Raw genomic sequence first — 115,343 nt, 5'->3', positions numbered from 1 at the left:
GTTATGCAGATGCAACCAAAAACAAAGCATCTAGTAACTGTTCTACCAGCAGAACACAAGCACCACCTGGATACGCGCACAGAACCTTTAGCAGACTTGATGGATCTTCGTAAAAATAGTTCATTGTCTGCTATTTTACGTCAGTATTAATACTACTGTAAAGTCAAACCCCGTTAAATTAACACTTTTTGCCAATTAGCTTGGCTTAGATTCCCGACTTTCTCTAAGAAGTCGGGAATCTTGTTAGAGCCTATTTATAAAGTAAATCTAAAGACGAGTAGAAAAGGATTGTCGCAAGGATAAGATACTTGATATACGGTGTAATTACATAGTTGCTCATGGGTCGAAAGTCTTACGCCAGAGACTTAGCTCATGTTGAAGTCATACGGCGTACCGCTCAAGAATTTCAGGTTTTGCCTAAGTGTTGGGTAGTAGAAAGAACATGATTGCTGGTTGAACCAGTAGCGTCGCCGAAATTCAGATTATGAATATCTCCCAGTGCAGGAGTGAAGCTGCCATCTATGCCGTTATGACTTGTATTATGTTACTAGTCTAGTCCTCTAAAGATTTACTTGATAAATGGTCTCTATAAATACAATATTATTTTACGTAAAAAAGTAGGAAAGGTGGGAAAAGTAGGATCTTTTGTAGTTTCTCTTGATTAACATGTTGATAAGCTGTAGATTGATACCTAGTAAATAGTCAATAAATATAAAAAAAATGAATATAAAAAAATTTGCATTAATCTATCCTAATAATAGTATTCTTTGAATCCAGATATGTATACACTCTTAAGTGTCTACTTAATGCTAACTAAATGTTTGAACTCTCATCGCATTTTATTGATAAAGCTGAAATTGTCTTATAGACAACTGTTTATGGCTATTTTTGGAGTAGAGCAAATATAATACTTGGCTGAAGATGCATGACAAATTTTCTTAGTGGGTTCGAGTTGCTGCAACACGTCAACCTAGTCCTTCAAAAGCAGCAATTGATAGTTAATCAATATATATCTATTAAGACTATTGCATAATAAAAGTTTCACTAACAAGCCACTTGACAAGAGAAAATTGTAAATTTTTTAATTACAAGGAGTAACTTCATTGCATCAAAGATTAACCGCAAATGTTAAATTGAAGAATAATTCAGCTATTCAGAATTCAGAAGTCAGAATCAATTAGTAGGGGATACTCTATGGCAAGCAAGCTAGAGATCCACCACTGATTGTTCGCCTTTAGCGTTCCCGTTGGCGCAGCCTCTCGTAGAGAAGGGTAGACCACCAAATTGAAAATTTGATGTGGTATTTCACCATTTATTCATCTGCCCTTCGGGTAACGCTCTCTACGAGACGCTACGCGTAGCTTGCTTCTCTGTAAGAGTACGCAGGCTCGCTAACGCTGCGCTAACGGCAGTTGCTCATGGGGGAAACCCCCTTGGCGCTAGCCTCTCCCTTTGGGAGAAGACCGCGCTGCCTCACCACTCGTACAGAATTCATATGCTTATTCTGACGATTGACGCATGTATTCTTTTTTGTCAACACGACTTCAATCAAGACAATGAGCAAGCAACCTTTTAAGTTGCCAAGTTTTTATGTACCTTGGTCGGCACGGCTGAACCCAAACCTAGAAGTGGCACGAGTACATTCTAAAGCTTGGGCTTATGAAATGGGAATTTTGGGTGGGGCAGAGGGATCGGAAGATTATGGAATTTGGGATGAGCGCAAGTTTGATGCCCATGACTATGCACTATTGTGTTCCTATACCCATCCAGATGCCGATGAATTTATGCTCAATCTGGTAACTGACTGGTATGTTTGGGTATTTTTCTTCGACGATCACTTCCTTGAGCTTTACAAGCGTAGCCAAGATATGGAAAGGGCTAAGAAGTACCTCAATGGACTACCAGCGTTTATGCCTGTGCAGCCCCAGCAAACGCGAGCAGAACCTACCAATGCCGTAGAACGGGGTTTAGTAGACCTCTGGACTCGTACCATCCCCAATGCCTCCCAAGACTGGGTAATCCGATTTTCTGAGAGTACCATCAATCTTCTCAAAGAATCTCAATGGGAACTCGCCAATATCAGCCAGAATCGAGTTGCTAACCCTATTGAGTACATTGAGATGCGCCGTAAGGTGGGGGGAGCGCCCTGGTCAGCTAACCTAGTGGAACACGCGGTTGGGGCAGAAATTCCCGCTGCGATCGCCCCGACTCGACCAATGCGTGTCCTCAAAGACACCTTTTCTGATGGGGTACATCTGCGAAATGACATCTTCTCTTACCAAAGAGAAGTGGAAGAAGAAGGGGAAAATGCTAACTGTATCCTGGTTTTAGAACGATTCCTCGATGTCAGTACCCAAGAGGCGGCCAACCTCACTAACGACTTACTAACGTCTAGGGTGCAACAGTTCGAGAACACCTTTGTTACTGAGCTTCCTTCCTTATTCGAGGAATATAGTCTGAGTCCCGATGAGCGTCTGAAAGTAGTCCTATATGCCAAAGGACTTCAAGATTGGCAGTCGGGGGGTCATGAGTGGCACATGCGATCGAGCCGCTACATGAACCAGACATCAGACAAATCTTCTACAGCAAGCTGGCTTTTAGGCGGTCCCACTGGACTAGGCACATCGGCGGCCCGTCTGGGAGCTTTATACGATAGTTTGGGACTGAAACGGTTCAAAAGCTTCACTCATGTCCCCTATCAGCCTGTAGGGCCAGTAACTCTGCCGCAGTTTTATATGCCCTTCTCCACCAGTTTGAATCCTCATTTAGGAGAGGCTCGGCGGCATTCTAAGGAATGGGCGCGTCAAATGGGGATGTTGGACGTACTGCCGGGGATGCCCAACATTTACATCTGGGATGATCACAAATTCGATGTGGCCGACGTAGCTTTATGCGGTGCCTATATTCATCCCAATGGGTCTAGTCCTGAGTTGAATATCACAGCCTGCTGGCTCGTTTGGGGAACCTATGCCGATGACTACTTCCCGGCACTGTACGGCTATAGCCGCAACATGGCAGGGGCAAAAGTTTTCAACGCTCGGCTATCAGCGTTTATGCCCCTTGATGGGAGTCCTATTCCCGTACCAACAAACCCAGTCGAACAGGGTTTAGCAGATATTTGGGCGCGGACGGCTGGGCCGATGACAGCTAATGCTCGTCGCCAGTTTCGTCGTGCGATCGAGGATATGACAGAAAGTTGGTTATGGGAACTGGCTAACCAGATCCAAAATCGCATTCCCGACCCAATAGATTATGTGGAAATGCGCCGTAAGACCTTTGGCTCCGATCTTACCATGAGCCTGTCTCGACTTTCCCAAGGGGACGAGATCCCACTAGAGATTTTCCGCACCCGAACCATGCAGGCAATTGAGAATTCAGCCGCCGACTTTGCCTGTTTGACGAACGATATTTTTTCTTATCAGAAAGAAATCGAATTTGAGGGCGAGATTAATAATGGTGTGCTGGCGGTTCAGAATTTCCTTAACTGCGATATTCCCCACGCTGTCGCCATTGTTAACGACCTGATGACCTCGCGTGCCCTTCAGTTTGAACATATCGTTGCGACTGAACTCCCTATCTTGTGTGACGATTTCGACCTGGATACCAGTGTCCGCAAGAAACTGTACGGATACATCAAGAAACTGGAACAGTGGATGTGCGGCGTACTCAAGTGGCATAGGGCGGTAGACCGCTATAAGGAATTTGAATTGCGGAATAACTCGACAGAAAAGCGGTTGCTTCAAGGTCCCACAGGGTTAGGCACTGGTGCGACCCAAATAAGACCAAGTGTCGGTCAGGAAACAATTCAAACCAATGTTCGGCCTGTGGTGCAGAACTTAGTGAGTGGTCCGACAGGGCTAGGGACTTCAGCTACCAAAATTGGATCGCTATTAGGAACCAGTGACCAGTGACCAACTTTAGCTACCTTGCATTGGATCGTTGTTAGGAACTAAAGGTTTAGCTCAATCTGAGTTCTAATTACAAGCGATCGAATCACTTGTTAAAAAATATTACTAATGGAGATTAATCATGACTGATGCAGCAAATACTCGCCTAGAAAATCAATTTGAGCAACTGCCAATGAGTTTGCAGACGGAAGCTGCGCGTAATTTGGCAACAACCACCAAAACGCAACCCCAGATGCAGGGAATTACCTCACGGTGGCTCTTAAAACTGCTGCCTTGGGTAGAAGCAGTAGGTGGTAGCTTTCGGGTCAACCGCCGCTTAACCTATGCAGTTGGGGATGGACGGGTTAGCTTTGCCAATACAGGAGCGCAAATACAGGTCATTCCTCAAGAACTCACTGAGTTACCTTTGTTGCGGGGATTTGAAGATGTTGAAGTTTTAAACAACTTAGCCAGTCAATTTGTGCAACAAGAATATGCTCCGGGTAGTGTCATCATCCAAGAAGGTCAACCAGCCGATCGCGTCTTGCTGATTGCTCATGGTAAGGTTAATAAAATTGGCGCAGGTAAGTTTGACGATCGCGTTGTTTTAACTGTATTAGCTGATGGAGATCATTTTGGCGACTATGCTTTAGTGGAATCTCAGGATACTTGGGATGTTACCCTCACTGCAATTACCCGTTGCACCGTCTTGTCTCTACCTCAAGCAGCCTTTCAAAACCTGGTTAACCAATCTGAGGCATTACAAGCGCAAGTGGATCGATTTAGAGAAAAATTGCGCCACCCCCAAAATCAATACGGAGAAGCCTCCATCGATATTACCTCAGGACACCTTGCGGAGGCACTATTACCCGGAACTTTTGCAGATTATGAACTCAATCCACGGGAATATGAGTTAAGCGTCGCTCAAACCATATTGCAAATCAATACACGGGTTGCTGACCTCTACAACGAACCCATGAATCAGACGGAGGAGCAATTACGGCTCACCATTGAAGCATTACGGGAACGCCAAGAATACGAAATGGTTAACAATCGTAACTTCGGGCTGTTACACAATGCCGATCTCAAACAACGCATTTTTACCCGCAGTGGCCCCCCAACTCCTGACGATCTCGATGAATTGATTTCCATTGTTTGGAAAGAACCAAGCTTTTTCTTAGCTCATCCTCGCACCATTGCTGCATTTGGTCGCCAATGCAACCAACTTGGACTTTATCCCACCCCTATCCCTATGGGTAACAGTGCAATTCCTGCTTGGCGTGGTATTCCCATCTATCCTTGCAATAAGATTCCCGTTACAAAAGAGCGTACTAGCTCCATCATGTTAATGCGTGTGGGAGCAACCAACCAGGGTGTCATTGGTCTTCATAAAACTGGCATTCCTGATGAATATCAACCTAGTTTATCCGTCCGTTTCATGGGCATTAACGAAAAAGCCGTTATTTCCTACCTAGTTAGTGCTTACTACTCTACAGCTGTTCTTGTTCCTGATGCACTAGGCATCCTTGAAGATGTAGAAATCGGTCTCTAGGGGATGTCCAAGAAATAAATTATCCATCTTGTGGGACGGGCGAGGACGCCCGTCTTATATTAAGTGGCGGGCGAGGATGCTTTGCAGTCGTCTCAACTTTGGGAAGCAAAGCACGGCGCTGCTCTTTGCACCACAAGAAAAAGTTGAAGAGTAAATTTAGTCGCATGAAACGTTAACTCTATGACAGATGCTTTAATTAGACCTGATTTATACCAAGAAAACGGGCGACCGCAAATGAGCTTAAGCACGAAAGCGGCGCGAAATTTAGCCAAAACCACAAAAACTCAGCCCCAGATGCAGGGCATTACCCCCAGGTGGTTGTTACAGATGTTGCCTTGGGTACAAATCACGGGTGGGGCTTATCGGGTTAACCGTCGCTTGACCTATGATGTTGGTAATGGACGGGTCAGCTTTATTAACACAGGGACTCAGGTGCGGGTTATTCCCCAAGCCCTTTGCGAACTATCTTTACTGCGTGGGTTTGAGGATATTGAAGTACTCAACGCCTTGGCAGACCGCTTTGTGCAACAAGAATTTGCCGCAGGTGAGGTCATTGTACAGGAAGGTCAACCAGCCGATCGCGTGTTATTAATTGCTCATGGTAAAGTTAATAAGCTCAAAGCAGGAAAATATGAGGCGGAAGCTTTACGGGATATCTTGGCTGACGGCGATTGTTTTGGTGGCGAAGCTATAGTTCTATCTCAGGACACTTGGGAAGTTAGCCTGAGAGCCGTTACACGCTGCATAATTTTGTCTTTACCAGTACAGGCGTTTCGGGAGTTGATGAACCAATCTGAGGCATTGCAAGCTCAGGTTGATCGCTTTAGAGCTATGTTGAGTAAACCCCAGGATAGGCATAATCAAGCCGAGATCCTTCTGTCCGCAGGTCATAGTCAGGAGACTGAGTTACCCAGAACCTTTGTTAATTACGACTTGAAGCCACGGGAGTATGAGTTAAGCGTCGCTGAAACCATTTTACGGGTGAATACGCGAGTTGCTGACCTCTACAACGAACCCATGAACCAGATGGAGCAACAATTACGGCTGACTATCGAAGCGTTGCGGGAACGGCAAGAATACGAAATGCTGAATAATCCTGATTTCGGGTTGTTGCACAATGCCGATCTCAAACAACGCATCTATACCCGCACCGGGCCACCGACTCCAGATGATTTTGATGAATTGCTCTCAAGGCGGCGCAAATCCCATTTTTTCCTAGCTCACCCTCGCGCGATCGCTGCTTTTGGTCGGGAGTGTAACCGTCGTGGAATCTATTCCCCAAGCAGGGAGGTCAATGGAAACATTGTACCTGCATGGCGCAACTATCCGATTTTTCCTTGTAACAAAATTCCGATCACCAAGGAGGGTACTAGCTCTATTTTGGTACTCCGTGTCGGAGAAGAAAACCAAGGGGTGATAGGTTTACATAAAACGGGTATCCCTGATGAATACCAACCCAGCTTGTCCGTCAAATTCATGGGTATCAACGAAAAAGCTGTCATTTCTTATCTTGTCAGCGCCTACTACTGTGCAGCCATTCTCATCCCCGATGCACTCGGAATCCTGGAAGACGTAGAAATCGGGCACTGAGGGAAGGGTAATACCGTTTCACTTTAAGGTCGATACAAATAGGAGGCAGAGGAGCAGGGAGAAAGAGGGTTTTCCTATTTCTTTAATCCAAAATCCAAAATCTAAAATCTAAAATTGTCTCGGTCATCTGTTAAAGAAACTACTTTTGACCTTAAAGCCTATTTATCAGAACGGCGATCGCAATAGGAAATTTAAAAACTTGCCAAAATGGCAACCAGCTTTTGATTAATCAAGTTACATTGTATGAAGATAAACGACTTCAAGGGTTTGATTATCAGGGACTACCACCTAAGTAAATTCCTTTTGTAAAATACTATTTACTCAGTGATTTACAAAAACAACAAGCTATCTCTAACAATTATTTGCAGAGTATTTATCTCAGTAAATAAATTCAATAATCAGGTTTGGCATTTGCTGCAACAGGAATATTAAATGCGTGCAGGCGTTGTTGTTGAACTACGCATTAGCCCCCAAGTAACGGGTAACGTCTGTATACATTCCTGTTCACTTCAGCAGCAAATGGTAGAGTGGGAGTTTGAAAGCTGACTGATATGCTTCCTCTCACTCTCTTTTTATTGAAACAGAATTCAGGAGTCGGGAGCCAGAATTCAGAATTCAGGGGCTTAGTGGTGCATAAAAGTTTTTGGAGTCTCAAGTTGAGGAGACAGTAACACGGGAGAACTCAATTTGTTGCTCTATCTGCGTTCGTTTTTTTAGTCAAGCAGTGGCAGGTGGAGGACTCTTTCGAGGTAAGGTAGCTAATAGGGGAATTGGGAGGCGTTGATATAGCAAAAGCCTTGGTGGTTAGGACATTAACAGATGATGAAACCTAGACACAAAGAGACTTTTCACCCAGTCCCCAGTCCCTTGCCATAACATAAACGTTCAATTTCGCGTAATCCTAACTGTAAAAAACTTAATCCCCGCAGACTATGCCAGTCGAGCATTTTGCGCCGACCTTCACGCACGACAACCAGAGCAACGGCAATGGCAATCAGGGTGGCAGCAGCCACTCGTGCTATTGTTAAATATTAAGCAAGTTTTTCTTGGAGCTTTGCTATTGCTATGGGGTCTTGTTTATGCAGTTTAAGCAGGAGCCTTATCTTTGGGTTGGTAAAAATCGTGCTTCAGCACTGGAGAGTTGAAATGCTGAACCAGCTTTGTCATTGGTAAAAGAACAAACATCATGATGATAGTTCTATCAAGCTGCCCAATAGAGCCATGAGTAATCAGTTTGCATTTGATGTTTTCCTGAGCTATAGCACAAGAGATAAGGCTGTTGTTCATAACCTGGCAGAGAGGCTAAAGAACGATGCTGTCCGGGTATGGCTTGATGCCTGGGTGATTGAACCGGGAGACTCAATACCGCTCAAGATTCAGCAGGGAGTAGAGCAGTCACGCACACTGCGATCGCCACTATATTTGCCTCGACTGTAGCACCCCTGTCGAAAATTTCAAAGCGGTTCAGAGACGCTTAGAAGAAGGCAGAAAAGACATTCCCTGCGTCTATTGTGAGAAGCGAGTTCCCCTTTGGGACTTAATTGAGGAAAAATTTGCCTCACCAGAGTTCCAAGAGCAAGTCCGTAAACTAGAAGCTAAATCCCAAGCTGTTATTGATAACCAAAGCAGAGAACTGATTTTGATGGGACATGCTTATGCGATTGCTGGGGAGGCAGGACAAATATTTCGCCAAATCTCAAACTTTGACTGGGGGATTGATGGTGAGATCGAGTTCAAAAACGACCAAGGAGAAGCCAGTGGCAAGCGAGTTTATCTGCACCTTAAGTCTGGAGACTCGTATCTATATAAGCGCAAAAGAGACGGTAAAGAGATTTTCTCTAAACCACGCCACGCTAAATACTGGTATCCCGACAGCCAAAATTATCCGGTGATGCTTGTCATCCGTACTTCGGATCAACAAATCCGTTGGATGAATGTATCTGACTATCTAGCAAAGCACGGCAAACGAAAAAGGCAAATTGAATTTGACGGTGAACCATTTACGGCTTTGAATCTGGTAAATCAACGTAATCGTTTGTTGGCTTAGTATAGTTTTGCGTAAAAGCGTAGCGTTTTTAATGCAGGGGAATGCATTGGCATTGCAGGGGGATGAATTAACATTGTATCGGGATGCAATGGCATTGCAGGGGCACGCATTAACATTGTATCGGGATGCATTGGCATTGCAGAGGGACGCATTAACATTGTATTGGGATGCATTGGCATTGCAAGGTATTGCCAAATTTAATTCGCTACAAATTAATCAAATGCTGTATTTAGGCTGTTGTTTTAACTTAAGTATTCGTATCTGCACCACTAAGATTTAGGAGTCAGAATGAATTTTGTGCAACTAGTATATAGTGCAACAGTAGCACTCCTGCACAGAAGGAAGCTACGCGCATCGTCTGTCTGCGACACGCTGCACGAACATAGAGAACGTCTGAATCACCGGATTTAAAACCCCTATTCAAAGATTACTGAATTCTGAATTCTTCTTTAGAAATTAGTATCTTGTAAAAATTTAAGAATCGTTTTATTCAACACCTCAGAAGCCCCAGTTGAGGCATCATGACAACAGTTAGATAAAATCTGTAATTTGGAATTGGGTATATATTGATGTAATTTTTTACCATGACTAGCAGGAAACCAACTATCTTGCTCACCCCACAAAACTAGTGTAGGACACTTAATTGCACTCAGGTTATTTTGAATTTTAGTGAGCATATTTGGCTTATTTGCTTGCCAATTCTCAATTTCTCGCGCGGCTATTTGTAACTCTTCTGCAACTTTTGCGATCGTACCAGGCAATTCAGTAAACGGGTAAGTTATCCAATAGATATCTTCCTGTGTCAAAATTGAAGGATCGAATAATACCCCACGTCTTTCTATTGCCATAACTTCTCTAAATAGAGGTGCAAACAAATATGTCAGACGTAAGGAGTCAATTGTTTGCATTACTTCTAAGGGCGTTTGGGCAAGCAACCACATTGACCAATGGGGTAGCTGTTCGGCAAAAACAGGTACGTTTACTACTATAAGCCGTCCGATTAACTGCGGATTTTCTTGAGCAAGAGCAAGGGCAACTAATCCCCCTAGAGATTCGGCCACAATCACTGCGGGTTCATCACATAATGCCTGAATAATTCTTTGAAACTCAATAACTTGATGACCGTTGTGTTCTTTACGAGACAATGGTTTTTCGGAAAAACCAAAACCTTTGGCATCAAAACAAATTACTCGATAATATTTAGATAATGGTGCTACGCTGTGACGCCAATTGTAGCTCCAACTCCCCATACCATGTAACAAAATTAGCGGTTTACCTCTACCTCTTTCGCCATAAGCAATTTGTATAGGATAACCTTTAGCATCACTAATAATTAGACTTTGCCGCCCTTTAGGAAAAGTAGCTTGCCACCAATCTTTCATTCTTTTATCAATAAACAATTTAACCGCCTGTAAAGGCGTTCCACAAGATTCTAATTAGGATCACAGGCAATGCTACTAAGACAATGGAGATTAGTAATAATCCAGCCAAAACGGCAAAGATAAACCATCGGTCTGCACTTTTTTGCTCGCTGGGAAACTTTAAATATTCTTCCAAGAGCTTGATATTATTAGTGTTAGCTCTCCAGGCAAAATCAAAAAAGTCTCCCAAAACGGGGACAGCACCTACCAAGCCATCAATGATTACGTTTAAAACCATTTTACCTAGAGTGGCTCTAGATACGCCTAGCCGTGCTGCTTCTAGAATGATGTAGCTAGAAAACATTATTCCCAAAAAATCACCACCAATCGGTATGAGTCCTAAAATTGGATCTAGACCAAAACCAATCTTGGTGCCAGGAATGGTAATAACATTGTCCAGCAGCCGACTTAACTGACGCAGGCGCTTTAAGGTGGGTGCTTTGGCATCAGGTTCAATCATCGAATATTGAGGAGGAGAATCAGGCATAGAGGCGATCGCTAATTTTGTATTGAATCGTTAGATATTTTACTCCCCTACTGAGCTTTTGCAATCATTTTCTCAAGGATTTACGAATTAATATTTTTCTTGCGATTGCGGCTGGGCTTTTAAGCGCATATCTTCGCCGACAGTCACGTTCAACTGATCGCCGATTAACAGAACAGCAGCGCTCATTGACAGCCAGAGCATTAAAACTATCACAGCTCCTACAGCACCATATACTTTATTATAATTGCCAAAATTCGCCACATACAGCCGAAATAGGGCGGACAACATTGCCCAAAAAACAGCTGCTAAAATTGCTCCAGGCATCATTGGCGTGCCTGAGTTCCACTGGCTTGGGCCATAGCGATAGACAAAGCCAAAGGCGACAGCAACAATACTTAAAGCTAAAGGCCAGCGTAATAGCTGCCAAAGATGCAACAAAAAAATTAAAGAACTATTTTCGCGCACTACCATTCCCAATAGCCAATCGCTGGTAAACACTAAGAAAGAAGCCAATACTAAAAGCAACATAGTACCGACTGTTAATCCCAGAGAGACGAGCTTGGCTTTCCAAAAGGGGCGGATGTTTTCTGGAGGAATTTGATGGATTTGGTCGAGGGCTGTCATAGCGGTACTCACTGCCCCAGAAGCAGTCCAAATTGCTAATACAAAGCTCAGAGAAAACAAACTGCTGTTTTTGGAGTTAGTAATTTCTGTGGTAGCAAAATCACGAATCAGATCCAGTGCTTGTTCAGGTAGGACTTGACTCAGTTGATTCGCCAGTTTGTTAAAGGTGGCTTGCAAAGATTCTGCCAATAAGCCAATGGCTGTGATCAGAGCCAGAATTGCTGGAAACAGCGATAGCATGGCATTGAAGGCAATTTCCGAGGCAAGCCCCAAAAGTCGCCTTTCGATTGTTCTGGAAAAAGTTTTTTTAATCGTGCGCCAGTTGAGGTGGCGAAAGAAGCGAAAAAAACGAGGCTTTGACATAATTTAGAGTTAAAACTGGTTGGGTTTATTAACTACTGTGCTAAATTTTGTGTAGCGATCGCATCTATCTTTCTACCGCAAGAATACCGAGTGAACAGTTTCTAACTAATGACCATTGTACAGACGCGATTAATCGCGTCTCTACTGATTATTGACTAATGACTATTAATCTATGAATCAAGATTTAACACAACAGTGGTTGACAGAAATCCAGGTAATCAAAGAGCAGATGGCAGAACTGCAACACGATCGCGATACGGCTTGGGAAAGTGCCCAAAAATGGCGTCAGCTTTACAACACAGAAGCAGAACAACGCCGTACAGATACCCAACTTTCCCAACAGACGATCGCCTCCCTCAAGGCAGAGCTGCATAACCTCCAAGGTTTTGAAGTAGACACACTGGCTGCTGGGACACCAGTAGCGATTCAACAAGAAATAGAACAGCTAAAATCTGTGGAAGACTTGCAAGCTAAACTTATCGCCGCGATTAAAGAACGCGATCGCCTCTTGCAAGCTTTGAAAACTGAGCAGGACAACCATGCCCAAACCCGCAATAGCCTGACTACTGCCTTAGGTGATGCTATTGATAGCTTGACACAAGAGCGAGCATTAAAAGAAGCCCAAAAGGGAACAGTAGCAAAGGGGGAGAATTCTTAACTTCTAAGAAAAGCAAATCGATTCAGGTAAGTAAAAGTTATGGCAAATATTGTTGGCACTAATGGTAATGATACCCTAGTAGGCAGCGACTTGGCAGACACAATTAACGGTCTAACAGGGGGCGATCGCATCACAGGTAATCAAGATAACGACACCTTAACTGGTGGTGGTGGTCAAGATAAATTTGTCTACAACTTAGGCGACGGCACAGATGCGATCGCCGATTTCGGTGGTGTGGGTATAGGAAAAAACCCGACATCAACAGTCATTGCCGAAGTGGATACCCTAATATTCCAAGGTGCAGGCTTAACTGCCCGAAATCTCCTGCTTACCCAGAACGGTAGTAATTTAGAGATTGGCTTTGAAGAAGTCGCTAATACCAAAGTCATCCTACAAAACTTTACCTTGGAAAACCTAAACAACCTCCGTAAATCTACTGGAGCCAGTGTAGACTTAGGCAATATTCTGTTTGATGGGCAAACTAACATTCAGGATAGCTTTGATGTCTTTAATGCCAACTCCACCCAAAGCACTATCTTCAATAAAAACACAGTCACCTTCCTTAATGACCTGAACAATAATGTCAGTGGCTTTGACAACTCAGATGATGTGATTAATGGTCAGGGGGGTGATGACTACATCGACGGTAAGAGTGGCAACGACCTGCTGCGTGGTGGTGATGGTAATAACACACTTAACGGTGGCACTGGTGACGATTACTTAAATGTCGATCTTTCAAAAGGCGCTAACTTGCTCTTTGGAGGCGATGGCAATGATACTATTAGTGCCTCTGGCAACCCCTATAGTTACATCGATTTCTTAGGCAATAACACCCTCAACGGTGGCGCTGGTGACGATTACTTATATGCTCCCTATTTAAGAGGCAATAACCTGCTCTCTGGAGGCGATGGCAATGATACTCTGTTTGCCTCCAGCTTTGACAACAATGATACCTTGAGTGGTGGCAGCGGCAAGGATAAGTTTGTTTACGTAGCAAATTCGGATTTTGGTACCATTACCATCACCGATTTCACCGGCATTGGTAAAGGCTCAAACCCATCAGCAGCGGCGCTCGCCTCCTTCGATACCTTACAATTTACAGGAGACTCTCGATTAACTGCGAGAAATCTGCGATTAACTCAAAATGGTAACAACTCAGAAATCTTCTTTGAAGGGACATTTGGTTCCAAAGTAGTCCTGGAAAACTTAGCCCTGGAAAATCTAAATAATTTAGCCCAGGTCGGTAATATTCTGTTTGATGGGCAAACTAGCATTCAAGATAGCTTTGATGTCTTTGATGCCAACTCCACCCAAAGCACTATCTTCAATAAGAACACAGTCACCTTCCTGAATGACCTGAACAACAATGTCAACGGCTTTGACAAGTCAGATGATGTGATTAATGGTCAGAGAGGTAATGATCGCATCGACGGCAAGAGTGGCAACGACCTTTTGAGGGGTGATGCTGGCAGCGATACTCTCATTGGTGGTGCTGGTGATGATCTTGTATTGGATAATTCTGATTCAACAGGCAATAATCTGCTTTTTGGGGGTGATGGCAATGATTCTCTCTCCACCTCTGGCTCATATGACTACAGCTATTTCGTAGGATACTACTTCTATGGCTATGGGACTGGCAATAACACTCTCAACGGTGGCGCTGGTAGCGATACCTTGAATGCTAGCTTTTCAAAAGGGGATAACCTACTTAATGGTGACGATGGCGATGATTATCTCTATGCTTATGCCGCTTATGACTTTGAAACCCCGTTTCCCTATCGCACCTATGGCGATAATACCCTCAACGGTGGTACTGGTAAAGATACCTTGAATGTTGACTATTCATTCGGCAATAATTTGCTCAATGGTGGCGATGGCAATGATTCTCTAAGTGCCTCTGGCTCATTGGATTACGTCTATGGAGGTTATGCTGCCTCTGGCAATAACACCCTCAACGGTGGTACTGGTAACGATACCTTGAATATTAACTATTCAACAGGCGATAACCTACTTGATGGTGGCGATGGTAATGATTCTCTAAGTGCCTCTGGCTATTCCTACGCAGGAAGCTACTATAGCGCGTCCGGCAATAACACCCTCAATGGTGGTGCTGGTAACGATACCTTAAATATTAGCTACTCACAAGGCGATAACCTAATCTTTGGGGGCAATGGCAATGATTTACTCTCTGCCACAGGCGCCGCAGGGAATAACACCCTTGATGGTGGCAATGGTAATGACACCCTCACGGGTGGAAACGGTAATGATACCCTTTATGGAGGCAATGGTACTGATACCTTTGTTTTCAATAGTTATAATCAAGGTGTTGATAGTATTTATGACTTCGACGCCACCAAGGAAGTTATTAAGGTATCAACTGTTGGTTTTGGTGGCAATTTATCAATAGGTTCGCTTTTGGCTAGTCAGTTTACACTTGGAACATCTGCAACGACGATCGCTCAACGATTTATCTATGACAACACTACAGGTGCGCTGTACTTTGACCAAGATGGCAGTGCGGGTGGCTTTACTCAGGTACAATTTGCACAACTATCTGGTGGGGTGTCACTCACCAAAAACAACTTTGTGGTTGTCTAATTATAATTAGCGGTCAGACACAACTCTAGGTATAGGCTGCGAGGTGTTAAAAATAGCACCTCGCATTCGATTTAGGAATTAGTAATTACTTTCAGCGCACGTATCATCAGAAGTTTGGTGACACCTAAAATCCCATTGCTTCGGCTACTGCTTTGAGTTCTGCTGCAATCCCTTGTTGAAATTGACTGTGATTGTGCTTAATGGCTGTATCTGGGTCTTTTAGTCCATTGCCTGTGAGTACACAAACCACTGTCGCCCCTGTAGGAATTTGGTCTTTCACCTGTAACAATCCAGCGACAGAAGCGGCGCTAGCAGGTTCGCAGAAGATACCTTCTGATGCTGCCAAAAGTCGATAAGCATCGAGAATTTCTGTATCGGTAACGGCGTGGAAATTTCCCTGACTGGCGGTTTGGGCTGCGATCGCTAATTCCCAACTTGCAGGGTTGCCAATGCGAATTGCTGTCGCTAGGGTTTCGGGATGCGCTACTGGCTGACCGTGGACTAAGGGGGCTGCTCCTGTGGCTTGGAATCCCATCATCCGGGGTAAGCGATCGCACTTTCTGGCTTGATGATATTGACAAAATCCCATCCAATATGCTGTAATATTTCCCGCATTTCCCACGGGAATACACAACCAGTCTGGTGCATCACCCAATGCATCGACAATTTCAAAGGCTGCTGTTTTTTGTCCTTCTAGGCGGTAGGGATTGACTGAATTCACCAGAGTGATCGGATAGCTTTCGGCCATCTCGCGGACAATTTCTAGGGCTTGGTCAAAATTACCTTTAATTGCCAATACTTCTGCGCCGTACAGCAACGCTTGAGCTAACTTGCCCAGCGCCACATAACCGTCAGGAATCAATACAAAGGCATTCATGCCTCCGCGTCTGGCATAAGCGGCGGCGGCGGCTGAGGTATTGCCCGTGCTGGCACAAATTACTGCTTTTGCCCCTGCTTCCTTGGCCTTGGAAATTGCCATAGTCATCCCCCGATCTTTGAAGCTGCCAGTGGGATTCAAACCGTCGTATTTTACAAAAACCCTTACTTGTCTGCCAATGCGTTCTGCGATCGCTGGCACTGGTATTAGAGGTGTGTTGCCCTCCAATAGAGTGACAATCGGTGTTTTTTCGCTGACAGGCAAGTATTCACGATAGGCTTCTATCAGCCCGGGCCAGGGTTGGCGATGAGATGTAGCAACAGACAGGCTCAAAGTCACGGGATTTAAAATTTCTTAATGTAAGGATTGGATATTTAGAAAGGGTGGGATCGGGAAGCGCAAAATGCAAAAGAGGAAGAAAGTAGATTTTTCGTTACCAGTTGCCTGTTGAGAGTTCCCTAATCCAAAAGAATCTTGTTAAGAATATTATTTTGTGTGGTGCAGGCGTTTCACTTGCTATTTTTATTTAGAACCTTAATTTATCATAAACCGCCACGGCGAGCTTCGGTTCAATAAATTTGCTTAGAGGAGACTGACGAGGTGAAAAATCATCTGCAAATCTATAGGACTCTTGTTTGACTTTTGAACAAGACTCAGTATGTATCTATCCTATTCCCTATTCCCTGTTCTCTGTGCATACAAGTAAATTTAGGAATCAAACCGGATTCCCATATCAGACTTACCTCATAAATCTCTGAAACTCTTATTTAATAACAATTTGAGAAAAGAATGCGACAGATACACACGCCTAAACCCTTGTAATATCTGGCTTTCTTAATTTTGAATGCGTGAATTTTGAATTGGTATAACCGTGGTTAAAGTCGCTTTTAGTGAATTATTTTAGTCAAGTGCATCTATGTATTTTCCCTCCCTATTCACTTCAGTGGGGACAGGAAAATACTTAATAGGCTGTCTCTTTTTGATGATAGCCTTCTACCTACCTTTCTACGACAGGCTGTGCCAAGTGTAAGTGCTTCACACTACGTTTTTTCATGATTTAGCGTAATTCTTGATGTAGTCTATATATAATTTCTTGCGTAAATTCGCCAAAAACGGCGATAATTGTTTGTACAACCATAACTGGCAGACTATAAATTAACTATTCCTAAGCACCGACCAGTGGAAGGAAGCTTTACACACTTGAGTCAGTGTTTTTTTTGGAACAGAGCCATTATAATCACCGTCTTTTATGATTGAACCCAAAATCCATTAGAGTAATTGATTGAAAATATACAATAATGTAATAAAGCTTAAAAGAGCATTATTATAATATTTCTAATGGTGTGAGTTAAATTGTGGATTTTATTAGCGATGCCTACTTATTTATCTACTGTTTCCGATCGCGAGTCCCAGACTGCCTGGGTCAGTAAGTTAACCAAGTCTTATTATCAAGACGATCAGCAAGCTAAATTGATGCATTTACAAGCAGAGGTAGACTCTTTGTTGCAGCAATTGGAAAACCTGAAGCACCAACGTCAAGCCGAAACCAACCAAAAAGAAGAATAAGTCAGTCTTGTCGATAGCGATCGCTTTTCCTCTGTTTAATTTAAATTTAAGTAAAAGGGAAATTTGAGTCAGGGTGTGCTATTCAAAGCGCTGATTTTTCTCTGACCAGCGCCTCAAACTGTAGTTAGGAGTATTTTCTACCAGTAAAGCTAAGGATTGCACCCCTGAAAGCTTGGCGATCGCAGAGAGTCTTTGTAAGTAATTTCCTGTAAAATCAGTGTAAATGATTTTATTTCTATCAGAGAAAATTATAGTCCGGTCACGACGCTTCTTTGTGTTTTCTTCCTGGATTTCAGGTGTCGGCTGATTCAAGGATGCTATTGCTTCTGGTGAGATAGTCAGTATTATTTCTGGTTGAGCGTTATTTGTTAAATCAATCACTTGAACAGGCCAATCACCTAATTTTTCCTGCATCTGTTCAAAGCTAGGAATAGCACCAGCCGGAACTTCGCCAGATTGCTGCAAAGATTGCCACAGACTCGATAGCATTACCTTCACCCCTTGGGGATTTTGTTGATGTAGCTCTCGTAGAGTAATAGGAGATGGTTGCACCCATTCCAGTGCTGCATTTGTCAGAGCTAAAGGTTTGGGTTGGAGAACCTCGTTTTGATTCTCTGGAATTTTTGGGCCAGCAGCTAATAGGCGTAAAACTTTACCCCGTAGTTGCACCGCTTTGATAGCGGCTATAGTAATTTTTTGTTCTCCATTTGGCAACCAGACTACAATCTGGATTTCTGGGTCAGAAGTAATTCCCAAAGTTTTCCAGAAAAATTTGGCGGCGTCAGTTTTCGGGGGGTTGAAATTCTCAAAAGGGAAATTTAGCCAGCGTTTCCCGTCATTAAATGTACTCACCTCCACCTGATACCAAACTTGGTTATCCGTAAGTTTTAAATCTGCTGGGGAATTTGGTTGCAGCCATTCGGTGTTGGTAACTTGAGTAATTGGTTGTACCGTACCAACAATCTGACTAGGGTGAGTAGAGAATATTTGCGATTTTGTACCCTCACCATTGAGTCTTGCCAACAAACCTTGAATATAGTCAAGATTCTCTTTTGTAATTTTTGGTTGCGCCTTTAACCAAGAATTAGCATGTCCTTCTCCCTGCTGAACTGCTAAAATCAACGCAAACCAAGCTTGCACCTCTCGTCTATTTGGGTTCACCTGCAAGGCCGCTGCTGTGCGATTCCACAACCGTTTTTTATCAACTTTGAGTAGAGTAGCAATTTCTTGGGCATTATGTGGCGACGTTTCAAACACCTGTAAAGCTTTTTCCCAGCGACCATCAATCAAATCTGCCAGCACTTCTTGACTAGGACTGGCCCAAATTTTCTGGGCTTGGGTTTTAGTAAGTTGGGAATGCAAGCGAATCAAATCCATTTGTGCTTGCGCCGCTTCTGGTAAAACTCCTTTGCGCTGTTTCTTGATGAATTTCAACCATTCAAAAGCTGGTGTCCACAATCCGCTACGGGCAATTGACAGGGCGTTTTGGTATCCAGAATCCTTGAGGGTCGATGATTTGAGGGTAATTGCCTCCAATTGAATTGGTTTGAGAAATAACTTCAGAGGTTTGACTTGGTAAACCTGTAAGTGCGGTTCTAAACCTACTGTTTGCTCGACAACTAACTCTTTTGTACCATCACCAGTTACCTGCTGCCATTTGGGCAATTGTCCATTAGGACTAGTCCAAGACAACATTTGTAGTAAATTTGTGCGTTCTGGATTGTAGTATACGACGTAACCGTAGCGGATAGAACCAGTTCCTTGTTGGCGTTTACCCCGCAAATCAAACCAAACCCCTGATGATGGTGTCTTACCTTCAAAGCGTTGCACTTCAGTTAAAGGTAAGGGAATACTAATATCTTGGGGTTCTGATGTTCCATCAAGCAAAGAAGAAATCACAAAGGATTCATCTGGGCCAGTTATAGATAATTGAGTCGTTAGATAGTAGTAACTTTCTGACTGAGATTTAAACTCTAACTCTTCTGAGCGCTCGTAAACCCTAAGTTCCACCAGTTCTTCACAATCAGATAGACAATTAGCACGCTGTTGAAAAACTGGTAGTAAAAATGAGGTTTTCACATCCTGATGTAAAGGTAGAGTTTCCCCAAATATTTGGTTTTTTTTACTCAAATCGAGTTGAATTTGTTTAAGAGTTTGGGGGCGTTCGTGTTTACCAAGGGGGATTTGTGCCCATGCAGGTAAAATTTTATTTAGCCAGCTTACCTCGTCTGGATTGAAGATGAAAAGAACACTAATCCAAGCAAAAGCCATAATTAGACTAGCACTACTTAACAGAATTGCGATCGCTAGTATTGACGGCAACCAACTTCCTCGTTTTAGCTTTTTCTGAGGTTTTTTAGCGACGCGTTTCATCGCACCAGCACGAGATTGATTTGGTTTAGAAGCTTTTGGCGTCAGCTTGCGTGAACGATTTGCCATAGATTCGGGATTAGAGAATTGAGGATTAGGGATTGAGAAACTCTTTCCTAGTCCCCAGTACCTAGTCCCCAGTCCCCATTACCCTGTTATACTCGCCCTTTCAAAAGTTGCCCAGAAGCATTAAGTCTAATTTGGGACAAAATCCGTAAATGTCCCCATGTGAACCCTAGATGATCGCGAATACACTCTTCACTTAAGTATGTGAGCAGAGTGTAAAAAATTGAAAGGTAAATTTATTAGCCGTAGTCATCGCCAAACCTGGATGCTCGCATGGTTACTAATTGCGGGAGTAAATGGAGTTACACAAAAAGCATTAGCACAAGAGTACATAAATACAGAAACTACTCAAGAGATAGGAGTTAAGGGCGATAATATTATGGGAGCATCCCCCTCCCTCTCTCCAGAAGAACCGATGGCCCAAGTTACATCGGTATCTCAACTTAAAGACGTACAACCCAACGATTGGGCATTCCAAGCCTTGCAGTCTTTGGTGGAACGCTATGGTTGTATAGCCGGCTATCCAGATAGCAGCTATCGCGGTAATCGCGCCTTAACTCGGTATGAATTTGCTGCGGGTGTAAACGCTTGTTTAGATAGAATCAACGAATTAATCACTACAGCCACCAGCGATTTAGTCACTCGCGAAGATTTAGCAATATTACAAAAATTACAGTCAGAATTTGCCCCTGAATTAGCAACTTTGCGGGGTCGCGTCGATAATTTAGAAGCCAAAACTGCTGAAATCGAAGCCAACCAATTCTCAACAACAACCAAACTCAGTGGACTACTGATAGTCGGCATTCAAGGACGAACTAACAATCGTGGTGATGTTAATCCTAGAGATGGACAGAAGGATACAGATGATGCCGGGACAAATATTAATCTTATATCCCTGGCCCAGCTGTATTTAACTAGCCAAATCACTCCCCGTAGTTATTTATTTACAGGTCTTTTAGATGGTAACGGAACAACTTCGCCTAGATTTACTAATAGTGTTTCTCGAAATGATGTTTTACTTGGCTACGAATTTCCTACAGATAGCTTGATTGTAAGTGACCTAAATTTTCATTGGCTGGTGACAGATAAATTAGCAGTAATGGTAGGAACAGAAGGCGTAAGTATGCCAGCTGCTTTCCGAGGCCCTAATCGGGTAGAAAGTGCTGCAACAGGGCCATTATCTTATTTTGCTCAAAGAAACCCAATTTTAAATATGGGATATGGTCACGGTGGTATAGCAATTGATTGGCAATTTGCGAAACGTGCTAGTTTGCAGGCAATTTATACTAGTTATCAACCAGGAAATCCCGGTAAAGGTAGTGGTTTATTTGATGGAACCACCACTACAGGTGTGCAATTACTGCTGACACCAACGGATACTCTAGATTTAAGTTTATATTACGTTAACAATTACGCTTCGGATGGTTGTTTACTAACCTTTGTTGGCGATGAATGCTTAACTACAGTTAATACCACTACCGGAAAATCAGCACCACTACAAACTAACGCCGTGGGTGCGACTCTGACTTGGCAAATTTCTCCCCGCATCAGCGCAGGTGCGTGGGGTGGTTATACTAAATCTTATATTCCTGGGCAATCGGGAAGTGTAGAAACGACAAATTATATGGTGTTTCTGAATTTCCCTGATTTATTGAAGAAAGGAAATTTAGCAGGAATTTATGTCGGTCAACCTCCTAAAATCACTAGTAGCGACTTACCTGTAGGAAATAATGTCCCTGATTTTATCAATACAGGTTTAGGACGTGCAGGTGGACAACCAGGTACGACCACTCAAATTGAGGCATTTTATCGTTTACAACTAACAGATAATATCAGTATTACACCAGGGATAATTCATCTTATACAGCCAGGTAATACACCAGATAGCGACTCAGTTACTATCGGCATTCTGCGGAGTACTTTTAGTTTTTAGTTTTAGTTTCAAATAATAAGATAATAAGAAGCTTCTGCGGCTTCCCACAAGATGTGCTGCAAGCCAGCGCTGATAATTTTGGGAGACGCGGAGATTGATTTGTTGGGAAATTTTAGAAAATTGGTATAAATAATCAAAATATCTCTTTTAATGCCCAATGACATATTTTCAATAGATATAAAAAAGTTTGGTTCACCACCAAACCTCTATATAAATCCAGTGCATAACAACATCCCAAAATAAAATCAATGTACTATTGCAATAAAATTTGAAGATATACTAACTGATTGTGATTTACTTCTTTATCAAATTATACAAATTGAATACTTTTTGGGTAGGAGTTACTTCGAAAAACCTAAATTTGAAATTAATAAAAATAAGCCTGCCATTCACGGCAAGCCTAAATGTATTCATTTACTAAATCTAGGTAGATTTTCTCAGGATTAACCACCAGCAACAGCAGGGACAATACTTACTTCATCGCCATCTTTCAAGGCCGTGTTAATACCATCTAAATAGCGGATATCTTCACTATCGACGTAAAAATTTACAAATCGACGTAGCTTGCCTTCTTCATCGCACAACCGAGATTTAATACCAGGAAAGCTTTGTTCTAAGGAGTCCAACAATTCAGCAATGGTGCTACCGTTGGATTCTAGACTAGCTTGATTATTAGTCAAATTCTGAAGAGTCGTAGGAACTAAAACTGTTACAGCCATAGAAGTACAAAGTGAAGAGTTAGGAATACAGTTAAGAGTTAGGAGTTATGAATAAAAAACTCATAACTCATAACTCCTAATTAAACGAGAACTTGTTGCCATTCCAAGCGATCAAGAGTACGCGATCGCTCTAGCGCACGTTCAAAACTATCCAATTTAGCATCAATAGTCAAGGGTTCACCAACGTAGCCTTGGATTGCTTCTTGGGTTTTCAAACCATTGCCAGTGATGTAAATCACGGTAGTTTCATCTGGATCAATTTTGCCAGCTTCTACCAGTTTTTTCAGCACAGCTACGGTTGTACCACCAGCCGTTTCTGTGAAGATACCTTCGGTTTCTGCTAGCAGCTTGATACCATCAATAATTTCGGCATCATTGACTGATTCAATGTTACCACCAGTCTTCTGAGCTAGCTCCACAGCATAAATACCGTCTGCTGGATTACCGATCGCTAGCGATTTCGCAATTGTATTCGGTTTTACTGGCTTAATAAAGTCGCGTCCTTCTTTGAAGGCTTGAGCAATGGGTGAGCAACCTTCAGCTTGAGCGCCACTGAAACGAACGCTCTTATTTTCTACTAAACCAACTTCGACAAATTCTTGAAACCCTTTATAAATTTTTGTAAAGAGCGAACCAGATGCTAAAGGAGCAACAACATGATCGGGTAGTTCCCAGCCTAATTGTTCTGCAACTTCAAAACCTAGCGTCTTGGAACCTTCAGAGTAGTAAGGACGCAGATTAATATTGACAAAACCCCAGCCATGTGTATTCGCAACTTCAGAACAGAGACGATTGACTTGATCGTAGTTGCCTTTGACGGCCATCAGTGTGGGACTGTAGATCAAGCTACCGAGAATCTTACCAGCTTCTAAATCTGCGGGGATGAACACACAGCAGTCTAAACCAGCATGAGCTGCGATCGCAGCTGTAGAATTTGCTAAATTACCAGTGCTAGCACAAGAAACAGTAGTGAAACCTAACTCTCGCGCTCTGGATAGAGCGACTGACACCACCCGATCCTTAAAGCTCAGGGTGGGCATATTCACGGCATCATTTTTTATATAAAGCTTATTTAGACCCAGGCGGCGTGCAAGACGGTGGGAACGAACTAAGGGAGTCATACCAGTTCCCACATCTATAACATTGTCAGTTGCGACGGGCAAAAAGGGACGGTAGCGCCAAATTGAATTGGGGCCAGCTTGAATTGTTTCACGAGTGACAGTCAGACGTAGGGCGTTGTAGTCATATTTAACTTCTAACGGGCCAAAACATGACTCACAAACATTACTGGCTTTGAGTTCATATTCCGCACCACATTCCTTACACTTCAAGGCTTGAAAGTAGGCAGTGCTGCTTTGGGTTTGGGTTTGGGTTTGGGTTTTGATTGCCTGAGTCATAAACTAGCTTTCCCTGTTTGTCCTGTTTGTCTGTCACTTGTCGCCTGATACTAACACGAGCAAAAATACCAGTCAAACATACCCGACAAAAACTATCGGGTATGTTTGGTATTGAGAGGAATGATTCTTGTAAACCTTTAATACTAGTAATCTCTGTTTTTAGTATTTACACTTATATATTTAATGTTAGGAAAAAACAAAATAGCTTCATTTACTCAGCATTAACACGGTAAAATATATGATTAAATCGCATTTTAACTATGATAAAATTGCATTTATTGAAATTAATATCCTATTTAAGCGATCTAGATCGCTCAGTTAACTTTCAATTTTTTTATCAAAATGACTCTACAGAGCAATATATATTTCTGACAGCAAATACTCAAAAACATTTATATATATAATTTGTAGCGTTTTTAGCATCTGATTTAACCACTAAAATTGCTATGTGTGTTGCCAAAATAAAGTTAATTTTTCAGCTTTGATGCACTCATTCATAGCTAAAGAAGTTACTTATTTCTACGGAAGATTTTTTTTGCTTTAAAAGCTACCTTGATATGCATATCTCTAACATCCAAAAATACAGTAACAAATTACACATATTTGCGATTGCCAGCTTTGATTCTCAAAGGTAAGCGTAAAAAAAGTAGACAAGTTATTTCTGGTTATTGTCTCAATACAGTTTTTAAGGAGTGTCAATAATTTAACTCCTTAAATGGGCATTCCCGAAATGTTGAAGTTTTGGGTAGCTATAATCGGTAATTCCTGAAAGGGAATTGCCGAACTTTATCCTGTCTCAAAATCTGAGATACAAGTTCAGCAAACAAACTACTTCTATGGTTAATCGAAATCAATCTGTAAATAAGCAGCGTAAATTTTACCAATTTCTAGTAGCAACAGCATTATTAACTGGTAGCCTTTTCCAATTTCTCGCACCAGTATTAGCTGACGGAACTACTGCGGGTACATCTATCAGTAATACAGCGACAGCAACCTACGAAGATCCCAACAATCCAGGGACAACAATCAATGCCACTTCTAACACTGTCGTAGTTACTGTAGCAGAGGTTGCTGGGATTACCGTCACAGCTTCTGGAGTCACAGATAACAATGGCGGTAATGTTGCAGTTGGCGACTTACTAATCTACACCTACACCTTGACCAACGTAGGTAATGACCCCACTAAATTTCACATTCCCAACCAAGCGACAACAACTGGGCCGGGTACAGTTTCTGGCACATTACCAAATGGTGGTACAGCTAATAGCCTGCAATATAGCACCGATGGCGGTCAAACTTGGACAAACATCCCCCAAGGCGGTGTAGACACACCCTCAGTTCCAGTTGGTGGTACCGTCTTGGTACGTGTCCCAGTCACTGTACAAGCTGGTGCCCAAACTAACGACATCATTACCGTTACTCTTGGTAATACTCCTGGTAATGCTCAAAACCAACTGCGGAGTCCTGATGGTGGTGACATATTCACTGTAGATAACCCCGATACTGGTGTTACTGGTGAAGTACCTGGTGCACCAGTTAATGGTACGCGGGAAGCTAGCGCCACCGAGCAAATTAAAGTTGGTTTAACGGTGAAGACTTACGCTTTAGCCACCATTCTCAAGATTCGCAGTGGCTATAACAATGCTGCCACAACTACGATTACAGATGACAAGTTGACCTACGATTTGAGTTTGCGAGTTGAGTCCAACGATCCCACAGGACAGGGAATTACACCGGCAGCTTTGACGGGTACAAGCATCAATGTTGATGGTGTTGCTGGCAACTATATTTTGGTTTCTGATGCGATTCCTGCGGGTACAGATTTGGCAGTAGCACCAACTGCACCTCCTGGTTGGCGAACTGTCTATACCATTACTTCAGTTACAACTAATGCTAATACAGCTAGTTGGACTACAACAGCACCACCCTCTCTGGCCTCAGTCACTCGCGTTGGTTTTATCAATAATCCAGCGACTATTACTTCCATTGCTCCTGGTACAACGGTAAATGGCTTCTCGATTCAGCTAGCTGTTAAATCAACTGCATCTTCACCCTTAACCGTCGCTAATATCGCTCAATTGTTTGGTCAAACGCCTACCAACAATTTCCCAGTATACGACGAATCTGGCGACCAAAATCCCAGTAACTACGACGGTTCCCCAGGCAGTATGACACCTCCTCTGGGTACTGATGGCAATAGTGATGGTGTTCCCGATACTCTACCGCCTGGCAACGTTGATGATGGCTATATTAACACTCCAGCATCTCCAGAAACTGGAACTGACACGGGTAATAACAACAGTGGTACTGGTACAGGTGGTGAGGCAAACGTCTTCACGGTGCAAGCACCTGTTGCTTCAGCCTTACTCAACGGGCCGCAAAATGCCCCAGATGCTACTGGGCCATCAGGTTTAACCAACGATGACTTCACTAACAAATCTTCTCTTGTTCCTGCTGGTACAGCACCTGGTAGTACTCTTGACCCACAATCAGTTGGCTTTACCAACACAGTTAAAAATAGTGGTACTGACTCAGGTGTTTTGAAGATAGAGCCAACGCTACCAGCAGATTTACCAAATGGTACGAAGGTGACTATTACCTATAATAGTCAGTCTGCTGTTTATACCTACACTAATGGAGCTTTCAGCATAACTGGTACAGCAATTACAATCCCCAACTTTGCTCCTAATGCAACTCTCAACTATGGTGTAGAAGTTGATTTACCTCCAGGTACGCAGTTATCCACTGATATTAATAAAGGCTTTCCAGTACTCATCATTGCTTCGATTGACAACTACACAACAGATACTAATGGTGATGGAATTAAGGATAGTGGAAACAATAACACCCCCGATTCAACCAACATTACTATCGATCGCGTCTACACTGGTTTCCTGAAACTACTGAAAGTGTCGCGAGTTTTACAAGGTACTGGGCCTGTAGTTCAGGGGAATGATGGCACATTCAGTATCGATCCGAAAAAGCCTGCACCAGGAAACATTATTGAGTACCAAATTCAATACACAAATATTTCCGATCCTCAATCTGGAACTGGGAATGTGATTTTGAATGCTAACAAAGTTGTGATTACTGAAGATGGTACGAAAAGCCCCAATAACTGGGCATTAGACAACGATGCTAGCGGTCAAATTGATACTAGCAATATTGTTGGTTCAGCTAAGGATTCCGGGAGTGCAACCATCCAATTCTTTAGTGGTAATCCAGCTACTAACTCTGGTATCGACCAAACTGGAACTACGGCAAACACTGATGTTGCTAAGTACATAGATACTGTCACTGGCACGATCGCACCGGGTATTCAAAGAACGTTTACCTTCCAACGCAAGGTGAACTAATTCGGATTGGGGACTCCGAAGTTTGCAGACTCTGATACAGAAGAGTCTGCGAACCATTTGACCTTATCCCCAACCCCAAACAGCAAGCAAATAGGAGAGTGACTTTTTCTTAGCAAAAGCTGGGAAAGATAAGTCAACAATTCACATTCTGGAATTTTTTTGAGGTTATTTATATGAAGCATGTTTCTCTTGCAGGTTTAGGAGCATTCGCTCTGATTATTACAGTTCCATTTGTTGGTCAAATTCCGGGAATTGCAAATGTATGGCATTCAGAAAGTGCTGTTGCTCAAAATGTCAAAACTCAAGGGCAAATTCAATTGCGTTTAGAAGCAGAAAAGCAAGTGGTGGCACGGGATGGGCAAGGTAAGCAAAGCCAGAAATGGGAACCTTTGAAAGGTCAAGTTGTGGTGCAACCAGGAGATGTATTGCGATATACCTTGAGTGGCGAAAATAAGAGCGATCGCCCAGTGAGTAATTTGACTTTTAATCAACCTATTCCCAAAGGAATGGTCTACGTGCTGAATTCTACTAATGTCGCCAACAATGCCAAAGTTGTTTACAGCATTGATGGCGGGCGTAGCTTTGTCCAAAATCCCACTGTTAAAGTTACTCTTCCTGGCGGCAAAGTGGAAACAAAACCAGCCCCAGCCACTGCTTACACCCATATCCGTTTGCAGATTCCATCACTTGCAGCGAAGACGAGAGTCAAGGCAACTTATCAAACCCAAGTGCGCTGATTGGGACGCAAGGACACGCCGCCTTCCTGACTCGAAAAACAGCTGCAATCAACAATATTTCCACATGGAACCTGAAAACGAGATTTTTAAACGGTTTTGGCTTAACTGGATTCCCTAAATAAATAGATGCTTTTATTAACAACAAGCTTGACATTTCAGAGGAGATGTGTTCGGTGAGCCGTCCTCAAAACCAAAAGCAAATTACTTCTAGCGGTAGCTGGTGGCGACGGTTAACAGCTACTGTTCTTCTGGGAAATTTTTTGCATACTACTATATATATGCCAGCGATCGCGCAACAGACTAACAATCTGGTTGCGTCTGTGCCATTAAGAAATCAAGCTACTTATACTTATACAGATTCTGCCAGTAATTATCAATATCAAGGAAATTCTAGTCAAATCAATGTTAGTCCTAGCCCATTACTCGATCCATTAGGACGGATCTTAGGTTGCGCTGGCACAATTTTACCTGACTATACAGGTTTTTCAGTTGGGGTATACGAACCGAACTTTAGCGACCCAACGGGGACAGAATTAGGCAGCTTAGTTTCTCTGACTAGAACAGAGTTGCCAAATATTTCTAATAACAACGTTCCTGGTGGTAAATCTCCAAATACCGAGAATAGTAATCCTTACTTCGTTACAAATAACCCTGCGGGTGTCTACAATTTCCTACTCGATCCGAATAAGGGTCAAACCGATGCAGGTAGAACTTACATATTTGTAGTTAATCCACCACCAAATTCTCTCTACAAACAGCGGCGGATCAAGATTGAAATTCTTGGTAGTACTGGCACACAAGGTAATAATGTCGTGCGATATGTTGCTAGTTCTCTAGATGGTCAACCAATTAGTCTTACAGGTGAAACCAGGCTAGAGCAAACAGTTGTTTTAGTTCCCAATGCAGAAACGGTGGGACTGGATTTATTAGCCTTTGAATTCACCACAAATTTGTGTCAAGCCAATCAGTTGCAGATTATCAAAACAGGCGATCGCGCTACTGCTGAACCTGGAGATACGGTAATCTACCGCCTGTCGGTAAAAAATCTTGCTGATGCTGGTTTGAATAATATATTTGTCACCGACAACCTACCTTTAGGATTCCAATTCTTGCCGAAATCTGTGCGGGGAGAACTAGATGGTCAACTAGTCACGATCGCCTCAGAACGCAATGGTAATACAGTGACATTCCGCACAGACGTGACAATTCCCCCAGAGAAAGTCTTGAATATTGCCTACGCTGCTCAACTAACAGCCGATGCATTGCGTGGTAATGGTCGCAACACTGCGATCGTTAATGCCCAACGAGCTGATAACCGTTTTAGCACTAAGGATGGCCCAGCAACGCACCAATTGAAAATTCGTCCAGGAATCGTTTCTGACTGTGGCACGATTATCGGTCGGGTGTTTGTTGATAAAAACTTTGACGGTGAACAACAGCGTGGTGAGCCTGGAGTACCCAATGCAGTGATTTTTTTGGAGGACGGAAACCGGATCACAACAGATCCTAATGGTTTGTTCTCCTTAGCTAATGCCTTACCTGGATACCACACAGGTGCACTAGACCTCAGCAGTGTACCAGGTTATACCCTAGCTCATAACGAAAAATTCCGCGAACGAAATAGCCAATCTCGCTTGGTGCATTTAGAGCCTGGTGGCTTAGTACGCATGAACTTTGCTGTCACCCCCACATTTCAGGAGCCAGTCAAGAAATGAAACCCAGACTGCACTGTATAACTACATTTAACCTGAGATTGATCGGGGCGATTCCAGTAGCTCTCTGCCTTATTTTGTACTCAACAATTGTCAAAGCAGAAATCACTAGTGAAAAACTCCATTTTCCTGATTCCCATTCGCAAGCAGAAAAGAGTGTTGAAGCTCCTGACTTTTCAAGGGATTTGGAAAACCTCTCTCCAAACCTCTCCCCTAAAAGGGGAAAGGCTTTGAATACTCCCCGTTCCCTATTAGGGAAGAAGAGGTTAGATTTACCTTTGGTTTTTCCAAATGATGTGAAAAGTCAGGTTAAAGATCAAGCGGATCGGAACAAAGTTGCTGAAAAAAATATAGATTCAAATTCTCCCCATCTCTTGGGAAGTTCTGAGCAGGATTCTCCATCTCTCAAATTTGCTTCAACTTCTTCAGCATCGGCTCCTGAAATTCCAGATTTCCAGCCAAGTGAAACGAATATACACCCATTTCAACCTGCAACTTCTGTTGATTTGCCCAGAGACTCACGCAAAGTAGTCGAAATAGAGGAGAAGAACGACGAACGTAAAAATACTGAAACACTGTTTCATGCTTCTACAAGGGAAATACAACCATTTCAACCAGTAACTAAAATTGCAGGAGTAGAAGACGCGGGGACAAGGGGACAAGGGGTAAATGAAAATCTTCCCGTGTCCCCCACTGTCCCTATCTCTACAACAATTAAAATCCTGACTCCAACGGCTGACAGTGTTGTAGATGTACAAGCTAGCACGGTGATTGTGCAGTTTCCTGCTGGTAGTCAAGTGGAATTGCGGGTAAATGGGGTGTTGGTAGACCCTTCTTTAGTGGGACGGACGGAAACTGATGCTACGACCAACTTGGTAAAGCAGACATGGTATGGTGTCTCGTTAAAAGAAGGTGCAAACACCATCTCTGCACAAATTGTTGGAGGAACAGAACCCCCTGTAACAGTGCAAGTTGCAGTGCGGGGAGCGCCACAGCAATTAACTTTAGAAACAGTTGAGTCTCGTATCCCAGCAGATGGACGTTCTACCGCTACAATCAGGGGTCAACTGATCGATGCAAACGGCAATCGCTCGAATCGTGATGCTGTTGTTACCCTGATACCCTCTGCTGGGGAGTTGGTTGGGAAAGACTTCAAACCCGATGAACCGGGATTTCAAGTGGAGGCGAAAGCAGGGCAATTTACAGCGATGTTACGATCGCAACTGAAAGCAGAAACTGTGACAATTCGCGCGATCGCAAATGATTTAGAAGCCTTCACCCAACTCCAATTTGAAACGGCGCTGCGTCCGAGTTTAGTGACAGGGGTAATAGATTTGCGTTTGGGTGCTAGAGGTACAAATTATTACGGCAGTTTCCGTGATTTCCTCCCTCCTGACAAAAACAACGGAACGCAATTAGATTTCCATTCAGCGATATTTGCCACTGGTGCGATCGGAGAATGGTTGTTTACAGGTGCATACAACAGTTCTCGTAGCCTCAATGAAGATTGCAACTGCGATAATCGCCTGTTTAGAACTTACCAATTCGGCGAGCAAAACTATCCTGTCTACGGCGATAGCTCGAAAGTTGATGTGGTCGCTCCTTCCATTGACAGTGTATTTTTGCGTTTTGAGCGTTCAGCTCGTACCCCTGGCTCCGATCCTGATTATGCTATGTGGGGTGACTATAATACAGAAGAATTTGCGCGGCGATCGCAGCAATTTACTTCTATCACCCGTCAACTCCACGGTTTTAAAGCTAACTACAACTTAGGAAACTTCCAAATTACAGGTTTCTATGGCGACCACTTAGAAGGGTTTCAACGAGATACTATTGCTCCTGATGGTACTAGTGGTTATTACTTCCTCTCTCGCAGACTATTACAAGCAGGTAGTGAAAATGTGTTTATCGAGTTAGAAGAACTCAATCGGCCTGGGACTGTATTAAAACGGAAACAACTTAACCGAGGCCCAGACTACGAAATCGACTACGATCGCGGTACTTTATTATTCCGCGAACCTATCCTACGCACCGATATCGATCAAACCGGACAAGTATTGGTACGTCGGATTGTTGTTAGCTATCAATATGACAGCGAAGACTCTGATGGAAGTATCTATGCTGGTCGTTTGCAATATAATCTTTCCCGCAAACTTAACTCCGAAAGTTGGATAGGAGCAACTTACGTTCAAGAAAATCATGGGGTGCGCGACTTTCAACTCTATGGTGCAGATGCCCTGATTGCTTTGGGTGACAATGGTAAGTTAATCGCAGAATATGCCCATTCCACGAATGATTCTGATGTGGTGGGAAAAATCAGAGGTGATGCTTACCGTTTAGAAGCTGAAGGAAAGATTGCTAATGGGATTCAAGGTCGTGCCTATTATCGCTTTGCTGATACGGGTTTTGCCAATAATGCCACGATCAGCTTTGTCCCAGGACAAACCCGTTATGGAGCGCAGGTTACAGCTAAACTCACCTCAACTACCAACGTCAGAGCGCAATACGACCACGAAGACAATTTTGGGATTGCTCCCCAACCCCTAGACACCTTTGAAGAACTGTTTGCACCGCGTTATGAGGCGATACCTGGTAGCAAGGTTGATAATTCACTGACGACGATTTCTGCTGGGATTCAACAACGTCTCGGTAGCGCCACTATCGATCTGGATTGGATTCATCGTCAACTGGAAGACCGCATCCCCGACAGTACCCTAAGTAGTAATTCCGATCAACTGCGATCGCGTTTTTCAGTTCCCCTCGCTAAAAACCTGACATTCCAAGCCCAAAATGAACTCAGCTTATCTTCCCAAAAAAATGCTATTTACCCAGACCGTAGTATTTTGGGGTTGAATTGGGCGGTAATTCCTGGTGTCAGCGTTAGTCTGGCCCAACAGTTTTACACTAGCGGTCAATATTCGGGTAATTCCATCACTAGCTTGAGTGTCAATGGCGAACACAAACTCGGCTCGGATACTACCTTGACTGGTCGTTACTCAATTTTGGGTGGTGCTAACGAAATGACTACCCAAGGAGCAATTGGTATCAATAACCGTTGGACTATTGCTTCTGGATTGCGGCTGAACGTTGCTTACGAACACGTATTTGGCAACTTCTTCGGACGCACTTTGGCAGGTCAACAATATGCTCAACCCTACGCCTTTGGTCAAGCTGCATCTGCGATCGGATTTGATGGTGGCGATAGCTACAGTGTGGGTCTGGAATACAGTGATAATCCGCAGTTTCAAGCTAGCGTCCGTTATGAACATCGTTCCTCTTCTGGTGGTAATAATACAGTAATTACCGCAGGTGCTGCGGGTAAAATTTCTCCTGCTCTCACAGCTTTGGTACGTTATCAACAAGCCGGTTCTTCCAATCAAAAGCTTTCAGGATTGGGAGATACTGCTAACCTAAAACTGGGTTTAGCCTACCGCGATCCCAATAGCGATAAATTTAATGCTTTATTACGTTATGAATATCGCCAAAATCCATCAACCATTCCTGACACCATCCTCTTAGGAAGTGGTACGGGTTCCCAAGACCATACCTTTGCTTTAGAAGCGATCTATGCTCCTAACTGGCAATGGGAATTCTACGGTAAGTATGCATTGCGTAACAGTACCTCTTACATAGCTAGTGATTTAGCTGGTACTAGCACAGTAAATCTAGCCCAAGTACGTGCTACCTATCGTTTGGGATATAGCTGGGATTTGGTGGGTGAAGCTCGTGTAATTGGTCAGTCTAGCTACAGTGAAACGGGCTTTGTTCTTGAAACAGGCTACTACCTCACGCCTAATCTGCGCGTTTCGGCTGGTTACGTCTTTGGTAAAGTTGATGACCGGGATTTCTCAGGAACACGTTCTGCAGGAGGCGCGTATTTAGGCTTTACAGTTAAGCTCAACGAATTGTTTGACGGCTTTGGACAACAAAAACCTGTAGCGCGCCAGCCACAGGAATCAGTGATGAAAACTTTGGTCGGTAAACTCAAGGCTGCAATGAGAGGGATGCAAAAGCGTGAAATATAAAACGGTTATTTAATGTAGAGACGTTGCAATGAACATCTCTTACGAATTTAACCCTTCCCCATGGGAATACTATTGTCGTAACGATTTTTATCGGCTTTAAATCTAGTGCAAAAACTTTTCAATTTTTATTCTGGTATGTGTATATTTATAAGCTCAATATTATTACTTGCATATTATGTATTTTTATTGGAACTAAATCATGAAATCTTTATTTAAGAAATTAAGAGCGATCGCCACAGTAAATATTGATAAAAATGATAGATTTTCTTTGACTGTGGATAACCCAGTAAAAAAAACTATGGAAAAGCCATTAACAAGTAGTCGCCAAAAACTATGGCTCAGTAGCTTGGGCTTTTTTTTATGTATTTTAGGAAATGGTATCCAACCTAGCTGGGCTGAAGGCAGCAAAGAGTTAGTTTCTGATGGTGGATACAGACCTTACCTGGAATGGTCAGATTTACTACTGGCAGGTATTGTTCGGAAAACCATACTCAAAGTTTATGTTCAACAAGGAGAAACAGTTAATCTTGGCTCTAGTGTGAATACTAGTTTCTCAAACCCACAAGATATCGTTTACCGCAGTCCCTTTGGTAGTCAAAATGGCTCTTGTGATGTTCTGGCTACTGGTTTTGGTTGGATTGACACCGTTGCCAAAGAAACGGCCGGCCCTTTACCTAATGCTGGTGGCTATACCCCTTGTACTTTCGTCGCTACAGAAACTGGTATTTACGAAGTTGAATTTCGTTCTGTAAATACAAGTGGTACAGGCAATCCGCCGCCAACAGTTGCAACGGCGGCATTTCCTACAGGTAATACTCAACTTTCAGGGGTAGCTGCTTGGGATATCACAGTTCGGGATAGTAACGGTGTTGCCAAAAAAGGGCGAGTTTTTACTAACTATATCGCTATGAATATGGGAGGAAATGCCAGTGGTGGTACTCCCGTAGCACTCAACTCTAAGCTTTATATTCAAACCAAAGATGGGTATCGTTATGAAACTGACATGAATGGAGTCGATCCCTTTGGCTTCATCTTTTTTGCTAATAACCGGGGATATATTGATAAAACAAATAACAGCACTGTTTACCATTCTGCTGGCGGCGCTACTGATAATAATTTGAACTTTAGCGGCAATGTGCGAGTCCAAGATCCGAATGTTTCTGATACTACAACAGACATTACCCACCTAGTTTTCTTCAATCGACCCGACACCGCAACCCTCAATTCTTTGAGTATTCCTATTGCAGCGACGATTCCCACAGTACCGACTTCGTTCAAATTCACTGGCGGTACTGGAGGTAGTGGGAACCAAACTTCTGTAGGTGTGGGAGGTAATTTTAGCTTCAAAGCTGCCTCAACTGGTAGCTATCAAATAATTATTGACACCAATAATGATGGCATTTTTGACCCTAGTAGCGATAGAGTAATACAAAATGTGTTGTCTGTCGGCTCAAATGTGGTGTTTTGGGATGGGAAGAATGCAAGTGGGGTAAATCTCCAACCTCTACCAGGAAATGCAGCATACAATGCCATAATCACAACACGATCGGGTGAATATCACTTTCCCATGTTGGATGCTGAAAATAATCCGCTGGGGTTTAAAATCACAATGGAAAATCCTCCTGCTGCTTTTCCTAACCTTGTAGATCAAAATGGCCAGCAGATTGGATCGACTACCATTTATTACAACGACAACAATTATACTACCGCTAATGGTATAACGATTAACTTAAATGGTACGGGAGCTACTAGCCCGCGTAATGCTGCTAGAGGAATTAATAGTGTGTCAGGAGAACATGAATTTAGTAGTAATTATGGTGACTTTAAGGGAATAGATACTTGGACATATTTTCCAAGTCAAGCAATCACTACTCCCTTGGTAATTACTACTAATACTCAAGCCAATGTCATAGGAACCAAATCTGTTCGCTTCCTCGCAGACAATGATAGTAGTGGAACAGTGACTGTAGGCGATCGCATCGAATATACCATTACTTACTCCAACCTGAATCCAGGTAATAGCAATGCAATTAACTTTGTCATTAACGACTCATTACCCTCACAGTTAACCTTTGTAAGTGCAGCAATTACTGCTGCAACTTCAGGGAATAACATTACACTCAATCCCAGTTACAACGGTGTTGGTGTTGTTGCTGTGACAAATTCTGGAATTCTTCGTGTAGGTGATACGATTACCATTAAAATTACTGCCACGATTAATAATGCCAATGGCGGTAATCCAATTAGTAACCAAGCAAATGCTACTTTTAACACACCCGATAATCCTACAGGAACTATTGGTACAGTGTTCACAGATGCAGATTCTGCTGGTGCTACCAATAATCCACCTACTCTTGGTAATTCGTTCTTGCAAATTACTGATAATGGTGTAAATATTGGTAATAATCCTACCAGTACGGCAGATGATGACCCCACTTTATTTACAGTATTAAATGTTATTAATTCTAATCCTAACTTATTGTTAATTAAACGCATCACCCGCCTCAATAACCAAGATTTAACTGATATTGTGGATGGTCGCAGTGACGTTGCTACTAATGCCAGCAACTATGTACCAGAACCTTATGCTACTGATGATAGCGATCCTAAATGGCCTGTTGGCTACTTGCGAGGATTAATTAATGCTGGTACTGTCAAACCGGGAGATGAATTGGAATACACTATATATTTTCTTTCCAATGGTCTTGGTAATGCAACTAATGTGAAATTCTGTGACTTAGTTCCGACTAATGTTACTTTGATTCCTACTGCTTTTAATGGTATGACTCCTAATGATGGTGGCTTACCAACAGCAGATCGAGGAATTGCCCTAGCTATTGGTTCTACTACACCTACGCTTTATCTCACCAATGTAGCAGATAGCGATCGCGGGCGTTTTTATACAGCTAACGACTCAAGTACTCCATCCTACTGCGGTACTAACACCAATGGAGCAGTAGTGGTCAATATTACAGTCCCAAGTTTTCCCAATCTACCCGCAGCCACCGGATCGGGTACACCAGCTAATTCTTATGGTTTTGTCCGCTTCCGCGCTCAGGTGAAATAGTTTTAACCACGGCTAACTAGGGGGAATTAAACCAATTCGCAATTCGCAATTCGCAATTCGCAATTACGTTTTGTGACTCTTATTTAGACCCCTACACAAAACGTTCTACCGTCGTTAGGCTCTTTACTTAAACCCCCAAACTTTGTTAACGCTATTAGGAGAGTTCTGCCTATTTGCAGTTTTGTAAAAATCAGGACTTACGCAAGATGTGCCTGAAAACCTGATTATTGCGTAGCGGTAATTGATGAATTACCGCTACTTTCGTTATGTTTTGCGTAAGTCCTAAAAATATCTTTTGAATAATCCGAAAAGCAGCAATTTCAGTTTGGAGATTTAGCATATACCTACAAATAAGTCATGGTAAATATGAATCTAAAACTGAGATTTAAACCAGTTTCTCACAGTTGGGTTGCTCTACATCCAAAGCCTAAAGGAGTAATTCAATTTATTGCGGGGGCTTTCTTTGGTACATTTGGCCCTATGCTTTTTTATCGTTATCTGCTTCAATCTCTATTTGAGCAAGGATATACAATTATTCTTTTGCCGTTTAATTTTAGTTTTAACCATTATCTAGAAGCTGGTTTTCTCATGAGAGAACAGTATGAAATTCTGCCAGAGCTTGTGAGAATGGCAAGTGTTGAGGGATATGACTATGAAGCCTATCTAGATGATAAAAACTTTTCTTGGATTGGACATAGCCTTGGTTGTAAATATATCTCTTTATTAGAAGGATTTACTGCTCTACCTCCAGAGCCTCAAGATAGAGAGCAGTTTATTCGTAACCTGTTAGCTCATACTTCTGATGAGTCACAGATAGAAAGTGTTATTGCAGATATTAACATTCTATTTGAGGAGCTTCAACAAAAAATTGTAGAAGTTCAAAAACTAATTTTTACTTATGTAGGTCGGGAAATCAAAATTAATAATGTTTTCATCAAAGGGCAGGTTTCTATCTTATTAGCACCTGCTATTGCTGACACAGGGAGCGCAATTCGTCCTCAATTTTTAGCGGATATCATTGATAATCTCGGTTGGGGTGTGAAACCAGCTGTTGAAGAAACCCAGCATTTAATCAAGGATAGTGGGCTATTTAATATTATGGGTTTAGTCTGTTTCAAATCAGATAATATTGCTAAGTCAACCTGTGAATGGTTTACTAATATTCTGCAAAAGCCACCTGAAAATTTTCGGAAGACTTTAGCAGGTGGACATTTAAGACCTTTAGGTATTCAGTTCGGTAAGTATGTCATTAATTTTTTTGATAAACCGTTAATTGAATCAGTCCAAGAGCGAAACAAAGCATTTGAGCATAATGTAATTCAATTGCTTGAGGAACTGAAAGAAAAATCGAGATAATGGGCATTTGTCATTTGTCATTTGTCATTTGTCATTGGTCATTGGTCATTTGTCATTGGTTATTAATTCTTCTGCCTCACTCCCTCACTCTCTCATCTCCCCTTGTCCCCTTGTCCCTGCTCCCCATTCCCTAACTATCTTTCATGACAATCCCGACTCTTCTGTAAAACCGAGCATGATGTTGAGGTTTTGGACTGCGGCTCCTGATGCGCCCTTACCCAGGTTGTCAAGACGAGCAACTAGCAAGACTTCTTTGGTAGTGTCATTGGCAAATACAAAAACCTGAACAATATTAGTACCGTTCAGTGCGTAGGCGTAGCCCGTCGTAGACATCGCATCCAGAAATGTTCCGTCTCTCAGCAGAGTAGAATCTTGGAATGGAGCAACCTGCACGAACTTTTCACTTTGGTAGTAGTCAGCGATCGCTTGATGAATAATCTTACCTGATGGTGGATTATCCAAAGTCGCCAGTGGTAAAGGTATCTGTACCAGCATCCCTTGCTCAAAATCTCCCACTGCGGGTACGAATAGCGGCGGTGATGCTAACCCTGAATACTGATGCATTTCCTTGACGTGCTTATGCCCAAACTGCAAACCGTAGATACCATAAGGGTAGAGCGACTCTGCGCCGGCTTGCTGTTCGTGGAAGGTATGATACTGTTTAATGAGATTCTTTCCGCCACCAGAGTAACCTGACACTGCATTAACGGTGATGGGAAAGTTACTGTTCAGGAGTCCTTTGGCAATCAACGGACGGATACAAGCTAAAAATCCTGTGGGATAACAGCCCGGATTGCTGACAAACTGGGCGCTGGCGATTTTCTCTCGCTGTCCTGGATTTAGTTCAGGGAAGCCATATACCCAGTCTTTAGCTGTGCGATGGGCAGTACTAGCATCAAGGATCTTAACCCTAGTATTACTGACTAAGCTAACAGCTTCGCGGGCTGCATCATCAGGCAGGCAGAGAATGATAATATCAACAGCATTGATGAGTTTGGTTCGCTCAGTTGCATCTTTACGCTTAGATGCTTCAATGCTAACTAACTCAATATCATCCCGTTGGTTCAGGCGTGAGTATATTTGTAAGCCTGTGGTTCCCGATTCCCCATCAATGAAAATCTTCGGTTTAGTAGTCATGCGCTTCTTAATATGTGAGTGATATTTTGACTGATTAATAGTATCTAGTTTTGTAGACAAATTTGACTACTAACTAGTTTGCAAGTTTAACCTTGCTGGGTGTACTACAAAACCCTCTATCTCATTGCTAAAAGCGTTTGAGATTGCTTTTTTTATAATGTTATAATAACCATTGACATCTGCATTAACAAGTTTTCCTGACTTGGTTCTATATAATCCTCTTTGAATCCGTTTACCGCTAAAAGTATGTTGGATTCCTTTTTTATAAGTTGAGATTACATCTAAGTCTAGGAAAGAAGCTTTGCTTGTGTAAGATTCTTCAGTAATGATTACATCAATTCCAGCTAATTCAGCTTTGTATTTCAATTGATGAATAAATCTCTCATGTGGAATCTGCGTAAAATTTTGATTGTTTCGTTTTCCGATGTTTAAGTCTTGCTTCCACGCGTCATTCTTTCCTATTATTAATGTTCCAATGTCATTAGAGACTAAATGATTGATAACTAGTATTTGTTCCTTCACCTTCCCCCTTTCAGGATATGAATTTTCGTTTTAACTCGTTTTTCGTTAAGGGCTACTCCTCCCAAGCCAGAGTACGTTTCACTGCCTTTTGCCAAGTACCAAAGTTGGACAAGGGGAAATCGCTCCTCGGCTCAAACACACGCTCAATTTGCCGTTGTTTCACCAGTGCTTCATAGCTCTCCCAAAATCCTACAGCTAAACCTGCCGCAAATGCTGCACCCTGAACGGTCGTATCGCGCATTACCTTTCGTTCAACTGGAATACCCAACACATCAGATTGAAACTGCATCAGGAAATTATTCTCACAAGCACCACCATCTACAGTTAATCGCCCAACTGGAGTATTGCTAGATGCGTTAATTGCTTGCACCACCTCTAGAACTTGATAAGCGATCGCTTCCAGGACGGCGCGAACTAGATGCTCTGGTTGTACACTAGCGGTAATGCCGAAAAAGGCTCCCCTGGCGCTCATATCCCAGTAGGGTGCGCCCAATCCACTAAATGCGGGCACAAAATAGACTCCGCCATTATCTTTTACCTGATTGGCCATCGCTTCAGTTTCAGCAGCAGTTTTAATCAGCTTTAGGCGATCGCGTAACCATTGGATACAAGCGCCACTAGTAAACATACTGCCTTCTAAGGCATAACCTACATCTAAAGTCTCCCTGGAATTTGCTTGTGTCCATGCCACCGTGGAAAGGAGTTGATGGTGCGAGCGGACAATTTCAGAGCCTGTGTGAGCAACCAAAAAGCTACCAGTACCGTAGGTACATTTCATCAAACCTGGGTGATCGCAGCCATGACCAAATAGAGCTGCTTGCTGATCTCCCAAGATAGCAGTAATAGGAATTTCAGCGCCTAATAAAGTAGCATCAGTAACTCCAAATACTCCTAAACTCGGCTGAATCTGGGGCAAAATATGAGCCGGAATTTGAAACAGATCCAGTAAAATCTCATCCCATTCACAGGTTTTGAGATTCATCAACATTGTACGGCTGGCGTTGCTGTGGTCAGTGGCGTGGACTTTTCGACCTGTGAGATTCCACAGCACCCAGGTATCAATAGTACCTGCTAAGACATTGTTCAGGTCAATATCAGTAAAATTGTCTAATAGCCATCTGAGCTTGGTAGCAGAAAAGTAAGCATCAATGATTAATCCGGTGCGATCGTAAATTTCTTCAGCGTAGCCTTGTTCTTGTAATTGATGGCAAAGGGGAGCAGTGCGGCGATCTTGCCAGACGATCGCTCTATGGAGTGGTTTACCAGTAGTTTTGTCCCAAATCAAACAGGTTTCGCGCTGTACAGTTAGTCCCAAAGCTGCGATCGTTGATGGCGCAATCTGGGCATTTTCAATTGCGGTTTGGATCACCCAAAAGGTATCCTGCCAGATTTCTTGAGGATCGTGTTCTAACCATCCGGGCTGAGGATAATACTGAGTTAGTTCTTTATATGCCTGTCCAACAATCTTGCCATCTGCGTTAAATACAAAGGCGCGGTTGCCCGTCGTACCTAAATCCAGTGCTAAGATGTAGCCTGATGATGGAGTTTTTTTACTAAGTGTGTGCATAGCCGCTTTTAATGCTGCGTAGGCGTAGCCCAACCTAGAGATAGCGATTTTAGCAATACGCCTTTAATCAGATATACATTATTTTGGCTACATTTTGAATTCCCTGTTTGTATAATATTAGGATTTGACGCAAAGCTATACTTATCATGATGGATATTAATGTCCGCATCAAATCCCATATCCTTCACAGCATTGCAGCACATTAAACCAATTCGCAATTCGCAATTCGCAATTCGCAATTACGTTTTGTAACGGGGATTTAACCCCGATACAAAACCTGCTGTCTATAGAGACAGGGGACTTAAACCCCCAAACTTTGTTAACAATTCAAAATTCAAAATTCAAACATTTTAGACATTTTCAGAAGGGGATTTAAACCCCAACTGTAGCAAGATCCCGCAGGGTAACTGACTGGAGGCAGAGTGGCTCCGACTCCGCGCTACGTGTTTTGGTTGGGGTCTTAAACCCCTTGATTTACGATAAATCATTATATCAATGCTGCGATCAAAGGAATATTACACACAAAATTATACAAGCTTTATTATTAAATTTATGTGACAAAGTACAAAGTGTCACTGTATTCAAGTTTGATTATAATACTCATGTTTTATAGTTTACAGATAATAAGTAATAGTAATCCTCGTTAATTTTGAAAACCAGAGTAGTGCAGGCAAAAGGTCTGTTCCTACCAAATGATATCAAGAAGTTGGCACTACGTTTAATATCATGTTTGCTTACACATTATACCTGTAAGTTGGGTTGAAGAATTAAACCCAACTTTTTATCTTTGTTCATGTTAGGTTTCACCACTATTAAACTCAATATAAGTTGATAGATTTTATTATAATTAATCATCCAAACTTAATATCAAAACTATGGTTATAAAAATAGATATGTTTAAAAGTCAAAACCATCGAAATACAACAAAACTTTCGCATGTTCAAATCTAACCCAAATCGAAATGCACTACTAGCTCTGTTGTTGCTTGTGCCAGTTCCAAGCTTTGGCATTGTCACTCAAATGTATATTCTTCCTGGCTTCCAAGGACATTTAGTAGCTTTATTATCTAAAATCTGGTTGTTGGTACTACCCATTATTTGGTTGTTATTTGTCGATAAAGAGAATTTAAAATTTGAATATCCTAAAAGACGCGATTTATTGGCTGGAGTCGGATTAGGGCTATTAATGCTATGCATCATCTTGATTGTTTATTGGTTACTGGGCGCAAAATGGATAGATATTGAATATGTTCGCGATCGAGCAAAGCAAATTGGATTGAACAGTTTTTTAATTTACTTAGTAGGTTCAGTGTATTGGATATTTGTCAACTCTTTACTTGAAGAATTTGTCTGGCGTTGGTTTGTCTATCGTAAATGTGAAATGTTGGTATCGAGTCCTTTAGCTATAGTACTGTCTGCACTATTTTTTACGATTCATCATATTGTTGGTTTGGCAGCTTACTTTGACTGGCGTGCGACAACATTATGCTCATTAGGAGTGTTTCTAGCAGGCGCGGTTTGGTCATGGTGCTACTTAAATTATTGCTCAATTTGGCCTGGATACATCAGCCATATTTTTGCAGATATAGCAATTTTCCTAATTGGCTGGCAACTTATCTTTACTTAACAAAAACACAATTAATCTACAACAAACTAATTAATCAAAATCTTTCAAGATAATGTGTTTTTTTAAGTCGAAACTGATTATACCTTCTTCTTGTAATTTGCCGAACAATCGTGTAATTGTTACCCTAGTGGTACAGCAGGCGCTAGCAATATCTTCGTGAGTAAAGCGAACACTTAGGCGAGTTCCTTCTGGTACAGTTTCACCCACTTCTCGTTTCAAAAGTTGTAATAGATGGTGGAAGCGTTCTTGTACTCGCCGTCTTCCATAAATGGCTAAAAAAGATTCTGTTTGCTGTAACCGCTGATTAATTTTTGGTAGAAGTGTATGGCTAAGTGTTGGAGAAGCTGCTACCTCTACCGCGTAAATTGACACTAACTCAACATCAGCGAGGGCTGTTGCTTGGTAAATGTTTAAAGATGTCAAACTAGAACCAAAAACCATTCCTGCTGTTGCCAATCCTATCAGCATTTCTTCACCCGTTTCACAGTAGGTACTGAGTTTAACTAAACCCTGAGAAACATACCAGATTACTAATGGGTTGAGGGGAATAGTTTCTCCTTTAGCATATTTATGTATGGGGCGATTGTTGAAGATGTCACTGTCATCCTTGACTATTGCTGATTCTAAGTGCTGACGCTCGGTAATATTACGCAGTATCCAGCGCAGAGAGATTGCCTTACCCTGGTTATTACGAACAACTGCCACTGTCAAAGCTGCATCAAAGAAATCGCCATAACGTTGTTGAAAACGTACCAATAACTCTCTAACTCTGTCTGAGTGCGATAGCTGTATCAGTTCGTGACGAACTTGCTGACGTTCTTCTAAAGGGATAAAGTTAACTATTGGTTTTCCCACTAAAAAATGCTTTGATACATTCAACAACTTAGCTGCGGTGAGGTTAGCTTCTTGGATGATTCCTTCTGTATTAGTCACTAAATAGCCGTCTGGCGCCAACTCGAATAAATCTTGGTAATGGTAGCGTTCTGCTTCTAGCCAATTCCGTGTTTTTACTAGTTCATCGTTTTGCTGATAAAGTTCTTCCGCCGCTAACTGTACTATCTTTGAGGTGTTATAGAGTTCCTTAAAAGCTTCCGGCAACAAATCCGGGGAAATCCAAGGTAGTACACTAGCAGTTTGGTATAAATCTGCCAAACGCTTGTGCAATATTTCTGTGCGTTGGATAAATTTTTCTATGTTCACCTTAAATAACCGCTACTTGCTTGCAGAAGTTGAGCAAAAAATCTATTATGATTGTTGCAGCTAATTTGTAAACTACAATAAAGTCTCTGATTCGTAAGGGTTTCAGGAATTTGAGCCATAAAAGCGTTTATTTTCTCAAAGTCGTGCCCAGCAATGAATTGGATATGCTTAAGATTTTCGGCTCTTGCGTTGGTTTTATGGTACGGCATTAAAATCGCAGTTTTATAGCAAGTTTCAAAAATTTAAAATCAAGTCATAGCAAGGAACACAGGCTATGATTAGATTTTATTTATTATTCGATTCCATAAAATGAGCTGAAGAGCCAGATTTTCTTTACAAATCAGCTCTTAAACCCGCTTTTTCATTCCCTGATGAATGATTTAGTGCGAATGATGATTGTTTCCATTTTTACTAAGAGTAACTGATAAGAGTTTCCCCAACTTCCATCACAAGAATTATGCAACTACTACTAAAGACATATAATCTAAGTTAAGTTTGTTTGTGATTCTGAATACGTTGCCTATTAATTAAATTCACAACAAGATTCCTAACTTCTATAAAAGGATGTTTTAAAAGTATTATTGCTAATACTAATAGCTCAGAAATCTAACTCTTACTTATTTGTAGGGTTTAGTTATGATTTCCACTATCATTGCAACCTGCACATTAGGTATTTCTCCTTTAGCGCAGACCTTCCTAATGTCTTTAAATAAGTTGGGAATCTGAGCCTTTCCATTTCCAAATTCATTATGAAACTATCTGGTACGGGTAAGAGTAAAACTACTCAGAACAAGCAATAGTCGAACTACTATAGCAATCCGATTTGATTCGGAGAATTACTCATAGAGACTAGGGACTCTTTACTGGGGACTGGGAAGAAAGAATAAAGGTGTACTGAGTTTTTTTCACGCAATCAAATATGAGTCCTATATATTTAGAATTGCCTATACAAATATTAATAAGTTAAAAATATTTGTATAGGCAATCACATATCAACTTAATAATTATCCGCCTCTTTAGTTAGAGGATAAATGAAGTAGTAAGCTGGTGTAATTTAACAATGCGTAACAGCTAATCAACGCGCAAGTTATAAGGAGTGATGGGTGAGGTGTCAATGCTATAAAATCTCGTCACTCCTTTTTACTTAGATCAGTTTATTAGTTTAACGAATGCCATCATTATCAATGGCGCTGTAGCTGTCGCTGGGGAAAAGCCCTAACCAAGGGTCAGAACTAGGAGTTAAAAATAGTTGGGCGTATACTTGTTCATTGAGCGCTTCCACACTCCTTGTTTGCTTACCCTGCATAAACCATTGATGAATTTGGCTGTGCAGCATATATTCATTTCTGACTGTATCTAAAGCCATTGTGGCTTCAAATTTTTTCACTATTATCGGCAAATTATCTTCTTGAGTGTTGGCAGATTGAGACTTTTTAGCTCTGATTAGAGAAATGCTGTTTTGATCTAGCTTGATATCAGCAGCATAGAGTTGAGCGATTTGGTTCCAAACTTTCTCGTCAGTAATTTCAGCTAAGGCATTTTGATTCCGTTCAGCATCAGACTGGAGAGCAGTTAGCATTGGCGTTTCAACTCTCATTTTAGAAACTGCTAGAGAGCTTGCTATTTCTGCTGTAGGTGCTTGACTGGGATTGCTTGGAATTTCTACCAACTTAGGGGGAGACTGGATACCCAAGCGGGATAAATCTGCAACCCATTGGGCTTGGATAGAATTTAAGCGATCGCTGTGGTATTTTCTTAAATAAGACTCGCGATCGCTTGGTGTAAGTTTACTGTAATTTTTTACTGCTAATTCAGCTTGCTGTAGCTGACGCAAAAATGCTTTGGGACTATATAACCCCGGAATAGCATCGATTGGACGACCTGATGCATCCAATATATAATGAATGCTATTGCCTGTAATCGTTCGCTCCAACTTGCGTCCGTCGCCAAAATCAATAGTTACTTTGGGTACAGGCCGCACTGATTGCCAATGCAAAATAAAGCGGTCTTGAAGCAGTTTAGAAATTTCAACATTCGGATACAGCGCTACCCTGAAGAACCTACTATTAGCACAACTCAAATCTTGATCCAGCCTACCCAATAACCGCAGAGATAGAATGGGTTTACCACTGGTTCTAGCAGCAGCTTTGGCTTGTTCTATATCAGTATACCAGTACAAACCAGAGGCGTAACAGTCCCGTTGTTGACAAAGTTCATCTAAAGCTACCCGAAGTGCAGCAGAAGGTAGAACTGCTCCTGAAGAAGCGGTATTTAACGTATTAGCATGGGATTTAAGAAATACTTGTAACCCTCTTGGGCCCTGTTTCCGAAGTACAGAAACTTCCTGAGACAGCTTGGGTCTTTCAGCTACAGGAGTTTGAGCATCAGCTATCTGCAAAAAACCGAAGCTGACTAGGATGAGTGCGAAAGGATATTTGAAGGTTCTAAATTTCATATATTTTCAAAAAATTAACCAGACATAGCTGATTAGTTCTAAATGCGATTGTCGCTCTTAGGTAAATTTTGCTGGTTGCTTGGCTGTTTACCAGATTGAAATTGAGTATATATATAGGTTACTACTGCTAAAGTCAGCCCAATAGCCAACACCACCCCTACGATTCGCAATAAATTGGGAGTAATTTTCGTAGTTAGCTGCTCACTTAGCCTTGGTTGGTAAATAGTATCATCCGTTCGTGCTTGTGGTCTGCTTTGATTAGAAGCAGGTCGTGGCTGATACAATGTCACATCTGGTTGCACTGGTGGTCTACTTTGATTAGAAGCAGGTCGTGGTTGAAACAACGTTTTATCTGGTGGTACTTGTGGTCTGCCTTGATTAGAAGCAGGTCGTGGTTGAAACAACGTTTTGTCTGGTGGTACTTGTTGACCGCCTTGATTAGAAGCAGGTCGTGGTTGAAACAACGTTTTGTCTGGTGGTACTTGTTGACTACTTTGATTAGATGCTGGTCGTGGTTGATATAACGTCACATCAGGTTTGCTGGCGTTCGGATTATTCACAGGACTCTGTTGATTTTGCTCAGCTGGGTTAAATGGTCGGGGAACGGTTTCGTGATTTGAACCTTGGTTCTGTCCAGCCTGAATGGGAGGAACAGTTTGCTCAGATTGGTTTTGCTTAATCGGGTTAAATGGTCTGGGAACAGTTTCGTGATTTGAGCCTTGATTGGATGTAGATGGAGGACGCAAAATCGTGTCGTCGTTCGATTGTCTGGGAACAGTTTCGTGATTTGAACCTTGATTGGATGTAGATGGAGGACGCAAAATCGTGTCGTCGTTCGATTGTCTGGGAACAGTTTGGTGATTTGAGCTTTGATTGGATGCAGATGGAGGACGCACAATCGTGTCGTCTTGTCTGGGAACAGTTTCGTGATTTGAACCTTGATTAGAAGAAGGTTGCGATCGCCCAGTAATTTGTCCGGGTACACTAGTATTATCTGTGGCAAATTTTGCAGCAGCTTGTAAAGCTTGATTCAGTTCTTCTACCGTTGCAAATCGGTTAGCTGGGTTCTTTTGGAGGCATTTCATCACCACCGCTTCCAATTGTACGGGTAAATTCTCACACCCTGGTTGCGATCGCAGTGGTTTTGGTGGCTCATAAGCGTGAGCTAATACCCAAGAAGCCTCACTAACATGACTACCCTTAACGCTGATTCCAAAAGGGTCGGCTGCACTCAGCATTTCATAAAGGATAATCCCTAAACTGTAAATATCACCTCTAGCATCCAGGTTGCGATCGCTTTGGATTTGTTCAGGAGGTGCGTAACGAAATGTACCGATAAATGTACTAGTTATATTTGTAATATTGGTATTTTCTGAAGATTCACTACGAATTTTGGCAACACCAAAATCCAAAACCTTCACCCACTCTCCCAAATCTGTCGGCATCAAAAATATATTGTCTGGTTTCAGGTCGCGGTGAATTACCTGAATATGTTCACTGGTTTTGCCGCCATCCCGTTGGAGAGTCACTCCTTGATGGGCAAGCTGTAAACCCTGACAAACTTGCGCCATAATCTTTACCGTCCGCTCAACAGACAGCCGCTTTTGGCGCAGCAGTAATTGCCCAAGCGTTTGCCCCCGCAAATATTCCATTACATAAAATGGAAAACCTTCCGGGGTTACACCACAATCACTAATCTTAACAATGTGGTCGCTTTGCAAAGCAGCACAAACTGCCACCTCCCGCTCAAAACGCTTTCTCATTTCCAGCGATGCCACTAGCGTATCTTTGAGCAACTTCAACGCTACCTGCTGACCGACACGGGTATCTGTTGCCACGAAGACTTCTCCCATGCCACCCCCGCCTAAGCGTCTGTCTAAACGGTATCGCTGGTTATCACCTACGAAGCGACCATTCCAAGAATTTGAAGAAGGTGGGGATTTCATCTGGGGCAACCCATCCTAGTTACTTTCAGTGTTAACTTTATTCAGAGATAATACTAGTATTACAAATATGATTGCTTCATAACTTAGATGAATATTAGTAATATATGCTACTAGTAATTATCTAATTATACTCAGCTTAACATATTAGTAACTTAAGTAATGCAATAAATTTGATAAAATGTTTAAACTTAAGACCTTTAGCAGTTGAAATTTGTTCCTGATATTTAAGTTAGCGCAAGTTCTACGAGAATCGTTAGCTTCAGTAGTGCTAAGTGACTAAGAGAGTGAAACGGTAGAGCGTAAACTACGAACCTAGCAAGTCAAACTTGATAGACAAGTAATTGAATTTAACACTCTTCTTAAATTACACTGCTAATTTTGATATCATGTCCGCTAAATTACTTATGATATGTCATTGCGAGCGCAACCAAGTGGAGCGTTCGCGGAGCGTCTCGTAGAGAAGCAATCACAAAGTCTCTGCGATTGCTTCACTTCGTACCCTTCGGGAACGCCAAGGGCGAACGCAATTGACTTGTGTTTAACCGGACATGATAAGTAAGTCGGTGCAATAAAACCAAACTGCGTGAAGAAAAATAAATAAAGCTCAAACTCTTTCCCCCCTGCTCCCTGCCCCCTCTTCCCCCTATCCCCAGAGGGGGCCCCGAGTCCCCCTGCTTTATCCCAACAAGAATTATTTACACCTACCTACTTATGACTAGTGAATCAGGAGGCTAAGATGGAAAGCAACACCACAACATGGTGGATATATGCATTATTGTCAGCTGGCTTTGCAGCATTGACAACTATCTTTGCCAAAATTGGGATAGAAAATGTGAATGCTAATTTAGCAACAGCAATCCGAACTGTTGTCATCTTAGTAGTTGCTTGGGGGATTGTATTTTTTCAGGGAAACGTAGTTAATATCTTAGCTATATCCCAAAAAACCATGATTTTCTTATTATTATCTGGAGTATCTACAGGATTATCATGGATTTTTTACTTCCAAGCCTTACAAGCAGGAAAAGCTTCCCTTGTTGCACCAATTGATAAATCAAGCTTGGTATTAGTTTTATTGTTTTCAGTCATTTTTTTGGGAGAAACATTAAATTGGAAGATCATTTTAGGAACTGGGTTAGTAGTCGTAGGCACTTTAGTTTTAATTATTTAAAATCTTAATTAAGAGGATGTTTTACAAATTAAAACGTTCAAGTACATCAGGTAGCTTGAAGTGGAATTTTACTTACTTTTAAGAATGGAACTTTGACCAAAGGAAATTGGTAATTATTAATTGTTAATTGGCTAATTACGGGGTACAAGCCCCCGCCAAATCTTCGATTTGGTGGTCTTCAATTAGTGGCGGGTTTCAAGCCCCTACTAATTGTCTTAATTGCGAATTGCGTTAGCGCAGCGTTAGCGAGTCCGCGAGCGTCATTGCGAATTGCGAATTGGAGTTGACTATTGCTAAGTCTTTTGAATTGAGATAGTAGATGGATTGATGCCGTGCTGTCCTAATAGTTGACAATGCGCTTTTGTCTGCCATGCTGAAGTCTTTGCGACAACAGGACTTAAAGTTTTGCAAAATATATTCTATTAATGTACTCTGGCGTACATGATTAATATGTGCTATTGCCATGAGAAATCAGGATGAGTAATATGCTCTCTATAGCCGCAGTGACAGCAGTACTAAAAGTCTTGCTGGAAAATGGTTTAGTCAGCGATCCGATCGCTGCTAGTGTTGGCGATGTGATTGTAACTGCCCTACCGCCGGATCGAATTTCAGTTGAAGCTGACGAGCGTGCTCAAATCAACCTGTTTCTCTATCAAGTGACGCAGAATCGGAATGTCGATTGGGTATCTCAAGAATTTCGGAGCAGGCACTCACGGATTAATGGAAACCCGCGCTCTGCGACTCCACCACTAGCTCTTGATCTCCACTACTTACTAACAGCCTACGGAGCCAAGGATTTTCAGGCGGAGCTTTTACTAGGCTATGCAATGCATTTATTACACAAAACACCAGCTATCACATCTGATATTATTGAAAATACTTTGATAAATGCATCTACAACCAATACCTCAAGTGCTTTTTCGCAAGCTGTAGCAAGTGTGTCTGTATCCGATTTAGCTGAACAAATTGGGCAGATAAAACTGACTCCAGAGTTTTTTAATATGGAAGAAACTTCTAAGTTATGGTCTGCTTTACAAACACACTATCGACCTTCAGCTACCTATTTGGCATCAATGGTATTGATTGAGAGTAGCAATGACAAGTCTGAAGGTTTTTACAGAATGCCCTTGTCTCAACCGAATATAGAGCAAGTTATAGCTGCGGCAAAGACTGAACAAATGATTGTTGCAGGCACAACATTAGTAATTCGTGGTAAACAGTTACGCGGTGAAATCACACGAGTTCGTTTCGGTAATACAGAGACATTACTAGTACCTCAAGAAGTCAAAGAAACCCAAATCAGCTTGTTAGTCCCGCCAGATTTATATGCCAGCGTCCAGGGTGTCCAAATTGTACATCTAACAATGGGCAATGCAGGGCAAACAAATCATCTAGTTGAATCAAACGTTGCAGCTTTTGTTTTACATCCAACAATTACAGCATTTGTCGCTCAAGTAGAAAATAACGGTGACAATTTACGCACAGCAGAAATTATTGTTAAATTCCAGCCCAAAGTAGGTAAGGCACAGCGGGTAGTTTTGCTACTAAATGAGGTATCAAGTGAAAGTCCGGTAGCTTACTCTTTCTTGGCTGCACCACCGACTCAAGACACTGATGCGATCGCGATTCCGGTCAAAAACGTCAAGCCAGGTACTTATATTGTCCGGGTGCGGGTAGATGGGGCCGAAAGTCCACTGCAAAAGAATCAGTTTGGGGAATATGATTCACCACAGGTCACAATTTTATGAATGCTACGACAATTAATCACAATTGGGATGAGGCAAACTACCGCTATCTATCAGCAGCTCTAGCCGTGGTGCGGGGTATTTTAGAAAATCACACGGCAAAAGAGCAAAATCAACCGTTAGAAAACAACCAAGAGCATTTACAGCAGGCGTTACAGGAAGCCGCTGCTGCTATGCCTGCACCATCGGCATTGGAGAGAGTCTGCAAAATGTTTCGCCTCTCATCCTTTGAACGTGATTTGTTGCTGTTGTGTGCAGGTATGGAATTAAATGGAGATTTTGCCAAATTGTGTGCTATAGTTCATGACGATTCACAACGAGCTTACCCAACTTTGGGTTTAGCTTTGGCAGCTTTACCTAACGTCCACTGGGATGCGATCGCTCCAAATGCTCCCTTACGTCATTGGCGGTTAATTCAAATTGGTGATGGTCATTCCCTGACTCTCAGTCCCTTGAGAATTGACGAGCGAATTTTACATTATCTCACGGGGATTCAATATCTTGACGAACGGCTAGCTGGTATCATTGAGCCATTACCAGAGGTTAGCGATCTAGTACCCTCGCACCAAGATTTAGCAGAGCGAGTCGCAGCAGTTTGGTCGCCAGCTTACAAGGTTAATAGCTTACCAATTGTCCAGTTATCTACTGGTGAAACTGCCAGTAAACGTGCCATCGCGGCGACAATTTGTCAGCTTCAGGGTTTAAGTTTGTGGGTAATGTCTGCACAAGTCATTCCTTTAGCACCTGGCGAATTGGATAATCTCATCCGCCTGTGGACTCGTGAGACGATTTTAAGTAAGAGTGCCTTACTCATAGACTGCAACGAACTGGATACTAATGATACAGCGCGGTTGAATGCGATCGCTCGTTTCATCGAACGCACAAAGGGCTTTTTAATAGTCACGAGTCGAGAACGCATCGGCTTATCACAACGCCTAGTAGTTAATTTTGATGTACATCAACCAACTAGCAAAGAACAAAGTGCAGTTTGGCAAGATGCATTAGGGGCAAGTGCATCGCAAATGAACGGGCAAGTCAAAACCTTAGTGGATCAGTTTAACCTTAGTGCTGCAACCATTCGTGCTGCTTGTGCAGAAGCCGCAGGACAGCTAGCACAGACACCAGAAAGCGATATCACTAGCATTTTATGGGATGCCTGCCGCGTGCAAGCACGTCCGCGCTTAGATGAACTTGCCCAACGGATTGAGCCATCTGGTGATTGGGAGGACTTAGTATTGCCAGAAGCACAGAAACAAGCTCTCCGGGAAATTGCGGCTCACGTGCGTCAACGTAGTACTGTATATAACAATTGGGGCTTTGGGGCCAAGAGTGCGCGGGGATTGGGAATTAGCGCTCTATTTGCAGGTGCTAGCGGCACTGGTAAAACCTTGGGGGCAGAAATACTAGCCCATAGATTGCGCCTTGATCTGTATCGGATTGATCTATCATCGGTAGTCAGCAAATATATTGGCGAGACAGAGAAGAATTTGCGTCGGGTATTTGATGCCGCAGAACAAGGTGGGGTGATTTTGTTATTTGATGAAGCCGACGCTTTATTTGGTAAACGGAGTGAAGTTAAAGATGCCCGCGATCGCTATGCCAATATAGAAGTTAGTTATCTATTGCAACGGATGGAAAGTTACCCAGGTCTAGCAGTCTTGACTACCAACCTGAAGAGTGCAATTGATACAGCCTTCCTGCGGCGGATTCGCTTTGTGGTGCAGTTCCCCTTCCCCGATACTATGCAACGAGCCGAGATTTGGCGACGCGTCTTTCCAGCCGAAACTCCAACCGCAGATTTAGATGCTCTGCAACTAGCACGGCTCAATGTCGCTGGGGGGAATATCCGTAACATTGCTTTAAATGCAGCTTTTTTAGCTGCCGATGCCAAGGAACCAGTGCAGATGAAACACGTATTGCGGGCGGCTCAAACAGAATATAGTAAGTTAGAGAAACCCTTGACTGATGCGGAAGTTGGGGGATGGATGTGATTTTACAATTTTGATCTTAGTAGAAAATGGTGGTAGCTAGATAAATTGTAAAATTTGTGAGCGATGTTTAGGACGGGCTGTACCTACGCCAACTACCATAGCAAACAAATTTACACCAATTTGAGAAAAGAATGCGACAGATACACACGCCTAGACCTTTGTAATATCTGGCTTTCTTAATGCGTGAATTTTGAATGCGTGAATTTTGAATTGGTATTACTCTGGTAATTCACCAAATCTTTCCCGATAGCGAGCAAGCATGGACTCCATTTGGGCAAGTTGCTGCTCGGCTTGTTGACGCTGTTGCTGTTCTTGGTGTGCTACTTCTTCTGGCGTGGGTGTCAGTTGTCCATCGGGAGTGAAAAAGCGCAACTTCGATTGATAAACTCCCAAATATAACTGCAATTGCTGACTCCATAACCAACCTGCTTCATTTGCTTGCAGTTCTTGATAACGACCATCTAATAAATGAAATCCTTTAAATTCTAAACTTACCGGGTCAAACCAAAAATAATCAGGAGTCCGCCAAATATCTTGATAGATTTCCTTTTTCAACCCTCTATCAGTAGCAGATGTTTTGTCACAAAGAATCTCTACAATCACATTTGGATATTTGCCATCTTCTTCCCAAACCACCCAGCTTTTGCGTATTTTGCGTTGGGTATTTAAAACTACAAAGAAGTCGGGGCCTCGAAATTGCTCAGACTTGCGTTGACGCGGACTGTAATAAATCGTCATGTTACCGCAAGCGTAAAAATCTTGACGCTCTTGCCACAACCATTCCAAACACTGAATCAACAGCAGTATTTGCCGCAAGTGAAGTTCTGTTTCCAAAGGTGGTTCATCACTGTATAAATCACCAGGAGGAAATATAACATCTTCTGCTGTGTCTTCTAAAATTATTCCTAAATCTTGAGTAGAAGACATAATAATTTCTGTTTTGACAAGATAAATCTAAGTTAACCCAATTCATTCAGCTTCAAAAGCGATCGCTTCTCTACGAGAGGCTATTACCAAAGGCGAACGCCTCAATTTTTCATCCCAGCTTTCTACGATTATAAGTCTTGCTCACACAAAGTTACTGCTGGCAGACAATAATTTCTACTTAAGTCGATAGCGATCGCCACTAAACAAATTGTATAATTTGATTCAAAAATATGCTTGAGAATGTGAGATGAGCGAGCGAATTGGGCGCAAAAAATCAGCCGCATCAACTTTTACGAATCCATCACTTGCCTCCCCAGGTATTCCCACACTGGCGAATCCAATACGCGGCTTTGGCTCACAAATCAATACTGTCCCGCCTCAAACAGTAACTGAGGTAACACCAGACTTTCAAGAAGTCCAATCTGCCCAAGAGCAATTATTGGAACCAGAAGTCATCAAAGAAAAGCCCCAGACTCACGACATTAGTCGCATATCCTTGCATCGTCTCCAGGCAAAACTCACAGTTGGAGAACCGCACGACCAGTATGAACAAAAAGCAGATTGGGTGGCCAATCAAGTGATGCAAATGGTTCCTAGCCTACAGCCTATCGAAGATTCCTTGCAGCGAAAATGTGCAGCCTGTGAGCAGGAACAAGAAGAACTGCAAACCAAGCGATCGCTGCAACGTTATACTGATGGCAGCTTGCAGGCTGGGGATAATATTGAAAGTCGATTGAATAGTAGTAAAGCAGGCGGTACTACTTTACCAGATGACGTGCGCTCCTTTATGGAACCCCGCTTTGGTTATGATTTTAGTCAGGTGCGGGTGCATACTGGTGATGAAGCAGTCCAGATGAACCAGGAGTTGGGCGCACAGGCGTTTACACATGGTAGTGATGTTTACTTTGGAGCCGGGAAGTATCCAGGTAATAATGAGTTGACTGCCCATGAATTGACCCATATAGTGCAGCAATCAGGAGCTTTAGAAAGAAAATGCACTACCTGCCAGGAAGAAGATGATCGAGTTAGAAGAAAAGAAGACGAGAAAATCTTACCTGATACTTCTTCCAATGGTGATACATTACAGTCCTCCAACAGCACTGCAAAACTTCTAGATTTGATTGCCCGTTTGGAACAACTGCATACTCATTCGGACAAACAGATAGAGTCGCAGGCAAGTACTGAGTCTACCGACAATCCGCCTTTGCAAAAAGAAGGTCAGCAGCATTTGGATACTTTGTCTAATGGTTTACAGCAACTACGAGCAGCTACCCGCAGTGATGACGAAACCTTGAAGCAGCGGGTTCTTGCAGCGTTTACCCCATCTGCTATGCAAACAGCCCAGACAGAGGCATCAAATCGAGTCCAAACAGCTTCTGGATCGTCTTTGGAGTCAAGTTCGACTGCCAGTATACAGCGTGCGCCAGTCGGTATTGCCACCAAATCTCTAACAATTAGTTCACAGCAGAATGCTACAGAAATCGAAGCAGACCAAGTTGCAAAAGCAGTAACTTCTGGCAAATCAGTTGCAGTCAGTCAACGTTCTCCAGAGGGGAAAATTAATCGCTTTGCAGGAGGAGAAGAACTCATTGCCTTGGGAACTGGGTTACTTGTGGCAGATGCCGAAGCTGCACCCGTCGAAGTAGCAACGGGCCCTCCCGGTTGGGCTATCGGATTAGGTATTGCTGTTGCTGCTGTAGTCATTATTGGCGTTGGTATTGCTATCTCTTCTGATACTGATACCCCAGCAACTCCAGAACCAGAAGCTAAACCAGTTCCACAACCTTTGCCAGTACCAGTGCCTATACCTCGACGTTATCCAAACCAGACGTGTGAGGATTCGGTGCTTGATACATTGCAACAAGAAATGCACACTTTTTGCGATAAGATTGGGGGTGAAAGTTGTAGCCCCAGCAAAGTAAGTCCAAAGAAGCTAGCGCGGCGACCCTGCTCAGAGATTCGTCAACGCATTCAGGCAGTGCAGGAATGTATGCGTCTCAGAGAAAATATCCAGGATAAGTGTTTTGGTGGTCAACCCGATCAAGCGCATAAGGATGTTATTGAACAACTTAAAAGTGGACTTCAACATTGCTTGAATCTTGAAAAGGTCAACTGTGCACCAGGTCATCCAATGGCAAATCTTTGAATTATGTTAATGGATCTCTTTCAAGCGATCGAAAATCAGAATCTAGACGGCATCGCAGAATTACTGTCACACGGAGCCGATCCAAACAGTCTTCGCCCAGAATTTCCACGATGGACACCCCTACATGAAGCAATTGAGCAACTTGAAGATGGTGGTGAGATCGAATTCTTAGTTTTATTACTTCGGCATGATGCATCCGTTGATACTTGGGATGCTGACCATGATTCTACACCACTGCTGATGGCACTTTTCCGTGGGCAAATAGAAGCTGTTCGCTTGTTGCTGGCTGCTGGTGCAGATCCAAACGTTGTTGGTAGCGAGGGTGACTCACCATTACGCTGGTGCGTTGAGCAAGGGGACTACAACACAGCAGCAATGTTACTTCGTTGTGGAGCAACCAAAACGCTCAATGATGCTGGCGGTAGTAGTGGAATGACAGCACTTGGGCAAGCCGCAAAACGGCTTGATTTAAAAATGATTGAACTTCTCTTACAAGCAGGAGCAGATCCAGAAGTTTATGATGCTGATAAATTTACTGCATATCGACGGTTGCCGCCACGGAACGAAGCAAAAGATGATGCCGTGTGGGTTGCAGCAGAGGCACTGCTAATGCGCTGACTGCGATCGCACTGAAGCCCAACCACTAGAAATGGAAGTTATTGAGAGTTCCCATAAAGGAATTCGTGGAAGGTCTCGAAAGACAAAAAAACCAAATCAGCCTTGGCATTTGTGAGATTTTGTTGCTCCAAACTTAGTTCTTTACAGAATTGTCTGCTTCTATAACATTAATTATTTTGGCAGTTATGGCTCATATCATGTCCGGCTAATTAATTATAATTTGCTTGCTCTATGCAGAAAGCCCAAAAACCCCTCCCCTCTGCACCTCTGCACCTCTGCCCCCCTGCGGTCTTAATGATAAGTCTTTAACCGGACATGATATCAGAGACTAAAAATCAAATTTGAGAATTCCTACACTCGTCATAAATAAATTGGCGTTGTACTATATCACTCAATTACTGTAACAAGAATTTGAGCACTGCAACTTGGAAACTTTTTCAACTTGTTTCGGTGCTTTGATTTCAGTAAATAGCTGAATCGCTCGATTAAAATTTATTTGACTTTCTTCAAGTGTTGCTATCTTTTGATTAGTTAAACCCAATTGAAAATAAGCTTCAGCCAGATCGCATTTAGCACCTATTTTATCCAAAAGTTCGATTGCTTCTGTATGATTAGCAAGAGCTAATGCAAAATCTGTTTTTTGCCGATGGATTTCTGCTAAACTATTGAGTGTTTTTGCTTTTACCTGCATATAATGACTTTTTTCAGCAAAAGTCAAAGCTTGATGCAATATCTGATTTGCTTGGGAAAACTCGCCTAAATTGACGTAGGTTTGACCCAAAATTTGCATGAAATAGACAAATCTCCCAGTTTGTTCTACCAATTTTTCGTTCGTCATATTTTGATACGCTACATCTGCTAATTGATATGAGGCATCACACAAACCTAAATAAGAATATACTAAAGCTAAACAGACTGAAGCTTTCTCTGCCCAGCGATGATGCTCGGTGTTTTGAGCTAAGTAAATTACTTGTTGAAATAACTTTGCGGCTGCCTCTAGTTCCCACAAATCTATTTTGTAAAGACCAATACTTAATAGAGAATCTACCTCTAGCATCCTTAGATAGTAAACTGTATGTTTATTTTCTGGCTGAGGTACAAGTGATTTGAGTGCTTGGGTTGCCAGACTAATAGTCTTTTTTTGACAAGCGATCGCTTGACTAATTTTACCTGTTATCCAATATAAATCACCTAATATATTATAAAGTTCGCTGAGATTTTGGTCATTTTCCAGATTATTAACAACTCGCTCAATTGCCGCAAGTATCGGTTGAATTAAACCCATCCGATATAACGTACTACCAAGAGGTAAAAACTGCTGCCATTGATTATTTCGGCTTTTTAAAATGACTTTACCTGCTAACTCCAATTCATTAATATCTATGTAGTGATAATATGCTTCCAGAGCTTGCAAAGCATCCTTAAAGGTTTCAATTTGTTTAACACTAGTTGTCCAAAATTCTGCGGCTTTGTGGTTGGCAATTTCCCATTCATCGCTGGAACGTAAACGTGCGATCGCTTCTTTCCGAATCACCGGATGCAGCCAGTATTCACCTTTTTCACACTCCACCAAAGACCGATTTCTCAGAGAGGCGATAATTTGGCGATGTTGATCGGGTAAGACATCCCACAGTAAACAAAACAACCCTTGAGATGGAATGCTGGGTATATCTTGATAACGATAACATCCCAAACGGCAAAGTAAGCGATAAGCTTGAGGGTCGAGGGCTTGCAAACGATTGATTTGACTAACGGCTAAATTTTTTAAGTCCGTTGCTGCTAAAGGATCGGCATGATTTTCTTGCCAATAAAGAACCATATCACCATCAAAATCCTCCTGAATTGAACCGCAGAGAATTCCCATTGCTTTGGCATTACCGCCATAAGTGCGATGCATGATTTGCAAGGTTGGCGAGTCGATAGTTAACCCACGGTTGCTAAAAAACTGTTGCCATGCACTTTGATCCAAACCAGGAAGCCGATAGTGATTCACATTTAGCCCAGGTTCACAAAGGCGATCGCGACTAGTAATCAAGGTAACAGATTGCACCCTAGCATCTGCCAAAACCCGCAATAGTTCTACATAGTTGCGGTGAGCAGCAATCAATCCACCTTGTTGATCTAATGCAGGTTCGAGATTATCAATTAACACCCCAATTTGCCGATTGTGGAGTTGGCGCTTGAGTCGTCCCAATGTCACCCCAAATTCTACCCCAGGTTCTTGATCGAAATCTTGTTTAAGCCATTCCTCTACTACCCGTTCGGCGGGGGTGATATTCTGCGTTTCCTTCGCCATCAGCAGTTCTAAAACCAAGTCAAACCCCTGAGTTTGGAGATATTGCTGCGCTAGAGTGGTTTTACCTAAACCTCCCTCACCTTGGATAACAATCACTTTCGAGCCTTGATTTACCAAAGTATTCAGGTGAGCGATCGCTTCTGTTCGTCCAATAAAATTGGTATCCTCTAATTTTGGGGTGGATTGGTGCGATCGCGAGTAATCGATCAGACTTGATGATATCGCAGTAGTTTTTCTCAGAACTCGCTCCAAAGTAGCGCGACAATTACTTTTGGTAATCTTTTCTCGCAGTACTTTAGAAAGCAGCTTCCATAACTGAGAACCAGCATCCTTGGCGTGTCCTTCCGTACAACCGTAAGAATGAGCGATATCCAAGTATTTTCTACCCAACCAAACTTGCACAAGAATCACTTTTTGCAAATCGCTCAACCGTTCCCCAGTCTGAGGGGGAATTATGGCGTCTAACCATGCTAATGCTGCTTGGGCGTCCATTGTATAACGACAAGGGTAGTTCAGATTTTAAGGACAACTATAAATCACTTTACAGTTATGTTGCTGGAGTTTTCGGATAAGATTCTGTAAATCCGACTTTTTTTCCGACTTTTCCGAATAAAGCTTTCTCATCTAATAAAATAAAACTCATTAGGTAACATCAGCACCATCATTACTTATGGTGAAATCAGACCCTCGTCAATTGCCTAGCAGTGCTGAACTTCCTTGTTCAGACGATACCCCTGTGGATAACGAAGATCAGAACTTTATTCCTAACCTGCTTCTCTTCTTGCTGCAATACATTTGGGCAAACCGTAATGACTGGTTTTTCAGTGTGGATATGGGCGTTTACCATATCACAGGGGTTAGTCCACTTGTGCCGATTGTACCAGACGGATTTTTGAGCTTAGGTGTAGAACGCCGCAAGGCAGATAAATCTCGTAAAAGTTATGTTGTTTGGGAAGAAAATAACATAGTGCCTATTTTGGCTTTAGAAATTGTCTCTTTAACTCCAGGTGGAGAATACGACAAAAAATTAGACACCTATGCCAAGTTAGGGGTACTGTACTACATTATTTATAATCCAGAGTATTGGCAAAGAGACCGTCACCAACCTTTTGAAGTTTATCGCTTAGTAGATGGTAGCTATCAATTGCAAATTGGTGAACCCTTTTGGATGCCAGAAATTAATTTGGGAATTGGTAGAGGGCAATACGTATCTGGTAATATCCAGCGTCAGGTTTTGTATTGGTATGACCAACAAGGAAAGCGCTATCAAACTTCAGAAGAACAGCTTGAATTAGCGCAGAAACAACTTGAGCGTTATCGTCAACAATTTGGAGAATTGCCCGAATAAGGCAAGCATTAGCTTTAAGGCAGCGCCTTCTTTGCTTCTAGCAAAAATAGAATTGTACTTGCCGTAATATGAAGCTGGTAAGCAGCAAAGTGTTGTGGGACAGTAAGTGGCTGAGAACCTTGACCATGACCTGCATTTTTATTTCTCATAGTAGGAACTCCACTTTCAAGATTTGATTTGAGTGAGGTAAATTGAGTCTGTAAGTAAGAAGGAATCAGATGGTTCTGCAAGCAAACATTAATAAGATTTTTTGCTGTATCTCTAGGTTGATAAATCCAGCCTTGAATATCACAAATAGTTTTCATAGTACTCTCGAAAGCTTTGAGGCATTCAACAAGGCATTCCTTGTATCGTCCGTGCCGATAATGTTCGTGTGCTTTCAAAAATTCCTCATTTGCTCCTTTAAATCGTGTATCACTTAGCAAATGCAAAACTGGCTTAACTGCCTCAGCATGGATTATCTGAGAATCAACTCTGATAATTTCACCTGACTCATACTGATAGCCTACCCCGTGTTCTCTAAATCTATAGTTTAATGTTTCAATTGCTTCAGTAGGTGAAATTTCTGGATGATATCTTATATAGTGTATGTCTCGCATATAGGGACTATTAATATAGGTAAATATTAATTCTACTACATCAATAACCTGTTCTATATCATCGGTTTTTAACATAAAATTCAATATATCACTAATAGAACTTTTTCTATGTTCTTGTAGCGAAAAGATGCCATATTCACGGCATAAAATCTTGTAAATATTTTGGAAGCTCTTTAAGTTATTTGGATGATCGGGATTTCCTATAGTATCGTTAATAATATGAATAATCTGTACGCGAAGCTCTTTAGAGATATAGTCATATCCATAAACATCAAGGAATTCTCTCTCCCATAAGTCTTTTTTGACGCTTTGAGTATATATCGTAGACCTTCATACTTAATAAACCTGTATACAATACATATATACTACACTAAAGGCTTTTTCCCCGACTTTTGCAACTGCATCAGATAAAACTGCCGACTTCAGCCGACTGACAAAAGCAAGTGCGATCGCTTAGTTTTGTACGGTGTGTTATGCCGCTATCTTACGCACCCTACTAGATTGAAGCTTATTCCCTCTCATCACAAACTAACCTTTTAAATAAAGATAGAGAAATAATAGTTGTGTTTAACAACGTTTGCGCCTCATTAAAATCAGCATCACCCGTAATAAAAAAATCTGCTTCTGCTGCAATAGCACAAGCTAAAAACTTTGCATCTTTCCTATCTCTAGGGAAATCAACCTCCACATCCACATTAATTAGTGTTGTCACTGAATCAATTAAATAAACCCATCTTTCGTATTGTGCCTCAGTTAATTTTAAACGAGGGCGCTTTAAAACGTTCTTATACTCTGCGATAATCTCTGCCGATACAACCCACTCAAAAGCAGAATTAGCAATCACAAATAAAATCACTGCTTCTGGATTTTTATCAGCTATAGCAGCAGAGACTACGATATTAGTATCAATAACAACTTTCATTTTCCCCGTCTATAAGCTTCAATTTCTGCTGCTATTTCTTCATCACTTAAGGGATTATCTGCGTGTATTGCTTGTATTTCTTTGAATAACTTTTTTAATTCTTCTGCTAAAGTAACCCTTTGATTATCGTCTGTCAAAATAATCACCTCAACTCTCTGTCCTGCTTTAAATGGTAAATCAGATAATACTAAGTGCTTGGGATCTGCAATAGTGATATATGTTTTATAAGCGTTCATGATTTATTCTGTTACTCAACTTTTATCTACCCTTGTTCTAACAATTTCGTCACATTCTCTGCAATTCTTTCTTCTACTTTTTTGTAAAGTCGTCTTAAAAGGGCGAGGTTTAAAATCCAAATTTTCTCTAACCAACTTTTTCCCCGACTTTTGCAACCCTATCACATAAAACTGCCGACTTCAGCCGACTGACAAACGATAGTGCGATCGCTTAGGCTATTGGGCATAGAGATAATAATTAAAGTATAAAAATATGCTTAATACTCTCAACCCAATCACAGAAGACTTAGTAGGTCAAAACTATCCTAGTCCTCATTACTTGCAAACACAGTGCTGCATTCGTTCCCTCATAGACAAATATATTGCAGTCGAACAACTACACGACCGCCTGCAAGATTTACCGATACAGTTTGCCAATCCCCAACCGCGTCCCTGGAAACCCATTGATTGGCAAACGATTAACCGCAATCAAATTATTGGCTTAGACGCAGAGGTATTTTTATCTATCTTGATCGGTGCAATGGATACAGAAGCGCCCATTCGCGGCTATACCCAAACCAGTCGGCAGTATTTGGAAAAATTGCATCCTCAGATGGCTCGGTTTGTTGGTGGAACTGTCGGTAAAGATGGCGAATTGCTGGAACTTGGTTTATGGGAAAAAGAAGAACGTCAGCACACACCTGCATTAATCAAAATTTACACCCAATTAACAGGCGAGAAAATTACCCCAAAACTTCGGACAGTTAGAAGCTATCTTCCCACAGATGACGCCAAAGAAGATTTATATCGCCACGGCTTACACCGCATTGCCACAGAATACGGTGCTACCTGTCTGTATATTTGGTTGATGGCTCACACCACTGGCGCACTCCAGGATGTTTTAGAGGAACTAGCACAAGACGAAATCAACCACATGACCAAATTCTGGGGGTTTGGGGTTTGGACTTTCCCTGATACTGGGTTGATGCGAATTGGACGCACGCTAATCAAAACGCGATCGCCAAACTATCAGCGTAACAACCTCATGCGTACCCTCCGCCGCATGATGGGTACACTCAACTGGAATGCTTGGTCATTAACTAACAAAACAACTCTCCTCTTCACCTTCACCTACACAATGCATCGCTTATGGAGTTGGAACAATAGCCTCACACCAGAGTATTTGCAAGATTTATTTGAAATTAGACATTAGTAAAAACAAATAAAAAATGAAAAATCACAAATAACAAATAAAAAATGAAAAATCACAAATGAAAAATGAAAAATGACAAATGACAAAGGACAAATAACAAATGACAAAGGACAAATAACAAATGACAAATGACAAATCAGCCGATTTAAACCCCCAAAAAATCCCCCAACATATCGCCGTCATCATGGATGGTAACGGACGATGGGCAACCAGTCGAGGATTACCACGCATTGCTGGACATCGCCAAGGAGCAAAAACGCTCAAAGAACTATTGCGTTGCTGCAAGAATTGGGGAATCAAAGCGTTGACAGCCTATGCTTTCTCAACAGAAAATTGGCAACGTCCCGTCGAAGAAGTGGATTTTCTGATGCATTTGTTTGAGCGATTACTACGCCGCGAGTTAGCTCAGATGCATCAAGAAGGAGTACGAATCTCATTTATTGGAGATTTATCGGCTTTACCCAAGTCTCTACAGAGAGAAATGGAACGTTCAATGATAGAGACGTTAAACAATCAAGCAATCCACTTTACGGTTGCAGTCAATTACGGTAGCCGCGACGAAATTACCAGAGTTTGCCGTCAAGTAGCTCAACTCGTACAACAGGGCGAACTCAGTGCCCAAGAAGTGAATGAAAGTCTTGTAGAACAACACCTCTACACAGCAGATACTCCAGAACCGGATTTGCTGATTCGTACCAGTGGTGAGATGCGATTGAGTAATTTCCTCTTGTGGCAAATGGCGTATACAGAGATGTATTTCACCGATATTCTTTGGCCAGACTTTAATCGAGAAGCATTTTATCAGGCTTTGTTGAGCTACCAAAATCGCGATCGCCGTTTTGGTCAAGTCAAAGCTTCATTATCAGCTTAGTGTACCAAACACCAGACATCGTGTGAAGAAGGCAGGAGGCAGAGGGCAATATTCCTTCTGCCTTCTGCCTTTCTTGATAAAGTAAAAGCACCCACACTACCACGAATGGTATATGAGCGCTCACAAATAAAACATTATCGAGGATAATCTATCTGCTATGACAGACCGAAGTAACTATAAGAATAGCAGGCACTGGGTAAATAAACTGCAAGGGTAGTTACAAATGTTTTGTTAAAAATATTACTTACCGTAAATGTGATGCTTGATTTAGCCAAAATCCAATCGATTGCGAAATCCTATTCTCCCCAAGAACTCTTCGCTGCTTTGGTTTGGCAGCGTCGGTTCAATGAGTTTGATGGCGAAGAAGTGATTACTGACCTTTCCAACCACAAAAATTTATGGGCAAGCTTTCTGTTCACAAAACCAATCTTTGCACCAGATGAAAACGGTTTAAGCTTTGGTGGTATGGTCGATACCCTACTTGCAATGGCAAACTATCGTCCCATGCCTGAAACCAGCATCATCCATTTCATTGCTTATCCTGCCGATACACTATACATCCTTACAGAGAACCAAGACATAAAGGTGTCTGAGCTTTTAGACTTGGGCAAAAAATGGCGAGCTGATTCAGTAGAGGTAAGTGATGGCACGAATGAAGATTATGGTTTGCGCCTGAAGCGCCGACTGAGAACTAGATTGGAAGGGGGGCTATGGGGTGAAGATGTTCACCAGGATTGTGATGCGGTTATTGTTACTTATTGGTGGGATTAAATTCTTGAAAGTTATTTCCACCGTTTTCCTCCCGATCTTACCTGCACCCAAATCGAGTAGCGATCGCAGTCTCTTAATTTTTTTTGAGTAAATTATTCTTTGTTAGGTATTGAGCCGAGGATTTCGGCTCAATATCTATATTCATTATCACAAAATTAGACTTATGTAAATTATTATTTTCTCAATATAGCAATCCTATTTATATTTAAACAGAGAAAATTTTGAAGGCTTATTAATCAAGTATTTTACGTAATGCATTGTTCAAAAACCATTTAGGATTGCTATCGTAATCATAAAAACTATCAATATGATGTATTGTTAATTCTTTCCAAAAATAGTATTTACTAGAATTTAAGACTTGCGATACAAGCTGATGTTTTGGTAAGTTAATTCAGAAAAAATCCTGATATCCAAAATTTAAAGTTAACAAGACTCTCTTGCTAAATCTACTTTAAATTTACTTATCAATCCATTTTAAAATCGCAATTAATTTTTCCACTATTTTATAGGTGTTGGGAGTCATCATGGCAAAATATCTACTAGCTTCTGCTAGTGGGATGGGATTTTTATGTTTAATTGTCGGGTTATCACCTGTGCAAGCCCTTCCTAGTTTAGAAATTGCAGATAAAAACGTAGCTGTTAATCAAGATGATGGCAGCTATGAAAAAAATTATTTTCATCAAAGCAATTTAGCAAAAAATATCTCCAGTAAATTGCTGATAGCTAATGAAATTCAAAAAAACTTACCCTCAGTCAATCAACAGCAAAAAATTCAAGATATAGGAGTAGATTCTGCCGTTAACTTGTGGCAGCCAATCATACCACAACCTGCAAGTTCATCTCCAACCTCATACAAACTTGCACAAGTAACATCCGTATCGCAATTGTCTGATGTACAGCCGAATGATTGGGCTTTTCAGGCACTCCAATCTTTAGTCGAGCGCTATGGTTGTATCGCAGGTTATCCCAATCAAACCTATCGCGGTAATCGGGCGCTAACTCGCTATGAATTTGCTGCTGGCTTAAATGCTTGTTTAGACCGAATCAATGAGCTGATTGCGACTGCAACTGGTGATTTAGTCAAAAAAGAAGATTTAGCCACATTGCAGAAACTACAAGAACAATTTGCGGCAGAATTGGCAACATTGCGGGGTCGAGTAGATGCTGTAGAAGCTCGCACAGCAGAACTAGAAGCAAATCAGTTTTCTACTACGACCAAACTCACTGGAGAGGTAATTATTGCTGGTGTTGGTGCTAGCGGTGGCGCTCCTAATCAGAGTGACCCGAACATCATCCTAGTCAATAGAGTGCGGTTAAATCTCACCACTAGCTTTACTGGTAAAGATTCATTAATTACTGGATTGCAAGCCTATAACTTTTTAGGTGGAGCCGATGGACAAGGTAGCCTGCAACAAAGTTTAGGATTAGCTTCGCCACTTTTAAGTGCAAGTAGCGCTCGTACCAGTTTTGAGCCGCAATTTCCGGGGTTAAATGTCAATACTTTGTCGGGTGTTGGCGCAAACAGTATTCAGGTTTACAAATTGCTGTATGTCTTTCCCGTCGCTAATAAATTAACCTTGTTTGCGGGAACTGCGGCAGAGACATCAGATGCTTTCCCAGTAATTACACCTTTTTATGGTGAAGGACAAGAGTCAATTTCTCGTTTTGGCAACTTGAATCCTGTACTACGGGTTTCTGGTGGAACTTCGGGTACTGGTTTAGCATCGGCGGCGGGATTTATTTTTAACATTTCGCCAAATTTTGATTTAAGAGCTTTATACGGCAGTGTAAATGCCAATTTACCCGAAAAATCTGCTAATGAAGCAGTACCAGGAGTTTCTACTACACCTTTGGGAGCAGGTTTATTTAGTGGTAGTAGTATTATTGCCACACAGTTAACCTTCAAGCCAAGTTCTGCTCTGGATATTGGTTTAAACTATGCCCACAGTTATCACGAAATCAATATTTTGGCTACAGGATTAGTTAGTAGTGATATCGGTGCTTTATCAGGGGTTGCAGTTGGAACACCGCTCACACTCAACTCTGTTGGCGGTACGGTAACATGGCGATTGTCTCCCAAAATAGCATTATCTGGCTACGGTGCAGCAATATTTGTTGATGCTGCTTCCAATAGCGTGGATGCTTCCACCACCTTTACAAGTTGGATGGCGGGAGTTCACTTCAAAGATTTATTCAAGTCAGGAAACACTGCCGGGATTCTTTTTGGTCAGCCGCTTTACCGTAGTGATACTGGTGGTTCTGCTCAACTTACGCCCACAGGCGACAATCGGGCGACTCCTTACCATTTAGAAGCTTATTACCGCCTTCAAGTTAGCGATAATATTAGCATTACCCCTGGGGCGTTTGTTCTCTTTAACCCAGAAGGTAACAGCAACAATGAGACTACGACTGTAGGTGTCCTTCGGACTACTTTTACATTTTAAGAGATTGGAAGTAGGCAGTCAAAATCCCCCAAGAAATTGGGGGATTTAAGGATTGGGTAACAAAGTTCACAAAAAGAATCCCCGTCACAAAGCGTGCGGGGAAGCTTAATAGTATCGTGACAAAAAAATCTTTACTCGATGCTGAACCCCACCAAGGTTTGTAGAATCTAAACCCGCTAACCGAGATATAGATGGAATGTAGAGATGTAGTAGTGCTACGTCTGTCTGCGCAAGTGTTCTGGATACCGCATAATTAATTTCACCAGACGCCCAATTACTAAGTACAGCAAAGTGCTGTTAGCGGAAGCGGGGCGTTTAGCCCGTGCTGTTAGCGGAAGCGGGGCGTTTAGCCCGTGCTGAGTAGAAACTCAGTATTATCAAAGGTTTCAGCAACCAACATAGTCCTAACCTATGCTTCGACTGCTATATTTGACCAGATTCTTAGAGGACTTACGCAAGATGTGCCTGAAAACCTTATTGTTGCGTAGCGGTAATTCATGAATTACCGCTACTTTCGTTATGTTTTGCGTAAGTCCTATCTTAAAGAAAGTTGTTATTAAATAAGGTGAGCAGGAGAAGTTCTTTCTTTCATGTTTAACGATCGCCCGCTATGCACCTGGCTTGATATGATTAGATTGTCTTACAAAAAAATCAGGTAAAAAATGGATATTTTATACTTAATAAGTTTTTCTTTAATAAGATTACATCTCTTGCTCGGCAAACTAAGAATACTTCAATAAATGAAATTTTTGTAATATTTTAAGAGTTGATATTAATAATTTATCTCTGAAAATAACGAAATTATTGCTCGATATTTTTTACTTTTTACAGTAACCACATTCGATAACTAGACTCAATTTGATTGTTAATTGTATTTGAGAATATGCAAAAATCAATGAGAAAGGAATGTAATTACTTCAAAGGATAGGCGAATGATACTTTAGATAATTGATTTGTGACTATTGATGATGTTATTATTAAGGGGTGGGTTGATTTTGGGTTTATTATCTCCAACAATTAACTTGTAATGTATCATAGATCAGAATTCATCAGTGTTGCAAATTCGATTAGACCCTTGCATAAATTACAAATCTAAGAACCCCACCCCGCCAAAGCGTAGCTTTGTATCCCCTCCTCGCAAGCGGGAAGGAGATTAAGGGATGAGTTATTAAGCAGTTTTGCAAGATATCTATTGATTAGCAGTGTGAAATGGCTGTGGGTCTGAATATCTAGACTTGATACCAATAAATTGATGAGGTTACAGAGGAGCAAATAACCATGAGCAACTTAACATCTCCACATACCGAAGTTCAAAAAACGAAGAAAAAAAGTTTAGCCGCAGATAAAAAGCCTCGAGCTACAGATGATATTGTGCGTAGTTATCTGCAAGAGATCGGGCGTGTAGATTTGTTGACTCGCGAACAAGAGGTTATTTTTGCCCAACAAGTGCAGCAGATGATGAATTTATTAGCTGCTAAGGAAGAATTGGCTGTGAAATTAAACCACGAACCCACGCTGCAAGAATGGGCAGATCGGGTGGAGTTAAGTTTAGAGGTGCTAGAGCAACAGCTAAATTTAGGACAGCAGTCCAAGCAGAAAATGATTCAGGCTAATCTCCGGTTAGTGGTAGCTGTGGCCAAGAAATACCAGCACCGGAACCTAGAATTTATGGATTTAATTCAAGAAGGTACTTTAGGTTTAGAACGAGGGGTGGATAAATTTGATCCCGCTCTTGGTTACAAGTTTTCTACTTATGCTTACTGGTGGATTCGTCAAGGAATTACACGGGCGATCGCTCAACAAGGACGTACAATTCGTTTACCTATCCACGTCTTTGAGAAACTGAACAAAATTAAACGGGTGCAGCGAGAATTATCTCAACAGTTGGGTCGCGTTCCTACTACTGCTGAAATTGCCACTGCCTTATCTTTGACACCTAGCCAAGTTCGAGAGTGTTTGTACTTAGCCCGTCAACCCTTCTCTCTAGAGGCACGAGTTGGTGAACAACAAGATACAGAATTGCAGGACATATTGGAGGATGATGGCCCTTCCCCCGAAGATTATGCCGTTGAAGAATCTCTCCATCAAGACTTACAAGACTTATTGGCAAAGCTGTCTCCCCAGCAGCGAGAAATATTAACCCTGCGCTTTGGTCTAACGGATGGGTATGAACTTTCTTTAGCACAGATTGGCGATCGCATGGGTATTAGTCGAGAACGGGTGCGTCAGATAGAACAAAAAGCTCTCAGTCTCCTCCGACGCCAAAAGGAACAAGTACGTAGTTATCTAGCTAGCTAAGGTTATTTTTTTATAATTTCAGACATTGAAACTTAGGAAATCACTATAATGGCTGTATAAAATTCAGTCATTCTGGGGGAAAATAAACCTAAAGAATCTCTCTTAAAGATTTGATATGAGCACATCAAAGACAGTGCAACAATTGCAAGCACAATGGGTGACTTCTGAAAACTTTCGGCGTTATGGACAAGTGATTTTTGCAAGTTTTGATGGCAAAACTTACGATGGTGAAGATGCCCAGTTAAACCTGCAAAACGGGATTCCACGATTTTATATTATGCGGTTGGACAAGAGAGGGCGAAAGTTCCATAAAATTACTCGCCATCTGCAATGCACTCAATGTCTGGGTTCTTTGTCAGGGAAGGATTGGTTAATTGCAGTTTGTCCTCCTCATAATGATGTGAATGAACCAGCATTAGAAGAGATTGCTGCTTTCCGCATTCCGGGGAATTGTTTTATCAAGCTACATGAGGGTACTTGGCACGCTGGGCCCCACTTTGACCATGAAGCTGTGGATTTTTATAATTTGGAACTAGCTGATACAAATATGGTGGATCATTTCACCCATGATTTTCTCAAGAGTCATCAATTAGAGTTTGAGATGGTTTAGGTGATATTAGGTTTAATTAGAGACAGAGACAAGCCATTTTCCTCAATCAGTTCAACCATTTTCAATTTTCTTAAACATTCATTTTATGGCTTCTTCCAATTCTCAATCTTCTAACAAAAGCTTTGTCTACCGCGAATTTGGCAACGATAACTCCGCCGCCACAGAAAGACCAATTCCAGAATTGCCCCCACAACAACAAAATCTGAAAGTACAAGCTTCCCGCAAAGGACGCAAAGGCAAAACTGTCACAGTCGTTAGCGGTTTTCAAGCGAAACCGGAAACCTTAGCAGATTTGGTGAAGCAGTTGAAAACCCAGTGTGGGACAGGTGGGACACTTAAAGACAACGAAATTGAAATTCAGGGCGAACACAAACAGAAAATTGTCGAGATTTTGACCAAGCTAGGTTACAAAGCCAAAATTAGCGGTGGCTAATCTTGAGTGCGGTTTACCGTATCTTAACCGTTATCTAGATGAAGTGAGGAAATGTTATCTTTGAGAGGTACAAATATGCTTGAATAGTGGTAAATTAGTTTGCCACCAAGCTGTCTTATTCTGAGATGAACAGGAGGTTTAAATGGATTTAGTTCGGATTCTGTGTGCCATTTTCCTGCCGCCTTTGGGAGTTTTTTTACAAGTAGGTTTTGGTATAGACTTTTGGATTAATATACTTTTAACACTGTTTGGTTATATTCCTGGGATTATTCATGCAGTGTGGATAATTGCTAAGAAATAATTTTTGTAAAAGTAGGTTAAGCGTACCAATATCTGTATTAGTGATGATTATAGAGGCAATTCATGAATTGCCTCTACAAAAAAGTTCATGAAATTAACTACTTTTTATTCGTAACTTTAATAAAACAAAAATCTCTAAGAATACTACTTTCTTTTTTAAAGATATATAGACATTACCCAATAAAACCCGATATCTAAATAAAAATTGTAAAAATAATATTTATCAAGTCTCTAATGTAAGCTTTTGTGTGGCGGAAAATACCGAATTACAGCAATTTTCAGGTAAATAAACCACAGTGATTGAACCTTCTCGTAGGCATCATCTTCGGTAATGTAATTGACAGCAACAGCCATTGCAAGGCCATCGTGATTCCAGTGTGCGTGCTTCACAGGAACGGAGAAATTGCTTCAGTTTTGACCAACATAATTCTATAGGAGATAAATCTGGAGAGTCGGGGGGCAAAAACTTGACTTTTGCACCGACGGACTCAATTGCAACCCTTACACGTTCGGCGTAATGAACTTTCAGGTTATCCATGACTACAATAGCCCCTTTCCACATACGCCATAATCACACGCTCATGCAAATCCTTTGAGTAAGATACCAATAAAAATTAAGCAGACAAATATTTTTGGCAATTAATATCAATTTTCTGCCCGCAATAACCAAAAGCCGCTATAAGTCATACCAGAATCATCAGGTTGAACTAACAAAAAATGCAATCCTCGGCTTTGCTGTTTGCGTTGTTCAAATGCTTGGGCTGCTGTTGTAACTTCTGGATCTTCAAATGTGGCAACAATCCATCTATCCACCAAGCTAGCTTCTAATATTAAGCCATCTGGTGCACCAGAAATGTAGTTCAAGCTGACGGGACGGGCTTGCTGCAACCACCGTGCTAGGCGCATTGATTGCCGTCCACCATAAATTACTACACCAGGAACAGGGACTGTTGATGCTAAACCCAAATTGATTGGTTTGAGATGTTCTGGGATGTGCAAAATGGGAATGGGGCGATCGCTAAATCTCGTTTCTACATCACTAGCAGCTAGAGTCGCGAAACGCCATTGTTCTCCCCAGAGGTTTTCTGGTAATGGTGCTGGGGGTGGTTTATCCAGCGTTAAGGGATATTGCTTTTCTTTTAACCACTGCTTTAACGCCAAGGTGTGGCGGGTAGGTTCGACATTAATACTTAAATTGCGTCCAGCCGCCTCAATTAAGCTGAGAGACTGCGGACGAAATACCTGAATTACATCTGGCAATTTTTCACCAGCAGCGAATTCAAGTTGAGTAGCAACCCAATTAGAATTTGCTGTTGACTGGAGACAGGTGGCTTCATACTCAAAGCTGCGAGTTGCGTCACAAATCAACAACTCCCATAAAATTTGTCCAGACGCATCTTGTGAGGGACGGCGATAAAAATCAATCTGCCAAATTTTCATATTATGTGGGCATGGGGCATTGGGTATTGGGTATTGGGTATTGGGCATTGGGCATGGAGGTATGGGAAAGATGATGAGAGTTAAAACTGAAAGTTTTAGGTTCAGAGGTTCGACGTTGATGTTCAGAGGTTCAACGTTGATGCTCAAAGGTTCAACGTTGATGCTCAAAGGTTCAACGTTGATGCTCAAAGGTTCAACGTTGATGCTCATTTTCCCATGCCCAATGCCCAATGCCCCAAACTTAATTTAAAAAGCCTGAATCCATTCTTTGACTGAATACTCAGTCCAGATGCCATTTTTCCAGTAGGGGTCATTTTCAATTAACTGGCGTACACTGGCTTCATCTTCGGCTTCATAAATCCCAAAAACTTTTGTCACATCCTTGGTTGGGCCGATAGTAATCAGCACACCGGATTGTTTCTGTTTTGCTAATCCGTCTAAATGAGCTTGACGATGAGGGACACGTTTTTCGAGAACGTCTTCGCAGTAAGTTCCCCAGACTACATATTTAGGCATAATTACTTGTTACTCCTGTTGGCTAATAAGATATTGCTCTGCCAAGAGCTTGAGCCGATCTCCTTCTAAAATGAGATTGTCAATTGCTTGTTTGATTTCAATGTATGGCTGACGAGATAATTTTTTTTCTCGTTCAATTGCACGTCGAGTTTCTGCCCTCAACCTTCCAGCCCACTTGTGTTTACCAAAAATGTCCAAGCCAACCGATACAACACTATCTGTACCAGATTGACTTGCTTCCTGATTAATATTACGTATATTTGCATTAACCTCCTTTTTTATCGCTCTGAGTTGCTTTTGTAATAGAGAAATTTGCTTAACCTGTAGTTTGACTGATTTAGGACTATTAAGTGTGAGAGACATCTGTGATTGCGTCTGCTGAATTTCTTGAATTATTTCCAGCGTGTTCATAATATGCCCCGATCTAGAGTTAAAAATTTTTGGCTAGTTTTTACAAAAGAATTTGAGGCAGAGCCTCAAGTAAAGTATTCCCAGGTTGAACCTGGGAACTAGACCAAAAAACTCCTAACTCCTAACTTCTCAGGTTTACGCCAAATTTTTCCACCAAAGCTTGGCGGACTTTATTGTGTACTGGTTCGACTTCTGCCTCAGTAAGAGTACGATCGCTAGCCCGATAAATTAAGCGGAATGCTAAACTCCGCTGTCCTTCGGGGACATTTTCACCACGATATTCATCAAATAATTCCACAGATTCGAGCAAATCTTTACCAGCTTTGGTAATTACTTTTTCAATTTCGACAACTGAAATTTTCACGGGTGCGAAAAAGGCGATGTCGCGATCGCTAGCTGGATATGTAGAATAAGGCCCGAATGTGGAGACGAGAATTTCATCTTCTCCGAGAGAATCTAAAAGCACATTTAGATCCAACTGAAAAACATAAACGGAATCTGGTAAACCTTTTTCTCGTCGCAGTTGGGGATGCAGTTGTCCAAAAATCCCCAGTCTGTTACCCCGAATCCACAGGGAAGCGGTGCGTCCTGGATGTAAGCGATCGTCGCGGCGATCGGGTTGAAATTCGATTTGCAAGCTAAGTTGCCGAAATACACTTTCTAAAATGCCTTTGGCTTCAAACCAGGTGATGGGTTCTTCGTGTCCACTTTTTGACCATTTGCCAACAGAAATATCCCCTCCCATAATTCCCGCCAGGGCTTCTGTTTCTTGCAAACCGTCTTCTTCTTGCCAGAAAATTTGCCCGATTTCAAAACCGTTGAGGGCACCATTACCCTGCTCTAAATTGTATTGAAAGGCATCAATTAACCCAAAGATCAAATCGGTTCGCAGTGCTGAATATTCGACAAATAAGGGGTTTGACAGTACTATATTTCTGTCTTCTCCTGGTTTGACTAAAGAATAGTGGATTAATTCTGTTAATCCTTCAGCTCGCAGGAAAGCTCGTAATTTGCGAATCAATTCCTCATCTAAAGGCAGATAACCAGCTTCTGCTTTTTCTGGTAAAGTATCGCAGAATTTGTTGTAACCATAGAGACGGGCAATTTCTTCAATTAAATCAATTTCTCGCTCTAAATCGCGGTAACGATAGGGTGGTACGGAAACAGACCATGTAGGTTGATGGTTAGTATCTTCTCCTGAAGGAGTCAACTGACACCCCAATGCAGTCAGGATGCGCTCAACATCTTGTTTTTGCAGTTCAGCTGTATCCTCTCCCAAATCGATTGGCCCCAGTATTTGATTAACTCGGTCTAAACGTAGGGCGATAGAACGACTCCAAGTAGATGGATCGGGGCGGGTGTCGGCAATTTCTTGCTGGACTATAATTCCACTAGCTAATTCGCTAATTAAGGATAAGGCGCGGCGATTGGCTATTTCCAACTCAGCCCGGTTAACTCCCCGTTCGTATCTGCCAGAAGCCTCACTTCTTAACCCAACACTCCGGGAAGAACGGCGAATTGCTACGGAATCAAATAAAGCTGCTTCTAAAACTAGGCTTTGAGTACCTTCATGGACTTCTGTTTCTTCCCCACCCATGACTCCCGCCAGGGCAACAGGTTTGTCGTTAGCGGTGATTAACAAATTTTGGGTTGCTAAGGTGCGAGTTTGTCCATCTAACGTTTTGAGAGATTCTCCATTATTGACGAAGCGAACGCCGATAGTTAAATTTTCGCTACCTGCAACAGATTTTAGGCGATCGCCATCAAAAGCGTGCAGTGGTTGTCCCCATTCCAACAAAACATAGTTAGTAATATCTACCACATTACTAATGGGACGTACCCCAGCCGCCCGCAAACGCTGTTGCAACCATTCAGGAGATGGAGCAATTTTGACCTGTTCAATTACCGTACCAATGTATGCAGGACAAGCTTGAGTATCGGCAATTTTTAAAGCTAAATTTCCGGCTTTTTTGGGAATAGAGACTTCACTAGGTTCAAGAATGCTCAACTTTCCACCAGTTAAAGCTGCTACTTCTCTGGCTACGCCTACCATACTTAGAGCATCAGCGCGATTGGCAGTTGCAGTCAGGTCTAAAATTACATCATCTAAACCTAATAAAGGCCGGACATCACTACCCAGTGGTAAATTTTCCTGGGTAAAAATATGAATTCCGTCTACATCGGTGGGCAAACCGAGTTCCTTTAAAGAACAAATCATGCCCTGAGATGGGACACCACGCAGTTTTGCAGGTTTGATTTTTAAATCAATTTTGGGTAAGTAAGTACCTGTGGTTGCCACTGGGACATAGATATCTGCCTTCACATTGGCAGCGCCACAGACAATATTTAAAGTTTCACCAGTACCGATATCCACTTGGCAAACACTCAATTTATCGGCGTTGGGATGGGGTTGACGCTCAAGCACTTTCCCAATCACCACGCCATTTGCCCAAGTGCGGCGGTCTTCAATCTCTTCAACCTCAAACCCTGCCATTGTCAGGGTTTCGGCTAATTCTTCTGGACTAAGTTTTATCTCTACTAGTTCGCGCAGCCAATTTAGAGAAATACGCATGGAGTGTGCTTGTTTTAGGAATCGTCTTTTGCTCTTATTTTAGGGTGCAAGAAGCGATCGATGGCTACTCGTCCCGCAAGGCTTACCTTTCACTTGAACAATCCTACTACGTTAGACTGGCAGAACAATCTCTGTTGCTAATCTTTTCCTGGCGTCTTGGCTTATGTGAATGTGGGTAATATGTTTGAGATTGGCTCTAGGTACAACACGCGATCGCAAAGAATAGTAATGCTAATCGGTCAAACAATTCAAGTAGAAATTTTGAGTAACAAAGAGGAAATCATATAATGAGTAATTTAAATTATCAGCAATTAACTGAAGCGGAATTACGGGAATTTGACAAAAATTACTCAGATTCTTCACCTAGATAAGATTGGCGAGTGTGGCGAACATGAAGAATTGCTACAACATTTTCTTCAACGACAAACACGCACTCGATATTTTCTTCGTTTTCCAACCCAGAGTTGCCGAATTTCACGACCAATCACTGGTGCTTCTGGTGCTATGCTACAGCGATTAGGAAATTCTTGAAGCGAAGCGATCGCGTCTTGAAGTTCGTAATACCAGTTGTTGGCTACTTTAGCACTCTCTTTGTCGCACATCCAACGATAGGATGTTTCGATTTCTTGAAAAGCAGTGGGTTGAATGAGAACCTGGTAACTCATGGGCGAGGCGGAATGCCAAGTTTGTGTTGTAGGGTTGCCAAGGCAAGCTCGGCAGGAATTCCTTCACCCTGCTCAAACTCATCTAGCCAAGTTTTTGCTGTGAGCAATTGATTTAGGACTCCTATTATAATGCTGGTAATAAGTAGGGCATAAATAAAAATGTCATTAAAAACTTTCGATATTGCTGACTTATCGGATAATTTAGCTGATTTATTATCAGATATCCAAAATCATGTTGAAGTGACGCTAACTCGGCAGGGTGTGCCTTGGGCAAGGGTTTTGCCTTTGTCTCAACCCCAAGAACAGCCTGTAGTTCCCAAAGCGGGTTTAAATCGTGGCTCTATGGTAATGAGTGATGATTTTGATCATCCTTTACCAGATTCTTTTTGGGGTTTATGAAGGTTTTATTAGATACTCATATTTTTATTTGGTGGGACAGTGAGCCTGAGAAGTTATCACCAAATATTTTAAGTTTGCTACAACGAACGGACACAAAACTAGATGTCAGTGTTGTTAGTTTGTGGGAAATACAAATTAAGAGTCAGCTAGGGAAGCTCACGCTTAGTCAATCGTTAGAAGACATCTACGACAGCCAAAGTAAAAATGGGATCTCTTTTTTGTCAGTTATCCCTGCCCATGTTCTAAATTTAAATACTTTACCTCTACATCATAAAGATCCGTTTGACCGAATGCTAATTTCTCAAGCTTTAGTAGAAGGTTTAACGCTGATTTCTATAGACCAGATATTTAAACTTTATGATGTGCCATTATTTTCTGGTGATTTCGGAATCATATAATAAATATACTCTCGTAATGCCTCTTCAACAACGGCATTTTTAGTTGGATGACCACCAAGTTCGAGAGCTTCCTTAATTAAGTTTTCGTCAATTTCTAGATTAGTAGTCATGTGTAGATTCTTTTAATTACGAATTACAAATTACGAATTACGAAAATTTTTGTGGTTAATTTAAGTTAAATGCATAAAAACTATTTTCAGTTTATTATGAATAAAAATATATACCAAGCCATAATAAAGTAAGACTCCTTGCCAGAGCAGAAAATCATGGTCAACCCATCACTCAAGCAGCGAATTCCTCATTTAGAAAATGGCGATCGCCTTACTTGCTACGAATTTGAGCGACGCTATCAAGCAATGCCCCGTCATCAAAAGGCAGAATTAATTGAAGGAGTTGTATACTTGGCATCCCCATTACGCTTTGAAAGTCATGCTGAACCACATGGTCATACAATCACTTGGTTGGGAGTTTATGAAGCATCAACTCCTGGTGTGAGATTGGGAATTGAGCCAACAGTCCGCTTAGATCGAGACAATGAACCGCAACCAGATGGAGTACTATTAATCACACCAACATCTCAAGGACAATCTCGTTTGAGTGGTGATGATTATATTGAAGGTGCGCCAGAACTTGTAATAGAGATAGCAGCTAGCAGTGTTGCTATTGATTTACATGACAAGAAAAAAGTTTATGGTCGTAATGGCGTAAAAGAATATATTGTTTGGCAAATATTTGAAAACAAATTAGATTGGTTTAGCCTACAACAAGGGGAATATGTCTCTTTAGAAGTGGATGTAGATGGAATTATCAAAAGTCAAGTATTTCCTGGTTTGTGGTTGTCAATGTCAAATTTACTTACTGGCAATATGCAGCAAGTCTTAGCTGTATTACAATTGGGATTAAATTCACCAGAACATCAAATATTTGTGCAGCAATTATCTGTGTAAACAAGATAGTCAAATTAATTCATAATGAATTACGAATTATCAGACTGGCGCTTTTGGTTGCACTATCCCAAACAATCCAGTTAAGAGAATTATCTAAATCTTCAGGGCTGTTTGAAACTTTGAAATATAGCTTTTCTTCGCCTTTTCTTTCAATAGCAAAGTCGGCATTTTGAGCATAAACAACTATAAAACCTTTATCTCGCAAACAATATATTGCCCAGGCTTTCAATGATTGCTTGTATGGCTCGTGTGGAATTGGTGGTTTTGTGATTGTGTCTTCAATTACTTTAAATATTTGCGTGAGTTTAGCGGTCATAGTAAATTAAGTAGTGTTTTTTAAGAGCCAGGGCAAAGGTCATTCACAGCTATACATAAGAAAAGATTGAGGTTTTTAAACTCACAAAGGTGGGTTATACTTGTGTGGATATTCAGAATTAAATTCAGGTTTAATGTCAGTGCTGTCATAGAAGTATTTCCCTTTTTTACTGACAAATAATTATTTAGTGGACATCTGGATCGCAACGAATTTCAATCATAAAGCCATCTGGATCGTAAAAATACACTCCTCTACCAGTAGGACGAGTGACTGGGCCATGTGCGATCGCTATTTTATTCTCTCCGATCACTGTCACTGCGCGATCGAATAACTGCGGATCGATGTCAAAGGCTAGATGGTAAGCCCTGGTGAAGGTCTTTTCTGGATTGGGATCTGGTGGTGATAATTCTGGTTCCCCAAATAAATCTAGAATTGTACCATCGGGGGTGATGAAGTTGGCTACTTTCCCAGATGCGACTAGTTCCACTAGGGTTGCGGGTACTTCGTCGCCTGTAAGTTCGTGCAAACCCAGGATTGTGCCATAAAAATAGCGCGAGGCTTGCATATCCTTGACGTTGAGGGCAATGTGATGTACTCTACGCAGACTTCCTGGCGCAATAACACTGTTCAGGGATTGGGTGCTAGATAGCATAATTAATAAAATCTCAATACTCAGATAGAAGTTGAACTTGTTTTTAAAGTTTACTATTGCTAATAAAAATTTATCATGGCTTTTGATTATTCTTTAGACTTTAAAAATATTGATTTTCGCCAACATCCTGAACTCTATCGTGTTGGCAAGGGTGAGCAGGGTGTACTTTTGATTGAACCATACAAATCAGAAATTCTTCCTTACTGGCGGTTCAAAACTCCAGATATTGCTAGAGAGTCGAGTGAAAAAATCTACGAGATTTTTCTTGATTATTTAGAGAAAAATGATTTTGTTGGTGCAGATATGGCAAGGAAGTTTATCCAAATGGGTTATACTCGCTCTCGCCGTTATGCTAATCATAAAAGCGGCAGGAAGTATAAACAAAATTCGGAAGATTCAGGTGACAAAAAAGAGATTCTTCCTTATGAAGTAGACCCAGTGAAAGCGGAATCAGCAGCAATATTTAAAGCCAAGTGGATAGAAGCAAAGACAAATGAGAAATATCAAGAGCTTTTAGCCAAGCATAAGCAAATGTATGAATTAGACTAGTACTCTGTCAACTTTCAATTGAGTGACTTTCGGAGAGTGCGTTACGCGAATGAACCTCTGAGCTTTGCGAGTGAACCTTTGAGCTTCGTGAATGAATCTTGAGGCTAATTAATTTAAGATTAACGCGATCGCATCTCAACCTCACTAAGCCAACAAAAATCATACTGTGCAACAATAGCTGTAGCTTTGTCGGAGTACAAACTATGGACTGGCGACAGTACATTCATTCAGACCCCAAAATTCTGCTGGGTAAGCCGACTGTAAAAGGAACTCGTTTATCTGTAGAGTTCTTATTAGGTTTGTTTGCTGCGGGATGGACAGAACAACAGGTGCTAGTAAACTATCCCATCTTGACCTCAGAAGCATTAAGAGCAGTATTTGCTTTTACGACAGAGTGTATGCGTGAAGAATCTTTCTGACTAGGAGAAGATATCAGATGAAATTTATTACAAATTCCAAATGATTAGGGTACGGAAAATTGCATATCAACATTAGTTGAGAAGTCAGTAGGCTTATTTTCAAGAGTAGCTATTTGAGTTCCAAATAAAGACAAAGCGCCAGTGTTTTTGTTGTAGCTAAAATCACTAATAGAACGCGCACTTGAAATAATTGAAATTTCAATTTTGTCACCTTCAAGTCGATTGAAGTCTGTAATAATGTCAATGCCATTAAACAAAGAAGGTAAGCGAAATCGGTCAGCACCTAAATCGCCTGATAGCGTATCTTCGCCATAATCAGCCCAAAGCACATCATTACCAGTGCCACCACTTAAGTAATCATTATCTTGTCCAATGACACGACTATTGCCATTACCGAAAAGTGTATCATCGTCATTACTACCGAAAAGGAAGTCATTACCGTTACCACCAACAATTATGTCAGATCCAGAACCGCCGAAAACTACGTCATTGCCATTACCAGCTATGATGTCATCGTAAATCCCACCAAGACCGAAAATAACATCATTCCCGTCATACCCATAAATATAATTACTAAAATCAGTTCCATAAATATTGTCATCACCAGAAGTACCTCTAGTGAAATAATCAATATTGTTAGCGTAGATAGCCATGCAACTAACTGTATAATAAAAACGTATTGATTATTTCACATTTAAAGTAAAAAAGCAACTCATCCTTCTTTAGCATCCAGCTATTGATAAAGTTGCTGTCATAACTAGGTGATAGAGTATAAGCTATCTCTTTGTTGAGCAGTTCAAAAGTTTTATCGCCGATATTCGTCGCCACAATCGCCGATTAGCTGGTACAAATCGCGTGATTGGCGAGATACTGCATTGATGCGATCGCGATCGTCTGCATCTAAACTAAAACTAAATACTTTGGCGTTATCTTCTATATGTTCAGATACCCCAAGTCTGGCACCAACTATCACACCGCCCACTGTTGGCTGATCTAAAATGTAACGCACTGCTACGTTAGAAATGCTTACCCCATACTTATTAGCAATTTCTTTAAGGATAGCCAGCAACTCTTGAAATAATTGCCAACCACCCCAAGCATCGATCATATTTTTATATTTTTTCAAACTAGCAGTAGCTAAATCAAATCCTCGCGGTTCCGGTTTACCTAAATAGTTTTCTGATAACAAACCGCCGCAAAGCGTACCGTAAGTAAAAAGCTTTATATCATGCTGTTGACAAAACTCCACCATATTAACTTCAGGACGGCGATCAATAAGGGAAAATTGCACTTGGTTAGAAACAATTTTGATACCTGCTTCAGTAATAATCTTCAAGTTTTCCGTGTCAAAATTAGTTAAACCTAGATGCTTAATTTTACCCTCAGTCTGAAGTTCTGCCATATATTTGAGGGCATCCAGGTAATTTTTATCCTGATATTCCCACCAGTGGAATTGCATCAAATCTAACGATTGTACATTCATCCTTCTCAAAGAAATATTAATATTTTCCTCGACGAGTTTTTTCGTCATTTTGCCTGGACGAGGCACCCATTTTGTAAAGGCTTGTACTTGAGATAAAGCATCTTTTCCACGAGTATCAATTAGTTGACAGCGAAACTCACCAATAAAGTCTTCTGCGGGGCCATAATGGTCTGCTAAATCCCAAGTGGTAAAGCCAGCATCTACATATTTGAACATAGTCTCAATAGCGGCTTGAGGATTTATCCTTCCGTGTGCGCCGGATACTTGCCACATACCATTTAAGATGCGGCAGATGTTTAAATCAGGAGTGAATTGGAGACGACTAGCTGCGGGTAAGTTCATTTTCAAGTTTAAGAGTGAGGAGTGAGAAGAGTTAACAATTAGTGAGTTGACAAGGGGGTTTTTACAGCCTTTTTAACTTTTCTACTTTATTATGAATGATTTCGGACTGCTAGAGTTAATAACTGCTAAAGTCTTAACTCCTAACTCCTAACTCCTAGACTTTCTAACGCCAGCCTTTTTCAGCTTGTTCAAGAACGTAAGCAGCAACGTCTTGAATTTGCTGTTCGCTGAGGCGTTCTTTGTAGGCTGGCATATTATTTTTACCATTGGTTACTATAGATGTAACTGCCTCTATTGAATCCATACCATACTTTTTCAGGGCTGGCTTTTTGAGATTTTTACCTCGCCGAATTATGTTGCTACCATTGATATGACAACCAGCACAATGAACACTAAATATTTGTTCGCCGTTAACTGTGTCTGCTGCACTAGCAGGTAAAGTAAAAGTACTGATTAATAACAAAAACGTTACTAATACTAATGTAAGTAGTTTTTTCAATTAACTTCTCCAGATTTGGACATACTAGTTACAGGCATAAGTATCAGAACCAATACTAGAGGGATTCAAAGTCAGTTGTAAATCCGGCAAAATTTGCACAATCTTCTTGGAAAGCTTCTGCATCACTAACATCCTCAATTTTATAAGACATGATGCGCGTACCATCTGGCATTTTTTTGGAACTAATTAATTCACCTTGATATTTATCTGCGATCGCTTTAAAATCAACACCATAGAGTTTCCAGGCATCATCCGAACAAGTAATATTTACTTGCCACATATTTTACTCCCAATTACTACCACTAAATATTCATCATCTCATAAATGGGCAACATCTTACACATCACCTCTTTGGGGCTATAATTTTCTATCTAAAGGAAGTGCCGAGCCTTATTAGGCTACGCCATAATGTTGATATGGAAACATGTCTAGAAAATTTTATCCAATTTAGTTAAATTCTACGAGTTGAAAATGTCTAACAATATCAAACAACAAATTCAAGCAGACCTGCAACAAGCTAAAGAAACTGGACAATTAAGAACTGAGCGGATTCGAGAAATTGTGAAATCCGCAGTTTCTCAAGTAGCTTCTGAGTTTAAACAAGGTTCTAGTGAAGTTCGTAGCATTGTGAAAGATGCAGTTTCGGCTGTAATTGAAAACTTCCAAGAAAAAGGTGGTGAACTCAAAGATGAAGTGACAGCTTCGATTGAAGGAGCGCTGGAAGGAATTAATAGCAAAAGACACGAAAGCATTGCTCAAACTCAAACAGATATAAAAAAGCTACAAGCTCAACTTGATGGTGAAGAAGAACAACTCCAACAAGAGGTTGATGTAATTTTGGCAGAAATTGAAGAGACGGGTAAGGAAAAACCTGCGAGTACCAAAACTGCCATTGATTCTGCTGTCAATGCTATTAAAGATAGTGAAGAAGTAGGATTGCTAAAGAAACGTTACGCGCAACTGCAAGCGCAGCTAGCCATTGTTCGAGCTAATATGGCTGCACGCTATGGCGGGCGGAATATGGAAGTTCAAGATTATCTAGACGAGGCTAAACACTGGTACGATAAAGCTCGTCCTCAAGCAGAATCTATGGCTGTACAGGTAGAACAGAAGCGATCGCAACTAGAAGATAAACTGGGTGAAGCTGGAACATCTCTAGCAAGAAAAGAGCGCCAAATCAAACAAACCTTAAGAGAGTTACTCTTAACGGCGGCTGACTTATTCAAAGATAAGGAACCTGCTAATAAAGAGCGGGATACTATTCATAAATAGACTGTTTTAATGTTGATTTAGCTCAGTAAATTTTAAGTAGGGTGCGTTAAGCTTTAGCTTAACGCACTATCTTTATATAGAGGTGCATTCATATATACCAAGTTGTCTTTGTTCGTATTATTTACTCAAAGTCATTCCAGTAACGAGCTTGATAAATAAGACTAAGTTTCTCAACTTGGTATTAGGCGCTTTTCAGAACTATTTTTTTTGACAAATTATCTGGAAATATGCGCCTTTCACAATGGGCAGTTTTCATATATAAAAAGTGGTGCGTTAGGTGAAAAACCTAACGCACCATACTTAATTAATTGTAAGCCCCTAAAATTAATCTTGCGTATTAGTAAATACGCCCCTCTCTATTCAGTTGTTCATCATGTTTGGCAATGACCCAAATTGCATGAATACTACCGGGAAGCCAACCTAAAACTGTGAGCAAAATGTTAATAAATAAAGTCGGGCCAACGCCAACTGTCAAGAAAACGCCTAAAGGAGGAACTAACAAACCTAAAAGAAAACGAACTAGTTTCATGATGTTACAACTTTGTGATTTTGTTTAATTACATTTGAGATGCCGAATTAGGAAATCCACCTTCGGAGATTTTATGTAGGCGAGAAACGTGATTCAACTTCTGTTTCTACTGGTTCTAACTTATCTAGAAGAAGGTAATTCAGCTTGATTCTTTACATCACCACTGCTGGTTAAAAGGTTTCTTTCAACAAAGTAGTTGTTAATAAAGGTGTTAGCAAAAGTTAAAATTACTGGACCAAGCAGGAAACCAATAATTCCACGAACTGCGAACCCAGGAACTAGCACTGCTGCTAACCAAAAACACAAACCGTTGACAACAAGCGAAAATGCTCCAAATGAGAGAAAGTTAAGTGGTAGGGAAAGAGCAGACAGAGCTGGTTTAACTGAACCGTTAATTAGACCAATTACTAAAGCAGCAATCAAAGCTGCGGGGAAATTAGCAATATTAACGCCTGGAACAACTAAATCAACAATCAACAGGCTCAAAGCTGTAGCTAGCGCGGTTAAAAATGGAGTCAACATTGTTTTTACCTAAATAACTAGAGATTTTTTTTGCGACTTCTTATATCATCTTTGACTATCTGCTAGGGTTTCACCTCCCTTGCAAGATAGAATTTCTTTCTACCATTAGGTCTATCATTGATAAAACTATAGCGGTTTTAAATACATTTTATGGGCGCACATCTGTACGCCTATACATTAGACATAGGAGTAGAGACGTAGCAGCTTAACTCTCTACAAGAGTTCTAGATAATGCATATTAATTTATGAATATATCTAACGTATTGCAATCTTTTGAAGGGTGCGTTAAACAAATTTAACACACCCTGAAAATTTAAGATTAATTTAATGTTACAAGCCAAAAATCACTCAGATTTTCCCGACTCAGGCTTATAATAAAGGGCTGATTTATATAAGACTTGTTCTTGATGGGTTTTTAAAGTGCAATCAGACAAAGGGTAAGTTACACAAGTAACAACATAACCAGCCTGTATTTCATTTGGACGCAGGAATTTTTGCTCACTTTGATCGACTTCACCACTAATAAGTTTAGCAATACACGCAGAACATTCGCCTTGTTTACACCCAGATGGTAGGCGGATACCAGCATCTTCCGCCATATCTAGAATATATTGATCGTCTGGTACTGGAATGGTGCGATCTAATCCAAGTGTAGGATTGATAAATCGAACTTGATAAACTGCCATCTGCTGTTTCTAATTATTGTTTAACTGCTTTCATCGATAAACTAATCCGCTTGAGTTTCTCGTTGATTTCTAACACCTGCACTTTGACTACTTGTCCAACTTTGACAATTTTGTTGGGATCGTCTACAAATCTATCAGCAAGTTGGGATATATGCACTAAGCCATCTTGATGTACGCCAATATCGACAAACGCGCCAAAGTTGGCGACATTCGTCACAATTCCTTCTAGTTCCATTCCTACCTTTAAGTCACTGATTTCTTTAATCCCTTCTTTGAAGGTGGCATACTTAAATTCAGCACGAGGATCTCTACCTGGTTTTTCCAGTTCGCTGAGAATGTCGCGCAGTGTGGGTTCGCCGACGCTATCGGTAACGTATTTCTTCACGTTGGTCTTTTTGAGTTTTTCGGCAATTTGTATTACCTGCTTTAATGGCACATTTAGATCAGATGCGATCGCTTCTACTACAGAATAACTCTCTGGATGCACTGCTGTATTATCCAAAGGGTTATCACCGCCGCGAATCCGCAGAAAACCCGCCGCTTGTTCAAAAGCCTTCGGCCCCAGTTTCGGAACTTTCAACAGTTGTCGGCGATTTTTAAAGGCTCCATTCTGGTTGCGATAGGCGACAATATTATTGGCAACTGTTGCCGTAATCCCAGAGACGGAAGTTAGAAGTTCTTTGGAGGCGGTGTTCAAGTCTACGCCGACGTAGTTAACGCAGCTTTCTACAGTCTCATCCAATTTCTTTTTCAGCAACTTCTGATCGACATCGTGCTGATATTGTCCCACACCAATAGATTTGGGATCGATTTTCACAAGTTCTGCTAGAGGGTCTTGCAAACGGCGGCCGATGCTAATTGCACCGCGCACGGTAACATCTAAATCAGGAAACTCTTCTAGCGCCACAATACTAGCAGAATATATAGATGCACCAGACTCATTTACCATCACCTTAACTGGTTTGCGTTCTATATTTTGTAATACTTGCGTGACAAATTCCTCTGTCTCGCGGGACGCTGTACCGTTACCGATGGCGATTAACTCAATTTTGTATTTTTCAATCAGATTTTTGACAGTTTGTGCAGCTTTAGCGCGTTGTTCAGCAGCTTGGTGAGGAAAAACCGCTTGGTATTCCAAAAATTTCCCCGTTTGGTCGAGGACAGCAACTTTACACCCAGTTCTAAATCCAGGGTCTATCGCCAAGGTTGGTTTCATTCCTGCTGGTGCAGACAGCAGCAACTCTCGCAGATTAGTTTCAAATGTCTTGATTGATTCCATATCTGCATAGACTTTATTCTCAGAAATTACCTCTCCCATTAGAGAGACTTTCATCAAACGATTGAATGCATCTTTCAACATCGCCTGATAAAAATCCCGAATTGTCCGTACTTTGGTTTTGATTTCTTTCGACTCAAGATAGTAAAGTACCGTATCCTCATCAAAAGCAATTTCAAAGCTTAATACTTTCTCAGTTTCACCCCGACACAACGCCAGCATATTGTGTGGTGCAATATTTTTTACCCTAATTTGATAGTTACGGTACATCTCAAATTTGGTTGTACCTTCGGGATAATCATCTTTGATGCGAGAGACAAATACCCCTTCTTCTAAAAGATAGTCGCGGATATATGCGCGTGACTCAGCTTTTTCAGCTACTTCTTCTGCTAAAATGTCAGCAGCACCTTTGAGCGCTTCTTCTGTTGTTTTTACTCCCTTCGTTTCCGAAATATACTTAGCCGCTTCTTCCTCCAGGGAAACCGTTGCAGCATTTTTGACATTTACATTTAGTGACTTGATAAATTCCGCCAGTGGTTCGAGTCCTTTTTCTCTGGCGATGGTGGCGCGGGTGCGTCGCTTTGGTCGATAGGGTAAGTATAAATCCTCAAGTTCAGTTTTTTGTAAGCAGGATGAGATTTTGGCTTTGAGTTCATCTGTGAGTTTACCTTGTTGGGCGATCGCACTTAAAATCACCGATTTGCGTTCTTCCAGTTCTGTTAAATAAGTATAGCGATCGGCCAGTTCCCGTAGTTGCACTTCATTCATCTCATCAGTGCGTTCTTTGCGGTAACGTGCAATAAAGGGAATTGTTGCACCCTCTGCCAAAAGTTCCAGCGCGTTTTGCACCTGATGGGATTTGAGGTTTATTTCAGTTGCCAGTATTTGAGGAATGTTCAGCATTAGGTGTCTAAAATGAAAATGCTACTTCTAAAGGTAATATGCTAGATCCTTATCTTGCCGCAAGGCCAAAATTTTAAGCTAATTTACCAGATGATTGCTCACAGGAGTGCAATTGGCGAAATAGACAAAACCCTCCTACGCAAGTTTTAAACCCTTTCAATCTGCGTAGATGAATAAGAGTTTGCATAGCATAGCGCAGCTATGCTGAGTCGGGAGAACGGCAAAAGTAGCATCACCGGAAGGAATTGTCTGTTCTTAAACACTATACGATTTTACGTAACGTCTCATACGTACTTTTAAAGCTTGCTACGTACACCATTAACTATAAAAAAAGAGTTGTCAAGCTTTTAGGCGCTTCATTTGTCACAATAATTATTCCAATTGGCGTAAAATACAACCTTGCGTAATCTTGATTCTCTATAATATTTATTTCAATATTTATTTCGCTCGACTGTTGTAAGCAAAACCTTATTAGATGTAAAATCAACCACACTTCCAAAAAATTTGTTTTACAGCTATTTTCAGGTAAATAAACCATGCGGTAGGGGCGCAAGCCCTTGCGCCCCTACAACAGATGTGGTTCAAATACATGAAAACTGCTTTAAAAACACTACAACCTTATAGTTCAGAGGTTAGTAAAATGCTCTTGTTTCTTTTGATACCACTATGTACTGCTTTAGCTACTGGCTACTTATTCAAAAAGAGTAATGATGAAATTGCATATCTTGCAGGTGTATTTACAGCGATTAGCTTGATCTTAAGTTTAGTATTAGCACCTTGGCAGATTCAGTTTGGATTATTAATCATTGTCTTCGTCATTACCAACAGATTTTTACAGGATAATGAGTCCAAACAATAGGAAAACAACTTAGAGAAACCTCTATCCAGCCAAGGAAACCTAGCGTCGTTTTTTTTTGATACCACTATTTACTGTCTTAACTACTGCCTGCTTGTTCAATAAGAGTACTAATGAAATTCCCTAATTTGCAGCTATTAGCTTGATTTTAACTATAGCATTAGCACCTTGGCAGACTCAGTTTAGATTGTTAATCATTATTACCAACAGACTTTTGTGAGGATAATGAGTTCAAACAATAGAAAAACCTCTACCCAGCCAAAGAAAATTGGCGGACTACTAACTCTGTCTGAGATATGTGAATTTAGATGAAAATTTTTGTGGATAGATAAAAACAATTTAAACTCTCAATAGTCATCTAAAAATTCTGGCTGAAATTTAGTGTAACATTGTGTGATATTATCAGCGCAAGTAGTGTTGTTCAAGTTTCAATTTTCTTGGGTCAACTCTTAGCTTTGCATTTATCGAGTCTAATACTAACTCTTTACCTCTACAAGTTTAATACCCAGAAGTTACTTCATAAATATACAAATTTCCCAGACAGAAATTCATAATAAAAGAGGATTTTTATTTTATGAAGTTTTTGTTTAAGTGTATTTGTCATTAGATAAATTTTTGATAAAGTATAGCGATAAATTTGCAACATACCTTTCTCGTGGTATTCTAGTAAGTAACTGCATGTAACAATAAATTTGGAGAAAAAAGCCTATTTAAAATTACAAGGAAAAATCAAGCAAACCTAATACTAAATGGTGTAAAAGTATCTCAAGTTTTTAATGCAAGCAACGTCAACTTCAAGTTGATTAGCCAACCCTAGTTTGAATTGGTTGTTTTGTTAAAAAGGCTCCATTTGGACATTCAGTAAAATTCCGCATAAACCTGTAAAGCGTATTACTATAGATTGATTTATCTCCTCTCTATAATTTACGCAGGCAGTCAGACTTGTATTACTTCTTGTGTTCCCATGCCCAAAAAGAGCACGTATACATACTCAATTTGAGTAAAAACCTTTACTTTTATAAATCGGCTTAATTGCTAGCTGAGATTACAGATATGTCTGTGAGCCGGGAGAAGTTTTATGATATGTCAGTACATTAATCAACTTTCCTGGAGCAAATAGAGAATATTTCTCAATCCAGCTAGGTTTTATAGCTTGAGAAGATCACATAGTATCTTCAAAAAATTTCTACAGCAGGATACAACTGATAGAAGTTAATAAATCAGTTAATCCAAAATTCTGTCAATCCATTTTGATTTAGGTGCATCTGTTGAATATATAGGTGGAATCAGAGTTCAGCATCAGCGATGTCTACGATGGACTACACCTACGCACATTGCAAACTTTGTGTATATAGAGAGAATTTGTGACAAAGTTCTCAACCTTCCCTATGTCTGCATCTACTACTAGATTATCGCGATCGCGCTAAAAATGTAGCACAGAAAATATCTGTAATTCACAGTTGGGCAAACTTTAAATTGATTGTGCCAATTGCCAAGCAATAAACTGGTTTGCTTGGGAGCATAATTCAGTAAAACAATTAAGCGTGCTTTACTTTGAATCATATCGAACGCTGCCATGATAGAGCAACCATCTTGGAAATTATATAGTGCTGGAAACTATATAGTATTTAGTTTTTAACTTTAGGGCATGACTTTCAACGATCATTTTTATATCCAGTCACTTCAACCTCATTTTGTTATCTATCTACTGAAGTGGAAGTCAAATTGTAGAGAAGGTTTTGCCGAGATATGAAACGTTCAAAACAACTGGTTTTTTACTAGCTAGTTCATACCTACTATCTTAATTAAGGCAAAGTACGATGAAATCCATGTCGCAAAAAAGTTCAAACTTTAAAATAATCCCTTATATTATTTTATTTGTAAGTATTTTATTTAGTATCTGTGGACAATTACTGATGAAAAATGCCATGATTCATACAAATGAGGAAGTATTGGATTGGGAGTTTCTTCAGAAACTATCATTAGCTATTACTGTCTACTGTTTAGGAATAGTCAATTGGATATTGGCTCTGCGATCTGTAAAATTGAGTATTGCTTATCCTTTGACTAGTTTAAATTATGTCGGGATACTTTTCGGTTCATACTACTTTTTTAATGAGGTGATTACATTAACTCGAATAGTAGGAGTAATCACTATATTCTTGGGTGTTCTTTTAGTAGTTAATCCGATAAGAAAGTTCAAATTTAGATAATTAATTACTTAACAAATTAAAAATGAGTGTTTTTACTTGGCTAAATTTAATGCTTGTCGTTTTGTTTGGAACAACAGCTCAACTTTCACTCAAGTATGGACTTTATATTTCTAACTCTAATAAAGGAGAAAGCGGATCTCTCAAAAATCTCTTATTATCTCGTTATTTTTTGATTTGGTTTATCTGCTATACATTTATGACTATATTGTGGCTTTATGTATTGCGGACAATTCCTTTAAGTCAAGCCTTTCCAGTTTTAGGACTAATGTATGCATTTGTACCAATTGCTTCTCACTATCTTTTAAAAGAAGGGGTTGTGTTTAGCCAATGGTTAGGAATTTCCGTTATTATAACTGGCGTAATTCTAGTCGTACATTAATAGCTTAATAAGCAAATCATCAGATTATTTAGTATTAACAGCTTCTCAACATCATCCTCTAAAACATTTTCACAAAATCTAAATTTAATTTATGAATATAGGTATCGTTGGCGGAGGCATAACTGGGCTAGTATTAGCTCAACGTCTTTCACATCAAGGACATAAAGTCACTGTTTTTGATAATAACAAGCAGCTTGGTGGACTTACTACCTATCATGATTACGGATTATTTACCTGGGATCGCTTTTATCACGTTATCCTACCTTCTGACACTCACTTAATAAATTTTATCAGAGATATTGGTCTTGGAGAAAAACTACGTTGGCATCGAAGTTTAACAGGCTTTTATGACAATAAAAAGTTTTATTCTATTAGTAACAGTATAGAATTCCTACGTTTTCCTTTATTTGGAATTATCGGTAAAATCAGATTAGCTTTTACTCTCCTATATGGTTCACGTCTGAATAACTGGCGGCGTTTAGAGAAGATTTTAGTTGAAGATTGGCTATTGAAACTCGGTGGTAAAAACACATACGAAAAGCTCTGGAAACCTTTGCTTTTATCCAAATTAGGAGAAAACTATAAGCGAATATCAGCGGTTTTTATCTGGGCTTATATCAAACGACTATTTTCAGCGCGTGATTCTTCATTAAATAAAGAACAACTTGGTTATGTCTCTGGCGGTTATAAAACTGTTTTTGACCATATAGAAAAATTAATTTACGCGGCTGGAGGTCATATCCACAAAGGTGTTGCAGTTGAATATATCGCCCCTCATCCAGGGGGTGGAATGTGGGTAGAATATCAGGGTAAAAAAGAGCATTTTGATAAAGTCATCTTTACTGGCCCAGTTAATATCTTGCAACAGGTTGCTGCGAAGGGACTAGTGAAAGTTTCAGACACTGGTGAAACAGTAGAATACCTGGGTGTAATCTGCATGGTACTGATTACTCGTAAACCTTTAGTTCCTTATTACGTAGTAAATATTGCCGATAGAAATATTCCTTTTACCGGAGTTATCGGTATGAGTAACTTAGTTTCTTTGCAAGAGACGGCAGGGTATCACATTACATTCTTACCAAAATATATACTTTCTACTGACCCGTTGTTAAAACAACCAGATGACGAATTACGTCCAATATTTTTCCAAGGTATACGTTCAATGTTCCCTGAACTCAAAGCAGATGACATTGTGGCAGCACATATTAATCGAGCGATTAAAGTACAGCCATTACAAGTTTTAAATTATTCCAGCCTTGTTCCAAAAGTGAGTACTGAAAATGATGATTTTTTTGTCGTCAATACCTCACAGTTGGTCAATGATAGCGTTAACAATAACGCAGTAGTTCGACAAGTCGATGAATTTCTCAAAAAATCAGTATTACTGAATTATTGAAATTTGAGGAATCACATTTTATTTTAAAAATCACACGAGGTCTTTATGAGTCTTTTTGTTCTTTTACCCGCATATAACGAGCAAGAATCAATTCGACCCTTGTTCAAAAAGTTTCAAACATTGCAGCAAATCTTTAATATAGAGATAGAACTGATTCTTGTCGATGATGGCAGTAGTGATAAAACTGCTCAGACTGCTTTACAAGAATCCCAATCACTGGGTATATTATTGAAATTAGTCCAACATCCCAAAAATGCTGGTTTAGGTCAAGCAATTAAAACAGGTTTTACGACTTTCTTAGAAATTTCTAAAGAAGGTGATTTTTTAGCGGCGATGGATTGCGACAATACTCAGCCACCAGAACTATTAATAAAAATGTATGACACTATGATAGCTGGTAGCTATGATATTGCGATCGCATCCAGATATCGAAAAGGTTCTAAAGTCATAGGCTTATCAAAATTTAGAGAACTGATGAGTTACGGAGCCAGCTGGCTTTTCAGAATTGCCGCCCGTGTACCAGGCGTAAAAGACTACACTTGTGGTTACAGACTCTATAACCGTACTTTTCTCAGTAAACTGGATATGTATTATGGGGACAATCTATTCACTGAAAGTGGATTTGCTTGCATGATAGATTTACTGCTGAAAGCCAAAGCCCTCAAACCAAAAATCGTAGAAATTCCAATGGTTTTGAGATATGATCAAAAGCCGACTGCTAGCAAAATGAAAATTCTTAAAACTATTACTCGAACACTAAAGCTCTTGTTTAAGAATCTAACATCAGTAGGGGCAACTTCCAATTTAGAGCGGATTTTTCATGAGCAAGAAACAGCAAGAATTCCACTGAAAATAGGAAATCGTAAATAAACCTGAGAAGAAAAGTCTAAATTCCCTGGTTGAGAAGAGTGCTAAATAAATACATAAACATAAATGTATTTTAGGTTACATTTATACTTTCAGCGGAGCTTTCCTTGCTCCGCTTTTGTATTCTGACTTCTGAATTCTTCGTCAAATAGCTCCAAATTTCTAGTATGTGGGCGGATTTGCCAAGGTGTTGTTAAAGGGGAGGGAAATCCACACGTTCTTCTAGCAGCTGTGGCTTTTGCTCATTTGTTAGACTGAACACACCAGGATTTTTCAGTCAAATCTCTGAACTACGCCAGCAGACGAGGCTACCCATGCTTACAAGTACGCTACTTCTCTCGAATCAACTTCCCACTCTCCAATATTCCTCCACACCAGAGCGTTTCGATGAAACCTGGGAAGCCCCCCTGGCTACCCTTCTGGGACTAGGACGCGCCGCTGGTGCTGACTTCATCGAATTATTTTTAGAGCGTCGCAACTATATTAGTTCTCTTGCAGAAGATGACGCTATCACGAGTATTTCACCCAGTCTGTCTACAGGCGCGGGAGTCAGGGTATTTCGCGGCAAAGCTGACTGCTACGTTAGCACCAATGACCTTTCGTTTTCCGGTTTGAAAGCAGCCTTAGAAAAAGGTCTTTCTATCTTGGGATTACAACTACCCACTCCTAAAGCTTTCATCCCAGAAATCAACCTAGAATTACTCAGAGATTACGCCACCAAAAGAGGTAAAGATGCATGGCTACCGATGTGTAGCTCCATCCGAGAAATGGGAGAAATCCTTCTAGATGGTACTGCCCACCTGAAGCAAAAAGCTAGCCACGTCCAATCGCGTCGTGCTACCTATTTCCGGGATTGGCAAGAAGTTTTAATCGCTGCCAGTGACGGGACTTTTGCCCGTGACATTCGTCTCACGCAATCAGTAGGATTTAACCTATTGTGTGCTGATGGTGCTAATCGTACCTCAATTGGCGATCGCGCGGGTAATACTAGTGATGCCAACTTCTTGAGAACTTGGGATTCTCAACAAGCTGCTGAGAAAATAGCAGAATCGGCTGGAAAAATGCTTTACGCAGATTACGTGGAATCGGGTACTTATCCCATCATTATGGCCAATCACTTTGGCGGCGTAATCTTCCACGAAGCTTGCGGACACCTGCTAGAAACCACTCAAATAGAACGCAATACCTCTCCCTTTGCTGACAAAAAAGGCGAAAAAATTGCCCACGAAAGCTTGACAGCCTGGGATGAAGGGCGCTCTGAAAATGCCTTCGGGACAATTGACATGGATGATGAAGGTATGCCTGCTCAAAGAACCCTATTAATTGAAAAAGGCGTTCTGAAAAACTTCTTAGCAGATAGAACAGGTTCCTCACGCACCGGACACCCCAGAACTGGAAGTGGACGCCGCCAAAATTATACCTATGCCGCTGCTAGCCGGATGCGTAATACTTATATTGATTCTGGCGAATATAGCATTGATGAATTATTTGCCTCTGTTGATAAAGGTATTTACTGTAAAAAGATGGGTGGTGGTAGCGTTGGTGCTACAGGTCAATTTAACTTTAGTGTTGATGAAGCTTATTTAATTGAAAATGGCAAAATCACCAAACCGCTAAAGGGAGCAATTCTCATCGGTGAAGCTAAAGAAATTATGAATAAAATTTCCATGTGTTCTCAAGATTTGGAAATTGCACCAGGTTTTTGTGGCTCAGTCAGTGGCAGTATTTACACTACAGTCGGACAACCCCACATTAAAGTTGATTCTATTACCGTTGGGGGACGATAAGAATTTTAGATTTTAGATTTTGGATTTTGGATTATGAATGAGCAGGAGTTTCAGGCTAGAACAAAGCAGCTGGCATTACGAGTTATTCGTCTAAAAATATAAGTCATAACATCCAAAATCCAAACTCTAATATCAAAAATGGAATCGTTTCCAATCGAAATCTAAAATCCAAAATCCAAAATTGACTATGCCGAATATTAATGAGATTGCAAATTCTGCCAAGGACAATGCTGATAAACTTGGCATTAAGAAATTCGACATTTATGGTTCAACAGTTGATGACACTAGCGTGCAAGTAGACCAAGGTGAGCCAAAACAGGTCAAAGCTTCAAACCGCTCTGGTGTTACTGTTCGTGTCTGGAATGAAGATAATACAATGGGTGTCACCAGCACCACAGATGTAGACCCCAAGGGACTGGAATTAGCTTTGAAAACTGCCTATGAAGCCAGTTTCTTTGGTGTTAAAGAAAATGTTCCTGATTTTAGTCCAGAGGCTACTACTCCGATTCCCAGTAAATTTCAGGATAAATCACCCCAAGCACCTGTTGCTGAACTTATAGAAAAATTGTTGGTAGCTGAAAAAGAATTACTAACAGCTCATCCAGCAATTAAAGGCGTACCTTATAATGGTTTGTCACAAAGAGATATTGACAGATTTTATCTCAATAGCGACGGTGCAGTAAGAACTGAATCTCACTCTTTGGCATCAGTTTATCTTTATAGTAAAACTGAGGAAGATGGCAAAAAACCTCGCAGTGCAGGCGCTTATAGAATCAACCAGAGTTTAGATAATTTAGATATTAATGGTTGCATCAAAGAAACCGCCGATAAAACTATCAGCCACTTGAATTATGAAAAAATCAAAACTGGTAAATATCGAGTTGTTTTTTCAGCGGAAGCTTTCTTAAGTCTGTTGGGTGCTTTTTCTAACTTGTTCAATGCCCAAAGTATTTTAGACAATCAAAGTCTATCTACGCCTGATGATTTAGGTAAGCAAATAGCTTCTCCTTTGATTTCAGTTTATGATGATGCGTTGCATCCAGCTAACGTTGGTGCGGAAAGTTTTGATGGTGAAGGAACTCCCACTCGTCAAATTTCGCTGATTGAAAATGGCGTTTTAACAAGCTTTCTCCATAGTGCTGGCACTGCTAAAAGATTAAATGCCCAGCCAACGGGTAATGCTAGTATTGGTGCAAAAGTCAGCGTCAGTCCCAATTTTTATCACGTATTTTCAACAGCAACTTCTGAGCAGGAGTTGAGCTTAGAAACTGCTGAAAATGTGATTTTTATCGATGATTTACAAGCTCTCCATGCTGGAGTTAAATCCTTGCAAGGTTCCTTTTCTTTGCCGTTTGATGGTTGGCTAGTTAATAAGGGTGTGAGGACGAGTATTGAGTCAGCAACTGTTGCTGGCGATTTCTTGGAACTTTTGAAGTCAATTATTTATGTAGAAAAAGAGCCAGAGTTAACACCAGGGGGAGTTTGCCCAAAAATCTGGGTTAATGAACTATCGATTACCGGCGAATAAAACTTAGTCAGTGCAGAGTTAAGAGTTTAACTCTTAACTCATCACTTGGAAATCATGACTCACCATTAGTATTCACCACCAATGCTAATGGCAGTATTAAATACATCAGCACCGCTTAAATCAATACCAGCTAAAACAGCGCCATCTACGTCACTATTATATAAACGAGAATTGCTCAAATTCACGTTAGTAAGATTGGCATTATTTAACGTCGTATCGCTAACGAATGCTTCTGTGAGATTAGCAGACTTTAAATTAGCACCAGTTAAATCTGCACCTTCTAAGTTAGCACCTTCGAGATTAGCTCCTTTTAAATTTGCATTTCTCAAGTCAACACCGATTAGATGAGCGCCTTTGAGGTTAGCTCCTACTAGATTGCATCCCGAACATTCTCTAGTTTCTAACAAGCGGCGGACATGGGTGGAATTTTCTGCTTTGACGGGAATCGGAGCAGCTAAAGATAGCGTGCTGAGTAAGGCTGCTGCCGTCAAAAAAATTCGTTTCATAATTTACCTCGGACACTTCTAGAAGTCATTAAATCCTGAACTTCTACGCTACCAGTGTGCCAAGATTACAGAATTCTGTCCTCATGCGATCGGAGGAATATATAATTTCTATGAGACTAGGTATTCTTGTGTGAGTTAGTCCGATAGGACTAAAATTAAAAGATTGTTAGTAATAATTCTAAGCATATAGAGACGCAATATATTGCGTCTCTACTCACGTGGAAACGCCTCATCATCTTAAGTCAAAGCTTTTCGCAGTCGTTGTTCTAATGAAACCAGGTCTACCCCAAGATTTTGCAGAACCCTAATTGCTACTCCCTCTCCTCTACCTATTGCACCTTCGCAGAGAATACCTAACAGCAGATGCTCTGTACCAACGTAGTTAACGCCAAGTTGTCCTGATTGTTCTACTGATAGTTCTAATGCCTGCTTGGCTCTGGGCGTGTAGGGAATATCTAAAAGTGTATTACCCTTACCTCTGCCGATAATTTTTTCTACCTCTATCTGTGCATTTTCCAAATTTACCCCCACAGAGTTAAGAAACTGCGATCCTAGGCCGCTACCTTCGCCAAGCAATCCCAGCAAAATCTGTTCGGTACCAATATATGGGTGTCCTAAGTGGCGAGATTCATCTTGAGCTATAGAGATGGCTGTCATCGCTTTTTGGGTAAATCTTTCAAAACCTCTAAGGTGAAATCTGGTAGACATAAACCCAAAAAGTTTATTAAAAATAGACTCAAAAAATGTTTCAAACATAAACCCTTCCTGTGTGGATGTATTGTTGAGTGGCTCAATAATGCGATCGCATTTATTTTTCCCTGTAGTTAAAAAAGACAGCAAATTCTCCATCGTCTTAGCATTCGCTGAGTACCACAGAAATTGCTTCTCTCTTCGGCTATTGACTAACTCTTCAATCCGTAGCTTCTCCAAATGGTGGGATAGCGTTGAGTTCGGGATTTTTAGCTTTTCCTGAATTTCTCCTACGGTCATCCCGTCTGGATAAGCTGCAAATAGCAGTCGCATAATTTCCAGCCGAGGCTCCGACCCCAATGCTGCAAAAATGTCCGCATACCGGGCCGTTTCTTTATTATTCATATTTCTAGAATAATCGAAATAAGTATTTTGTCAACAGGATCATGATAGACGACAGACTTGCTTTACCTGATCGCCCTCTTTTTTCATTTTGGCTTTTGTAGTTACTAAACAAGGATGTCAATTAAGCCTTGCCGCTACCTAATAGGTACAGCAACGCCATGCGAACGGCGACACCGCTAGTAACTTGCGATTGAATGAGACTAAATTCCGGGTCATCCATCAACTCAGAGCTAATTTCGACACCACGGTTAACTGGGCCTGGATGCAAAACTTTGACATTAGGTTTACAAAGTTGCAGTTTTGTGCATGTAATGCCAAACAGCTGATGATATTCTCGCAAACTTGGCAGCAAATGAGCCGTCATCCGTTCCTTTTGCAGACGTAAAGTCATGACAAAATCGGCATTTTGCAAAGCTGGTTCTAGCTGCCAATGTAGAAATAGTTGGGGATTGGGGGAATAACTCCTGCCTTCTACTTCCTCCAAGATAAACTCAGCAAAGAATTTAGGTAAAAGGGTTGGTGGTGCTGCCAGATGCACTTCGGCACCACTGGCAATTAAACTCCAAATATTCGATCGCGCCACGCGAGAATGGAGAATATCTCCAACAATGGCAATCTTTTTCCCCTTTAAAAGATCCAGTCGGGGATGATCTGGGTCAATTAGAGTACAAATGGTAAATAAATCTAGCAGTGCTTGGGAAGGATGCTCATGTTGACCATCACCAGCATTCAGGACACTAACTCGTACACCTAGACGATCCATTTCAGCCGCGATCGCATTTGGTACTCCTGCCTCTCGATGGCGGACTACCATAATATCAGTTCCCATTGCCAAATAGGTTTTCGCCGTGTCGAGAATTGTCTCTCCCTTAGTCATAGAAGATGTGGAGGCGGCGAAATTCAGCGTATCTGCACTTAAGCGTTTAGCTGCGAGTTCAAAACTGCTGCGAGTTCGGGTAGACGATTCAAAAAATAAATTCGCCACCACCTGTCCCTGCAAAGTTGGCACTTTCTTTGTCCGCCGTGATAGCACCTCTTGAAAAGAGGCAGCAGTTTGCAAAACTGTATCGTATTCAGCGGCAGTAAAGTCAGCTAGGGAAAGAATGTGATGACGATTCCACGTAGTAGTAGGCATATTTGGGGACTGGGGATGGTGGGGCCCCCTCTGGGGATAAGGGGTAATGGGGATTAGGGACTGGTGACTGGGGGAGATGATGGAGACAAGAGGACAGGGTGACAACTTGCAACAAGCCTTTCGTCTCAAGTACTTAATCTAAGTAAGCCTTAGCTGGTGACTTGTATGTTTGTCCCAAATTCCCCTTGTCCGCCCAATCCCCAGTCCCCAATCCCTTCAAGCTGGTAAATGGAAAACATTTAAAGCTAGAGAAATTAGGCTGAGGAACGTTAAAAACCCAATTGTATCTAGCATTGTAGTCACTAACGGGCCACTAACCAAAGCAGGGTCAAGTTTCAGCCGTTCCAAACCCATTGGCAGTAACGTGCCGAGTGTAACAGCCACAATTGTATTAGTTGCCATTACCATTCCGGCAATTAAAGCTACCCATCGCTCTTGGGGTCGCGCCCAAATTAAGGAAAGCAGGATCATGGTTGTGGCTAAAGCTAAGGCTGTACCTAAACCTGCTAAAAGTTCTTTGCGGAGAATTTTCAAGGTATCTTTGGGTGTTACCTCTCCCACTCCCAACCCGCGGATTGTTACCGTTAATGATTGAATACCGACAGTACCACCAGTGTTAGAAAAAATTGGCATGATTACTGCTAGAACTGGCACTGCGGCAATTACAGATTGAAAAGGCGCGATCGCACTGGCTGCACCAATATACAGTGCCATGATCCCCAACAGCCAAGGCAAGCGGTTGCGGATGGTGAGTAGAGGAGAGGATAAAGCAGCTTCATCACCACTTACACCCGCCAGTTTTTGGATATCTTCTGTGGCTTCTTCTTCCAAAATATCCATGACATCATCAATGGTGACGATACCAACCAATCGGTCTTCGCGATCGACGACGGGGATAGCGATTAAGTCGTAGCGCTGCATGATTCGCGCCACTTCTTCTTGAGGGGTTTCAGTTCTAACTTTGATGACGCGATCGCTAGCAATATCTTTGATGAAAACATCGGGAAAGGTAAACAGCAACTGGCGCAGTGAAACTACTCTCACCAGCGTCCGGTTGTCATCTGTGACGTAGGCGTAGTAAATTGTCTCCTTGTCTTCATCCTGACGGCGGATTTTGCTTAAGGCTTCACCTACAGTCAACCCTTGTCGCAACCGCACATATTCAGTTGTCATCACCCGCCCAGCCGTACCTTCTGGATAGCCGAGAATCGTTGCTGTTGCTTGCCTTTCTTCTTGACTCAGTTCTTGTAATAGCCGTTTGATTACCCCAGCAGGTAGTTCATCAAACAATTCTGCCCGTTCGTCGGGACTCATCGCTTCTACAAGTTGCACTACCTGAACATCATGCAGAGAATTAATTAGTTCTTCCTGCACCTCTGTCGGCAGATATTCAAATACATCAATTGCCTGAGCTTTGTTGAGTAAACGGAATGCGATCGCCCGTTGTTTTTCAGGCAATTGTGTAATGTAGTCTCCCACATCCACAGGTTGCAAGCGATTTAAATCCCATTTCAACTGGTTTAAATCGGTAGTATCAGTCAGCAAATCACGAATATCTTCTGTAAGCATGATAATCTCCTAAGTCTCCCCCGCGCTGGGAGACTTCCTTACCACAGCTCAGAGGAGGTTGATACTGCCATCTTGTGGACTATGGTCCATAAAATTTCAACAATTCAATATCGATAGCTAAATCAAAGCATTGCTAGTCATCATCCTAACCCGGAATAACGCTCTCCGGTAGATACTGAGAAGTTTTTATATTCTTAGTAGCTTTATGTGCATTTTTTAGCTTGCTACCCTGATTTTTGAGGAGTTATTCTGTTGATATAATCTGTGATAACTGGCGATCGCGAATAAATAACCATACGGATGCCTAAAAAAAGAGAGTCGTCTCCAAACTAGGGATTAGAAAACTTCTGCATATTAACAAATGCTTGAGGTTCAGTAATCTAAATTGAGATACTTTTACTTGAGTTCGTTAACTGCTTACTAAATCATAAATAGCTTCTAGCTTGGCAGTTTGCTTGCGAATATCAAAATTTTCGCAAATAAACTCTCGTCCTTTTTTACCCATACTTTTAGCTAAAGCCCGGTCAGACAAAAGAATATCTAATTTTTCCGCAAGAGAGCGATCGTCTTTTTCATCAACTAAAAAGCCAGTTTCTCCATCTAAAATAGCATCAGGGATAGCACTATGCCAGGTAGAAGCTATTGGTAAACCAGAAGCGGCGGCTTCCAATATTGAAAGCGGTAAACCTTCGCTATCACCGTTCTTTGCTGTTTGACTGGGTAGAGAAAATATTTCTGCATTTCTCATAGTTTTTTGAATTACTTCATAAGGTTTTGCCCCCATAAAATTTACTCTATTACTAATACCAAGTTCATCTGCTAGAGTTTTGAATTTTTCAGTCATTGTGCCATTTCCAATTTGGATAACTGATACATCTGGATGCTTACTGGCAATTCGAGAAAAGGCTTTTAATAGGGTATCAATTCCTTTTTTTTCAGTATGTCTGCCTACACATAAAATATATCTTTCATCTTTTGATTCACTCGCTGGGGCAAACTTTTCTAAATCTATACCACTATTTAGTTTAATAATTTTATCTTCAGGATAACCATATTCAATCATCTTTTTATACAAGAAACTAGAAAAAGCAATAAATTTAGATGCTTTTTGTTTTAATTCTTCTTCACGCAAAAGAAATTGATAAAATGCCGGATTACCTGACAGCCACATAGATAAACGTGAAACTGTAATATCAAAACCGTAAAATGTAACGATGAAAGGAATATTTAATTTCTCTGCCAATCGCATTGCGTAAATACCATCTGGGCCAAAATGTCCATGAATTAATTTTAGGTTTTTTAGTTCAGCCTCTTTTCCAAACATATTTGGTGAAGCAGTAATTATATGAAATAATTGCTTAATTTTCCATTGATCATTATTACTAATAGCAATATTGTCAAAAGGAATTTCTTCTAAGAGTTTACAAGTAATAAATAACGGTTTGTATGTTTGTAAATTATGGGCTTGCTCTCCAATAAAAGTTTCTGATACTCTCGGATAAGCTCGACGATACATCCCAACTGTTTTCATTGTATTACTCCTATTTAAGATTAATATTTATCTTTCCAAAAAGTCAACGAGATATTGGGTAAAAACTTTTAAGTTCGTTATACATTTACGCTCCTGGTTCTATCTGCTGCTATGTTGTATAAAATGGTAACTACTTGATTGATTTAGAGCAGCAATAACAATACCAATTTTTAGTTTTTTAAAGCCAATATTAGTCTAAATCAGGGCTTCAATTATTTATATTAGTAAGTAAAATAATAATTTTTCCTGAACTATTATTTAGTAAATATCTTAGAGTGGAATCAAGCAAACTAGGATATTTATTATCTAAACAAACCGATTAATTTTTTATGGCTTACGGATTAACAAAGAAGCCAAAATAGCAACTATGCTTTTCAAGGCTTCTAGTTAGATTTTTGCGATGCCTGCGATTTTTGCTAGCCTATACAACTAACAAAATATGGTTTGTAAAAGGCTGAACCAAGCTATTTACGTGAATGCACAAGATGATTTATTTGTAAAGTGTATAAGCCCTATTTTTTATCAAACTTGATTGGGTTGAGGATAGCCTCCCTTTCTTTACTGCAATTATTGGTTGAATGTTTAACACAAACACATTAATTTTAAAACACATCTACATTAAAATTATATTTATTTAATAAATATTTTTTAAAAAATGAGTTAGTTTATACCAGCATCAGCATAACCTCGGAGTAGTGATTTAGTTTAGACTAGCATAAGCTCATCCTTCGGAGTTAGGCACTCTTGATTTTTTGACATTATCCCGCTACTGATATTATGTCCGACTAATTAGTTATAATTCCCGAATCTATGTAGAAAGCCCAAAAATCCCTTACCTCTGCGATCCTAATGATAAGTCTTTAGCCAGACACGATATGATTTAGTACACCAAATCAATAGGGATTCCCAAGACCACTCTTGAGAGTTCCTCTGTCTAAGACTCGACTTACTTAGAGGGATTTTTCCATCCACGCAGAGATCGATATTTCTAGAAGCGATTACGTTTTTGTATACCCTACGGTACGGAATCCCATCTCAATCTTCCATTCTCCATAGCCCAAGTGCAAGAAACCCACTACTTTAAGGGGTTTAATTCTGCAAGTAGTTCTAAACCAAACCATGAAAACATCTACCAAATTGCGAGCTCACCTAGACTATTACTACCAGCAAATCAAAACGATCATCCTGACTCGCCAAAATCCAATTACTGGTTTGTTACCTGCGAGTACAGCGATTACAGCCCACGGCGATTATACTGATGCCTGGGTGCGAGACAATGTTTACAGCATTTTGGCAGTTTGGGGTTTAGGACTTGCATACCGCAAGATTGACGACGATGAAGGACGCACTTATGAACTAGAACACAGTGTCATCAAACTGATGCGCGGGTTGCTCTTTGCAATGATGCGACAGGCTCATAAAGTAGAGACATTTAAACATACTCAGTCGCTACTGGATGGACTGCACGCCAAATATAATACCGCGACTGGTGACATTGTTGTTGGTGATGACAAATGGGGACATTTGCAACTTGATGCCACATCTATATTTTTGCTGATGTTGGGGCAAATGACGGCAGGAGGATTGCAAATAATTTATACAATTGATGAAGTAAATTTTGTCCAAAATTTGGTTTACTACATTGGACGAGCTTACCGCACACCAGATTACGGCATTTGGGAACGTGGTAATAAAATTAATCGCGGTAGTGCTGAGTTAAATGCCAGTTCTGTAGGCATGGCAAAAGCTGCTTTAGAAGCTATCAACGGACTAGATTTATTTGGTGTGCGTGGTAGTCAAGCATCGGTGATTCATGTGCTACCAGATGAAATTGCCCGCGCCCGGATTACTTTAGAATCACTATTGCCGAGAGAATCTGGTTCCAAAGAAATTGATGCGGCGCTGTTAAGTATTATTAGTTATCCTGCCTTTGCGGTAGAAGATTTGCAGTTACGCGATCGCACCTTCAACGATATTATTAATAAACTCGCAGGTCAATACGGCTGCAAACGCTTTCTGCGTGATGGACACCAAACCGTTTTAGAAGATCATCAGCGCTTGCATTATGAACCGTGGGAACTCAAGCAATTTGAGCATATTGAATGCGAATGGCCGTTATTTTTCACTTATTTAGTTCTAGATGGATTATTTCGCGGCGAACAAGAACAAGTTAAAAAGTACCAAGAGCTTTTAGAATCATTACTCATAGAACAAGATAGTTTGCGTTTATTGCCAGAACTTTATTATGTTCCTGCAGAAAATATCGAAGCCGAAAAGTTATCGCCCCAAACGCAACCACGTTTGCCCAATGAAAATATTCCCTTAGTATGGGCGCAGAGTTTATATTTTCTCAGTCAAATGTTGAGTGAAGGTTTACTGGCAGTTGGTGATATCGACCCATTGGGAAGACATTTGTGTGTGGGGAAACAGCGCGAAGCATTGGTGCAAATTGCTTTGTTAGCAGAAGATGAAGATTTACAAACAAAACTAGAAGTTCACGGAATTGAAGCACAAACGCCTACTCAAGTAGAACCGATTCAAGTGAGAAAAGCTGGAGAATTTTCAGCTATTTATACCCAAATCGGACGTAACGATAAACTTGGTTTAACTGGGCGGCCAGTGCGGCGGCTGCGGAGTTTGACAACATCTAGAATCTTTCGGATTCGTGGTGAAACAATTGTATTTTTGCCTTCATTCTCAGACTCTCAACAGTTTTACTTAACTCTTGATTACCATTTTTTGCTGGATCAAATTAGAAGCGAACTAGCTTACATTCAAAAATATTGGAGTGATTTGGGTCGTCCTACTCTGACTTTAATGTTAACGCACACCATGTTAGAAGCAGGTTCGGAAGCATTACTAGAACTGATGCAAGAACTCAAAGATGGAGTTTGTAACGGTGTACGGGTGAAATTAGGGCGGCTAAATCAGCTAATGCTAACAGCAGGAATCCAAAGAATTGATTTTCTGCCCAATGCAGAATTCTCGCGATCGCCAGTGAAAAATGCTAGCCCACGTTGCTATTATTTAGCATATCATCCTGAGAAAAACTGGCGCTTAGGACATACCCAAGAATTTCAAATGGAATATGAAACTAACTTGGGATTATTACTTTCTTATTTGCGCTCATCAGAGAATATTTACGAGCAAATTGAATTATTGCAAACATTAACTCGCTTGCAGGGAATGAAATTTGATACGGGGTATGGCGGCCCAGGATATCCTGTCATCGTAGCTGATTTACTAGATGAAGTTTACACCAAAGCTGGAGATTTAGGCATTTGGGCAGTAGTGCGTCGGGCTGCGGGGTTACGGCAAATGGTTGATATTAGCCTATCAGATGCAGTCACGAGTATTTTGGTGCGAGGTAAGCAAATTGCTGTGGGTAAAGCTTACAGCGAAGCGTCCTTGATTAGCGTGCCCATGTCCCACGATGAAATTGCCGATAAAATCAATCATTTTTGTCGTGAGGATATCCGCGATCGCGTCCTTACTCAAGAGATTTTAATCTATGTTGGTATCTTAATTCGCTCAGAACCCGAACTATTCAAGGGACTACTAACGCTGAGAGTCGGCTATCTCATCCTGTTGATAACCAGCGAACTAGCGCGGGAATTGCATGTCACTCAAGATGAAGCTTACGATCGCTTAATGCAACTTTCACCCTTTGAAGTGAAAATGCGCTTGCGTCAGGTATTAACTGGATATACTGGCATGAGTAACCTGTTGCGCCAGCAAGAATCACTGCATGTCAAACAAAAAGAAAGTGATATTGCTTGGGTAGTGTTACCAGGAATCGCCGAAGGGATAGAAGTTCCACCGGGCGGTTGGCGACGGTTTCGCCAAGCTGAGGGTGCGACGGGGCGCGTACCAAAAGAATTTTTTAAGCAAGTTTGGCTATTAATGCAACATTGTAAGGGTCTAGTAATTGGTGATAAACTAGAGCGGCGCAATCGTTTAGATAGTGAGATAATGCTGTCGGAAATGACAGCCGGGGAAAGAAATTTTGCTCTGTTGGTTGAGCATTTGCTGAATAAAATCGAAGCTCCAGAATACCGCCAAGTTAATATTGAAGCATTAATCGAATTAGGAGCGATCGCTGCCAATAATCCTAAGCTGCAAATTGAAGAATATATTGTGTTGGATGTGTTAATTGGCCATGCAGTGCGATTGGCGTGGCTAGAAAACCATAGCCAACGTAGCGATCGCTATGATGAGGATAAGGCGAGTGCGTGGCGATCGTTTTACAATACTTCTCCTAGAGATTGCGCTAGTTACATTTTGAAGGCATTTAGGTTCTTGACGGAGTTTGTAAAAGATTTTTAAACGCAGAGGGGCGCAAAGGGAAGCACAGAGGAACGCAGAGAATGAGAGAGAATGAGTTGAGTGGGGTGATTATTGGGTGTGCTATGAGGGTGCATACTGCTTTGGGGCCTGGTTTGTTGGAGTCGGCTTATGAGGAGTGTTTGAATTATGAGTTGAACAAAGCCGGGTTGAGTGTTGGTAAGCAAATTCCATTGCCTTTGGTTTACCAAGATGTGCAATTGGAATGCGTTTATCGATTAGATTTGATAGTCGAAAACAAAGTAATTGTAGAGATTAAATTTGTAGAATCCTTCCACCCGATTCACTCCGTTCAACTCCTAACCTATCTCAAACTAGCAAACTGCAAACTAGGTCTTCTCCTCAACTTTAACGTCCTCCACTTCAAAGAAGGTATTAAACGGGTAGCCAACAACCTCTAACTTTTCCTCTCACTCTCTCTCATCCTCTGCGAACCTCTGCGCTTCCCTCCGCGTCCCTTTGCGTTAAAAAAAATACCCCCACCTCAGATTCCAAAAGCAGGGGTTTTGTTAAAACTACTTAACAGAAACAGCATCAACATCAATAGTGCTTGCACTGGAAGTAGAACCCTCTGGAGTATTAGGTACTTCAGTACCCACCTCACCCTTACGAGCTTTCCAGCCTTCTATTACTAGCCCAGACACCTCACTAACTAGCAGAGTCAAAAGGAAAACATCATCAATCTGTCCCACAACGGGTATAAAATCTGGGAGAACATCAAATGGGCTGACCAAATAGACCAACGTTCCTAAAATTACCCACCAACGGTATTTAGGGTTACGAAGTACACTGCGATACCAGGTGTAAAGTGATTGGATTGAAAATTTCATATTTTGAACCTCCAGTTATCTTTTATTTTGACAAATTATGCTAAAAACTCACGGTGCGAATAACCGTCCTAGTTAGTCTGGAAGACGCTACTATTAATTTGTCAACAAAGATAATCCTAATTTTCGGGTGCAAGGCTGATTAATCGCTTAGTGTTGATATCTGCTGCTTTAGCCATGAGAGATATACCTATGTACTGATTGTACTTTGCTAGAGATTTTATAAATTACTCGGTATAGTCTTAAACTTTTGTGCAGATCCCAAAGAATAATCTTCTAATTTAAAATCAGCAAAAGGCTTCCTTTCTAACCTATTCCGTAGTGCCTCGTCAAGAATGACACCTGATGATTCTTTTTTAACACCAATAATTATCACACTTGTCTGATATGTCGTTAAATCCTGATTTGCTTGACAATCACTCCGTTGAAATTGACCAAAATTCAATAAGCGATAACTTTTGACACTTAATGTATTAATAAATATTTTTTTAACCAAAAGCTGTATTTGTTTAGAACGTTCTAAAGCTACACGTTCTTGAACTAATCTATCACCTTTACAAGAAGCTGTGCCAACAGAGATAATCTCATTGGGAGCTTCCATTATCTTCTCTATACCTTCTTGTTCTAAGTTCAACTTCAAAAGGTCAACACTAATAATTTCATCATTGTATTTAATTTGAAAGTTGCTATCTAAAAACCATTTATATTTTAGTGATAAAACTGCTATATTAAACTCAGCTATCCTTCCCTGACTATCCCTACCTTCTTGATAAGAAAAGTAATCGATATTACCTTTTTTTTCGGGATATTGTCTGTAATAAGATGTTTCAGCAAAATCTGATTTTCGCGTTGCTAAAGCCACTATACTAAGTAATCCCAATACTACTAATAGAACTGCAAAAAATGCCAATAGCGGTACTTTTTCCGGCTGCTTATTTGGAGGTAATGAGTTGTTATTAATATTTCCAGGTAAATGTTCAAGGTTAGAGGATTCTAGGATATTACTATTTGTCGGAGTAATGTCTGTTAATTGAGTTTCGAGTTCTTCTAGAGAATGCAAAATTTCTTGAGTACTGGCAGGACGTTTTTCTATATCTGACGCTGTTAGCCAATCAATTAAATTCAATAGTAAGGGTGAGATATGGGTAGCATGATTTTGCCAGTGCAACAAATTTTGCTGGACATCATACATCTCCAAAGGATGATATCCTGTCAGCAAAAATACAAAAGTACGTCCCAAAGCAAAGAAATCTGACTGCGGTACTGCTTGACCATTCATTTGTTCTGGGGCGCTGTAGCCAGATGACATAAGTGCTGTCATCTTGTCGCCATTGCTTAGTTGGTCTTGGTAGGTTTTATTAATTTCACTGGCGGTGCCAAAATCAATCAGTACTAGATTCCCCCAACCCTGCTCAAGGGGGGATCTAATCATGATGTTAGATGGCTTAATATCTCGATGTAGGTACTGTTTGCTATGTACTACATCTAAAATTTCTATCAACTGTCTTAACCAGTCTATGGCTTGTTCTTGGGATATGGGGCTATTTTGCTGCTGTAGCCACTGTTCTAAGTTGTAGCCATCGATTTTTTCCATTGCAATGCAATGCAACACTAAACCATTTCGGGTTTGATACTGGAAGTAACTATCTTCTTTGGGAATTCCGGGATACTTGAATTGTCCCAACACCGTTACTTCTTGCTGAAATAGTTCTACTGCTTTGGCGTCGCTTGATAAATCTTCTTTGAGTATTTTGAGAATTTTGGGGGTATCTTGCTCGTATGCCTCATAAACTTTAGTAAAACCTGTTTTGTCACTCAACAGGCACGTCACCCGATAACGCCCTAGTAATTCTAGATAAGAACCACAACTTTGACAAAAGCGGTTTTGCTGATTATTCGGGTGATTTGGTTTAGGGCAAACGGGATTGATACAAAGGCTCATGAGAGGGGAGTGGGGAGTGGGGAATGGGGAGCAGGGGGAGCAGGGGGAGCAGGGGGAGCAGGGGGAGCAGGGGGACAAGGGGGAATTATTGAATAAATCTCTTCCTGGTCTTCCCCCTCTTTCTTGTCTACCCTGTCTCTTTTTAATGCCCAATCCCCTATGCTCTATACCCAATCCCCCTAAAGATCGCCCTATTAGTTCTTCTGCTGCCGTATGATAATCCCGTCCAATAATCATGAGATTTTTGATCTGTGTTCTGCCAAGAAAGCTGCCACAGTTTGATTAAATCCCTCTGGTTGTGTCAAAAACGGCCAATGATTACCGGGAACTTGGCAGATACGTAAGTTTTGAAGATAGGTTTTGTAGGGTTGAATTTGCCAATTTTGGCGGTTCAGTCCTTGTTTTGGCTGGATGAATAGGGCAGGGGTGTCAAGGGGAATTGTAAAACCAGGCACTTGCATTACTGCCTCAAAAATTCCGTCGCGGGCGGCTATGGTAAATTTACTGCCCCAACTCCCATCGGGTTTTTGTTCTATTCCTGCTTGGAAAACTTGCTGCTGTAAGGAAGTCCATCCTTGATATTGCTTTAATTGCCGTGCTTGTTGTTCGGCTTCTTCGTAGCTGGCAAAGGGCCCCATGCTTTTAAGAAAAGGTAAGAAGCGATATAACATTGGGAAAGTTACCCTGAGAAGACTGGGCATTTTCCAAATAAAAATCGGATCGACGAGAATTATACTCCGTAAACGCTTTGGGTTTTGTCTTGCCCAAATGGCGGTTAATTTGCCTGTCCAGGAGTGACTTACAATATGGGCAAAAGTCCATCCAAGACTATCCATGAGTGCTTCAAGGTCTGCGATCGCACTCTCAAAGCTATAATCTATCTCTGGTTTACTACTTTGGCCATGTCCGCGCATATCTGGCGCAACTATGTGGTAATCCGCCGCCAAGTAATCTCCTAAACCAGACCACACCAAAGCATGATCGCCTAAGCCATGTAACAGCAGTAAAGGTTTTTGACCTTGATTCCATTCTAAATAAGAAAGTTGGATATCAGGCTTTGATAAAGTTTGACGTACAGGCATCATTGCACATCCAGGCTTAGATAGTTTTGCGTTTATATGGTACTGCGGAAGATGGGGACTGGGGACTGGGGACTAGGGGGAGAATAAATAACTCCTAACTTCTAACTCCTAACTCCTAACTCAACACTCTCTTTGCTTAATCTAATTGTTACCATTTACCACTTTATGACTCGGAGGATTGTACCAATTGACACGAAATAATGAGGCTAATGAATGCCAAGATCAAGAAAAGGATGCCCCAAGGATATTAAAAGTAATATGCCAGAATTACACCAATCGATTGCCCAGCATTATCACGAACGGACTAAATACAATCCTGAGACTCTCGTTTCCAAAAGTCAGCGGTTAGACTGGACTAAACAGCCAGTGCCCTTCAAAGAGTACAAAATTGGCTCTACTTTTGATCTCAAACCTTATATCCAAGAAAAAGCAGAGGCTTATGCTAATAAGCTAGATGCTCAATGGTGGCAAAGACTTTCACGGCTATTGTTTCGCAGTTATGGATTGACGGCGAAAATGCCTTCTATGGGTAGTGCAGTGTATTTACGCGCTGCTCCTAGTGCAGGCGGACTATACCCTGCCGAGGTGTATGTGGTTTCCCGTGGTACATCGTTATTGCCGCCTGGTCTATATAACTACCAGTGTCGAACTCATTCTCTCATGCATTATTGGGAAAGTGATGTTTGGCAAACTCTCCAAGCAGCTTGTTTCTGGCATCCTTCTCTAGAAAATACCCAATTGGCAATTATTGTGACTGCGGTATTCTATCGTTCTGCATGGCGCTATGAAGATCGGGCTTACCGTCGGATTTTTCTGGATACGGGACATCTGTTGGGTAATATCGAGTTAGCTAGTGCGGTTACTGATTATCGCCCCCATTTAATCGGCGGCTTTGTAGATGAATCGGTCAACGATCTGCTTTATGTCGATCCGCAACAAGAAGGTGCGATCGCTGTCTTACCTCTGGCAGACTTGTTAGATGTTAATCAAAATTTACCATTGGGATGTACTGCTTTACCTTCGGCTACTGAAACCAGTTATCCTCAAATCCCCGATGGCGAACTCCTAACATATTTCCATCGACACACCCAGATCCAATCAGGTGTCACTGGTAATCTTAATCTACCAACTATTAAACAAGAAAAATCTTTGGAGGATAAATACAATTTTCCTTTCTGTTTAAAAATTCCTACCACTACCGCACCGATAGACTGGGGACAAAAACTGTCAGAACTGGAAATCACTATGTATAAGCGACGCTCTACCCGCGCTTACAATGGTGATGATTTAAGCTTCGATGAATTGAAAAGTTTACTCGATTTCACTTACCAACCGCAAAATTACATCGACCAAAACTTAGATATTTCTCCAGACTACTTCGATCTAAATTTAATCGAAACATTCATTGCTGTTTGCGGAGTCAAAGGACTGGAGGCGGGTTGTTACTATTATGCACCCAAAGCCCAAGAATTACGCCAAATTCGGTTTAAAAACTTTCGGCAAGAGTTACATTTTCTCTGTTTAGAACAAGAATTAGGACGGGATGCAGCAGCAGTGTTATTTCATACAGCTAACTTGAAAGCTGCGATTGCCCAATATGGCGATCGCGTTTACCGTTACTTGCACATGGATGCCGGTCATTTGGGACAACGCCTGAATTTAGCTGCAATGCACCTAAATGTAGGCGTCAGTGGTATCGGTGGATTCTTTGACGATCAAGTAAATGAAGTCTTGGGTATTCCTGCTGATGAAGCTGTTTTATATATCACTACATTGGGACGCCCAAGATAAAAATAATTCCAGAGGCGCAAAGAATCCAGAGAATTTCTTTCAGTCCGTCCAGATTCTTTAATTCGACAGACATATTTTTGGATACCCATACATTTAATTTATGGTTGGGGTCTAAATACCCATCCATATTGCGAATTGCAAATGGGGGTTTTGGCATATCTGGGTAATTTACGTTTTGGTCCGTTTTTCCTGAATGAATGTCCTGTTTTGCATCTCGACTAGCTGTAGATGTGATTAGAAACGGATTATTAGGGAGAATTCTTTGAGCATTGAAAACGACGGTCGCGGCAGTGGCAGGTAGTGTTATGGCTTTTGTATTAGTTATAGATAGCGTGGGCGCAGCCCAACCAAGTCATCGCTATCGACTGGTGAAGCTCCGATATTAAGCTGGTGTTATGTTGAATGGGGCAAGAGTGATTAAAAAGGGTTAATGTCTCTTACCTGCTCCCAGATATAGCTCACCCACTTTCGGGTCATTCAACAATTCTTCACCAGGGCCGGAGATCGCATCACGTCCCGATTCTAATACATATCCACGATTAGCCATCTCTAAAGCTTTACGGGCATTTTGTTCTACTAGTACGATCGCAGTACCTGCCTGATTAATTTGTTTAATCTGCTCAAACACTTGTGTCACCAAAATCGGCGACAAAGCAGCAGATGGCTCATCTAAAATCAGCAAACCAGGTTCCAACATCAAAGCTTTGCCCATCGCTAGCATCTGGCGTTCTCCTCCAGAGAGAGTACCAGCGCGTTGACGACGGCGATCGCTTAATCTAGAAAACATAGTAAATATTTTATCTTTAATTGGTTTCAGGGGAACGTTAAGCACAAAAGCACCCATCTCCAAATTCTCTTCAACACTCAGAGAAGGGAAAACATTGGTAATTTGCGGTACGTAGCACATTCCTCGTTGGACAATTTGATTGGACTTTAGCCCCACGATATTTTCACCTTTGAAAGTAATTGTGCCTGTGTGCGGGATCAAAAGCCCAAAAATTGCTTTTGCCAAAGTAGATTTACCCGCACCGTTGGGGCCAATCACTGTCACCAATTCCCCCGGTGCAACCCGAAAATTCACACCTTGCAGGATATCTACATCTTTGATGTATCCAGCGTGAACATTTTGAACTTCTAATAAATAATCATTTGTCATTGGTCACTTGTACTGAGCGTTCGCGTAGCGTCTCGTAGAGAAGCCGAAGTATTGGTCATTGGTCAACAGTCAAGTTAAACATAACTATTCACTATTGACTGTTGACTATGGACTATTACGGAGTTTTTTGCAACTCTGGTCGTTCTTCTGGAAGAATCGCCCCTTCTACTGGGCAAACTTGGAGACAGATACCACAGTCAATGCAAGTGGCAAAGTCAATCCAATACCAATCAGTTCCCTTGGCATTTTTGCCTGGGCCATCATGAATACAGGCTACTGGACAGGCATCTACGCAGTCTGCAACGCCTTCACAGACTTCTGTAACAATTGTATGCGGCATGTTCTTGATTCCCTCTTTTCTGTATCGGCTATTTCTAGCCTAGCAGGGGACTGGGGAGTGGGGATTGGAGATACTGGTGTCAAGGTGAGTCTGCATGAGACTGTAATTTTTATTCATTACTAACTCACGTCTAATGTGAATTAAGTCTAGAAACCCTTGTAATTTCGTGGGTAGTCCTAAAACTACGATTTTGGGCGAGTCTAGAAACCCTTATGCGATAAGAGGCTTTTCTAATTCACATCAGGCGTAACTCAGAACTCGGAATTTTCAAATTTACCTTTAGTAGTAACAAAATCAAGGTTTTTGGCGTAAGTAAGCCCTCTTGGCTATTGCCGTTAGGTTCTATGGAAATTCAGGCAAAAATACTATAATTTCAGGACTTACGCAACTGGCACAAAGCACGGGCAGGTAGACAAGGGCGACAAGG

The 115,343-nt window shown here is 41.2% G+C and carries 94 protein-coding genes and 4 pseudogenes (1 of these 98 running past the window's edge); 50 read left to right on the top strand and 48 right to left on the bottom strand.

From position 1 onward, the window contains the following. The 5 genes and pseudogenes from RMY63_RS15795 to RMY63_RS15775 form a co-directional block, all read left to right on the top strand. Positions 1–150: the 3' portion of a hypothetical protein gene (locus tag RMY63_RS15795; RefSeq protein ID WP_322729599.1), read on the top strand. The gene continues 345 nt to the left of window position 1, outside the view; the window shows 150 of its 495 coding nt (coding positions 346–495); the start codon falls outside the window, past its left edge; it ends in the stop codon at positions 148–150. 218 nt (positions 151–368) lie between these two features. Further along, positions 369–556 (top strand): annotated as a pseudogene (locus tag RMY63_RS15790) (transposase); the annotation flags it as partial. 1,000 nt (positions 557–1,556) lie between these two features. Then, positions 1,557–3,911, top strand: coding sequence for a family 2 encapsulin nanocompartment cargo protein terpene cyclase (locus RMY63_RS15785; RefSeq protein ID WP_322729598.1), 2,355 nt, complete (start codon positions 1,557–1,559; stop codon positions 3,909–3,911). Between the two features lie 118 nt (positions 3,912–4,029). Then, the gene (locus RMY63_RS15780) at positions 4,030–5,439 is read left to right on the top strand and encodes a family 2B encapsulin nanocompartment shell protein (protein WP_322729597.1); all 1,410 of its coding nucleotides are present in this window, start codon (positions 4,030–4,032) and stop codon (positions 5,437–5,439) included. Positions 5,440–5,619: 180 nt separating this feature from the next. Continuing rightward, complete coding sequence (locus tag RMY63_RS15775) at positions 5,620–7,029, top strand: family 2B encapsulin nanocompartment shell protein (protein WP_322729596.1); 1,410 nt, start codon at positions 5,620–5,622, stop codon at positions 7,027–7,029. Between the two features lie 717 nt (positions 7,030–7,746). On the opposite strand, the pseudogene RMY63_RS15770 reads toward RMY63_RS15775, so the two are convergent. Then, positions 7,747–8,042, bottom strand: a pseudogene (locus RMY63_RS15770) (hypothetical protein); the annotation flags it as partial. Between the two features lie 208 nt (positions 8,043–8,250). On the opposite strand from RMY63_RS15770, the gene RMY63_RS15765 reads away from it, so the two are divergent. From RMY63_RS15765 to RMY63_RS15755, 3 genes are all read left to right on the top strand, one after another. Further along, positions 8,251–8,466: a toll/interleukin-1 receptor domain-containing protein gene (locus RMY63_RS15765; RefSeq protein ID WP_322729595.1), complete on the top strand. Its 216-nt coding sequence runs from the start codon at positions 8,251–8,253 to the stop codon at positions 8,464–8,466. Positions 8,467–8,671: 205 nt separating this feature from the next. After that, positions 8,672–9,076 (top strand): DUF4365 domain-containing protein, encoded by a 405-nt coding sequence (locus RMY63_RS15760; RefSeq protein WP_322729594.1) that lies wholly within the window; start codon positions 8,672–8,674, stop codon positions 9,074–9,076. A gap of 31 nt (positions 9,077–9,107) precedes the next feature. Beyond that, on the top strand, positions 9,108–9,356 hold the full coding sequence (locus RMY63_RS15755) for a hypothetical protein (RefSeq protein WP_322729593.1): 249 nt from the start codon (positions 9,108–9,110) through the stop codon (positions 9,354–9,356). A 169-nt stretch (positions 9,357–9,525) separates the two neighbouring features. Here the strand turns inward: RMY63_RS15755 and RMY63_RS15750 are convergent, their stop codons facing one another. The 3 genes from RMY63_RS15750 to RMY63_RS15740 all read right to left on the bottom strand — a co-directional run bounded on the left by RMY63_RS15750 (position 9,526) and on the right by RMY63_RS15740 (position 11,971). Then, positions 9,526–10,458, bottom strand: coding sequence for an alpha/beta hydrolase (locus RMY63_RS15750; RefSeq protein ID WP_322729592.1), 933 nt, complete (start codon positions 10,456–10,458; stop codon positions 9,526–9,528). Between the two features lie 19 nt (positions 10,459–10,477). Then, positions 10,478–10,984, bottom strand: coding sequence for a DUF4112 domain-containing protein (locus tag RMY63_RS15745; protein WP_322729591.1), 507 nt, complete (start codon positions 10,982–10,984; stop codon positions 10,478–10,480). An 87-nt stretch (positions 10,985–11,071) separates the two neighbouring features. Further along, the gene (locus tag RMY63_RS15740) at positions 11,072–11,971 is read right to left on the bottom strand and encodes a YihY/virulence factor BrkB family protein (RefSeq protein ID WP_322729590.1); all 900 of its coding nucleotides are present in this window, start codon (positions 11,969–11,971) and stop codon (positions 11,072–11,074) included. A gap of 172 nt (positions 11,972–12,143) precedes the next feature. Between RMY63_RS15740 and RMY63_RS15735 the strand changes: the two genes are divergently transcribed. Together RMY63_RS15735 and RMY63_RS15730 are read left to right on the top strand one after the other, a co-directional pair. After that, on the top strand, positions 12,144–12,629 hold the full coding sequence (locus RMY63_RS15735) for a hypothetical protein (RefSeq protein ID WP_322729589.1): 486 nt from the start codon (positions 12,144–12,146) through the stop codon (positions 12,627–12,629). 39 nt (positions 12,630–12,668) lie between these two features. Continuing rightward, positions 12,669–15,227: a calcium-binding protein gene (locus RMY63_RS15730; protein WP_322729588.1), complete on the top strand. Its 2,559-nt coding sequence runs from the start codon at positions 12,669–12,671 to the stop codon at positions 15,225–15,227. 124 nt (positions 15,228–15,351) lie between these two features. Here RMY63_RS15730 and thrC (RMY63_RS15725) read toward each other — a convergent pair whose 3' ends face one another. Next, a complete protein-coding gene (gene thrC / locus RMY63_RS15725) occupies positions 15,352–16,443 on the bottom strand; it encodes a threonine synthase (protein WP_322729587.1) in 1,092 nt (363 codons plus the stop codon). Between the two features lie 1,032 nt (positions 16,444–17,475). Here thrC (RMY63_RS15725) and RMY63_RS15720 point away from each other — a divergent pair. Next, a complete protein-coding gene (locus tag RMY63_RS15720) occupies positions 17,476–17,670 on the top strand; it encodes a hypothetical protein (protein ID WP_322729586.1) in 195 nt (64 codons plus the stop codon). Positions 17,671–17,748: 78 nt separating this feature from the next. Here RMY63_RS15720 and RMY63_RS15715 read toward each other — a convergent pair whose 3' ends face one another. Beyond that, positions 17,749–20,109, bottom strand: a complete 2,361-nt coding sequence (locus RMY63_RS15715; protein WP_322729585.1) for a hypothetical protein — start codon at positions 20,107–20,109, stop codon at positions 17,749–17,751. Positions 20,110–20,371: 262 nt separating this feature from the next. Between RMY63_RS15715 and RMY63_RS15710 the strand changes: the two genes are divergently transcribed. Beyond that, positions 20,372–22,039, top strand: coding sequence for an iron uptake porin (locus RMY63_RS15710; protein ID WP_322729608.1), 1,668 nt, complete (start codon positions 20,372–20,374; stop codon positions 22,037–22,039). A gap of 443 nt (positions 22,040–22,482) precedes the next feature. Here the strand turns inward: RMY63_RS15710 and RMY63_RS15705 are convergent, their stop codons facing one another. Continuing rightward, entirely contained in the window at positions 22,483–22,758 is a 276-nt protein-coding gene (locus RMY63_RS15705) for a ubiquitin-like small modifier protein 1 (RefSeq protein WP_094342283.1), read from the bottom strand. Between the two features lie 80 nt (positions 22,759–22,838). Continuing rightward, a complete protein-coding gene (gene thrC, locus RMY63_RS15700; RefSeq protein ID WP_322729584.1) occupies positions 22,839–24,155 on the bottom strand; it encodes a threonine synthase in 1,317 nt (438 codons plus the stop codon). Between the two features lie 836 nt (positions 24,156–24,991). Between thrC (RMY63_RS15700) and RMY63_RS15695 the strand changes: the two genes are divergently transcribed. The 6 genes from RMY63_RS15695 to RMY63_RS15670 all read left to right on the top strand — a co-directional run bounded on the left by RMY63_RS15695 (position 24,992) and on the right by RMY63_RS15670 (position 38,408). Continuing rightward, positions 24,992–27,511, top strand: a complete 2,520-nt coding sequence (locus RMY63_RS15695; RefSeq protein WP_322729583.1) for a hypothetical protein — start codon at positions 24,992–24,994, stop codon at positions 27,509–27,511. Between the two features lie 173 nt (positions 27,512–27,684). Beyond that, complete coding sequence (locus tag RMY63_RS15690; RefSeq protein WP_322729582.1) at positions 27,685–28,248, top strand: hypothetical protein; 564 nt, start codon at positions 27,685–27,687, stop codon at positions 28,246–28,248. Positions 28,249–28,412: 164 nt separating this feature from the next. Beyond that, the gene (locus tag RMY63_RS15685) at positions 28,413–29,963 is read left to right on the top strand and encodes a hypothetical protein (RefSeq protein ID WP_322729581.1); all 1,551 of its coding nucleotides are present in this window, start codon (positions 28,413–28,415) and stop codon (positions 29,961–29,963) included. Next, entirely contained in the window at positions 29,960–33,985 is a 4,026-nt protein-coding gene (locus RMY63_RS15680; protein WP_322729580.1) for a TonB-dependent receptor, read from the top strand. The genes RMY63_RS15685 and RMY63_RS15680 overlap by 4 nt, the downstream gene beginning before the upstream one ends. Before the next feature lie 199 nt (positions 33,986–34,184). Next, the gene (locus RMY63_RS15675; protein WP_322729579.1) at positions 34,185–37,052 is read left to right on the top strand and encodes a hypothetical protein; all 2,868 of its coding nucleotides are present in this window, start codon (positions 34,185–34,187) and stop codon (positions 37,050–37,052) included. A gap of 366 nt (positions 37,053–37,418) precedes the next feature. Further along, entirely contained in the window at positions 37,419–38,408 is a 990-nt protein-coding gene (locus RMY63_RS15670) for a DUF1350 family protein (protein ID WP_416212521.1), read from the top strand. A 141-nt stretch (positions 38,409–38,549) separates the two neighbouring features. On the opposite strand, the gene argC is transcribed toward RMY63_RS15670, so the two are convergent. From argC to glpK, 3 genes are all read right to left on the bottom strand, one after another. Beyond that, a complete protein-coding gene (argC, locus tag RMY63_RS15665) occupies positions 38,550–39,545 on the bottom strand; it encodes an N-acetyl-gamma-glutamyl-phosphate reductase (protein WP_322729577.1) in 996 nt (331 codons plus the stop codon). A gap of 69 nt (positions 39,546–39,614) precedes the next feature. Beyond that, a complete protein-coding gene (locus tag RMY63_RS15660; protein WP_322729576.1) occupies positions 39,615–40,067 on the bottom strand; it encodes an IS200/IS605 family accessory protein TnpB-related protein in 453 nt (150 codons plus the stop codon). 52 nt (positions 40,068–40,119) lie between these two features. Then, a complete protein-coding gene (glpK, locus tag RMY63_RS15655) occupies positions 40,120–41,634 on the bottom strand; it encodes a glycerol kinase GlpK (RefSeq protein WP_322729575.1) in 1,515 nt (504 codons plus the stop codon). Between the two features lie 936 nt (positions 41,635–42,570). Between glpK and RMY63_RS15650 the strand changes: the two genes are divergently transcribed. Beyond that, positions 42,571–43,260, top strand: coding sequence for a CPBP family intramembrane glutamic endopeptidase (locus RMY63_RS15650; protein WP_322729574.1), 690 nt, complete (start codon positions 42,571–42,573; stop codon positions 43,258–43,260). Between the two features lie 30 nt (positions 43,261–43,290). Here RMY63_RS15650 and RMY63_RS15645 read toward each other — a convergent pair whose 3' ends face one another. The 3 genes from RMY63_RS15645 to RMY63_RS15635 all read right to left on the bottom strand — a co-directional run bounded on the left by RMY63_RS15645 (position 43,291) and on the right by RMY63_RS15635 (position 48,861). Beyond that, positions 43,291–44,460 carry a PAS domain S-box protein gene (locus RMY63_RS15645; protein ID WP_322729573.1) on the bottom strand — a complete coding sequence of 390 codons (1,170 nt, stop codon included), beginning with the start codon at positions 44,458–44,460 and terminating at the stop codon, positions 43,291–43,293. A gap of 1,162 nt (positions 44,461–45,622) precedes the next feature. Further along, positions 45,623–46,915, bottom strand: coding sequence for a hypothetical protein (locus RMY63_RS15640; protein ID WP_322729572.1), 1,293 nt, complete (start codon positions 46,913–46,915; stop codon positions 45,623–45,625). Between the two features lie 38 nt (positions 46,916–46,953). Beyond that, a complete protein-coding gene (locus tag RMY63_RS15635) occupies positions 46,954–48,861 on the bottom strand; it encodes a serine/threonine protein kinase (protein WP_322729571.1) in 1,908 nt (635 codons plus the stop codon). Between the two features lie 736 nt (positions 48,862–49,597). Here RMY63_RS15635 and RMY63_RS15630 point away from each other — a divergent pair. The 3 genes from RMY63_RS15630 (at position 49,598) to RMY63_RS15620 (ending at position 53,765) form a co-directional block, all read left to right on the top strand. Then, positions 49,598–50,029, top strand: a complete 432-nt coding sequence (locus tag RMY63_RS15630) for an EamA family transporter (protein ID WP_322729570.1) — start codon at positions 49,598–49,600, stop codon at positions 50,027–50,029. 476 nt (positions 50,030–50,505) lie between these two features. Then, on the top strand, positions 50,506–51,777 hold the full coding sequence (locus tag RMY63_RS15625) for a DUF4255 domain-containing protein (RefSeq protein ID WP_322729569.1): 1,272 nt from the start codon (positions 50,506–50,508) through the stop codon (positions 51,775–51,777). Further along, on the top strand, positions 51,774–53,765 hold the full coding sequence (locus RMY63_RS15620) for an ATP-binding protein (protein ID WP_322729568.1): 1,992 nt from the start codon (positions 51,774–51,776) through the stop codon (positions 53,763–53,765). Before RMY63_RS15625 ends, RMY63_RS15620 begins: the two co-directional genes overlap by 4 nt. 216 nt (positions 53,766–53,981) lie before the next feature. On the opposite strand, the gene RMY63_RS15615 is transcribed toward RMY63_RS15620, so the two are convergent. Further along, the gene (locus RMY63_RS15615; RefSeq protein ID WP_322729567.1) at positions 53,982–54,692 is read right to left on the bottom strand and encodes a Uma2 family endonuclease; all 711 of its coding nucleotides are present in this window, start codon (positions 54,690–54,692) and stop codon (positions 53,982–53,984) included. Between the two features lie 247 nt (positions 54,693–54,939). On the opposite strand from RMY63_RS15615, the gene RMY63_RS15610 reads away from it, so the two are divergent. Both RMY63_RS15610 and RMY63_RS15605 read left to right on the top strand, forming a co-directional pair. Continuing rightward, positions 54,940–56,838: an eCIS core domain-containing protein gene (locus RMY63_RS15610; protein WP_322729566.1), complete on the top strand. Its 1,899-nt coding sequence runs from the start codon at positions 54,940–54,942 to the stop codon at positions 56,836–56,838. A 9-nt stretch (positions 56,839–56,847) separates the two neighbouring features. Then, positions 56,848–57,456, top strand: a complete 609-nt coding sequence (locus RMY63_RS15605; RefSeq protein ID WP_322729565.1) for an ankyrin repeat domain-containing protein — start codon at positions 56,848–56,850, stop codon at positions 57,454–57,456. Between the two features lie 391 nt (positions 57,457–57,847). On the opposite strand, the gene RMY63_RS15600 is transcribed toward RMY63_RS15605, so the two are convergent. Then, a complete protein-coding gene (locus RMY63_RS15600) occupies positions 57,848–60,244 on the bottom strand; it encodes a tetratricopeptide repeat protein (protein WP_322729564.1) in 2,397 nt (798 codons plus the stop codon). A gap of 178 nt (positions 60,245–60,422) precedes the next feature. Between RMY63_RS15600 and RMY63_RS15595 the strand changes: the two genes are divergently transcribed. Continuing rightward, positions 60,423–61,100 carry a Uma2 family endonuclease gene (locus RMY63_RS15595; protein ID WP_322729563.1) on the top strand — a complete coding sequence of 226 codons (678 nt, stop codon included), beginning with the start codon at positions 60,423–60,425 and terminating at the stop codon, positions 61,098–61,100. A 14-nt stretch (positions 61,101–61,114) separates the two neighbouring features. Here RMY63_RS15595 and RMY63_RS15590 read toward each other — a convergent pair whose 3' ends face one another. From RMY63_RS15590 to RMY63_RS15580, 3 genes are all read right to left on the bottom strand, one after another. Beyond that, positions 61,115–61,915, bottom strand: coding sequence for an STM4504/CBY_0614 family protein (locus tag RMY63_RS15590; protein ID WP_322729607.1), 801 nt, complete (start codon positions 61,913–61,915; stop codon positions 61,115–61,117). A gap of 292 nt (positions 61,916–62,207) precedes the next feature. Next, a complete protein-coding gene (locus RMY63_RS15585; RefSeq protein WP_322729562.1) occupies positions 62,208–62,621 on the bottom strand; it encodes a putative toxin-antitoxin system toxin component, PIN family in 414 nt (137 codons plus the stop codon). Beyond that, the gene (locus tag RMY63_RS15580; protein WP_322729561.1) at positions 62,618–62,857 is read right to left on the bottom strand and encodes a hypothetical protein; all 240 of its coding nucleotides are present in this window, start codon (positions 62,855–62,857) and stop codon (positions 62,618–62,620) included. Before RMY63_RS15580 ends, RMY63_RS15585 begins: the two co-directional genes overlap by 4 nt. Before the next feature lie 253 nt (positions 62,858–63,110). Between RMY63_RS15580 and RMY63_RS15575 the strand changes: the two genes are divergently transcribed. The 8 genes from RMY63_RS15575 to RMY63_RS15540 all read left to right on the top strand — a co-directional run bounded on the left by RMY63_RS15575 (position 63,111) and on the right by RMY63_RS15540 (position 71,777). Beyond that, positions 63,111–64,049: a ferritin-like domain-containing protein gene (locus tag RMY63_RS15575; protein WP_322729560.1), complete on the top strand. Its 939-nt coding sequence runs from the start codon at positions 63,111–63,113 to the stop codon at positions 64,047–64,049. A 121-nt stretch (positions 64,050–64,170) separates the two neighbouring features. Then, positions 64,171–64,920 carry an isoprenyl transferase gene (locus tag RMY63_RS15570; protein ID WP_322729559.1) on the top strand — a complete coding sequence of 250 codons (750 nt, stop codon included), beginning with the start codon at positions 64,171–64,173 and terminating at the stop codon, positions 64,918–64,920. A 228-nt stretch (positions 64,921–65,148) separates the two neighbouring features. Beyond that, entirely contained in the window at positions 65,149–65,691 is a 543-nt protein-coding gene (locus RMY63_RS15565; protein WP_322729558.1) for a hypothetical protein, read from the top strand. Positions 65,692–66,215: 524 nt separating this feature from the next. Then, entirely contained in the window at positions 66,216–68,135 is a 1,920-nt protein-coding gene (locus RMY63_RS15560; protein WP_322729557.1) for an iron uptake porin, read from the top strand. A gap of 1,278 nt (positions 68,136–69,413) precedes the next feature. Further along, on the top strand, positions 69,414–70,433 hold the full coding sequence (locus RMY63_RS15555) for an RpoD/SigA family RNA polymerase sigma factor (protein ID WP_322729556.1): 1,020 nt from the start codon (positions 69,414–69,416) through the stop codon (positions 70,431–70,433). Positions 70,434–70,548: 115 nt separating this feature from the next. Beyond that, positions 70,549–71,043: an ureidoglycolate lyase gene (locus tag RMY63_RS15550; RefSeq protein WP_322729555.1), complete on the top strand. Its 495-nt coding sequence runs from the start codon at positions 70,549–70,551 to the stop codon at positions 71,041–71,043. 85 nt (positions 71,044–71,128) lie between these two features. After that, the gene (locus tag RMY63_RS15545) at positions 71,129–71,476 is read left to right on the top strand and encodes a translation initiation factor (RefSeq protein WP_292784886.1); all 348 of its coding nucleotides are present in this window, start codon (positions 71,129–71,131) and stop codon (positions 71,474–71,476) included. A gap of 142 nt (positions 71,477–71,618) precedes the next feature. Continuing rightward, entirely contained in the window at positions 71,619–71,777 is a 159-nt protein-coding gene (locus tag RMY63_RS15540; protein WP_179065728.1) for a YqaE/Pmp3 family membrane protein, read from the top strand. 230 nt (positions 71,778–72,007) lie between these two features. On the opposite strand, the gene RMY63_RS15535 is transcribed toward RMY63_RS15540, so the two are convergent. The 7 genes from RMY63_RS15535 to RMY63_RS15505 form a co-directional block, all read right to left on the bottom strand. Continuing rightward, entirely contained in the window at positions 72,008–72,130 is a 123-nt protein-coding gene (locus RMY63_RS15535; protein ID WP_322729610.1) for a hypothetical protein, read from the bottom strand. Then, the gene (locus RMY63_RS15530) at positions 72,096–72,338 is read right to left on the bottom strand and encodes a transposase (protein WP_416212520.1); all 243 of its coding nucleotides are present in this window, start codon (positions 72,336–72,338) and stop codon (positions 72,096–72,098) included. The genes RMY63_RS15535 and RMY63_RS15530 overlap by 35 nt, the downstream gene beginning before the upstream one ends. A gap of 83 nt (positions 72,339–72,421) precedes the next feature. Then, on the bottom strand, positions 72,422–73,216 hold the full coding sequence (locus RMY63_RS15525; RefSeq protein WP_322729606.1) for a Tab2/Atab2 family RNA-binding protein: 795 nt from the start codon (positions 73,214–73,216) through the stop codon (positions 72,422–72,424). A gap of 246 nt (positions 73,217–73,462) precedes the next feature. Then, a complete protein-coding gene (locus RMY63_RS15520) occupies positions 73,463–73,732 on the bottom strand; it encodes a YciI family protein (RefSeq protein ID WP_322729554.1) in 270 nt (89 codons plus the stop codon). 9 nt (positions 73,733–73,741) lie between these two features. Continuing rightward, on the bottom strand, positions 73,742–74,143 hold the full coding sequence (locus tag RMY63_RS15515) for a hypothetical protein (RefSeq protein ID WP_322729553.1): 402 nt from the start codon (positions 74,141–74,143) through the stop codon (positions 73,742–73,744). 121 nt (positions 74,144–74,264) lie between these two features. Continuing rightward, positions 74,265–76,715 (bottom strand): phenylalanine--tRNA ligase subunit beta, encoded by a 2,451-nt coding sequence (gene pheT, locus RMY63_RS15510; RefSeq protein WP_322729552.1) that lies wholly within the window; start codon positions 76,713–76,715, stop codon positions 74,265–74,267. Positions 76,716–77,131: 416 nt separating this feature from the next. Next, the gene (locus RMY63_RS15505) at positions 77,132–77,380 is read right to left on the bottom strand and encodes a type II toxin-antitoxin system RelE/ParE family toxin (protein WP_322729551.1); all 249 of its coding nucleotides are present in this window, start codon (positions 77,378–77,380) and stop codon (positions 77,132–77,134) included. Between the two features lie 159 nt (positions 77,381–77,539). Between RMY63_RS15505 and RMY63_RS15500 the strand changes: the two genes are divergently transcribed. Together RMY63_RS15500 and RMY63_RS15495 are read left to right on the top strand one after the other, a co-directional pair. Continuing rightward, positions 77,540–77,779, top strand: coding sequence for a hypothetical protein (locus RMY63_RS15500; protein ID WP_322729550.1), 240 nt, complete (start codon positions 77,540–77,542; stop codon positions 77,777–77,779). Beyond that, positions 77,776–78,177: a type II toxin-antitoxin system VapC family toxin gene (locus tag RMY63_RS15495; RefSeq protein WP_322729549.1), complete on the top strand. Its 402-nt coding sequence runs from the start codon at positions 77,776–77,778 to the stop codon at positions 78,175–78,177. Before RMY63_RS15500 ends, RMY63_RS15495 begins: the two co-directional genes overlap by 4 nt. On the opposite strand, the gene RMY63_RS15490 is transcribed toward RMY63_RS15495, so the two are convergent. Continuing rightward, positions 78,135–78,287: a type II toxin-antitoxin system VapB family antitoxin gene (locus RMY63_RS15490; RefSeq protein WP_322729548.1), complete on the bottom strand. Its 153-nt coding sequence runs from the start codon at positions 78,285–78,287 to the stop codon at positions 78,135–78,137. The two genes, RMY63_RS15495 and RMY63_RS15490, sit on opposite strands and share 43 nt — an antisense overlap. Before the next feature lie 156 nt (positions 78,288–78,443). On the opposite strand from RMY63_RS15490, the gene RMY63_RS15485 reads away from it, so the two are divergent. Then, entirely contained in the window at positions 78,444–79,124 is a 681-nt protein-coding gene (locus RMY63_RS15485; protein WP_322729547.1) for a Uma2 family endonuclease, read from the top strand. Between the two features lie 19 nt (positions 79,125–79,143). Here RMY63_RS15485 and RMY63_RS15480 read toward each other — a convergent pair whose 3' ends face one another. Together RMY63_RS15480 and RMY63_RS15475 are read right to left on the bottom strand one after the other, a co-directional pair. Continuing rightward, positions 79,144–79,440, bottom strand: a complete 297-nt coding sequence (locus RMY63_RS15480; protein WP_322729546.1) for a hypothetical protein — start codon at positions 79,438–79,440, stop codon at positions 79,144–79,146. A gap of 184 nt (positions 79,441–79,624) precedes the next feature. Further along, on the bottom strand, positions 79,625–80,092 hold the full coding sequence (locus RMY63_RS15475) for a VOC family protein (protein WP_094353202.1): 468 nt from the start codon (positions 80,090–80,092) through the stop codon (positions 79,625–79,627). Between the two features lie 75 nt (positions 80,093–80,167). Between RMY63_RS15475 and RMY63_RS15470 the strand changes: the two genes are divergently transcribed. Next, complete coding sequence (locus RMY63_RS15470; protein ID WP_322729545.1) at positions 80,168–80,641, top strand: DUF4385 domain-containing protein; 474 nt, start codon at positions 80,168–80,170, stop codon at positions 80,639–80,641. A gap of 98 nt (positions 80,642–80,739) precedes the next feature. Next, on the top strand, positions 80,740–81,060 hold the full coding sequence (locus RMY63_RS15465; protein ID WP_322729544.1) for a DUF433 domain-containing protein: 321 nt from the start codon (positions 80,740–80,742) through the stop codon (positions 81,058–81,060). A 44-nt stretch (positions 81,061–81,104) separates the two neighbouring features. Here RMY63_RS15465 and RMY63_RS15460 read toward each other — a convergent pair whose 3' ends face one another. The 4 genes from RMY63_RS15460 to RMY63_RS15445 form a co-directional block, all read right to left on the bottom strand. After that, on the bottom strand, positions 81,105–81,713 hold the full coding sequence (locus tag RMY63_RS15460) for a calcium-binding protein (protein WP_322729543.1): 609 nt from the start codon (positions 81,711–81,713) through the stop codon (positions 81,105–81,107). Between the two features lie 152 nt (positions 81,714–81,865). Beyond that, positions 81,866–82,885, bottom strand: a complete 1,020-nt coding sequence (locus RMY63_RS15455) for an aldo/keto reductase (protein ID WP_322729542.1) — start codon at positions 82,883–82,885, stop codon at positions 81,866–81,868. 163 nt (positions 82,886–83,048) lie between these two features. Further along, a complete protein-coding gene (petJ, locus tag RMY63_RS15450; protein ID WP_322729541.1) occupies positions 83,049–83,384 on the bottom strand; it encodes a cytochrome c6 PetJ in 336 nt (111 codons plus the stop codon). A 55-nt stretch (positions 83,385–83,439) separates the two neighbouring features. After that, complete coding sequence (locus RMY63_RS15445; RefSeq protein WP_322729540.1) at positions 83,440–83,664, bottom strand: hypothetical protein; 225 nt, start codon at positions 83,662–83,664, stop codon at positions 83,440–83,442. 191 nt (positions 83,665–83,855) lie between these two features. Here RMY63_RS15445 and RMY63_RS15440 point away from each other — a divergent pair, with 191 nt between their 5' ends. After that, positions 83,856–84,656, top strand: a complete 801-nt coding sequence (locus RMY63_RS15440) for a histidine kinase (protein ID WP_322729539.1) — start codon at positions 83,856–83,858, stop codon at positions 84,654–84,656. Positions 84,657–84,993: 337 nt separating this feature from the next. On the opposite strand, the gene RMY63_RS15435 is transcribed toward RMY63_RS15440, so the two are convergent. The 4 genes from RMY63_RS15435 to RMY63_RS15420 all read right to left on the bottom strand — a co-directional run bounded on the left by RMY63_RS15435 (position 84,994) and on the right by RMY63_RS15420 (position 88,572). Next, positions 84,994–85,185: a YqaE/Pmp3 family membrane protein gene (locus RMY63_RS15435; RefSeq protein ID WP_292745009.1), complete on the bottom strand. Its 192-nt coding sequence runs from the start codon at positions 85,183–85,185 to the stop codon at positions 84,994–84,996. A 120-nt stretch (positions 85,186–85,305) separates the two neighbouring features. Then, positions 85,306–85,707, bottom strand: a complete 402-nt coding sequence (locus RMY63_RS15430; protein ID WP_322729538.1) for a phage holin family protein — start codon at positions 85,705–85,707, stop codon at positions 85,306–85,308. A gap of 344 nt (positions 85,708–86,051) precedes the next feature. After that, a complete protein-coding gene (locus RMY63_RS15425; protein ID WP_322729537.1) occupies positions 86,052–86,393 on the bottom strand; it encodes a 2Fe-2S iron-sulfur cluster-binding protein in 342 nt (113 codons plus the stop codon). A gap of 13 nt (positions 86,394–86,406) precedes the next feature. Next, a complete protein-coding gene (locus RMY63_RS15420; protein WP_322729536.1) occupies positions 86,407–88,572 on the bottom strand; it encodes a Tex family protein in 2,166 nt (721 codons plus the stop codon). 640 nt (positions 88,573–89,212) lie between these two features. Between RMY63_RS15420 and RMY63_RS15415 the strand changes: the two genes are divergently transcribed. The 7 genes from RMY63_RS15415 to RMY63_RS15385 all read left to right on the top strand — a co-directional run bounded on the left by RMY63_RS15415 (position 89,213) and on the right by RMY63_RS15385 (position 97,598). Beyond that, entirely contained in the window at positions 89,213–89,431 is a 219-nt protein-coding gene (locus RMY63_RS15415; protein WP_322729535.1) for a hypothetical protein, read from the top strand. 1,817 nt (positions 89,432–91,248) lie between these two features. Then, on the top strand, positions 91,249–91,641 hold the full coding sequence (locus tag RMY63_RS15410; protein WP_322729534.1) for an EamA family transporter: 393 nt from the start codon (positions 91,249–91,251) through the stop codon (positions 91,639–91,641). A 22-nt stretch (positions 91,642–91,663) separates the two neighbouring features. Then, positions 91,664–92,020 (top strand): EamA family transporter, encoded by a 357-nt coding sequence (locus tag RMY63_RS15405; RefSeq protein ID WP_322729533.1) that lies wholly within the window; start codon positions 91,664–91,666, stop codon positions 92,018–92,020. Between the two features lie 91 nt (positions 92,021–92,111). Continuing rightward, positions 92,112–93,416: an NAD(P)/FAD-dependent oxidoreductase gene (locus RMY63_RS15400; protein ID WP_322729532.1), complete on the top strand. Its 1,305-nt coding sequence runs from the start codon at positions 92,112–92,114 to the stop codon at positions 93,414–93,416. A 45-nt stretch (positions 93,417–93,461) separates the two neighbouring features. Next, complete coding sequence (locus tag RMY63_RS15395; protein ID WP_322729531.1) at positions 93,462–94,286, top strand: glycosyltransferase family 2 protein; 825 nt, start codon at positions 93,462–93,464, stop codon at positions 94,284–94,286. 311 nt (positions 94,287–94,597) lie between these two features. Next, complete coding sequence (locus tag RMY63_RS15390) at positions 94,598–96,070, top strand: TldD/PmbA family protein (protein ID WP_322729530.1); 1,473 nt, start codon at positions 94,598–94,600, stop codon at positions 96,068–96,070. A 187-nt stretch (positions 96,071–96,257) separates the two neighbouring features. After that, the gene (locus tag RMY63_RS15385) at positions 96,258–97,598 is read left to right on the top strand and encodes a TldD/PmbA family protein (RefSeq protein WP_322729529.1); all 1,341 of its coding nucleotides are present in this window, start codon (positions 96,258–96,260) and stop codon (positions 97,596–97,598) included. Positions 97,599–97,663: 65 nt separating this feature from the next. Here the strand turns inward: RMY63_RS15385 and RMY63_RS15380 are convergent, their stop codons facing one another. The 6 genes and pseudogenes from RMY63_RS15380 to RMY63_RS15355 form a co-directional block, all read right to left on the bottom strand. After that, positions 97,664–98,104, bottom strand: coding sequence for a pentapeptide repeat-containing protein (locus RMY63_RS15380; RefSeq protein WP_322729528.1), 441 nt, complete (start codon positions 98,102–98,104; stop codon positions 97,664–97,666). A gap of 243 nt (positions 98,105–98,347) precedes the next feature. Further along, positions 98,348–98,812 (bottom strand): annotated as a pseudogene (locus RMY63_RS15375) (Clp protease N-terminal domain-containing protein); the annotation flags it as partial. A gap of 141 nt (positions 98,813–98,953) precedes the next feature. Beyond that, positions 98,954–99,199, bottom strand: a pseudogene (locus RMY63_RS15370) (ArsR/SmtB family transcription factor); the annotation flags it as partial. Positions 99,200–99,320: 121 nt separating this feature from the next. Beyond that, positions 99,321–100,334 (bottom strand): aspartate carbamoyltransferase catalytic subunit, encoded by a 1,014-nt coding sequence (locus RMY63_RS15365; protein ID WP_322729527.1) that lies wholly within the window; start codon positions 100,332–100,334, stop codon positions 99,321–99,323. Between the two features lie 216 nt (positions 100,335–100,550). Next, positions 100,551–101,903 carry a magnesium transporter gene (gene mgtE / locus RMY63_RS15360; RefSeq protein WP_322729526.1) on the bottom strand — a complete coding sequence of 451 codons (1,353 nt, stop codon included), beginning with the start codon at positions 101,901–101,903 and terminating at the stop codon, positions 100,551–100,553. A gap of 409 nt (positions 101,904–102,312) precedes the next feature. Then, on the bottom strand, positions 102,313–103,434 hold the full coding sequence (locus tag RMY63_RS15355) for a glycosyltransferase (protein ID WP_322729525.1): 1,122 nt from the start codon (positions 103,432–103,434) through the stop codon (positions 102,313–102,315). A 1,119-nt stretch (positions 103,435–104,553) separates the two neighbouring features. Here RMY63_RS15355 and RMY63_RS15350 point away from each other — a divergent pair. Further along, the gene (locus tag RMY63_RS15350) at positions 104,554–107,760 is read left to right on the top strand and encodes a glycoside hydrolase family 15 protein (protein ID WP_322729524.1); all 3,207 of its coding nucleotides are present in this window, start codon (positions 104,554–104,556) and stop codon (positions 107,758–107,760) included. 41 nt (positions 107,761–107,801) lie between these two features. Then, on the top strand, positions 107,802–108,179 hold the full coding sequence (locus tag RMY63_RS15345) for a GxxExxY protein (protein ID WP_322729523.1): 378 nt from the start codon (positions 107,802–107,804) through the stop codon (positions 108,177–108,179). Between the two features lie 114 nt (positions 108,180–108,293). On the opposite strand, the gene RMY63_RS15340 is transcribed toward RMY63_RS15345, so the two are convergent. Together RMY63_RS15340 and RMY63_RS15335 are read right to left on the bottom strand one after the other, a co-directional pair. Beyond that, entirely contained in the window at positions 108,294–108,608 is a 315-nt protein-coding gene (locus RMY63_RS15340; protein WP_322729522.1) for a YkvA family protein, read from the bottom strand. A gap of 217 nt (positions 108,609–108,825) precedes the next feature. Then, on the bottom strand, positions 108,826–110,547 hold the full coding sequence (locus RMY63_RS15335; protein WP_322729521.1) for a serine/threonine-protein kinase: 1,722 nt from the start codon (positions 110,545–110,547) through the stop codon (positions 108,826–108,828). On the opposite strand from RMY63_RS15335, the gene RMY63_RS15330 reads away from it, so the two are divergent. After that, the gene (locus tag RMY63_RS15330) at positions 110,476–110,643 is read left to right on the top strand and encodes a hypothetical protein (protein WP_322729609.1); all 168 of its coding nucleotides are present in this window, start codon (positions 110,476–110,478) and stop codon (positions 110,641–110,643) included. The two genes, RMY63_RS15335 and RMY63_RS15330, sit on opposite strands and share 72 nt — an antisense overlap. A 137-nt stretch (positions 110,644–110,780) precedes the next feature. On the opposite strand, the gene RMY63_RS15325 is transcribed toward RMY63_RS15330, so the two are convergent. Continuing rightward, complete coding sequence (locus RMY63_RS15325) at positions 110,781–111,629, bottom strand: alpha/beta hydrolase (RefSeq protein WP_322729604.1); 849 nt, start codon at positions 111,627–111,629, stop codon at positions 110,781–110,783. Between the two features lie 258 nt (positions 111,630–111,887). Here RMY63_RS15325 and RMY63_RS15320 point away from each other — a divergent pair, with 258 nt between their 5' ends. Beyond that, entirely contained in the window at positions 111,888–113,420 is a 1,533-nt protein-coding gene (locus RMY63_RS15320) for a SagB/ThcOx family dehydrogenase (protein ID WP_322729603.1), read from the top strand. Positions 113,421–113,847: 427 nt separating this feature from the next. On the opposite strand, the gene RMY63_RS15315 is transcribed toward RMY63_RS15320, so the two are convergent. Beyond that, positions 113,848–114,576: an ABC transporter ATP-binding protein gene (locus RMY63_RS15315; RefSeq protein WP_322729520.1), complete on the bottom strand. Its 729-nt coding sequence runs from the start codon at positions 114,574–114,576 to the stop codon at positions 113,848–113,850. 115 nt (positions 114,577–114,691) lie between these two features. Beyond that, entirely contained in the window at positions 114,692–114,916 is a 225-nt protein-coding gene (locus RMY63_RS15310; protein ID WP_104907250.1) for an indolepyruvate ferredoxin oxidoreductase subunit alpha, read from the bottom strand. Between the last annotated feature and the right edge of the window lie 427 nt (positions 114,917–115,343).

The sequence above is a fragment of the Nostoc sp. ChiQUE01b genome (assembly GCF_034531255.1).
In the GTDB taxonomy this organism is placed as follows: Bacteria; Cyanobacteriota; Cyanobacteriia; order Cyanobacteriales; family Nostocaceae; genus Nostoc.
The sequence above is the reverse complement of the archived record's forward strand: the minus strand, read 5'-3'. Positions and strand labels throughout refer to the sequence as shown.

Coding starts and splice junctions, on each gene's coding strand:
- RMY63_RS15785 (WP_322729598.1), top strand. CDS start 1,557: ATGAGCAAGCAACCTTTTAAGTTGCCAAGTTTTTATGTACCTTGGTCG.
- RMY63_RS15780 (WP_322729597.1), top strand. CDS start 4,030: ATGACTGATGCAGCAAATACTCGCCTAGAAAATCAATTTGAGCAACTG.
- RMY63_RS15775 (WP_322729596.1), top strand. CDS start 5,620: ATGACAGATGCTTTAATTAGACCTGATTTATACCAAGAAAACGGGCGA.
- RMY63_RS15765 (WP_322729595.1), top strand. CDS start 8,251: ATGAGTAATCAGTTTGCATTTGATGTTTTCCTGAGCTATAGCACAAGA.
- RMY63_RS15760 (WP_322729594.1), top strand. CDS start 8,672: ATGGGACATGCTTATGCGATTGCTGGGGAGGCAGGACAAATATTTCGC.
- RMY63_RS15755 (WP_322729593.1), top strand. CDS start 9,108: ATGCAGGGGAATGCATTGGCATTGCAGGGGGATGAATTAACATTGTAT.
- RMY63_RS15750 (WP_322729592.1), bottom strand. CDS start 10,458: ATGAAAGATTGGTGGCAAGCTACTTTTCCTAAAGGGCGGCAAAGTCTA.
- RMY63_RS15745 (WP_322729591.1), bottom strand. CDS start 10,984: ATGCCTGATTCTCCTCCTCAATATTCGATGATTGAACCTGATGCCAAA.
- RMY63_RS15740 (WP_322729590.1), bottom strand. CDS start 11,971: ATGTCAAAGCCTCGTTTTTTTCGCTTCTTTCGCCACCTCAACTGGCGC.
- RMY63_RS15735 (WP_322729589.1), top strand. CDS start 12,144: ATGAATCAAGATTTAACACAACAGTGGTTGACAGAAATCCAGGTAATC.
- RMY63_RS15730 (WP_322729588.1), top strand. CDS start 12,669: ATGGCAAATATTGTTGGCACTAATGGTAATGATACCCTAGTAGGCAGC.
- RMY63_RS15720 (WP_322729586.1), top strand. CDS start 17,476: ATGCCTACTTATTTATCTACTGTTTCCGATCGCGAGTCCCAGACTGCC.
- RMY63_RS15715 (WP_322729585.1), bottom strand. CDS start 20,109: ATGGCAAATCGTTCACGCAAGCTGACGCCAAAAGCTTCTAAACCAAAT.
- RMY63_RS15710 (WP_322729608.1), top strand. CDS start 20,372: ATGCTCGCATGGTTACTAATTGCGGGAGTAAATGGAGTTACACAAAAA.
- RMY63_RS15705 (WP_094342283.1), bottom strand. CDS start 22,758: ATGGCTGTAACAGTTTTAGTTCCTACGACTCTTCAGAATTTGACTAAT.
- thrC (WP_322729584.1), bottom strand. CDS start 24,155: ATGACTCAGGCAATCAAAACCCAAACCCAAACCCAAACCCAAAGCAGC.
- RMY63_RS15695 (WP_322729583.1), top strand. CDS start 24,992: ATGGTTAATCGAAATCAATCTGTAAATAAGCAGCGTAAATTTTACCAA.
- RMY63_RS15690 (WP_322729582.1), top strand. CDS start 27,685: ATGAAGCATGTTTCTCTTGCAGGTTTAGGAGCATTCGCTCTGATTATT.
- RMY63_RS15685 (WP_322729581.1), top strand. CDS start 28,413: ATGTGTTCGGTGAGCCGTCCTCAAAACCAAAAGCAAATTACTTCTAGC.
- RMY63_RS15680 (WP_322729580.1), top strand. CDS start 29,960: ATGAAACCCAGACTGCACTGTATAACTACATTTAACCTGAGATTGATC.
- RMY63_RS15675 (WP_322729579.1), top strand. CDS start 34,185: ATGAAATCTTTATTTAAGAAATTAAGAGCGATCGCCACAGTAAATATT.
- RMY63_RS15670 (WP_416212521.1), top strand. CDS start 37,419: ATGAATCTAAAACTGAGATTTAAACCAGTTTCTCACAGTTGGGTTGCT.
- argC (WP_322729577.1), bottom strand. CDS start 39,545: ATGACTACTAAACCGAAGATTTTCATTGATGGGGAATCGGGAACCACA.
- glpK (WP_322729575.1), bottom strand. CDS start 41,634: ATGCACACACTTAGTAAAAAAACTCCATCATCAGGCTACATCTTAGCA.
- RMY63_RS15650 (WP_322729574.1), top strand. CDS start 42,571: ATGTTCAAATCTAACCCAAATCGAAATGCACTACTAGCTCTGTTGTTG.
- RMY63_RS15640 (WP_322729572.1), bottom strand. CDS start 46,915: ATGAAATTTAGAACCTTCAAATATCCTTTCGCACTCATCCTAGTCAGC.
- RMY63_RS15635 (WP_322729571.1), bottom strand. CDS start 48,861: ATGAAATCCCCACCTTCTTCAAATTCTTGGAATGGTCGCTTCGTAGGT.
- RMY63_RS15630 (WP_322729570.1), top strand. CDS start 49,598: ATGGAAAGCAACACCACAACATGGTGGATATATGCATTATTGTCAGCT.
- RMY63_RS15625 (WP_322729569.1), top strand. CDS start 50,506: ATGAGTAATATGCTCTCTATAGCCGCAGTGACAGCAGTACTAAAAGTC.
- RMY63_RS15620 (WP_322729568.1), top strand. CDS start 51,774: ATGAATGCTACGACAATTAATCACAATTGGGATGAGGCAAACTACCGC.
- RMY63_RS15615 (WP_322729567.1), bottom strand. CDS start 54,692: ATGTCTTCTACTCAAGATTTAGGAATAATTTTAGAAGACACAGCAGAA.
- RMY63_RS15610 (WP_322729566.1), top strand. CDS start 54,940: ATGAGCGAGCGAATTGGGCGCAAAAAATCAGCCGCATCAACTTTTACG.
- RMY63_RS15605 (WP_322729565.1), top strand. CDS start 56,848: ATGGATCTCTTTCAAGCGATCGAAAATCAGAATCTAGACGGCATCGCA.
- RMY63_RS15600 (WP_322729564.1), bottom strand. CDS start 60,244: ATGGACGCCCAAGCAGCATTAGCATGGTTAGACGCCATAATTCCCCCT.
- RMY63_RS15595 (WP_322729563.1), top strand. CDS start 60,423: ATGGTGAAATCAGACCCTCGTCAATTGCCTAGCAGTGCTGAACTTCCT.
- RMY63_RS15585 (WP_322729562.1), bottom strand. CDS start 62,621: ATGAAAGTTGTTATTGATACTAATATCGTAGTCTCTGCTGCTATAGCT.
- RMY63_RS15580 (WP_322729561.1), bottom strand. CDS start 62,857: ATGAACGCTTATAAAACATATATCACTATTGCAGATCCCAAGCACTTA.
- RMY63_RS15575 (WP_322729560.1), top strand. CDS start 63,111: ATGCTTAATACTCTCAACCCAATCACAGAAGACTTAGTAGGTCAAAAC.
- RMY63_RS15570 (WP_322729559.1), top strand. CDS start 64,171: ATGACAAATGACAAATCAGCCGATTTAAACCCCCAAAAAATCCCCCAA.
- RMY63_RS15560 (WP_322729557.1), top strand. CDS start 66,216: ATGGCAAAATATCTACTAGCTTCTGCTAGTGGGATGGGATTTTTATGT.
- RMY63_RS15555 (WP_322729556.1), top strand. CDS start 69,414: ATGAGCAACTTAACATCTCCACATACCGAAGTTCAAAAAACGAAGAAA.
- RMY63_RS15550 (WP_322729555.1), top strand. CDS start 70,549: ATGAGCACATCAAAGACAGTGCAACAATTGCAAGCACAATGGGTGACT.
- RMY63_RS15545 (WP_292784886.1), top strand. CDS start 71,129: ATGGCTTCTTCCAATTCTCAATCTTCTAACAAAAGCTTTGTCTACCGC.
- RMY63_RS15540 (WP_179065728.1), top strand. CDS start 71,619: ATGGATTTAGTTCGGATTCTGTGTGCCATTTTCCTGCCGCCTTTGGGA.
- RMY63_RS15535 (WP_322729610.1), bottom strand. CDS start 72,130: ATGGCTGTTGCTGTCAATTACATTACCGAAGATGATGCCTACGAGAAG.
- RMY63_RS15530 (WP_416212520.1), bottom strand. CDS start 72,338: ATGTGGAAAGGGGCTATTGTAGTCATGGATAACCTGAAAGTTCATTAC.
- RMY63_RS15525 (WP_322729606.1), bottom strand. CDS start 73,216: ATGAAAATTTGGCAGATTGATTTTTATCGCCGTCCCTCACAAGATGCG.
- RMY63_RS15520 (WP_322729554.1), bottom strand. CDS start 73,732: ATGCCTAAATATGTAGTCTGGGGAACTTACTGCGAAGACGTTCTCGAA.
- RMY63_RS15515 (WP_322729553.1), bottom strand. CDS start 74,143: ATGAACACGCTGGAAATAATTCAAGAAATTCAGCAGACGCAATCACAG.
- pheT (WP_322729552.1), bottom strand. CDS start 76,715: ATGCGTATTTCTCTAAATTGGCTGCGCGAACTAGTAGAGATAAAACTT.
- RMY63_RS15505 (WP_322729551.1), bottom strand. CDS start 77,380: ATGAGTTACCAGGTTCTCATTCAACCCACTGCTTTTCAAGAAATCGAA.
- RMY63_RS15500 (WP_322729550.1), top strand. CDS start 77,540: ATGTCATTAAAAACTTTCGATATTGCTGACTTATCGGATAATTTAGCT.
- RMY63_RS15495 (WP_322729549.1), top strand. CDS start 77,776: ATGAAGGTTTTATTAGATACTCATATTTTTATTTGGTGGGACAGTGAG.
- RMY63_RS15490 (WP_322729548.1), bottom strand. CDS start 78,287: ATGACTACTAATCTAGAAATTGACGAAAACTTAATTAAGGAAGCTCTC.
- RMY63_RS15485 (WP_322729547.1), top strand. CDS start 78,444: ATGGTCAACCCATCACTCAAGCAGCGAATTCCTCATTTAGAAAATGGC.
- RMY63_RS15480 (WP_322729546.1), bottom strand. CDS start 79,440: ATGACCGCTAAACTCACGCAAATATTTAAAGTAATTGAAGACACAATC.
- RMY63_RS15475 (WP_094353202.1), bottom strand. CDS start 80,092: ATGCTATCTAGCACCCAATCCCTGAACAGTGTTATTGCGCCAGGAAGT.
- RMY63_RS15470 (WP_322729545.1), top strand. CDS start 80,168: ATGGCTTTTGATTATTCTTTAGACTTTAAAAATATTGATTTTCGCCAA.
- RMY63_RS15460 (WP_322729543.1), bottom strand. CDS start 81,713: ATGGCTATCTACGCTAACAATATTGATTATTTCACTAGAGGTACTTCT.
- RMY63_RS15455 (WP_322729542.1), bottom strand. CDS start 82,885: ATGAACTTACCCGCAGCTAGTCGTCTCCAATTCACTCCTGATTTAAAC.
- RMY63_RS15445 (WP_322729540.1), bottom strand. CDS start 83,664: ATGTGGCAAGTAAATATTACTTGTTCGGATGATGCCTGGAAACTCTAT.
- RMY63_RS15440 (WP_322729539.1), top strand. CDS start 83,856: ATGTCTAACAATATCAAACAACAAATTCAAGCAGACCTGCAACAAGCT.
- RMY63_RS15435 (WP_292745009.1), bottom strand. CDS start 85,185: ATGAAACTAGTTCGTTTTCTTTTAGGTTTGTTAGTTCCTCCTTTAGGC.
- RMY63_RS15430 (WP_322729538.1), bottom strand. CDS start 85,707: ATGTTGACTCCATTTTTAACCGCGCTAGCTACAGCTTTGAGCCTGTTG.
- RMY63_RS15425 (WP_322729537.1), bottom strand. CDS start 86,393: ATGGCAGTTTATCAAGTTCGATTTATCAATCCTACACTTGGATTAGAT.
- RMY63_RS15420 (WP_322729536.1), bottom strand. CDS start 88,572: ATGCTGAACATTCCTCAAATACTGGCAACTGAAATAAACCTCAAATCC.
- RMY63_RS15415 (WP_322729535.1), top strand. CDS start 89,213: ATGCTCTTGTTTCTTTTGATACCACTATGTACTGCTTTAGCTACTGGC.
- RMY63_RS15410 (WP_322729534.1), top strand. CDS start 91,249: ATGAAATCCATGTCGCAAAAAAGTTCAAACTTTAAAATAATCCCTTAT.
- RMY63_RS15405 (WP_322729533.1), top strand. CDS start 91,664: ATGAGTGTTTTTACTTGGCTAAATTTAATGCTTGTCGTTTTGTTTGGA.
- RMY63_RS15400 (WP_322729532.1), top strand. CDS start 92,112: ATGAATATAGGTATCGTTGGCGGAGGCATAACTGGGCTAGTATTAGCT.
- RMY63_RS15395 (WP_322729531.1), top strand. CDS start 93,462: ATGAGTCTTTTTGTTCTTTTACCCGCATATAACGAGCAAGAATCAATT.
- RMY63_RS15390 (WP_322729530.1), top strand. CDS start 94,598: ATGCTTACAAGTACGCTACTTCTCTCGAATCAACTTCCCACTCTCCAA.
- RMY63_RS15385 (WP_322729529.1), top strand. CDS start 96,258: ATGCCGAATATTAATGAGATTGCAAATTCTGCCAAGGACAATGCTGAT.
- RMY63_RS15380 (WP_322729528.1), bottom strand. CDS start 98,104: ATGAAACGAATTTTTTTGACGGCAGCAGCCTTACTCAGCACGCTATCT.
- RMY63_RS15365 (WP_322729527.1), bottom strand. CDS start 100,334: ATGCCTACTACTACGTGGAATCGTCATCACATTCTTTCCCTAGCTGAC.
- mgtE (WP_322729526.1), bottom strand. CDS start 101,903: ATGCTTACAGAAGATATTCGTGATTTGCTGACTGATACTACCGATTTA.
- RMY63_RS15355 (WP_322729525.1), bottom strand. CDS start 103,434: ATGAAAACAGTTGGGATGTATCGTCGAGCTTATCCGAGAGTATCAGAA.
- RMY63_RS15350 (WP_322729524.1), top strand. CDS start 104,554: ATGAAAACATCTACCAAATTGCGAGCTCACCTAGACTATTACTACCAG.
- RMY63_RS15345 (WP_322729523.1), top strand. CDS start 107,802: ATGAGAGAGAATGAGTTGAGTGGGGTGATTATTGGGTGTGCTATGAGG.
- RMY63_RS15340 (WP_322729522.1), bottom strand. CDS start 108,608: ATGAAATTTTCAATCCAATCACTTTACACCTGGTATCGCAGTGTACTT.
- RMY63_RS15335 (WP_322729521.1), bottom strand. CDS start 110,547: ATGAGCCTTTGTATCAATCCCGTTTGCCCTAAACCAAATCACCCGAAT.
- RMY63_RS15325 (WP_322729604.1), bottom strand. CDS start 111,629: ATGCCTGTACGTCAAACTTTATCAAAGCCTGATATCCAACTTTCTTAT.
- RMY63_RS15320 (WP_322729603.1), top strand. CDS start 111,888: ATGCCAGAATTACACCAATCGATTGCCCAGCATTATCACGAACGGACT.
- RMY63_RS15315 (WP_322729520.1), bottom strand. CDS start 114,576: ATGACAAATGATTATTTATTAGAAGTTCAAAATGTTCACGCTGGATAC.
- RMY63_RS15310 (WP_104907250.1), bottom strand. CDS start 114,916: ATGCCGCATACAATTGTTACAGAAGTCTGTGAAGGCGTTGCAGACTGC.